Raw genomic sequence first — 115,343 nt, 5'->3', positions numbered from 1 at the left:
CTATACTCTTTACTTTGCTGGCCGAGTTAGATTTCAGAAGCTCTACAATCTGGGACAATGACATTGAGCTTTTACGTCCGTTAATAATAATGTTCGTAGTAGGGACGCCGATGATACTAACGTTGTCCCCTTCTTTCACCAATCCGGGAATCTCTCCTAAAATATCAAATGCAGTATTCACCGGTTTGGCCATGATCAAGTTAGGCACGTCGAAAGATAAGGCATCGTCCGTAACCGTAACCAAAGGACGCTCGGAAGTAACGTAGACATCCGGCAATTTTACCGTAATACTATCTTTCACCAAGATAACAGAATCCTTAGTCTGTGCATTTACAGCGACAAGAATATTCAGAAGCAACAAGAAAGGAACAATGGCAGTCTTCATAATATCAAGATTATGTTTATAATCCGCCAAATTAAAAAGAAAAAAGGAGATAATCAACGAAACTATCGAATATTTACGAACAAATCGTATACATGTTCAAAATAAAGAAATTACACCACACCTATTTATACTATTAACCCGTTGGCTGAATTAAGCAACCGTGCCAAATCTTATAAAGATAAAAGTCAGATCAAACCGAATAAAAAGTTCTCCCAGTACTATATAAAACCTCCCGCAACCCGATATCTTCTTTATTCGCCGCCGCTGAATGTTCGTTCGGCGGCGACGAATATACATTCAGCGGCGGCGAACGAACATTCAGCGGAGACGGATATAGAAGATAGGCTTATCCATCAAGGTATTATTCATTCTACCTTATCCAAGGTAAAAGTAAAGATTAAAGTAGAACCTCCGGGGATACCGCTATAATCTCCATATCCATAACCTAGCGAAGCCGGGATAATCGCCTCCACGGTCTCATCCAGATGGATATTCAATAAGACACCGCTTAAGCCCGGGATAATGCCGTTCATAGAAAAACTTGATCTATCCAGTTTCTTTTGAAAGACTTTCCCGTCAATATATTTTCCTTCCAGATCAAGCAAATAAACCACTGAGGTTGCGGAAGGTGTCGTTGTCCACTCATTTTCTTTCTGAATGATCCGATATAAGGCAGTATCACCTCCTATAACAACTTGCTTATATTTCAATTCACCGTTCTCGTCTTTCTCCGCTTTCTTCTCCCAGATGTATTCCTTGTTTTTGTTGATATAAGCCAATTGCTCTTCCGAGAATTGAAGCTCATCATCATCCCCACAAGAAGTAAATCCCATCATCATGATCACTACAAGTGACCATACATACATTGAAAGTGCTTTCATTCCGATTTCTATATAAAATTAAACTATGATTATTCTTGATTTCCGAGGCGCGAATATACAAATCCATTTTGTTATATCAACTAACTTTCCGTTCTTTGCATAAATATAGTAGTAACCAACTAATACAACATGAAACTAAACAAATTAATAGCGATCGCCACGATCAGCCTTCTGTCGGGAGGTATAAGCATGGCACAAAAAGCGTTGAATCTTGAGGATATAGTTGCCGGTAACATCATACAAACAAAAGGCATCGGAAGCATGACTTGGCTAAAAGACGGTGAACGTTATAGCCGCTTGGAAAATAATAAGCAAACCGGAGGCACGGATATCGTCGCCTATCGAGCGAAAGATAACTCCCGTGAAGTCATTATCCCCTCATCCCTATTGACGGACAAATCTACCGGAAGGCCTATCCCCGTACGTAGCGTCTCTTGGAGTGCGGATAATGAGAAAATCTTGATTTATAACAATACCCGACGGGTATGGCGTTATGATACACGGGGTGACTATTGGGTATTAAACCTAAAGGACGGCGCTTTACGTCAATTGGGAAAAGGAATGCCGGAATCCTCCATGATGTTCGCTAAATTCTCTCCGGATGGCACACGTGTGGCCTATGTTTCCAACAATAATATATATGTAGAAGATATAGACTCCGGGAAAATCACGCAGCTAACAAAAGACGGAAGCGATACGATTGTCAACGGAACCTTCGATTGGGTATATGAGGAGGAGTTCAGTTGCCGGGATGGTTTCCGCTGGAGCCCGGACGGAAAGCATATCGCCTATTGGCAAAGCGATACGAAAGGAACGGGAGTGTTCGACATTATTAATAATGTAGACTCCATCTACGCAAAGGTAATCCATTTCCCATACCCCAAGGCAGGAACCACCAATTCAGCCGTAAAAGTAGGCTACGTTTCCTCTACCGGCGGGAACACCACTTGGATCGCCATACCCGGAGATCCCCGGAACAACTACCTGCCCCGTATGGAATTCATCCCCGAAAGCGACGAGTTGTTCATACAGCAACTAAACCGCCCGCAGAATACAAATAAGGTATGGATCGCCAAGATATCCGATAACTCGCTGAATAATATCTTCACCGATACGGATGCCGCATGGCTAGACACGAATGATAACATACAATGGTTAAAGGACAACCGCTATTTCACATGGGAAAGCGAGCGTAGTGGCTGGCGGCATTTATACCGGATAAGCCGTGACGGAAAAGAGATACAACCCATCACCAAAGGTGATTTTGATTATATCTCGCCGGTCGGGACCGATCTACAAAAGGGCTGGGTCTATTTCATTGCCTCCCCGGACAATTTCACCCAACGCTACTTGTACCGGGCTAAAGCATTCGGCAATGGAGAAGTGGAGCGTGTAAGCCCCATGGAACAATCCGGACAGCACCGCTACAACATGTCACCCACCGGCAAATGGGCCATACATACGTATAGTAACGCCTCTACCCCATCTGTTATCGACATGGTTTCTTTTCCGAAACATCAATCCGTACGCATGCTTGAGGATAATGCTCAAGCCAAGGACCAATACGCTGCCTTAGGATTAAACCCGAAAGAATTTATCAAGGTCAAGTCCGGCAATCTAACCTTGGACGCATGGATGATAAAACCTGTCGATTTCGACGCATCCAAGAAATACCCGGTTATCATAGAGGTATACGGCGAGCCGGCGAGCGCCACCGTACAAGATGTATGGGGTAACGGAGATTTATGGCAACAATATATGGCGAACCAAGGCTATATCGTGGTGAGTATAGAGAACCGGGGCGCGAATACTCCTCGTGGGCGTGAATGGCGTAAATGTATTTACGGGGAAGTGGGCACTTTCTCCTCCGAGGATCAAAGCAGGGGTATTTTAGATATGGCCCGTCAACATCCGTTTATCGATGCCAGCCGGATCGGCATTACCGGATGGAGCGGCGGCGGCAGTCAAACCTTGAACTGCATGTTCCGTTATCCGAAAGTATTCCATACCGGTATAGCGATCGCTTTTGTCGCTGACCAGCGCCTATACGACACGATCTACCAAGAACGTTACATGAATACTCCGCAGAACAATCCGGAAGGCTACCGCAAAGGTTCCCCGATTACCTATGCCGAGGGACTGGAAGGTAATCTGCTGCTTATTCATGGTACGGGAGATGATAACGTGCATTACCAAAATTGCGAGATGCTGGTGAACAAGTTGATCAAGAACGGAAAGATGTTTACGCAAATCAGTTACCCGATGCGTAGCCATAGCATCAACGAAAGGGAAGGAACGACTCTTCACCTACGTAAGACAATGGCTAAATACTGGCTGGAGCATCTTCCGGCCGGTGGTAAATAGTTAATCCACGATTCGATGAAACAATTTTTATTGCGATTAGTGATCTTGGCAGGAATCAGTTTCCTGCCAACGGTATCCAACGCCCAATTAAGGGAAAAGGCCGAAGAACTATTGTCTACGACATTAGGCAATGATCCGGAGGAACCAGTTACCCCAACCGATACGCTTTCGCTCGATGAGCAACATCGGCAGGATTCCATCAAGATGCAGGAGCTAGCCCTCCAGTTGCAAGAGATGAAACTAAACGAGATCTTACTGAAAGACGAGCTGGAAAGCACGAAAAACAGCAACGCTACCGCCGACTCCCTAAAAAGGGCCGAGCAACGAAACCGTATCGATTCCCTTCGGGCACTGACTCCCGGCGTACCTGTAGTCGTAGAGGGGGATACCTTATTTCACCTTTACGCCAAGCGCGGAGGCCGCACCCCGGTTGACCGGGCTGAGGACATCCTCAATATCATGGTAAAGATCGGGACCTCGCATTCCTTGAAGAAGGATTCCATCTATATCTATGACAGCGAATACGTAACGGATATCATGTACGGAGATAAGGTTATCCTAAGTATCACCGATCAAGATGCCCTATGGCAAAATCTCAGTCGTATAGCCCTCGCAGAACAATATCAACCGATTATCCAAAACAAGATACAAGAGCTAAGGGAGCAACATAGTATCTTGCAGATAGCGAAACGGGTATTATTGTTCATCCTCGTAATTATCATCCAATATTTCCTGTTTAAGCTGACCAACCATCTGTTTAAGAAACTACGCAGGAAAATTATCTGGTTAAAGCAGAACCGACTCAGATCTATTACCATCCGGGATTATGAATTTCTCAACACACATCGCCAAGGACGCGTATTGATGTTTTTCACCAACGTAATACGATGGATCGTGTTACTAATCCAATTAACCATCAGTGTACCGATCCTTTTCGCTATCTTCCCGCAAACAGAAGATCTAGCCTTGAAGATATTCTCCTACTTGTTGGAGCCGGTAAAGATGATCTTTAAATCGGTAGCTTCCTATATTCCGAACTTGTTTATCATCTTGGTGATCTATTACTGTATCAAATACATCGTAAAAGGAATCCAATACATAGCCAACGAGATAGAGAGCGAGAACCTGAAAATATCAGGTTTTTACCCGGATTGGGCGCAACCGACGTTTAATATCATCCGTTTCCTGCTATACGCCTTTATGATCGCCATGATCTATCCTTATCTGCCGGGATCGGACTCGGGGGTATTTCAAGGCATATCCGTATTTGTCGGTTTGATCATATCGTTGGGTTCCAGTACGGTGATCGGAAATATCATCGCAGGGCTGGTCATTACTTATATGAGGCCCTTTAAATTGGGTGACCGTATCCAACTAAACGAGACGACTGGCAACGTGATCGAGAAGACTCCGTTTGTCACCCGTTTACGTACCCCTAAGAATGAGGTAGTGACCATCCCGAACTCCTTTATCATGTCCTCCCATACAACAAATTATAGCGTATCCGCACGGCAATACGGATTAATCATCCACAGCACGGTTACGATCGGCTACGACGTACCTTGGCGGCAAGTTCATCAATTATTGATCAATGCCGCCCGCCAGACCACCGGGGTATTGCCAGAGCCGAAGCCTTTCGTATTGGAGACCGAACTAAGCGATTACTATCCCTGTTATCAAATCAACGCTTATATAAAGGACGCCGATAAACTCGGGGATATCTATTCCGACCTGCATCAAAACATACAGGACGTATTCAATGAGGCTGGCGTAGAGATCATGTCACCGCACTATTTCGCCGGACGAGACGGAAGCGCTTCCACGATCCCGGCCTCTCCCTATCCGGATGACAGGGTAGAGCCTTCAAAGAAATAAATATTTCACGGTAAATAGTTAAAAATGATCCCTCACGAAACAAATCGTGGGGGATTTTATGTTATATGTCCAAACGTCACTAATAAAATAAATAATGGTAATGAAAAAGTATTTTATCGCAGTAGCGGCTATGGCATTTTTGGCCGCATGTAGCGGGAAACAAGCCCAAAAGGATGTTCCCGTAGAAGTAGAGGAAGAAGAATTCGCCATAATGTCGGCGGCTCCGGACGCTCCGTCTCTGCCACTGATCCATTCTGTTAAGGCGACTCAACCGGCAAAACCCGTGAATATGAGAGATTCCTTGAAGGCTGATCCTAAAAAGGGACCGGTTATCCAAAAAAAGTATAAGGGAACCCTGACTTCTCCGGATAGCGTGAATGTAGATTATGACTTAACCTTGTATTATCAACAAGATAACGCAGACGAGGAAGGCGTATTCGAGTTGGATGCTCTTTATACCGTACCGGAAGCAGTAGCCTCAAGCACCGGAGCGGCGAAGAAAGCTCCTCAGAAAGCCATTACAACCGGTAAACAAAAAGTAAAGCACGGAGCTCCCGATGACGTTAGCGCAGTAATCTACGAGTTGATTCCTAGTGATGGCGAACCCGTCATTTATTTCCTAGTAGAAGGGGATAACTTGACCTTGATGAACGACACGTTGCAAAAAGCGGCGGCAGATCTTAACTACACACTAAAACTTGTTCAATAATATAGGCAGCACATCTTTGTATATATAGATCACCCCGATAGTCTTACCGGATCGCCGGAAGCTATCGGGGTTTAGTTTTTATTTAAACCATCCTTAGCGGACCGATTATTTGATACCTAACTTGGCTTTGATCGCTTTAGGCAGGGCATCTTTATGAACCACGATATTCATGGTCTTATAACGGACAAATGCTTTGGAAGCATACCAAATACCGTTATACTTGTTGTTGGTTCCCCACGAGTTCTTCACCATATAATACTCGTTACCTTCTTGATCTTTGGCGATACCGTAGATCTGCATACCATGGTCGTCGGTCGTCTCATAATTATCATAAGCCAACTGGCGCTCTGCTTGCGTACACCATTTCTGAGGTTGCGGTTTTGTGTTCAGCTTCTTTTCCTCCGGTTTCAATTTCAACCAATGAGCCATATCGGAACCGCTCAACTCCTGTACCTTCTCATCATCAGGCATAACGGCCACTCCGTCACGAGTAAAACCAGATTCGCTCACATCGGAACCCCAAGCGATCGTATAACCCGTATTAATCGCATTATCAAAGACCTCCATAAACTCATCCAGCGGCAAGTTATACGACATACCGTGACGCCAGTTATCCTGAATCTCTAGCGGGAACTGGGTATAGAACGGATGATGCGTATAAGAAGTCAATGAGACATAATCCGAAGCCTTCAAACCTGTAGACTCGAAGAAAGATTTCGGTGTATATTCCTTCCCTTTATACGTGAATTTCTCAGGAGGAACCCCCAAGTAGATCTGATGTACCGCAGCGACCGCCTTCTTCCATAACATGGCGTTATTCTCATCAGACTGCAATTTGCGTAACTTTCCCTTGGCGATAGCGGCCACCATAGCGTCCGTCAAGGCGGAAAGCTCGGTATGGTTACTCAACGTATCGGAATACATCACGCCCGGGCGCATCTCCTCTTCCGGAACCAAGCCGAATGTTTCCATTCCATAAAGCGCATCATAGAAAGATCCACCTTGCGAGAACGAAACATCCCCATGCGTACGCACAGCAGCGTCGGCACGATCCAGATAGGTGTTATATACCGTAAACATCTCGGATAAGTCATACTCGCCCTTTCCCATACGAAGCAACTCCGACTCCAAGAAAGAGTACGAGGAGTAGCACCAGCACGTACCCGCACGATTTTGGTTCTTAACAGATGTAATGGGGTTCTCTTTCACGGTCGTGAACACGAATCCCTCCTCACTCTCCTTCTTCTCCGTGTCTTGCGCTTGGATCGTAGCGGACATAGCCAGAGCGAATAGCATGCTTGAAACTAGAATTGTCTTTTTCATGTAATTTTATATATTTATATTAGTATTAAGTCCGTATCGACCGCAAATGTAAGTTTTTTATCCGTAGCTAACTCTACAAAGTCGTACGTATTTGAGATATTTTATCTAAGTTTGCCTCTTCAGAAAACATAATAATATAACTAATTATCTGCAAAATGAGAATATCTATTATCGGTTCGGGTAATATCGGTGGAGCGATCGCCCGAGGTTTAGCGAAAGGAACCATGTTCAAAGCCTCTGATATCACTTGTACCGCCCAATCGGACGAGACCTTGGAGAAGATGAGAAAGATCGATCCGGACTTTATCTTGACCCATGATAACGTGGAAGCGGCACGAAACGCTGATATCATCATCATCGCCGTTAAACCTTGGCGTGTGGAAATGATTATAGATGAGATTAAGTCGGTGCTCGACTTCGAGAGACAAATGATCGTATCCGTAGCGGCTGGCGTGACTTTCGACCTGTTGAATACTTATTTGACCAAGAATACGGACTTCGATTGTCTGGCTACTCCCACCATCTTCCGGATCATGCCCAATACGGCTATCGAGGTGATGAGCAGCATGACTTTCGTCTCCGCCCGCAATGCCTCCAAGGAGCAGACGGACCTAATCATCCGGATTTTCAACGAGCTGGGTAACGCCATGCTGGTAGAAGAGCGGTTGATGGCCGCAGGAACGGCATTGGCCTCCAGTGGCATTGCTTTCGCCTTGCGTTATATCCGTGCGGCGATAGAAGGCGGCGTGGAATTGGGTTTCTATCCGAAACAGGCGCAAGAGATCGTGGCGCATACCGTGAAAGGTGCCGTTGATTTATTGATCGAGAATAAAAGTAACCCGGAGATGGAAATCGATAAGGTAACGACTCCGGGCGGAATCACGATCAAGGGTCTAAATGAGATGGAACTTTCCGGTTTTACCTCTTCCGTGATCCGGGGACTGAAGGCCAGTAAATAAAAATAGGCAGACAAAGTAGTTTGCCAGCACCAATACGCCCCGAAATATGCTGACAAACTACTTTACCTGCCCTCGGCGGGTTTATGTTCTTTCCGCCTAGCCATTTCCATCTCCAACATCCGGAGTTCCCGGCTGGTCTGCCCCGCAACAGAAGTATTCTCTTCCGCACGCCGGATCAAATACGGCAGTACATCCCTTACCGAGGCGTACGGTACGTATTTGGTTACGTTATATCCCGCATGGGCTAAATTGAAGGAAATATTATCGCTCATTCCCAATAGCTGCGCAAAGAAAACACGGGAGTCATCGCGGGCGATCCCCTTCTCGTCCATCAATTTCGCCAACTTATAATTACTCTCCTCATTATGAGTTCCCATAAACATCTCAAAACGATCTAAATGATCCATGGTGAAACGGACCGCCGCATCATAATTCTCGTCCGTGGCCTGCTTATCTTTACAAATCGGATCGGGATAATCCAACGCCGCCGCACGGGCACGCTCCGCTTCCATATAAGCCCCGCGCACGAATTTCACGCCCGCAATATAACCTTTCGCCACGGCGTCATCGTAGATACGACGCAGATAAGGCATCCGGTCATGACGATACATTTGCAAGGTAGCGAATACGATCGCACGTTTCTTGTTGAACTTACGCATCGCCTCATCGGTCAACGCATCAATGGCATCTTGGAAACAATAATCCTCCGCATCCACTAAAATACGTACGTCGTTATCGTAAGCCCGTTGGCAAAGCGCCATAAAACGCTCGCGGAACTCGCGAAAATGCCGGACATCGTCTATCGTAAGCTCTTCCCGTTTCTCGGAAGCTTTGGCCAGTAACTCATCGGTCGTGATCGTGGATGGTTTGAATACGGCATAGGCCAAATTCGTATTTCCTTTCGCAAAATCTATCGAGCGCAAGGTTTCCTCGAAAGTCGCCTGTATGCCCTCCGGGGTCTGCTCGCTCTCCGCCGAATAATCGAGCGTCGATTTCACGTTGTATTTCATCAAGTGGTTGATGGCAGCGGAACAGTCTTGTAAAGTTTCTCCCCCAACGAACTGTTTATATAAGGTAGGCTTCACCGCCCAAGCCAGCGGGAAATGTATTTTCAAGGCTATACTCGTGGCTACTTTAGCGCATTTTACCAACCAAGGATATTTTATCGTATTAAAAAGCCAGTAAGCATTTTGTAGTTCTCCCCGCGACTTCGACGAGAAAGCGATCTCGGTATTGTTAAAGTCTAACATATTGTATGTAGATAAAGGTAACGTCATAGCGTAGAGACGGGGCACGCCCCGTCTCCCCCACAATCAGTTGGTATTTCTTAATTATGACAATTATTTCTCACCTAAGAACGGATACCCGTAGCTCGTCGGAGGAACCAAGCATTCCTTGATACAACGAGGATTCGTCCAACGAATCAAGTTCAACGGGCCACCGGCCTTGTCATTCGTTCCAGACGCACGGGAACCGCCGAACGGTTGCTGGGCGATCACGGCGCCGGTCGGTTTATCATTGATATAGAAATTACCGGCCGAATAGCGCAAGGTATTGAATGCCTTATCAATCGCATAGCGATCACGGGCGAAAATAGAACCCGTCAATCCGTACGGAGAAGTTCGATCACAAAGTTCCAAAGTCTCCTCATATTTAGCGTCGTCATATACGTAGATCGTAATCACCGGCCCGAAGATTTCCTCTACCATGCTCTTGAACATCGGGTCCGTGGTCTGGATAACCGTTGGCTCCACGAAATAACCAACCGATTTGTCCCCGTTACCACCAAAAAGAACCTCCGCGTCCGGAGACTGTTTCGCATAATCGATATAACTCATGATGTTATCGAACGAAGCCTCATCGATCACGGCATTGACAAAGTTCGTGAAATCCTGCACGTCACCCATCTTGATCTCTTTCAGCATATCGCCCACGTAATCTTTCACCTCTTTCCAGAGAGAAGCCGGGATATAGGCCCGAGAACCCGCCGAGCACTTCTGCCCTTGATACTCGAACGCACCGCGTACGATAGCGGTAGCCACATCCAACGCCGGAGCGGAAGGATGAGCGAAGATAAAGTTCTTGCCACCTGTCTCGCCTACGATTTTTGGATAAGATTTATAATGCCCCAAGTTCTCTCCGATCTGACGCCATAAGGTATTGAACGTAGAGGTAGAGCCTGTAAAATGGAATCCTGCCAAATCACGGCTACCCGTAATCACCTTACCGATCACGCTACCCTGTCCCGGGATGAAATTCACTACGCCATCGGGCAAACCGGCCTCTTGGAAAACCTTCATCAAGAAATAGTTCGAATGGATCGCCGTAGTAGACGGTTTCCATACCGCCACGTTACCCATCATAGCCGGAGCCATATTCAGGTTGGAAGCGATCGACGTAAAGTTAAACGGCGTGAGCGAGAACACGAAACCTTCCAAGGCTCGGTATTCCATACGATTCAATATACCCGTCTCGGAATAGGGTTGATCGGCATATACTTGACTAGCGTAGAAGGTACTGAAACGCAAGAAATCGATCAATTCGCAGGGAGCGTCGATCTCCGCTTGGAACGGATTCTTGCTCTGTCCCAACATAACCGAAGCGTTCAGGATATAACGATATTTCGTAGCCAACAACTCAGCTACACGAAGCATAATAGACGCACGTTCCACCCATGGAAGTTCTGACCATTCCTTATGCGCTTTCATGGCGGCGTCGATAGCCATTTGTACTTCTTTCTCGCCCGCCTTATGATAAGTAGCCAATACATGATGATGATCATGAGGCATAACGACCTTACCGGTATTACCCGTACGGATCTCTTTTCCGCCAATTACCAGAGGAATATCCCATTCCTCGGAACTTATCTGCGCTAACGCTTTCTTTAAGGATGCTTTTTCACTTGATCCGGGAGCATACGCTTTTACCGGCTCATTAATGGGTTTAGGAAATCTAAAAATAGCATTATCCATAATACTTCAGATTTTTTAAATGGTTATTCAATGAAACTTTCTGCTGTAAACGTAGCAAATTTATTTTAAAACAGTGGCGTATAAACGTTAATATATATCAACCAAAGATAAGCTCATTCCACGGTCTATACAATGATCTAAAAGGCCTCTCCCGAAAACAATCCGCGAAAGTTGTTTGTTACATTAACATATTAATCATCTTAAAGGAATAAAATTATGGCAATTAAAAGAGTTTGGATTGAGGAGGATTGCATCGCTTGCGGTACATGCGAGGGCATTTGCCCGGAAGTATTCACAGTTACAGATCGCTCACGTGTAAACGAAGGAGTTAATTTCGATGATTTCGAGGCGGGTATTAAAGAGGCTGCCGAAAGCTGTCCGGTCGAGGTTATCAAATACGAATAGACAAAAACACATTAACCCTTACTTTTCCTTCCTAGATAAAATCTCAGAATCATTGCGCAATCTATAATAACACGTTACCTTTGCCAGAGGTAAGGTTAATAACATTAACCTCTTACGGGAATAGAAAGAATCGAAATAAGAAATAAGAAATAAGAAATAAGAAGTAAAATGAGAAAATTAGTGTTACTGAGTTTTGTTATTGTCGCCTCTTTGCAATTTTGCGGGGCGCAATCATTGGATAAGATGCAATGGTTCAACGAGCCGGAGCAATGGGAGATTAAAGACAAGTCGCTTTCCATGCAGGTCACTCCCCAAAGTGACTATTGGAGGATTTCCCATTACGGGTTTACGGTAGATGACGCTCCTTTTTATTATGCTACTTATGGGGGTGAATTCGAAGTGAAAGTCAAGATAACCGGCGATTACAAGCAGCGTTTTGACCAAGCCGGCCTGATGCTTCGTATCAATCATGAAAATTATATAAAAGCCGGTATAGAGTTCGTGGATGGTAAATACAACCTAAGCGCGGTCGTTACGCATAAGACCTCCGACTGGAGCGTTATCACCTTAGACAAAGCGATCCCTTATGTATGGATAAAAGCAGTCCGGAGATTGGACGCCGTGGAGATCTTCTACTCATTCGATGATAAGGAATACACCCTTATGCGTAACGCTTGGCTACAAGACAATATCCCCGTACAAGTCGGGTTTATGGCCGCTTGTCCCGACGGGAAAGGATTTAATGTGACATTCGAGCATTTCAAGGTAAAACACCTCCCGGATCAGCGCCGGTTAGAATGGCTGAAGAAAAATGCTGAATAAGTATTAGATGCTTATCTTTCAGACGCAGATGACACGGATTTGCTATTCTTATCCGTATTATCTGCGTCATTTGTATTAAAAACAAGCCATACCTGTTAATTAGAAAAGAAAACAAGGGCTTTCACCTTCTTTTTGCTTTTTATTCCTATCTTTGGAGCGACATAATACAATAACTTCAGCAAAATGAACGAACAGATACAACAAATCGCGGAGCGTCTGGCCGGATTACGGGACGCACTGGAGATTACGCCGGAAGAAATGGCAAAGGTCTGCAACCTCACGACTGAGCAATATTTGCTGCTGGAAAGCGGCACGGTTGATATTTCCGTTAGCGTATTGCACCAGATCTCACAGGCTTATGGCGTAGAATTAACCACGTTGATGTTTGGCGACGAGCCTAAAATGAGTACGTACTTTATTACTCGTAACGGAAAAGGTGTTGCCGTAGAGCGTACGAAAGCCTATAAGTACCAATCATTGGCCGCCGGTTTCGTCGGACGTAAAGCGGACCCCTTCTTGGTAACCGTACATCCCAAACCAGAGGATGAGCCGATGTATCTCAATTCCCATCCGGGGCAAGAATACAATATGGTATTAAAAGGACGTCTGTTACTACAGATCAACAATAAAGATCTTATCTTAGAAGAAGGTGATAGTATTTATTTTAACTCAGAGCTTCCTCACGGTATGAAAGCGCTGGATGGGGAAAAGGTCAGTTTTTTGGCCGTCATTTTATAAACGATCAACAGCATGTTAGAAAGATTTATAGATAAAACGACGTTTGAGTCGCAAGAGGATTTTATTAAAAACTTCAAGATCAAGGTTCCGGAGAACTTCAACTTCGGATATGATGTGGTAGACGCTTGGGCAGAGGAAGAACCGGATAAGAAAGCGTTATGTTGGACAAACGATCATGGAGAGCATATTGATTTTACGTTTGCCGACTTGAAACGGTATACGGACCAGACAGCTTCTTATTTCCAATCCTTGGGGATCGGACACGGCGATATGGTGATGCTGATACTCAAACGCCGTTATGAATTCTGGTTCTCTATCATCGCATTGCATAAATTAGGGGCTGTCGTGATACCGGCTACACACTTACTGACCAAGAAAGATATCGTTTATCGTGCGAATGCCGCCGATATCAAGATGATCGTTTGCGCCGGAGAGAAAGTGATAACGAAACATATCATAGAGGCTTTGCCGGACTCACCGACCGTAAAAAGTGTCGTATCCGTAGGGCCGGAAATACCGGAAGGTTTCGAGGATTTCCAACAGGGTATCCAAAACGCCGCTCCTTTCGTCCGCCCGTCTCACCCAAATAGCAATGACGATATCTCTTTGATGTATTTCACCTCCGGTACGACTGGAAACCCCAAGATGGTGGCCCACGACTTTACGTATCCGCTGGGGCATATCGTGACTGGTAGTTTCTGGCACAACTTGCATAAAGACAGCCTTCACCTGACGATCGCAGATACAGGCTGGGGCAAGGCGGTTTGGGGTAAGCTATATGGGCAATGGATCGCCGGAGCGACCGTATTTGTTTACGACCACGAGAAATTCACGCCTGCTGATATGTTGCAGATGATACAGGATTACCGGATCACCTCGCTTTGCGCTCCTCCTACGATCTTCCGTTTCTTAATTCGTGAGGATATGACTAAATACGATTTATCATCCTTACAATATTGTACGATCGCCGGCGAGGCTTTGAATCCTGCCGTATTCGATATGTTCTATAAACTGACCGGCATTAAATTGATGGAAGGCTTCGGCCAGACAGAGACTACTCTGACAGTCGCCACTTTCCCGTGGATGGAGCCGAAACCGGGCTCTATGGGTGTTCCCAACCCGCAGTACGATGTCGATTTATTGCGTCCGGACGGAAGCCGTGCGGAGGATGGCGAGCAAGGACAGATCGTGATCCACACAACAAATGGCAAGCCTATCGGGTTATTCAAGGAATATTACCGGGACGCAGAACGTACCCGGGAAGCTTGGCACGATGGCCTGTATTACACGGGAGACGTGGCTTGGCGTGACGAGGATGGTTACTTATGGTTCGTTGGCCGCGCGGACGACGTGATCAAGAGTTCCGGCTATCGTATCGGGCCGTTCGAGGTGGAAAGTGCCTTGATGACCCACCCGGCGGTAGTGGAATGTGCTATCACCGGTGTCCCCGACGAGATCCGCGGACAGGTAGTAAAGGCCACGATCGTATTGGCGAAGGATTATAAGGATAAAGCGGGTGATGCCTTGATCAAAGAATTGCAAAATCACGTGAAACGTGTCACCGCTCCTTACAAATATCCCCGTGTTGTCGAATTCGTGGACGAACTGCCGAAAACAATCAGCGGAAAGATCCGACGGGTAGAGATCCGGGATAAAGATAATAAATAATAAATCATAACTTTCTTGAAAAGGATCGCTGTAAAAATAGGAAGTAATGTCCTGACCCGCAAGGATGGGACGCTAGATATCACCCGCATGTCCGCGTTGGTTGACCAAGTAGCGGACTTGCATCGGCAAGGTATGGAGATCGTCTTGATCTCCTCCGGTGCCGTGGCTTCCGGACGAAGCGAGATAAAGGCCGGCAAAAAGCTGGATCCCGTATCAGCCCGGCAACTGTATTCGGCGGTAGGACAGGCCAAGTTGATCAACCGGTATTACGAGTTATTCCGGGAGCATGGCATGACTTGCGGGCAAGTGCTTACTACAAAAGAGAATTTCGGGAGTCGTACGCATTACCTAAACCAGAAGCATTGCATGGAGGTAATGCTTGAAAACAAGGTGATCCCCATCGTGAATGAGAATGATACGATATCCGTAACCGAGCTGATGTTCACGGATAATGATGAGTTATCCGGCTTGATCGCTACGATGATGGGAATGGATGCCTTGGTGATTCTTAGTAATATAGACGGGATTTACAATGGAAATCCGTCGGACCCGGATAGTTCCGTGATCCGGGAAATCGAATGTGGGAAAACAGATTTGTCGGAATATGTACAGACTAGCAAATCATCCTTTGGACGGGGAGGTATGTTGACGAAATGTCATATCGCCCAAAAAGTGGCAGACGAAGGTATTGCGGTTATCATCGCCAACGGCAAAAAGGATAATATCCTTCCGATGTTATTGGCGGTGGATAGCGACACGGTCTGCACCCGTTTCATTCCGGCCTCGAAACCCGTCAGCAGCGTAAAGAAATGGATCGCCCACTCCGAGGGTTTCGCCAAAGGGGAAATACATATCAATAAAGGAGCCGAGGAGGCATTGACCGCCCCGAAAGCGACTAGCGTATTATTGGTTGGAGTAACCCGCATCGAGGGTGATTTCGAAAAAGATGATATCGTAAAGATAATGAATGAGGAAGGCGTGCAAATCGGCGTAGGCTGTACCGCCTATGACAGCGAGGAAGCACGTAAGCAAATAGGGCAACGGGATTTAAAACCGCTTATACATTATGATTATCTATATTTGGATTAAAAAGTATGAATGTAAAAGATATGCTGCGACAGGCATCGGATGCGGCTAAACAATTGATAACGCTATCGGATCAAACGATTATCGGGATCTTAAAGGAGACAGCGCAGGTTCTACGGACTCATACGGAGGAGGTACTCGCCGCGAATCGCCAAGATCTGGAACGTATGGACCCAGCGAACCCGAAATACGACCGGCTGAAATTGACAGAGGAAAGGCTACAAGGTATCGCCGCCGATATGGAGAATGTATCGACATTACCTTCTCCATTAAATAAGGTCTTGAGCGAGACTACCCGCCCGAACGGAATGGTTATCCGAAAAGTAACCGTGCCTTTCGGGGTGATCGGTGTGATCTATGAGGCTCGTCCGAATGTTACCTTCGATGTTTTTTCCTTATGTTTCCGAAGCGGTAATGTTTGCGTGCTAAAGGGTGGATCGGATGCGGACTTCTCTAACCGAGCCTTGGTACGCATCATCCATTCTGTATTAGAGCGTCAGGGTATAAATCCGGCGGTATGCACTTTACTACCTCCGGATCGAGAGGCTACGGCGGAATTACTGGGAGCGGTCGGCTTGGTTGACTTAATCATTCCTCGTGGAAGCAGTTCCTTGATTCACTTCGTCCGGGAACACGCGAAAGTTCCGGTGATCGAGACTGGCGCTGGTATCTGTCATACCTATTTTGATCGCTCCGGAGATAAAGGCAAGGGACGTGAGATCGTAAATAACGCAAAGACACGGAGGGTCAGCGTATGTAATGCCTTGGATTGCTTAATCATCCACCGAGAACGTCTATCTGATCTTCCGTATATCTGTGGAAAGCTTCCGGACAGCAACGTAATCATTTATGCGGACGAACCGGCTTATGCCGCTCTATCCGAACATTATCCGGAGACGCTTTTACAACAGGCTAACGAAAACAGTTTCGGTACCGAGTTCCTCGATTACAAAATGAGTATCCGTACCGTATCCTCTTTAGACGAGGCTCTATCACATATCGCCCGGTACAGTTCAAAACATAGCGAAAGCATAATCAGCGAAGATCCGGAAACTATCCGGCGCTTCCAGCAATTGGTAGATGCCGCTTGCGTATACGCAAATGTATCTACCGCCTTTACTGATGGGGCCCAATTCGGATTCGGGGCGGAGATCGGAATCAGTACCCAAAAGCTACATGCCCGGGGACCGATGGCGCTTCCTGAATTAACGACTTATAAATACATCATAGAAGGAGACGGGCAGACGAGAATATAGGAACTCGCCTGTCTCTTTCTTCTAGAACAACACTTAAATCTAAACGAATAATGTCAACAGTAATAGATTCAAATATTTTCAATACTTTAGTTTCAAATACATTCTATTCCTGTCCTTTAGGAGGGGCTATCTATGATACGGAAGGAAATCTGATAGACTTGAATAAGGCGATGTTCGCTCATTTTTCCTTGGCAGATAAGCATGACTTTATTATAGAACATCTATTTAATAACATCGTACTAACCGATTCCTTGAAGTCATCTTTAAGAAAAGGTGACGCAATTATATGCGAAGAGCCCGTCACGTTTAAAGTAGAACCCATCTATACCGATGAACAGGGGCTTAGCGGGTATACGCTTTGGCTTACGCAGCAGGGAGAAAAAGAAACTGACAGGGAAAATAAACTATTGATGGGACAATTGAACGAGAGCCGGATATTGATGCGGCAAGCGTTGGAAGACGGTAAATTAGCCGCTTACTCATTCAGCTTCGACCGTTTCTCCACTTGCGACAAAAAGCATTGTAACCGCTGTTTTCAATTCTACGGCACGACCAATACTCTATTAGATAAAAACAGGTTTATATGCAGGGCTTTATCATCCGTACGTAAGCCAGAGGATAGTTTGGATTTCTTCTATCTGTTCAATAAAATCCGGGACGAGAAATTATCGTCTCACAACGTCACCTTCCACCTGAAGAATCAAGACGGGACTTATAAGATGTATGAAATATCGGGTAAAAGCATGGATATTGATGAAAGCGGCACCCCACATGTCATTATAGGTAGCATTATCGAAAAGGAAAACGACGAGCTAGCTATCGCGAATCATCAGAAATCCAAGGATCTTTCCCTATTGAAATCTACGTTTCTGGCAAATATGACGCACGAGATCCGGACTCCGTTAAATGCCATCGTCGGCTTCTCCGATATGTTAGGACTGGAAGATGATCCGGAAATGCGTGAACAGTATATTTCCATGATTAAAGAAAATAACACGGCTTTGCTCGAATTAATCAATGACACACTCGAGATGTCCAGAATCGAGTCCAATACGATCAATTGGTCATATGAGGATGTAAATCCGCTCGCTATCATGCACGATGTATACGAATACGCCTCTCCCCGCATATCCGAAAACGTACGGTTAATCTTGGATGATTCTCCAAACGTATCTCTTCACACGGATAAACATAAGCTTATGCTTATCTTGAAAAAACTACTTTCTAACGCCCTCCGATATACGGAGAAAGGAGAAATTCATTTCGGATACCAATCGTTGTATCCGGTCAGCGTGCAATTTTACGTGTCCGATACAGGCAACGGCATCCCGAAGGACAAACTAGGGCACATCTTCGAGCGATTCCTGCAATTGAACGAATTTGAACCGGGTACCGGATTGGGACTTTCAATCTGTAAAGGTCTGGTCACCGCCATGGGAGGTACCATTTGGGTGAACTCGGAGGAAGGGAAAGGTTCTACCTTCAGTTTCAAACTACCCATAACACCTCCGGATACGATCTCTTAAACAATTCCTTGGTCTTTCTAAAGGATAATTGACAAGTAGTCATTATCTTTGCCTTTAACAAAATATTATTGTAACAGATATGAGACATTTCACTTGCGTACAGGATTTAGGTGACTTGAAACAAGCGCTTAATGAAGCTTTCGAGATCAAGAAAGATCGTTTCCAGTTTAGTGAACTGGGAAAAAACAAGACGTTGTTGATGATATTTTTCAACTCAAGCCTACGTACCCGCTTAAGCACCCAAAAGGCTGCCATGAACTTAGGTATGAACACGATCGTTTTGGACGTTAACCAAGGTGCATGGAAGCTGGAAACAGAGCGAGGTGTTATCATGGATGGTGATAAACCGGAGCATTTGCTGGAAGCTGTTCCTGTAATGGGCTGTTACTGCGATGTGATCGGGGTCCGTTCTTTCGCACGCTTTGAGAATAAAGAAGATGATTATAACGAAAAGATATTGAGTCAGTTCATCGAGCATTCCGGCCGGCCGGTATTTAGCATGGAAGCGGCGACACGCCATCCGTTGCAAAGTTTCGCCGACTTGATCACGATAGAGGAATATAAGAAAACAGCTCGTCCGAAGGTAGTCATGACTTGGGCTCCTCATCCGAAATCATTGCCGCAAGCCGTACCAAACAGCTTTGCCGAATGGATGAACGCTACAGATTATGAGTTTGTTATCACTCATCCGGAAGGTTATGAGCTTGATCCTAGATTCGTAGGCAACGCTAAAGTGGAATACGATCAGAAGAAGGCTTTTGAAGGAGCGGATTTCATTTACGCAAAGAACTGGTCCGCTTATAAAGATCCGAATTACGGACAAGTAATCAGCACAGATCGTAGCTGGACCGTAGACGCAGAGAAAATGGCGCTTACGAATAACGCTTATTTCATGCATTGCTTGCCGGTTCGCCGCAATATGATCGTTACCGATGATGTGATAGAGAGCCCGCAAAGTATCGTAATCCCCGAGGCGGCAAACCGTGAGATCTCCGCACAAACCGTATTGAAGAAAATATTGATGGGATTATCTAATCTTTAGGATAGAGAGATAGGGTATTCTTTACGATGGGCATTCTTAGGTGTTTATAACAGGCATTCTTAACACCTAAGAATGCCCATTGTAAGCATCTAAGAATAGGCATCAAGGTTTTTCAATGTAAACGAGCCATCCCAACAATAAAAGAGTACTCCCCTACTCTTGTAGAAAAGTACTCTTTCTATGGCTGAAAACAAATCTATTAAGCCTCTCCTGTCGGACCTGCGAAGTCCTCAAAATTAGCTGTTTTGTTATTATTATTTCCTGCTTGAAGTTGCTCCCCAAATTTCTTGATATTGTCTTGCAAAGCGAATAACAAACGTTGAGCGTTATCCGGAGTTAAGATTACGCGACTTTTCACTTGTGCCTTAGGAGCTCCCGGAACCACCCGGATGAAATCTAGGATAAATTCAGAGCTTGAATGAGATATAATAGCCAAATTGGCGTAAGTTCCTTGTGCCATCTCTTCAGATAACTCGATCTGAATCTCGTTATTGGCAGGTTTGTTGTTTTCCATACTTTCTTCTTTTAAATTTATGGTGATTAAAAATTGCGAAGACAAATATACATATTTATTCCGGGTTACAAAGGGGTTGAAGACTATAAATGCAAAAACGACTACCTTCTCAGGCAGTCGTTTTCTAGTTGTGTTTTTAATTCTCAATTCTTTAGACCAATGTAAAAATACCTTTTGTGTTTGATATAATTGGTTTTGGCGTTTTAGTTAAGGTTTGTTTTGTCTAAGTGCTAATCTCTTTCACTTGAACTTTACAAAAGTAAGGGCTTTAGCAAAGACCACCAAATACTATATGTGCAATAAATAATACTATATCATCAACACTTGACACAAATCAATGTAAACATGCTTTAAATCATGTTTTAAATTATAAACCTCGAACGGGAATATTTTTCCCTGTACTCTGTAGGGGTACTCCCCCTACGCCGTTTGAATACCCGGTTGAAATTCGATAGATTATTAAAACCGCACCTGTAACATATTTCAGAAATACTGTCACTTGTATCGGTCAAACGGCATACCGCCTCGGCTACCCGGATCTCGTTCAAGTTATCGATAAATGTCTTTCCCGTCCACTTCTTCAAGAAACGCATCAATGAGGCATCGCTCATATTTGTTAACTTAGCCACTTCCGACAAGGTGATACGTTTTTGATAATTTTCGTGTAAATATAACATGATACTATCTAAACGATCGGTATCGTTATTATTATAGTTCTTTACCGTGTTCACGGCATTCAACCTACGGGCTGCTTTATCCAAAGATAGAATCTTAAGAATCTCGACCAAACGCAACAGGTTCTTGAAAGAATCCGGCTTGTTATCGTTCGACAACATTCTTAATTTATCTTGAATGCCAAGTATCATTTCCCGGCTGAAAACAAGACCACTGGAAGCGTTATCAAACATATCCTTCATGGTCTTGAAATGCCGTCTATTGATTAAGCTATCAAATAACGATTTATGAAATTGTATCGTTATCTCAAAGATCCCATTACACGGACACTTATGGTTCGAGTAAGCATGCTTCGTTCCTCCCGCGATCAACACCAAATCCAGATCATCGATTTCCTCGACCGAATCGCCAACTATCCGGATAGCACCAGCGGCATTCTCCAGATAGTTCAACTCAAACTCCATGTGTACATGTAACGGAAAATTAAACCCCGATTTCGGGCGTTGCATGACCAAGAAGCAATCTTCTGATGAAAGCGGGGTAGTTTCCTTCAATACGTCTACTTTCCCCATACACACAAAGCTTTTTTATTCGAGTATCAACGTACTGATTACCGGGCAATGGTCGGATGGGAACAGGTTATTCAACGTTTCAGTCAATACACCATGACGCAATACCTTGATATTCCCTTTCACGAAGATATAATCAATCCATTCACGCTTGTCGTAAGGGATCTTTCCAAAATCATGGAATGTCCATTCCGGGCCGTAAGTAAACCCTGCGATCGTGCGGGAATGAGTCAAATGACGAGGATCACTCGGATTAGTCAATACTTGTATCGGCTCATCAGAAGGCACGGCATTGAAATCGCCAGTCACGATTATAGGCAAATTCTCGGATAATTTCTTCGCTTGCTCCAGCACCAAAGAAGCTCCTTCATGACGAGCCACTTTCCCCATATGATCCAAGTGCGTATTCAAGAAAAAGAATTTCTTTCCCGTATTCTTATCTTTCAAGATCGCCCAAGTAGCAACACGCTCGCATGCGGCGTCCCAACCTTTCTTACCAACGGCATTTATATCTTCGGCTAACCAGAAATTACCGCTTTTCTCAACGGAGAAACGATCCTTACGATAGAAAATCGGAGTGTACTCCCCTTTCGTCTTGCCATCCTCACGACCAACACCCACATAAGCGTATTCCGGTAAACGATCAAGCAAATCATTCAGCTGATTATTCAAGACCTCTTGCGCACCGAACACATCCGCCTCATGGAATTTCACTAAATCAGCAGCGAAATCTCTTCTGAATTTCCATTGATTATCCTTATCACCCGAATTATCGTAACGGATGTTATAAGACATTACATTCATTTTCTCATCGTTGTTTTTAGCGAATAAGCAGCCAGTGGCAAATAAAGCCACCATTAAACAAAGTAAAATTCTCTTCATGATATTGATTATTATATGTTTCTTATATGTCTCAGTATTTATCTATGGTCTTTGTTACCTCGCAAAAATAAAGTTTATCCATTTATTAAGCAAATAAGGAAGAACAAAAAAGGCCGACAGATTGCTCTGCCGGCCTTTCTTTATAGTTTATTAAACGTTCCTATTCTTCATCATCTTTGTCCATGGCATTGAAATCAACCACGTTCTTGCGATTAGCGAAGATACGATCGAACTCATCCTTTGCGCCTACGATCAGCTTATCAAACTCACGCTGACCGGTACCAGCAGGAATCAAGTGACCACAGATAACGTTCTCTTTCAAACCTTCCAAACGGTCTACCTTTCCGTTGATAGCAGCCTCGTTCAATACTTTCGTCGTCTCTTGGAAAGATGCGGCGGACATAAAGCTGTTCGTCTGCAAAGCGGCACGTGTGATACCTTGAAGGATCTGGTTGGCTGTAGCCGGAATAGCGTCACGTACCTCGACCAACTTAAGGTCACGGCGTTTCAACATACTATTCTCATCTCTCAACTTACGTGCAGTCACGATCTGTCCGGCCTGCAATGTCTGAGAATCTCCCGGATCGGTAACAACTTTCTTGCCCCAGATACGATCGTTCTCGTCCATTACCTCCAACTTATCAACAATCTGCTGCTCCAAGAAGCGAGTATCTCCCGGATCAACCACCTCTACCTTACGCATCATCTGACGAACGATAACCTCGAAGTGCTTATCGTTGATCTTCACACCCTGTAGACGGTATACATCCTGAACCTCATTCACGATATATTCCTGTACAGCCGTCGGACCTTTGATCGCCAAGATATCCGAAGGAGTGGTAGCACCGTCTGATAGCGGCATACCCGCACGGATATAGTCGTTCTCCTGAACCAATAATTGTTTAGACAGAGGAACCATATATTTCTTAACCTCACCCAACTTAGACGTTACGGTGATCTCACGGTTACCACGTTTGATCTTACCGAATCCTACCTCTCCGTCGATCTCAGATACGACAGCAGGGTTAGACGGGTTACGAGCCTCGAACAACTCGGTTACACGAGGAAGACCACCGGTGATATCACCGGCCTTACCTACGGCACGAGGGATCTTAACCAAAACCTCACCAGCTTTCACTACATCACCATTGTCTTTCACGACGTGAGCGCCCAATGGCAAAGAGTAGTTCTTCAAGTAATTACCATTCTCATCCACGATATGAGCGGCCGGAGCCTTCGTCTTATCCTTAGACTCGATGATGATCTTCTCCTTCAAACCGGTAGTCTCATCACTCTCAACCTTGTAAGTTACGTTCTCTACCAAACTCTCGAACTCGATCTTACCGGAAACCTCTGATACGATTACGGCATTGAACGGGTCCCACTCGATGATCACGTCACCCTTCTTAATTGAGTCACCGTTGTTGAAGAACAACTTAGAACCATAAGGTATATTATGAGTCAACAACACGATCTTCGTGTTCGGATCAACAATGCGCATTTCAGCCAAACGGCTTACTACTACCAAATGTTTCTTTCCGCTCACCTCGTCTACCGCCTCAACAGCACGAAGCTCGTCGATCTCTAAAATACCATCATATTTAGATGTAATACTATTCTCTGTTGCGATGTTGGATGCGATACCACCGACGTGGAATGTACGCAACGTCAACTGTGTACCCGGCTCACCGATAGACTGCGCGGCGATTACACCGACAACCTCACCCTTCTGAACCATGCGGTTCGTAGCCAAGTTACGTCCATAGCACTTAGCGCAGACACCCTTCTTAGACTCACAAGTCAATACGGAACGAATCTCGACGCTCTCGATCGGAGAGTCTTGGATTGCCTTAGCGGCATCCTCACGGATTTCCTCACCGGAACGAACGATAACCTCGCCCGTAATCGGATGGATCACATCGTGAACAGATACACGACCTAAGATTCTCTCATACAAGGAAGCGATCACCTCCTCGTTATTCTTCAATTCCGTACAAACCAAGCCACGCAATGTACCACAGTCTTCCTCGTTTACGATCACGTCGTGAGAGACGTCAACCAAACGACGAGTCAAGTAACCGGCATCGGCAGTCTTCAAAGCGGTATCGGCCAAACCTTTACGAGCACCGTGAGTAGAGATAAAGTACTCCAACACGGACAAACCTTCCTTAAAGTTAGAAAGGATCGGGTTCTCGATAATCTGACCACCTTCTGCACCACTCTTCTGCGGTTTCGCCATCAAACCACGCATACCGGACAACTGACGAATCTGCTCCTTAGAACCACGGGCACCGGAATCCATCATCATGTAGATTGAGTTGAATCCATCGTTATCCGCCGTCAATTGCTTAATCAAGATATTAGACAAGTTACTATTAACGTGTGTCCAAGTATCGATAATCTGGTTATAACGCTCGTTGTTGGTAATGAAACCCATATTATAGTTAGCCATGATCTGCTCAACCTCCTCATATCCCTTCTGAACCAACGCGTCTTTTTCAGCAGGAATAAGCACATCAGCCAAGTTGAAAGACAGACCACCCTTAAATGCCATATAGTAACCCAAGTTCTTGATATCATCCAAGAACTGAGCGGTACGAGCTACGCCACAAGCCTTGATTACCCGACCGATGATGTCGCGAAGAGACTTCTTACCCAACACCTCGTTTACATAACCAATCTCTTTCGGCACGAACTCGTTGACCATCAAACGTCCAACAGAAGTCTCAACCATCGTCTTCACCAAGTTACCGTTCTCATCCAAATCCTCCACGTAAACATGGATCGGAGCATGGATATCCAACTTCTTCTCATTGTAAGCGATCGTAGCCTCTTCCGGACCATAGAAAGTCAAACCTTCGCCTTGTGTACCCTTGCGCAACTTGGTAATATAATACAAACCAAGCACCATATCCTGAGAAGGTACGGTAATAGGAGCACCATTCGCAGGGTTCAAGATATTGTGTGAAGCCAACATCAACATTTGAGCTTCCAAAACAGCCTCATTACCTAACGGCAAGTGAACAGCCATCTGGTCACCGTCGAAGTCGGCGTTGAATGCCGTACATGCCAACGGGTGCAACTGGATAGCCTTACCCTCGATCAATTTCGGCTGGAACGCTTGGATACCCAAACGGTGCAATGTCGGGGCACGGTTCAATAATACCGGGTGACCTTTCATTACGTACTCCAAAATATCCCAAACAACCGGTTCCTTACGGTCAACGATCTTCTTGGCAGATTTCACCGTCTTCACGATACCGCGTTCGATCAATTTACGGATAACGAAAGGCTTATAAAGCTCGGCAGCCATATTCTTCGGCAAACCGCACTCGTGCATCTTTAATTCCGGACCTACGACAATAACCGAACGAGCGGAGTAGTCTACACGCTTACCCAACAAGTTCTGACGGAAACGACCTTGTTTACCTTTCAAACTGTCGGACAAGGACTTCAACGGACGATTGGCGTCTGTCTTAACCGCGCTCGATTTACGAGAGTTGTCAAACAAAGAGTCCACGGCCTCCTGAAGCATACGTTTCTCATTACGTAAGATCACTTCCGGAGCCTTAATATCGATCAATCGTTTCAAACGGTTATTACGGATAATAACACGACGATATAAATCATTCAAGTCAGAAGTAGCGAAACGGCCACCGTCCAGCGGAACCAACGGACGCAGTTCAGGAGGGATCACCGGGATCACCTTCATGATCATCCATTCCGGTTTGTTACGACCTCTGGACGCACGAAAAGACTCAACCACCTGAAGGCGTTTCAAGGCCTCGTTCTTTCTCTGTTGAGATGTGTCCGTGTTCGCACGGTGACGCAACTCATAAGAAAGAGAATCCAAGTCCAAGCGAGCCAACAGATCATAAACAGCCTCAGCGCCGATCTTAGCGATGAACTTATTCGGATCCGTATCCTCTAGCAATTGATTTTCTCTTGGAAGGCTATCCAAAATATCCAGATATTCCTCCTCAGATAATAGGTCTAACTCACCGACCGTGTCTACGCAACCCGGCTGGATCACGACGTAGCGTTCGTAATAGATGATGGAATCCAGTTTCTTGGTAGGAAGACCTAGCAAGTAACCGATTTTATTAGGCAAAGAACGGAAATACCAAATATGGGCAACAGGAACCACCAAATGGATGTGTCCCATACGTTCACGACGAACTTTCTTTTCCGTAACTTCCACTCCACAACGATCGCAGACAATACCTTTGTAACGGATACGCTTGTACTTACCGCAATGGCACTCATAGTCCTTGATCGGACCAAAGATACGCTCACAGAACAAACCGTCACGCTCAGGCTTATACGTACGATAGTTAATTGTTTCCGGTTTCAAAACCTCACCGCTGGAGTTCTCTAGGATCTCCTCAGGGGATGCCAGACCGATGGTTATTTTTGAAAAGTTACTCTTTATCTTGTTTTCTTTTCTAAAGGCCATATTATTTATTTATAAAGAGTTATCAATAGATAAAGTAGACGGGCCGTAGCCCACCTACTTCTTTATTGTTATTGAATTAATCCAGAGTGAAACTCAAACCAAGTCCTCTCAACTCGTGCAATAATACATTCAGAGATTCAGGAATACCCGGCTGTGGCATCGGATCACCCTTCACGATCGCCTCATAAGCCTTCGAACGTCCTACAACGTCATCAGACTTAATCGTAAGAATTTCCTGAAGAACATGAGCGGCACCGAAGGCTTCCAGTGCCCAAACCTCCATCTCTCCGAAACGCTGACCACCGAACTGTGCCTTACCACCTAACGGCTGTTGCGTAATCAAAGAGTACGGACCGATTGAACGGGCATGCATCTTATCGTCAACCATGTGGCCCAACTTCAAGAAGTAAGTCACACCCACCGTAGCAGGTTGGTCGAAACGCTCACCAGTACCACCATCATACAAGTAAGACTTACCGTAGCGAGGAATACCAGCTTTGTCTGTCCATTCGTTCAAATCATCCAAAGTCGCGCCATCGAAGATCGGAGTAGCGAACTTAACGTCCAGCTCACGTCCGGCCCAACCCAACACGGCCTCAAAAATCTGTCCCAAGTTCATACGAGAAGGCACACCCAGCGGGTTCAAGCAGATATCCACCGGAGTACCGTCTTCCAAGAACGGCATATCCTCCTGACGAACGATCTTTGATACGATACCCTTGTTACCGTGGCGACCGGCCATCTTATCACCTACCTGAATCTTACGTTTCTTGGCGATATAAACCTTAGCCATCTGTACGATACCTGTCGGCAGCTCATCACCGATCGTCAAGTCGAACTTCTTACGTCTCAACTCAGCGTCAAGCTCCTTGTACTTCTTCAAATAATTCAAGATAACCTGTTTGATCAACTCATTCTTCTGAGCGTCTGCCGTCCACTTGCTTACTTGGATGGAGTTATAATCCAATTCTTCCAGAGATTTGCGGGTAAACTTAGCACCCTTAGCGATAATCTCCGTATTCATATAGTCTTTAACACCTTGAGAAACCTTGCCGTTTGTAAGCACTAACAACTTATCAACTAACAAAGTCTTCAAGCTAGCCATCTTTTCTTCGTATTCCTCGTCCAACTTCGGCAAGATCGCCTTATCAGTCAATCTGGATTTACGTTTCTTGACAGCCTTCGAGAACAAAGCGGTCTCGATAACCACACCGCGCAAAGACGGAGTAGCCTTCAAGGAAGCATCCTTCACATCACCCGCCTTATCACCGAAGATAGCACGCAACAACTTTTCCTCCGGAGATGGATCAGACTCACCTTTCGGAGTGATCTTACCAATCAAGATATCACCCGGCTCGATGCGAGCACCTACACGAACGATACCTCTCTCATCCAAATCCTTGGTAGCCTCTTCGCTGACGTTAGGGATATCGGAAGTCAATTCCTCCATACCACGCTTTGTCTCACGTACCTCAAGGATGTATTCGTCAACGTGGACAGACGTAAAGAAGTCCTCACGAACCATACGCTCGTTCAACACGATAGCATCCTCATAGTTATAACCCTTCCAAGGCATGTAAGCCACCTTCACGTTACGTCCCAAAGCAAGCTCGCCTTTCTGGGTTGAGTAACCCTCGGTAAGGATATCGCCGGCTTTCACACGTTGTCCGCGATGACAGGTCGGTTTCAAATCGACTGTCGTACTTTGGTTGGTCTTACGCCATTTCGGGATATTATATGTCTTAACCGCATCCTCGAAGCTAACGAATTCCTCGTCCTCCGTGCGGTCATATTTAATCTTGATACAAGTAGCATCAACGAACACAACCTCGCCCTCACGCTCAGCCATAATCTGAGTACGGGAGTCACGGGCAACCTGCGCCTCAATACCGGTACCAACAATCGGAGCGTCCGTACGCAACAAAGGAACTGCCTGACGCATCATGTTAGATCCCATCAACGCACGGTTAGCGTCATCGTGTTCCAAGAATGGGATCAAAGAAGCTGCGATAGAAGCGATCTGCTGCGGAGCCACGTCCATCAAGTCAAGCTCAGAAGGAGGAACAACCGGAAAGTCAGCCTCGAAACGAGCCTTCACCTTATCACGAATAAACTTACCGTTATCATCCAATGGAGCGTTACCTTGAGCGATTGTCAACTCTTCCTCTTCCTCCGCCGTGTAGTATTGCAAGCCTTCCTCAGAGAAGTCGACCTTTCCATCTGCCACCTTACGGTACGGAGTCGAGATGAAACCAAGATCGTTGATCTTAGCGTATACACATAAAGAAGAGATCAAACCGATGTTCGGACCTTCCGGGGTCTCAATCGGACAAAGACGACCATAGTGCGTATAGTGAACATCACGAACCTCGAATCCGGCACGCTCTCTAGACAAACCTCCCGGACCTAGGGCTGATAAACGACGCTTGTGCGTGATCTCCGCCAACGGGTTCGTCTGGTCCATGAACTGAGACAAGGCATTCGTTCCGAAGAAAGAGTTAACCACGGAAGAAATCGTCTTCGCATTGATCAAATCAATCGGAGTAAACACCTCATTATCGCGAACGTTCATACGTTCACGAACTGTACGTGACATACGAGCCAAACCAATACCGAACTGGTTATACAATTGCTCGCCAACCGTACGTACACGACGGTTGCTTAAGTGGTCGATATCATCCACGATAGCCTTCGAGTTGATCAACTCGATCAGGTACTTGATGATCTCGATAATATCTTCTTTAGTCAAAACCTTAACATCAGCGCTTGTAGTAAGGCCTAACTTCTTGTTGATCCTGTAACGTCCCACCTCACCCAGATCATAACGTTTCTCTGAGAAGAACAGGTTCGTGATAACCTCGCGTGCGCTAGCCTCATCAGCCGGTTCCGCATTTCTCAACTGTCTGTAGATATACAACACAGCTTCCTTCTCGGAGTTACTCGGGTCTTTCTGGAGCGTATTATATATGATAGCATAGTCAGACAGATTCTGGTCCTCACGATGCAACAAGATATTTTGCGTGCCTGAATCCAAGATAGCCTCGATATTGTCGCTATCCAGTACAGACTCACGGTCGATGATAACATCGTTACGTTCAATAGAAACCACCTCACCGGTATCCTCATCTACGAAATCCTCCACCCAAGTCTTCAAAACACGAGCGGCCAGCTTACGTCCGATAAACTTCTTCAGGTTTGCTTTCGTTACCTTAACCTCTTCCGCAAGGTTGAAGATTTCAAGAATATCTCTATCGCTTTCAAAACCAATAGCTCTCAAAAGAGTAGTTACAGGCAATTTCTTTTTACGGTCGATGTAAGCGTACATCACATTGTTGATGTCCGTAGCGAACTCGATCCATGACCCCTTGAACGGGATAATACGTGCGGAGTACAACTTCGTTCCGTTTGCGTGCGTGCTTTGTCCGAAGAATACGCCCGGAGAACGGTGCAGCTGAGACACGACAACACGCTCGGCGCCGTTGATCACGAAAGTACCTCTGTCCGTCATATACGGAATCGGACCCAAGTATACATCTTGGATCACCGTATCGAAGTCCTCATGATCCGGGTCCGTACAGTACAGTTTTAACTTCGCTTTTAAAGGCACGCTATAGGTTAACCCGCGAGCGATACACTCATCGATACAGTAACGAGGCGGATCTATATAGTAATCTAAGAACTCCAACACAAAATTGTTACGGGTATCCGCAATCGGGAAATTCTCGGCAAATACCTTATACAATCCCTCCTTCTTTCTCTTTTCAGGAGGAGTGTCAAGTTGAAGAAAGTCTTGGAACGACTTCAATTGAACTTCGAGAAAGTCCGGATACGGGAACTGATTCTTTATCGAAGCAAAATTAACTCTTTGGTTTTCAGCTGTTGAAGACATCTAGTAAGGAATTTATTGAACTTATTGAAATTATAGACACAAAAAGGTTAAGAGTCTTCGTAGTCGGAGACTCTTAACCAAATCACCTGGAAACCAGGTTATAAATACTATTTAAGCTCAACTTCAGCTCCAGCCTCTTCCAACTGTTTCTTCAATGCCTCAGCATCAGCTTTAGCGATACCTTCCTTGATTGCACTAGGAGCGCTATCTACCATATCCTTAGCCTCTTTCAAGCCAAGACCTGTTAATTCTTTAACTAACTTAACGATAGCTAATTTATTAGCACCTGCTGCTTTCAATACAACATCGAAAGAAGTCTTCTCTTCTGCAGCGGCAGCAGCACCACCAGCAGCAGGACCAGCAACAGCAACAGCTGCAGCAGCAGGTTCGATACCGTACTCTTCTTTAAGGATAGTAGCTAATTCGCTAACTTCTTTAACGGTCAAGTTTACTAATTGTTCTGCAAAAGCTTTCAAATCTGCCATTTTTGTATGATTTAAATGATTATTTATCTGTGTAATGTTTTAATGAAAAATTATCTTTCTTCCAAAGTCTTCAACAGACCATGGATAGTTTGTCCTGATGACTGAAGAGCAGAGATAACGTTCTTCGCCGGAGATTCCAACAATGCGATAACATCGGCAATAAGTTCGTTTTTGCTCTTGATATTTACTAATGCCTCAAGATTCTCAGCACCTACATAGAAGCTTTCTTGTACGTAAGCAGCCTTCAAAGCCGGTTTAACGACTACACCTTTTTTAGCGTCCTTAGTAAAATCCTTAATCAGGCGAGCGGGAGCATTAGCGACTTGTGAGAACATCACAGCCGTATTGCCTTTCAAAGCCACGTTAAGATCAGAGAAGTCACCTTCAATGTTCTCCAACGCTTTCTTAAGCAAGTTATTCTTTACAACGACTAACTTAACCTCACGCTTGAAACACTCTCTTCTCAATTTGCTGGTTTTCTCAGCGTCCAACGCCTCGATATCCGTCAAATAGAAATTAGGATATTCCTTTAATGTTTCAGTTAATTGACCTATAACAGTTCCTTTATCTTCCTTTCTCATTGTTCAATTGTTTTTTAGTTTTCTTCAACTGATTTGGGGTCAATTTTAATACCCGCACTCATAGTACTAGAAAGATAAATACTCTTTATATACGCACCTTTAGCCGCAGTAGGTTTCAACTTGATCAAAGTTGAAATAAACTCCTTAGCATTGTCACGAATCTGTTCCGGAGTGAAAGACACCTTACCAACAGATGTGTGAACGATACCGCTCTTATCTACCTTAAAGTCGATCTTACCTTGCTTAACCTCCTTCACCGCATTTCCGATCTCATTGGTAACCGTACCACTCTTTGGGTTAGGCATCAAACCACGAGGGCCTAATACGCGACCAAGAGCACCGATCTTACCCATGATAGAAGGCATAGTGATGATAACATCAATGTCAGTCCAACCGCCTTTAATCTTATTAATATACTCATCCAATCCAACATAGTCAGCTCCAGCGGCAGTAGCTTCAGCTTCCTTGTCCGGAGTACATAATGCGAGAACCCTAACCTGCTTACCAGTTCCGTGAGGCAATGAAACCACGCCTCTCACCATTTGATTGGCCTTACGGGGGTCAACACCTAAACGGACATCAACATCTACGGATGCGTCAAACTTAGTTGTAGTAATTTCCTTCACTAAAGCTGAAGCTTCTTTCAATGTATATGCTTTCCCAGCTTCAATCTTGCCCAAAGCCAACTTTTGATTCTTTGTAAGTTTACTCATCTCAATTGAAGTTTATTAATTATTACCCGGGAATGTCCCTTTAACAGTGATACCCATACTTCTGGCTGTTCCCGCAACCATTCTCATGGCTGACTCGACAGTAAAGCAGTTTAGATCGACTAATTTGTCTTCAGCGATAGCTTTCACCTGCTCCCATGTGATCTCAGCGATCTTAGCACGGTTAGGTTGAGCGGAACCGCTCTTCTTCTTAGTAGCTTCCAACAACTGGATTGCCACAGGAGGAGTTTTAACGACAAAGTCGAAAGACTTATCGGCATAGTAAGTAATTACAACAGGTAATATCTTACCAGCCTTGTCTTGGGTCTTGGCATTAAATTGCTTGCAAAACTCCATAATGTTAATACCCTTAGAACCCAAAGCAGGTCCTACTGGGGGAGAAGGGTTTGCTGCTCCTCCTTTAATCTGCAATTTGATTTGTCCAGCAACTTCTTTAGCCATTGTTTCTAAAATTTTTTAGATATATAACATCAATAACAGAAAGGTAGCACTTTTCGTAACCAGAGTACTATTCTTTCTCAACTTGCATATAACCCAACTCAAGGGGAGTCTTGCGTCCGAAGACCTTAACCATCACCTTAAGTTTCTTTTTCTCGGCGTTGACCTCTTCGATTATACCCGTGAAACCGCTGAACGGTCCAAAAGTAATCTTCACACTCTCGCCAACATAGAACTGGATATCCAGATCCTCTTGTTGTTCCTGCAACTCGTCAACCGTACCTAAGATACGATTCACTTCCGCAGGACGTAATGGCACGGGGGTATCAGAACCACCCAAGAAACCAATCACGTTCGGAATGTTCCGCAATCGATGAGCAACCTCACCGACCAAAGCGGCCTCAACCAGTACATAACCCGGCAAGTAAGCTCTTTCTTTCATGACCTTCTTACCGTTTCGTACCGTAAAGGTTTTCTCGGTCGGAATCAAGACTTGAAATACATATTCTCCCAGATCCGTATTCTTCAGCTCAGCCTCTAGATATTCCCGCACCTTGTTCTCCTTGCCACTGATGGCACGCAGAACATAAAATTTCTTTTGGATATCAGACATACCTTAACTGATTAGAAAATTTGGTTGTAGAAGAAACGCATAACAGCCTCGAAGGCCCCGTCAACAACAAAGATCAATGCGGCGATGATAAGGGAAGCAAACATAACAACAACCGCACTATTGGAAAGCTCTGCTCTCGTAGGCCAAGAAACTTTATAAACAAGTTCGTTATAAGATTCCTTAATATAAGTAATTATCTTTTTCATCGAATCTATAGATTTTAGCACGGAAGGAGAGGCTCGAACTCCCGACACCTGGTTTTGGAGACCAGTGCTCTACCGACTGAGCTACTTCCGTAGAAATAGCCAGCCCTTAAAAAGACTGGCTATAACATTATCTAATGTTTGAATTAGTTCTCTAATTCTGTGATCTGGCCTGCACCTACTGTACGTCCACCCTCGCGGATAGCGAAACGAAGACCTACGCTACATGCTACCGGATAGATCAACTCAACCTCGATCGTTACGTTATCACCCGGCATTACCATTTCAGTTCCTTCCGGCAAAGTGATCTCACCAGTTACATCCAATGTACGGATGTAGAACTGAGGACGATATTTGTTGTGGAACGGAGTGTGACGACCACCTTCCTCTTTCTTCAAGATATAAACCTCAGCCTTGAACTTAGAATGCTCTTTAACCTGACCCGGGTGGCAGATTACCATACCACGCTTGATCTCGTTCTTATCGATACCGCGAAGCAACAAACCAACGTTGTCACCAGCCTCACCTTGATCCAATAACTTACGGAACATCTCAACACCTGTAACAACAGATTTCTTACCAGCAGCGCCAAGACCGATGATCTGAACTTCCTCACCAACCTTAACAATACCTGTCTCGATACGACCTGTAGCAACAGTACCACGACCCGTGATTGAGAATACGTCCTCAACCGGCATCAAGAACGGCTTGTCGATTTCACGCGGAGGCAGAGGAATCCAAGTATCACAAGCTTCCATCAACTCCATTACTTTATCTTCCCATTGAGGATCACCGTTCAATGCACCAAGAGCAGAACCACGGATGATCGGAGTGTTGTCACCGTCGAATTGATAGAATGAAAGCAACTCTCTCATCTCCATCTCAACCAATTCCAACATTTCCTCGTCGTCAACCATGTCACACTTGTTCATGAATACAACCAATCTCGGAACGTTTACCTGACGAGCCAAAAGGATGTGCTCGCGAGTTTGAGGCATAGGACCATCAGTAGCAGCAACTACGATGATAGCACCGTCCATCTGAGCAGCACCAGTTACCATGTTCTTTACGTAGTCGGCGTGACCCGGACAGTCTACGTGAGCATAGTGACGGTTTGCAGTCTGATACTCTACGTGAGAAGTGTTGATTGTGATACCTCTCTCTTTTTCTTCAGGAGCGTTGTCGATAGAATCGAATGAACGCAACTCTGAAAGACCTTTCTTTGCCAATACTGTTGTGATAGCAGCTGTCAAAGTTGTTTTACCGTGGTCAACGTGACCAATCGTACCAATGTTCACATGTGGTTTCGATCTGTCAAATTTCTCTTTTGCCATAACTTAATTGTTCTTTATTTGATTAATGATCATGTTCAATTTTCAATTGAGCCGGTGCCGAGACTTGAACTCGGGACCTCTTCCTTACCAAGGAAGTGCTCTACCGCTGAGCTACACAGGCAACTTATAAGAGCGGAAGACGGGGCTCAAACCCGCGACCCTCAGCTTGGAAGGCTAATGCTCTATCAACTGAGCTACTTCCGCAAGACCGAATGAACCAACCGATTCTCTCCTTTGTTTCATTCGTGTGGGCAGTGATGGATTCGAACCACCGAAGGAGAAAGCCAGCTGAGTTACAGTCAGCCCCATTTGGCCACTCTGGTAACTGCCCATTCCAATACATTCTTTTGAGCCTCTTGTCCGATTCGAACCAACGACCCCGAGATTACAAATCACGTGCTCTGGCCAACTGAGCTAAAGAGGCGATACTTCTAAAAGCAGCCGTTTCGTCACCACGGCGAAACGGCTGCAAATTTAGATATTATTTCTTACATACCAAATTTATCTACCGTTTTTTTTATTTGGCTCTGATTTTTTCTTTGAATTTAACCAGTTGCTTCTCCAAAGCCTCAACACAATCGTCTATCGCCCCTTCGAAAGTATCGTTTATTTTATCAGCGAAACATTCCCCGTTCTTCACGGACAACATTATACTGGCCTGCTTGTTCTTCACCGTCTCAGGCTTAACCACCTTCAATGTAACCTCTGCCAATATAATACCATCGAAGTATTGCTCCAATTTAGAAACTTTCTTCTGAATAAACGCCTCCAACTGTGCAGTTGCGTCGAAATGAATTGCTTGAATTCTAACGTCCATAATAACCTCCTTCTTTTTTTGCTCTTGGATGAGCATGATACACTTTTTTTAATTCCTCAAAGGTTGTATGCGTGTAAACACTGGTAGACGCTAAACTGCTATGACCTAATAAATCTTTCACAGCGTTCAGCTCGGCTCCGTTGTTTAACATACTCGTTGCAAATGAATGTCGTAACACGTGTGGACTTCGTTTCGCCAGCATGGGTATCTCCGACAATTGCTTTTTTACTATATTATAAACAATCCCCGTCGACAACTGGTTCCCGTTCTTTCGAACGAAAAACCATTCACCGGCTGCCTCAACCTCACGATCACGGACTTCCGTGTATGCAAGCATTAAGTTTTTTAAACCCTCCGCAAAAGGAATCAACCGCTGCTTGTTCCGCTTTCCGGTTACCTTGACCTGCATCGCCTCATAATCCACATCCACGTTTCGTATGCCGATTAACTCTGAGCGGCGCATCCCGGTATCGTATAGCATCTCAATGATCAACCGATTCCTCACACCTTCAAAATCCTCATCAAATCCGTCCCCGTCCAACAACGCCTCCAACTCGCTATCCTTAATAAAATAAGGTAAGGGTTTCTTCGTTTTCGGACCGTTCACCAATCTCAACGGATTCGCAGAGACAATGCCCCGTTTCATGAGAAACTTAAAAAAAGATTTCAAAGAACTTAATTTCCGGTTTACCGATACGGGAGAAAGCTTCTCGTCCATCAAACTGACGATCCAGCTTCTCACGAAATCCGAGTCGATTTCCCCGGGGTTGAATACACCTTCTCGATGCTCTCTTACATACCTCTGGAATTGGTCCAAATCTTTCGAATAGGCACCAATCGTATAATTGGAATAGTTCCGCTCATACCTGAGATAGTTTAGAAAGTCATCGATCAGCATATTCTCGTTGCATCAACATTCATGCAACGAAAATAGGAATAAGAATTCAATAAAACAAGCCCGGAAGCTATAATTATTCTTCTACTTGTTGCAAATGCTGTACGTAGATAGCACGCATAGTCTGCTTTCTCTTCGTAACAGACGGTTTCTCGAAAGCCTGACGGCCTCTCAATTCCTTGACTACACCTGTTTTCTCGAACTTTCTCTTGAATTTCTTAAGCGCCTTCTCGATGTTTTCGCCTTCTTTTAATGGAACTACGATCATAATTTAAATTGTTATATTGTTTAATTATTTATATCCTCAAATTGAGCGGCAAAATTACTGATTGTTTCGGGATTAGCAAAACTTTCAGCGATTATTTTTATAAAAGATGCCTTTCTCCGTAATTATAGCCGTGATTAGCTCGTGGGGAGTAATGTCGAAGGCGGGGTTGTAGACTTTTACGTCTTTCGGGGCCATACGCCTTGAATACCACATCTCGGTGACCTCATCGGGGTTACGTTCCTCTATTACAATGGAATCGCCGTCCGGGCACGAGCTATCGATGGTGGATGTCGGGCCTAATACATAGAAGGGGATCTTGTAATGCCGGGCCAAGATAGCCACCCCGGACGTGCCGATCTTATTCGCCACGTCACCATTGGCGGCTACACGGTCGCAACCTACGACCACGGCTTGCACCCAGCCTTTCCGCATGACGATAGAGGCCATATTATCGCAAATCAGCGTCACGTCCACGCCGGCCCTGCTTAGCTCATAGGCCGTGAGCCGGGCGCCTTGCAACAAAGGACGGGTCTCGTCGGCGAAGACCTTGAAACCATAGCCTCTCTCCTGCCCCAGATAAATCGGCGCCAAGGCGGTGCCATACTCCGAGACCGCCAGATGTCCGGCGTTGCAATGCGTAAGGATTCCCATCCCGGGACGGAGTAGCTCCAGACAGTTCTCGCCGATCTGCCGGCAAGCGGCGGCGTCTTCCTCCCGGATCGCGATCGCTTCCTTATATAATAGCTCTTTCCATTCCGGGACAGACAAGGTTGGATGAGCGACCAATACCCGCTCCATCCGGTTCAGCGCCGCCACCAGATTCACCGCCGTCGGACGGGAACCGGCCAAATACTCCTTGATCTTCCGAAACTCATTCACGAAAACGGATTTCTCCGCCGTATCAATCCGACGGGCGCAGACATAGACACCATAAGCGGCCGCTATCCCGATAGCAGGTGCTCCACGTACCTTTAATTTATAGATGGCATCCCATATCTCCTCGGCAGTGGTAAGGGTCAGATACGCTTCCTTACCCGGCAGCAGAGTTTGGTCCAAAATGATCACACCGTCCGCTTGCTCGTTGAAACGCACGGTCTTTAAATCAGATAGAGTTTGTATCATTCGATATGAATATATTAATAGTTCACGGGACCCAGCGTAGCTTCTATCGCCACCCCTGCGGCGGTAACCGCTATCGCTCCTACGACAAGGCCTGCCGTAGCTCCATGAGTCTCTTTCACGTAAAAGAAATCGCCGGATTGCTGCTGTCCCTCATCGAAATACTGGGGAGCCACGTCGCCGACCTTGATCAATTTCGCCAGATAGAAGTTTCGCTCAAAAGAGGAATGCTTCAAGGGCTTCCCATTGGTCCCTCCGGCGAACAACGTCAGGTAGCTACGGAATCTCAGCGGAGAATCTTCCTCCGTAAAATCCTTCACTCGGATATTTACGGTGGTGTTTGCTTTCGTTGTCATTTGCTCCTTTACATACTCTTCCTTCGGGATCTCGTTAAACGGGAAGTTGGCTAATTGCAAAGGCGTATTGACTAATTTGGAATGCGGAGGGATAAACTCAACGCCCTTCGGCAAACTCACATCACCGGAGAAGGAACCTTCCGAGTAGCTCCACCCGCTGCTGCTCCTATCGCTCCAATGAAAGGAGCTACCGGATGCCACGCTAGAGCTCTCGCCTCTCACCGAGGCCACTTTCGGATCGTAGGTGGTAGCCACGTCATCGATAATCAGCGCCGACCGCCCCCAATCCACATACAAGGGTTCATCCAATTTATTATAAATGGTAATAGTAACCGGGGCGTTCTCTCCCCAGAAACGATAAGAGATACGTACCGTATCGTTTTCCTGCACAAAATCACCTCTCTCATTCTTCTCCCCGACGGGGTCATTCGAGTTCAACATCGAATAATAATAAGAAGAACATGCGCTCAAACCGAGAAGCAGAGCCGCAAAGACAAAAAGATAAAGCAGATTCCTCATGGCACTTCTTATTTGTTTCTACAAAGCTAGCAAATTATTCCTTGATATCTATTGGGTGCCTTATCTTTAACTTGATTTAAAGGGATCGGTTCACAAGGTTGTGGACCACAAGGCTGTGAGCCCATATACATTTATCATAACCTTTAGCTCTTTTATCCGGAATCCTTACCCTTTTCTCTTTTATATATTGTACCTTTGAAGCTGAAGTATTCATTATCCACCATCCGTTAGACGATCATCTAACGAATGGTGGATGATCTTCCAACAGTTGGTGCATGATCATGCAACGGCTGTTGGAAGATGAATTCTTCTTGAAGAAACCGCTAAGCTCGCCTATAGAAACGAGTAAGCGATCTAGAAGAATCGGACAAAAGATCTATAACCATTTAAACACAGCACAGATGTCAGCAAATTACAAGCTAGTCAGAAATCCCAACCCGAATCCAGAGGAATCCGGGAAGTCATTACCCCTACATCCTCGTTTGGTCTCTTGCGGGACGATACATACGGGTGAGTTCATCAATAGAGCGAAGTCCCGGTCTTCTTTCTCTCCCGCGGATATGAAAGGGATCTTGCAGCTTTTCCAAGACATGATGGTGGACTTCCTCATGTACGGTTATAACGTGGAGCTAGAGGGGATCGGTACTTTCAGCGTCTCACTGAAAAGCCGGCCCGTGATGGAAAAAAATGAGATCCGGGCGGAATCCATCCATTTCAAGGACGTGAAGTTCAGATCGTCCAAGGAACTAAGAGACCGACTGAAGACCATGCCGGTGTTTCGTGACGAGTACACGGTTAGCGATCCCGCGTATCCCTCCGCCAAGGAATGCGAGCAAGAGGTATTCCGTTATCTGGAGACGAACCCTTTTATCCACCAGAAGAAGTATATGTCGCTCTGCGGATGCTCCAGAAGCAAGGCTTCCCTCGACTTGCGGCGGCTGGTAGAGGAAGGGAAACTGCGGTGGGAAAAGCTAGGCACTTCCCATCTATATTATAAGGTAGAAGAGCCGGTTTCCGGCGAGACAAATCCAAAATAATTCATTAACTTTGCGAGTATTAATGTTGACTAAAATAAAATGCGATGAAAACAAACATTCCTGAACGTATCGCCGCCCTACGGGAGGCTATGAGACAACAGAAGGTTGACGCTTACATCATACCCAGTTCCGACCCGCACCTAAGCGAGTATCCGGCCGATCGCTGGAAATCGAGAGAATGGATATCCGGCTTCACCGGCTCGGCGGGAACGATCGTGGTCACCGCGGACAAGGCGGGCTTATGGACCGATTCCCGGTATTTCCTGCAAGCGGCCAGCCAGCTGGAAGGTTCCGGTATCGAACTCTATAAGTTGGCGCTTCCGGAGACACCGTCTATCACGGAATTCCTCTTGCATGAGTTACACGCCGGACAGGCCGTAGGGCTGGACGGGCAAACCTATAGCGCCGCCGAAGCGAGTGCCTTGGCTAATAAACTAAGCCGTAAAGAAATCAAGCTGGATACCTCGGCCGACCTGATCGAGGGTATCTGGAAGGACCGTCCCGCCGTTCCCGGAAACCCGATATTCGAGATGCCGGAAGCATTAAGCGGAGCCTCCGTGCACGAGAAACTAGACCTAATCAATAACCAGTTGCGGAGCGAGGGCGCCGACTGCTTGATCCTCGCCGCCTTAGACGAGATCGCGTGGACATTCAATATCCGGGGTACGGACGTGACCTATAACCCGGTCGTAGTCAGCTACGCCTTTGTATCGGAGGATGAGAGCGTGCTTTTCATCAAGCCGGAGAAGCTGACCGCCGAGATCACCGAGCATTTGAAGAAAGAAGGGGTTACGCTGGCCGAATACTCCATGATCCAGAGGTATCTGTCCCGCCTACCGGAAAACAGCCGGGTATTCGTGGATATGAACAAGACGAACGTCTCCTTATACGATGCGATCCCAGGAAACTGTACGATCGTGGAAGGGATCTCCCCCGCCAATCACTTGAAGAGCATCAAGAACGAGACCGAGATCAAGGGATTCCAAAACGCCGTGGTAAAAGATGGTGTCGCCTTGACAAAATTCTATATCTGGCTGGAGAAACAAATGGCGGAAGGAGCCCAAGTTACAGAGATCAGCGCCGCCGAGAAGCTGACAGCCTTACGTGCGGAACAACCGCAATACATCATGGATAGCTTCGGCACGATCTGCGGCTACGCCGAGCATGGAGCGATTGTTCATTACTCCGCTACGCCGGAGACGGATGCGACCTTGAAGCCGGAAGGATTGCTTTTGATCGATTCCGGCGCACAATATCTGGACGGTACGACGGATATCACCCGCACGATCGCCCTTGGAGAGCCGACGGAGCAGATGAAAAAGGATTTCACCCGTGTGTTGAAAGGTACGATCAGCTTGGCGAAAAGCAAGTTTCCCGCCGGAACACGAGGTTCCCAGATCGATATCCTTGCCCGTAAAGCGCTATGGGATTCCGGAATCAATTACTTGCACGGAACCGGTCACGGTATCGGCCATTGCCTAAACGTACACGAAGGCCCCCAAAGCATCCGCATGGAGGAGAACCCGGTGACCTTGAAGCCCGGAATGGTGATCAGCGACGAGCCGGCCATGTATCGTACCGGCGAATACGGTATCCGTACGGAGAACATGATCTTGGTACGTGAGGACAGCGAAACGGAATTCGGGAAATTCCTAGGATTCGATACGCTGACGCTTTGTTTCATCGACACGAGCTTGATTATCATCCCCATGCTCTCTGTCCGTGAGCACGCTTGGCTGAACAAGTACCACCAAATGGTATACGACAAGATCAGCCCGTTCTTGAACGAGGAGGAGAAAGCTTGGCTGAAAGAGAAAACAACAGAAATTTAAACAACTAAAAATGGCATTAATTAAATCCGTTCGTGGCTTTACCCCGAAGATCGGTAAAGACACTTTTTTAGCAGACAACGCCACGATTATAGGTGACGTAGAGATCGGTGAAGGTTGCAGTATCTGGTTTGGCACCGTGCTTCGCGGCGACGTGAACTCGATTCGCATCGGCAACGGCGTAAACGTACAGGATGGTTCCGTCCTTCACACCTTATATGAGAAATCGACGATCGAGATCGGCGATGATGTATCCATCGGCCATAACGTAACGATCCACGGGGCGAAGATTTGCAATGGCGCCTTGATCGGAATGGGCTCCGTGGTATTGGATCACGCCGTAGTAGGCGAGGGAGCGATCATCGCCGCAGGTTCCGTAGTACTAAGCAAGACGATCGTCGAGCCGGGCAGTATCTACGCCGGAGTTCCCGCTAAGTTCGTCAAGAAGGTTGATCCCGAGCAAGCGAAGGAGATCAACCAGAAAATAGCCAAAAACTACCATATGTATTCTTCTTGGTATAAAGAATAAGGACATGTATTTGATTATTTGAATTATAAACCATATATTTGTATCTATGAAAAAAAGGACAATAATATGGAGTTAGTAATCTTTCTTGGAGTTGTCGGGATTATTTGCCTAATAGGCTTAATTTACACGTATACCCCTTCAGGCAAAAAGTGGTTACATGAAAAATAATTCAAATAAAGGAATTCAAAACAATAAACACTATTTGTCTCGAAGCGTGAGATGGATAGTGTTTATTTTTATAGTAGGAATCGGAGGGTATCTAACGTTACCCTCCAATTATTATTTGCGCAGAGCGCTTACTCATTTATTACCCAAGATCGATCAATATCCGATTTTCGAGAACCGGGTCGTAAAAGCAGGTTCGCCCCGCCCTTGGGAACTATCGGAAGCTTACAATACGAAAAGTATTCCAGAGCGTTATCTTCCCCGGTTTGAGGAGCTGGGTACGGTTGCCTATGTAATCATCCAAGACAATCGACTGCTATTCGAGCAATATTGGGAAGATTATTCCCCGGAATCGCATAGCAACTCCTTCTCGATGGCGAAAAGCATCGTCTCGTTAGCGATCGGCTGCGCTATCGACGATGGATTTATCCGCGATGTCGATCAACCGGTAAGCGACTTTTTCCCGGAATTCAAGGGATACGACGGAAAGGCCCTAACGCTTCGCCATTTGCTGACCATGAGCGCCGGCGTGGATTTCGACGAGGCTTACAGCTCTCCTTTCTCTCCTACCACCCAGTTGTATTATGGCGATGACCTACAGGAAATCGCCTTCGGGATGAAAGAGATCGACGAGCCCGGCGTAAACTTTATCTACCAAAGCGGCGTGACACAACTGCTGGGCTTTATCGTGGAGAAGGCTACCGGGGAGAAACTCAGCGATTATGTATCCCGCAAACTATGGACTCCGATGCACGCTGAGGAAAGCGCCCTTTGGAGCCTCGACCGGAAGGACGGCATGGAAAAAGCCTATTGCTGTTTCAACAGTAACGCCCGTGATTTCGCCCGCTTCGGACAATTATTACTCAACAACGGTCAATGGGATGGCCAGCAATTGATCTCTCCCGCTTATCTGGCGGAAGCGACAAGCCCCGATACCCGTCTTGTCTATAAGGATCTCGGCAAACCCAACCATTGTTACGGATTCCAATACTGGATTCTCGATTACAAAGGGATGAAGATCCCTTATATGAGAGGAATCTTGGGGCAATATGTCTTCACGCTCCCGGAAAAGAACGCCGTGATCGTAAGACTCGGGCACAAACGCAGCGATACTTATACCGCCGACCAACATTATCCGGACGATATAAATACATGGTTGGACGCGGCGATGGACTTACTTCAATAAGAATCTATTTATCAAACGATCTAAAAATAAACGCACATGAGAAAAACGATTTTAACGACAGCGCCATTGGCGGCACTCCTATTGCTTTCTTGCGCACAGAAACCCAGTACGCAAAAGCCGGACATCACGTATATGCCGCAACCACCGTTCAATCCGCCGACGTATGTTTGCTACAAGGCCCCCGCTCCTATCAAGATCGACGGAAAGCTTTCTCCCGGGGAATGGGACGCGATACCTTGGACCAGCGACTTCGTGGATATCGAAGGAGACAAACGCCCGGCCCCTCACTTCCAGACCCGGGCCAAGATGACTTACGATGATAACGGAATGTACTTCGCCGTCCTTATGGAGGAGCCGCACGTATGGGCGACCATCACGGAACACGACGCCGTGATCTTCCATGACAACGACTTCGAGATCTTCCTGAATCCTACGAACGACACCCATAATTATCTGGAGTACGAGGTGAACGCCTTAGGTACGGAATGGGACTTGTTCTTAACCCGCCCCTACCGGGATAATCCGCAAGTATTGAATAACTGGGAGTTCGCTGGAATGAAATCCGCTGTTTATGTGGACGGTACGCTGAATAACCCGAAAGACACGGATAAATCATGGAGCGTAGAGGTATTCATTCCTTGGACTTCCGTATTCCAAATGGACAGAGGAAAAGAAAAGCCGGAAATCGGCGAGCAGATCCGTGTGAACTTCTCCCGTGTGGAATGGACAACGGACGTGAAAGACGGTAAATACGTGAAAGTCCCTATCCAAGGAGAGGATAAGATTCGCGAGTACAACTGGGTATGGGCGCCTACCGGGGTAATCAATATCCATATGCCCGAATACTGGGGTTATGTTCAAATATCGGATAAGATTGCGGGAGAAGGTGAGACTACTTTCGTAAAACATCCTTCGGAGGAGACGAAATGGATCTTGCGTAATTTATATTACCGTCAGAATGAGTTCGCCGCGACCTTCGGGCATTATGCCAATAACATCAACGACTTGAAGGCAAACAAGCTATGCCCGCAAGAGATCGCCAATCAACTGGAAATACATACGACACCTTCTATGTACGAGATATCGCTACCCACATCGGACGGTACGGTATGGAATATCCGGCAAGACGGTCTGGTATGGCCTAAAAAGAAATAACATAATTTATTAATCAACTTACATATCATGAAACAAAACAATTTATGGATAGCGGCCTTGGCTTTAGGCATCACGCTATCGGCTCACGGACAACAAAGCGGTGGAGGCATCTCACCCACGATGTTGCAGCAAATCAAACAGTCTTATCAGGGAACGCCGGCCGATAAGGCGATCCGTAACGCAATCACCAATAACGACATCAACAAGCTTGCCGTTAATGGGGAGAGCAAGAACAATTTGGATACTTACTTCTCCAATAAGGTAGAGAGCAAAGGGATCTCCAACCAACGTTCCTCGGGCCGTTGCTGGCTTTTCACGGGATTGAACGTATTCCGTGCGCAGGCGATCCATAAATACGACATGGGTGAATTCCAATTCTCCCAGAATTATTCTTTCTTCTGGGATCAATTGGAGAAAGCGAACCTTTTCTTACAGGGCATCATCGATACTCGTCTGAAACCGATGGACGACAAGATGGTGGAATGGTTATTCAAGAACCCGATCGGAGACGGAGGGCAGTTCACGGGTGTCTCCGATATCTTGACCAAGTATGGCGTGGTTCCCGCCGAGGTCATGGTAGAGACCAACAGTAGCAACAGTACCGGACGCATGAGCAACCTGATCGGATTAAAGCTGAAAGAATACGGCTTGCAACTTCGCGACCTGTCTACGACCAAAGGCACGACCGTAGCGGATCTGGAGAAAAAGAAAACAGAGATGCTAGGTACGATTTACCGTATGCTCGTATTGAACTTGGGAGAGCCGCCTACGAAATTCACGTGGACTCGCAAAGACGCTAAAGGGAATCCGGTAGAGACGAAGGAATATACGCCTCAGTCCTTCTTCCAAGAATATATCGGGGACGATTTGAAAAACAACTATGTCATGTTGATGAACGATCCGAGCCGCGATTATTATAAGCTGTATGAGATCGATTACGACCGCCACGCTTACGATGGCAAGAACTGGACGTACGTAAACCTTCCGATCGAGGATATCAAACAAATGGCTATCGCTTCCATCAAGGACAGCACCATGATGTATTTCTCTTGCGACGTGGGCAAGTTCTTCGATCGTGACAGAGGTATTCTGGATGTAAACTTCTACGATTACGGTTCACTGATGGGTACGACTTTCGGCATGGATAAGAAACAACGTATCCAAACATTCGCCAGCGGTTCCTCACACGCCATGACCTTGATGGCTGTTGACCTCGACGCAAATGGAAAGCCGAAGAAATGGATGGTTGAGAATAGTTGGGGCCCCGGAGCGAACGCCGGCCACCTCATCATGACAGACCAATGGTTTAATGAGTATATGTTCCGTCTGGTAGTCAACAAGAAGTACATCACGGATCAAGTAAAAGAGATCTTGAAACAAACACCGACTCGCCTTCCCGCTTGGGACCCGATGTTCGCTGAAGAGGATTAAAATAAAATACGGATGAGATAGACAATGCGAATCGTTCAATTACCAATCCGTACATCTATCTCATCCGTATTCCATTGCTATATCAAAAGAGTCTGGGCATACAATCACTCGAATAGCAAACCCGGCTTTATCTATTAACGGATATGGATTTGCCGCAAGATCTGATCCGTCGCTCCTACACTGTTTTTCACAAAATCACCGGCAGCTTGCCCGGAGGTTTCCAAGGCTGTCGGGTCGGTCAATAACTCGTCCATCTTCGTTCGGAAAGTGGAATCGTCTGTGATGGAGAAACCACCACCTACGGCGATCAGATCCTTCGCCTCCTTAAACTTATGGTATCTCGGGCCGAATAAGACCGGCATCCCATAAACGGCGGCTTCCAACGTGTTGTGGATACCCGCTCCGAAACCACCACCGATATAAGCGATCTGTCCATAGCGATAAATGGAAGATAAGAGTCCGAAACTGTCGATGATCAAGCAATCCTTATCGGCCAGATCATCCTCATGCGCCTCCGATAGACGGACGGACGGACGTTTTAGCATCGCCTCGATAGAAAGGAGATGTTCCCGGTGAATCTCATGCGGGGCGATAATCAACTTCATCTCCGGATGCTCATGGAAATAAGGGATAAAGATCGCCTCGTCTTGAGGCCATGAACTGCCGGCCACCATCACGATCGGCCTCTTACCCTCCTTGCTTTCCAAGAAACGTTCGATAAACGGAAGCTCACGAGCTTGCTTACGGACATCCAACACCCGATCAAAACGGGTATCGCCGGTCACCGTCACATTCGTGATACCGAACTCGTTCAAGAGTTTCATCGAACGCTCGTCCTGAACAAAAAGATGATTAAAATAAGATAGCATCTTCCGGTACGGCTTTCCGAACCATTGGAAAAATAGCTGGTCGGGGCGGAATATAGCGGAAATGATATAAACCGGTATTCCCCGCTTCCGCAACTCACGCAAATAGTTCCCCCAAAACTCGTACTTGATAAATATGGCGATCGCCGGGTTCGCCAAATTCAGGAACTTCTTCACCCGGAAAGGCGTATCGAAAGGAAGATAGCAGATCACGTCCGCTCCCTTGTAATTCTTCCGTACCTCATAGCCAGAGGGAGAAAAGAAAGTCAGCAACACCTTATACTCCGGATGTTCCGCCTTGATCTTCTCGATCATAGGACGCCCTTGCTCGAACTCGCCCAGCGAGGAGGCATGGAACCAGATGTATTTAGCGTTCCGGTCGATCTTCTCACGAAGTATGGAATTTGTTTTCCATTGCCCGAATCGCATCAGTCTCGCCTTTTTATGGAAAGGCGAGATCAAAGCGACTACAAAAGCGTAGAGATGTATTGCTAAACTGTACATGATTATTTTAATATCTCGATAGCCCGTTGGATACGGCGGATAGACTCCTCTTTACCTAAAGCCTCGGTGATATCAAAGATGCCGGGGCCCTTGCCCTCGCCAACCAAGGCCAGACGGGCGGCGTTCATGATATTCCCCAAATGATATCCCTTGCTCTCGATCCAAGCCTTGCACTCGTTCTCGGTACCTTCTACGTCGAACGGCTCACGGGCACGCAATTGCTCGATAAACTCACCCAATTGAACAGCCGAATCTTCCTTCCAGCGTTTCTTGCGAGTCTTCTCATCGTACTCCGTCGGGGCGATAAAGAAGAAAGAGCAAAGATCCCATAACTCACTCACGAAATTGACACGGCCTTTCATCATGCCGACTACTTTCTCTACATAAGCATGGGTAGTCTGGATACCGTGGCTTTCCACGATCGGCAAGAATAGGTCAGCGATCTCCGTATTACTCTTCTCCAGCAAATAGTGATGGTTAAACCATCTGCCTTTCTCATAATCGAACTTAGCACCGCTCTTGCTGCAACGAGACAGGTCGAACAAACGGATCAAATCATCCATGCTCATCACCTCTTGATCGTTACCCGGATTCCAACCCAGCAAAGCAAGGAAGTTTACGACAGCCTCGGGGAAGTAGCCACTCTCACGATAGCCCGATGAGACATCACCCGTCTTCGGATCGTGCCATTCCAAGGGGAATACAGGGAAGCCCAGACGATCGCCGTCACGCTTGCTCAACTTACCATTACCTTCCGGTTTCAACAGCAACGACAGGTGGGCGAAACTAGGCATCGTATCTTCCCAACCGAAAAAACGATATAATAATACGTGAAGCGGCGCGCTCGGCAACCACTCCTCACCACGGATCACATGGGTAACCTCCATTAAATGGTCGTCAACGATATTCGCCAAGTGGTAAGTAGGCAATTGGTCAGCCGATTTATATAATACTTTATCATCCAAGATAGAGGAGTTGATAACGACCTCGCCACGGATCAAGTCATTCACATGGATATCCTCATTCGGCTCGATCTTAGCACGAACCACATACTGATGACCGGACTCGATTAGGTTCTGAACCTCTTCAGGGGAAAGTGTCAACGAGTTGCGCATTAGCGAACGGGTAGAGGCGTCGTATTGGAAATTGGCGATCTCCTTCCGTTTCTCCTCCAACTCGGCAGGCGTATCGAACGCTATATAAGCATGGCCATCGTTCAGCAATTGATCGACATACTTCTTGTAGATCTCACGACGCTCGCTCTGGCGATACGGGCCGTAGTTGCCGCCGAAGCTCACGCCCTCGTCGAACTTGATACCTAGCCAAGTCAAGGCCTCGATGATATAGTCTTCCGCCCCGGGAACGAAGCGTTGGGAATCCGTATCCTCGATACGGAGAATCATATCACCGCCATTCTGTTTAGCGAATAAATAGTTGTATAAAGCCGTGCGGACACCTCCGATATGCAGCGCCCCCGTAGGACTAGGCGCAAAGCGTACTCTTACTTTTCTTTGAGTCATAATACTTACATTCTATAATAATGGGGCAAAAGTACGCCTTTTTTTCCGCTTAGTGAAGTTTTTTACGTATATTTCGGACGCTAAAAGGAATCTATATGAAACAGAAGAATTACAATATACCGACCGTGGTCTACTTCGTGGTGACCGCGTTACTTATCGCCTACTTCTTCCCCCGGGAGGGAAAATTCCGTTATCAGTTCTATGAGGGCAAGCCTTGGAGATATGGATTACTCACCGCCCCGAGCGATTTCCCGATCTACAAGACCGACGACGAGGTAAAAGCGGAGAAAGACAGCGTACTCCGTAAGTTCGAGCCTTATTACCGCATGAACCCCGGCATCCAAAAGGAAGAGATCGAGAAACTGCGCACCAACTACAATAACGACAATAGCCTGCGAAGCAAAGTATCCCCCGCTTACATGCAGTACATCGAGAGCAGTCTAATTAACTTATACAAGAACGGTATCATCTCGTCGCAGGATCTGGACGAGCTACGGAAAGAGGAATACTCCCGTGTCAACCTCTTGGAGAACGCCATCGCACAGCCCCGCTACGTGAGCGACTTCTTCACCGTGCGCACCGCCTACGAGTTCATTATCAACAACTGCCCGTCACGGCTGGACAAATCCATCCTGCAATCGTGTGACATCAATAACTACCTCACCGAGAACATATCCTATGCCGCTGACATGTCCGACAAGATCAAGGAGGATATGCTACAGGGCGTATCGATCGCCAACGGCATGGTACAAGCCGGAGAACGTATCGTAGACCGGGGCGAGATCATCGACAACCATACCTACAACGTGCTCCGTTCCCTAAAGGCCATACACGAGGCCAAGACCGGAGGCACGCAGACGCAAGGCATCATATTGGCCGGGCAATTCGTGCTCGTCTTCGGGCTAATGTTCTGTTTCTGGCTCTACCTATGGTCTTTCCGCTTGAAGATATTCCACAACCGGAAGAACGTACTATTCTTGATCCTCTGCATATTCGTGAGTTGCATCCTTACGGAACTATGTGTTACCTACGCATTATTCAACGTATATATATTGCCGTTCGCCATCGTACCGATCGTAGTACGTACCTTCTTCGATTCCCGGACGGCGCTTTTCACGCACCTTATCATCGTGCTGATCTGCTCGTTGATGGTACCTTTCCCGCATGAGTTCCTGTTGCTACAAACCATAGCGGGCATGGTCGTGACGTTCAGCCTGAGAAACCTGAGCGAACGTTCACAACTGATCCGGTGCGCATTCTTCATCTTCCTCTCGTACGCCATCTGCTACATGAGCCTCACGTTGTTCCAAGAGGCGAACCTGAATAAGATCAACTGGATGATGATGCTCTATTTCGGCATCAACTTCATCCTCGTCATGTTCACCTACGTATTGGTATATATGCTGGAGAAGACGTTCGGCTACGTATCGGACATCACCTTGGTGGAACTGTCCAACATCAACAACCCGATCTTGAAAAAGCTTAGCGAGACTTGCCCGGGCACGTTCCAGCACTCCTTGCAGGTATCCATCCTCGCTTCCGAGGCGGCCGCCAAGATCGGCGCCAACGCCCAACTGGTACGTACCGGCGCCCTTTATCACGACATCGGGAAGATGAGCAACCCCGTCTTCTTCACCGAGAACCAATCGAGCGTGAACCCGCATAACCAGTTATCGTTCGACCAAAGCGCGCAGATCATCATCAGCCACGTCACCGAGGGCGTGAAGATCGCCGAGAAGGCCCTGTTACCCAAGGCGGTTATCAGCTTCATCCGTACGCACCACGGGCGTGGCAAGGCGAAGTATTTTTACAACTCTTTCAAGAACCAATACCCGGACAAGCCGATTAACGACGAGCTATTCACCTACCCCGGCCCGAATCCCTTCTCGAAGGAGACCGCCGTACTGATGATGGCCGATTCCGTGGAAGCCGCCTCCCGCAGCTTGAAGGAACATACCGAAGAGAGTATCAGCGCCTTGGTGAACAAGATCATCGACGGGCAGATCGCCGACGGCTTGCTAAAGAGCGCTCCGCTGACCTTCAAGGACGTGGAGACCATAAAGAGCGTATTCGTAGACAAACTGAAAACCATGTTCCATACCCGAATCAGCTATCCGGACTTGAAAAAACAATAATTATCAAGCAGATAGGCATACAGCCATCGGCACAGAACCATAATGCCTATTGTAAGGTTCTTATAATCGCAGTTATAAGCATCTTACAATGGGCATTCTAGCAACCTTACGATGGGCATCGTAATAATCGGCAATATTCCAACAACCCGGCGCAAGCGTCTTCCAATAGATCCAAGACCAGCTCGAAGCCCTCGGCACCGCTATAATAAGGATCCGGGACGTGATCGTACAACTTATTCCGGGAGAACTCGGTCATCCGATGTATCTTAGCGACGGATTCCAGATCGGGAGCCATCCGTTTCAAGTCCGTTATATTTTGGTCGTCCATGCCGATAATCAAATCGAAGTCATGGAAGTCCCACTGACGTACCGGACGGGAGATCGAATCCAACACATATCCCCTACGGGCCGCATGCGCCCGCATCCGTGAATCCGCCCGGTCTCCTTCATGATACCCGGTGATCCCGGCGGAATCGATCTCAATCCGATCTCCCAATCCCGCATCCTTCACCAACCTCTTCATTACTGCCTCCGCCGACGGAGAGCGACATATATTCCCCAAGCACACAAACAACAACCGTACCTTCTCCTCCTTCATCACTAAGCTCCTTTCCATTAATTTTCAATTTTCAATTCTCCATTTTCAATTCTCAAGCCGGGTCCACATCATAATGAACCAGCAACTGCTTAAACGGTACATATCCTTGCATCTCAGTATGAATACCCTCCAATATCTCACGAAGCGGAGCGATCCCGGCGGATATCTCGATCTTCAAGACGATCTTCTTGATATGAAGCGTCTGTACCCGAGTGATAGGCGGCGTAACCGGCCCCAACACCCGCTCACCCAAACGAGCACGAAGTTTCTCGGCGTATAAAGCAGACATTTCCTGCAAAGCCTCCTCATTCCGACTCCGAAGGATCAAGACGATCAAACGGTAGTAAGGCGGGTAACGGAACATACTACGCTCGCTCAATTGCAAGCTCACCATTTCCTTATAAGCAAAATGCTGCACCATACGGATCAAAGGATGCTCCGGCTGAGTAGTCTGCAAGATCACCGTACCCCGCTTATCCCGTCGTCCGGCACGTCCGCTAACCTGTACCATCAATTGATAAGCCCGCTCGTGCGCCCGGAAGTCAGGGAAATTCATCAGGCTATCGGCACTCAGGATTCCGACCACGCTGACATTCCCGAAATCCAATCCCTTCGACAACATCTGGGTACCAATCAAGATTTGTGTCTTCCCCTTCTCGAAATCCGAGATGATCCGCTCGTAAGCCGTGCGGGTACGGGCCGTATCGAAATCCAGCCGCTCCACCTTCGCCGCTGGGAATTGCCCAGCGATCTCCTCCTCTACCTTCTCCGTACCGAAGCCTTGCATCTTGAACTCCGTCCCCTTACACTCGGGACATACCTGCGGCAAGCGGTAGGTATAACCGCAATAATGGCAAACCAGCTGATTATGCGCCTTGTGGTAGGTAAGGCTAACGTCGCAATTCACGCAACGAGGCACCCACCCGCACCCTCGGCACTCGATCATCGGGGCGAATCCCCGGCGGTTCTGGAATAGGATCGCCTGCTCGCCCCGGGATAGGGCCTCCCGCACCTTCTCCACCAACAGAGGGGAGAAAAGGGTATCTTTCATGATCTTCTTGCGCTTTAGCTCCTTCACGTCCACCGTAATAATCTCCGGCATCAAGCAATCACCGTAGCGGGTAGATAACTCAACCAGACCGTATTTCCCCGCCGTAGCGTTGAAATAAGAATCGATGGAGGGGGTGGCGGAACCCAATAAGGTCTTACCGCCGTGCATACCCGCCAAGACGATGGCAGCGTTACGGGCATGGTAACGGGGTGCCGGGTCCTGCTGCTTATACGTATTCTCATGCTCCTCGTCCACGATAATCAAGCCCAAGTCCTTAAACGGAAGGAAGAGGGACGAACGGACCCCCAATACCAGCATAGGCTCGTCGTTATGCAATAGCTTATTCCAAACTTCCACCCGCTCGTTATCCGAGAACTTAGAGTGGTAGACCAATAGCTTATCCCCGAATAATTTCGCCAGCCGTTCCGTGATCTGGGTCGTGATAGCGATCTCCGGCAACATATATAAAACCTGCCGCCCCAGCCGCAAGACCTCATGGATCAAACGGACGTATATCTCGGTCTTACCACTGGAAGTCACGCCATGAAGCAAGCAGACCTCCTTCGTCTTGAAAGCCTCATGGATCTCTCCATAGGCTTTCTCTTGCGCCGGACTGAGCGGATTCGGCTCTTGCAAGCGGCAGACAGATACTTGCAAACGACCCACCTCTTTCTCGTAACTCTCCAAGATACCCCGTTTCAGCAGCCCCTCCAATACCGCAGAGGTATAACCACTGCGTTCCAATAGCTCTTTCTTGGAAAGCTCCTTCGATAAAGCGGGATTCAAGGTATGGCTTAAATCCAAGAAGCTGACCAGCAGAAGCTCTTGCTTCTTCGCTCGTTTCAAATCCTCGAACACCGCCTGTAATTTCGTCTCATCCCGGTAAGCCTCGGCCAAACGGATAAACGCCTGTGTCTTGGGAACGAATCCTCGCTTTAGCTCCTCGCTCACCTCGACCGCCCCTTTCACCATCAAGGAAGAGACGATCGGGACAACATTTCGAAGACCGGTCTTCTTCTCCAACTCCGAGATCGTCAATTTCAAAACCCCGCTAAAAGCATCCAGTACCGCTTGCTCGTTCGGGCGCAAGGGGGCGGTGGCCTCGAAATCCTCATTATAAGTAACCGCCGTCTCGCTTTCCAACTTTAAGCCGGAAGGCAAGGCCGCCTTATACACGTCGCCCAGCTTACATATATAATAAGAAGATATCCATTTCCAGAAACGGAGTTGCGGACGGCGGAGCACCGGCGTGGCATCCAGCAAAGCGTAGATCTCCTTCGTCTCAAAATCGGATACCGGTTCCCGGTCGTGTACCTCCATGACGATAGCCGTATAATATCGTTTCTTCCCGAAATGCACGATCACCCGGCAACCGGGAGTCACGGCTCTCTCCAGATCTTCGGGTATCCGATAGGTATAGCTATTCTCCAAAGGAAGGGGAAGTATGACGTCCGCGTATTTCATTCAAACAGGTGTTTCATTACGAGCCCAAAAATAACAAAAAAGGCCGGACTTCTAAAGCCCAGCCTCTCTCATTTTATTTTCACCTATTTAGAACAAGATCGCTGCCGTGATAGACCATCCACGGTTCTTTCCGGCACCGTCGGAGAGGTTCACCTTCTCAATACTATAGTTATCAGTCAGTCCCAGACCATAATTGAAACCCACCTGCAAGTGACTGATCAGCTCCACGCCGGCACCGAAGTTAAGACCTGCGCTGAAATTCTTCGCCTTCACCTGATCCGCTACGGAACCCGGGATATCCCAAAACTTATCACCGCCTACACGGAAACCGATATACGGACCGGCTGCCAGATACGCCTTGACGATCGGTAAGCCGAATTTCCATTTCAAGTTGACCGGAACATCGATATAATCCGTCTTCATCGAAGTCTTCACCCCGCCAGCCGAGGTCGTTTCCAAACCTTTTTGCGAATACAACACTGCCGCATCGATCCCGACACCGACCAACGGTAAGGTCGTCTCGATCATCGGACCCACTTGGAAGCCGGTTACGTTATCCGCTTTCAACACGTCCGAGTTGAAATGAACAGACGATATATTCACACCTCCCTTGATACCGAATTTAAGCTGAGCGTTCGCCGGAAGCGCCATCAACGCTAGCAAGGCAACCATAACAAGTCCCACAATTTTCTTCATATTCATACTTCTTTTGTTAATTACTCGTTGCAAATAAACGCACTTTTCTAATAATAAACAAATATTCTCTATAGAGTGTTCACGGAATACCCCAGTCCTTTAAACGCAAAGAAAGCATGCATCTTACACACGGAGCTCATCCCGTCGGTCAGATTCATGCTTCTTTCCCTAATTATTATGGCAAAATAATTATCCGAAACCATGAGACGACTTGATAAGAAAACCTTGGATAAAGAATAGTAAAAACCGGATACGGTTCTTGCGTTCTCTTCCGGCCTTTCCTCGAAGCCGTCGAAAATATACACGCCTTGCAGGTCTTCTGACTTACTTCCGGTCTTAAGCGCCTTCCCATTCACTTGAATGAACAGTGGCAACAGTATTGCTCAACCCGTTTATGAAGCTTACAGCAGCGGGACTGTCCGGGATTCTCACCCGATTCCCTTTTAATCCCTATCCGGCGATTGCCGAAAGGGAACAAAGCATGTAGCAAAGATACATAAAGTTTTGATGTAGCCTAACACTTTCCACAAAAAATATCCTTATATTCCCGGTTCCTGATATAGCATAAAGCCGCCCCGATAGCCGTGCGATATTCGGCATACTCCGGTATCTTGAAATGGACATCGCACATCTCCTCCAGACGGGGGAAAATATCCGGGCATTGTGGCAAGCGAGTCAGGTTACCGATCAATACGATATTCTTGATATCGCCATTTAACGAGGCGAAAACAGCTCCTTGTCCGATGGTCTGCAAGACCATATGAACGATACCGAGAGCGATATCCTCAACCTTAGCGTTCGCGTCCGCTTTTCCGAAAATAGAGGCTGTCACGTCCAGCGGCAGGCCGGGTAGCGGATGCGGCGTAATATCCCGGATATGCAAGTCGATATCATTCAAGGAACCGTGCTCGGCCAAAGACGCTATTTGGTGAAAGTCATGCGTTTTCAATAATAGCTTAGACAAGCCGAGGATTGTTCCGCCACCGATACCCAATCCCCCGATATGCTCGATCGTGGAGCCTTGTACCTTGACAAAGGAGGTACCCGTTCCCATGCTGACCACCAATAGACTGTCCAGTCCCGTATTATATTGCGCCCCTAGCCCATTCGCAAGGAACTCATCCGTCTTCGCAGTTGGTAAGCCATATAAAGGTTGATCGATATAGGCGCTACCTACACCCGTCAAGATCACTTTCTCTATATTCGAGAGCGAGATGTTATTATCATAAATATACTTACCGAAGGCTCCGAATAAAGAGGTTACCGGATCGGTAGCTTTCACGAACATCGGGTTCTTGATCTTCTTATCCTCCACGCCGACGATCTTGGTCGTGCTACCTCCCACATCTATACCTATAACGATTCCCATGATTCTTTCCCTTTTTAATTGAATAATCGCTACAAAAGTACATAAACCCGCATACAATACTAAAAAAGGCCGGACAAAATCAATTGTCCAGCCTCTCTTTATTTAAAAACCGTAAGGTCTAAACTCTATTTATTCGCCTAACAAGATCTCAAGGATCTGGCAAGCTGCCTTCGATACGGAAGTACCCGGGCCAAAGATAGCGGCAACGCCAGCCTTATACAAGAAGTCATAGTCTTGAGCCGGGATTACACCTCCAGCAATAACGATGATGTCCTCACGACCTAGTTTCTTCAACTCCTCGATAACCTGCGGAACCAACGTCTTATGACCAGCGGCCAAAGAAGAAACGCCCATTACGTGAACGTCGTTCTCCACAGCTTGACGGGCAGCCTCGGCCGGAGTCTGGAACAACGGTCCCATATCTACGTCGAAACCACAGTCCGCATAACCAGTAGCGACAACCTTAGCGCCACGGTCGTGTCCGTCCTGACCCATCTTAGCGATCATGATACGAGGCTGACGGCCTTCTTTCTTAGCGAATTGCTCGCAAAGCTCGCAAGCTTTCTGGAAGTCTGCGTCTTTCTTAGTTTCTGATGAATACACGCCTGAAATAGTTCTAATGATTGCTTTATAACGACCTACAACCACCTCGCAAGCATCGGAGATCTCTCCCAATGACGCACGCAAGCCAGCAGCCTTAACAGCCAACTCTAATAAGTTGCCCTTCTTCGTCTTCACGCACTCCGTGATATCAGCCAAAGCTTTTTGAACAGCGGCTTCGTCACGGTTAGCACGCAACTCCTTCAAAGCGGCGATCTGCTCGTTACGTACGGCTGTATTATCGATCTCAAGGATATCGATCGGATCTTCCTTCGGCAAACGATATTTGTTAACACCAACGATGGTCTGAACACCAGAGTCGATACGAGCCTGTGTACGAGCGGCAGCTTCCTCGATACGCATCTTAGGAAGACCTGTCTCGATGGCTTTCGCCATACCACCCATGCTCTCGATCTCTTGGATCAATGCCCAACCTTTATGTACCAACTCATTCGTCAAAGACTCTACATAGTAAGAACCAGCCCACGGGTCGATCTCCTTACAGATCTTAGTCTCTTCCTGAATGTAAATCTGTGTATTACGAGCGATACGAGCAGAGAAGTCGGTCGGCAAAGCGATCGCCTCATCCAATGCGTTCGTATGCAAAGATTGTGTATGTCCTAATGTAGCGGCCATAGCCTCGATACAAGTACGTCCTACGTTATTGAACGGATCTTGCTCGGTCAATGACCAACCGGAAGTCTGGCTATGTGTACGCAATGCCAATGATTTCGGGTTCTTAGCGCCGAAGCTCTTCACGATCTTCGCCCACAACATACGAGCCGCACGCATCTTGGCGATCTCCATGAAGTGATTTACACCGATAGCCCAGAAGAATGACAAACGGGGAGCGAACGCATCCACATCGATACCGGCGTTGATACCGGCACGAAGATATTCCATACCGTCGCACAACGTATAAGCCATCTCGATATCAGCCGTAGCACCAGCCTCCTGCATATGATAACCGGAGATAGAGATAGAGTTGAACTTCGGCATCTTCTGAGAGGTGTACTCGAAGATATCAGCGATAATCTTCATGGAGAACTCAGGCGGATAGATATAGGTATTACGTACCATGAACTCTTTCAATATATCGTTCTGGATCGTACCGGCCATTTCCTCCAACTTAGCACCTTGCTCCAAACCTGCGTTGATATAGAATGCCAATACCGGAAGCACACCACCATTCATGGTCATGGAAACAGACATCTTGTTCAAAGGAATACCATCGAATAACACTTTCATGTTCTCCAAGGAACAGATAGATACACCCGCTTTACCTACATCACCAACCACACGTTCGTTGTCGGCATCGTAACCACGGTGAGTCGGAAGGTCGAACGCAACGGACAAACCTTTCTGACCGGAAGCCAAGTTACGGCGATAGAAAGCGTTAGACTCCTCAGCGGTAGAGAAACCTGCGTACTGACGGATTGTCCAAGGACGCATAGCGTACATACCGCTGTACGGGCCACGTAGATAAGGAGGCAAACCGGAAGCATAGTTCAAGTGCTCCATACCCTCCAAGTCTTCTTTTGTATATACAGGTTTCACCTCGATATGCTCGGGTGTTTTCCAATTGGGCTCGATGCCATTGGCTTTTGCCCATTCGGCAGCGTTTGTAGCTGCGAATCCGGCATTCTTTATATCTATGTTTTTAAAATCTGGTCTCATAATTGTTTATACTTAAGCGATTCCTAATTTAGCGTTGAATGCTTTCAATGTCTCAAGCACATTGCTCTTTACATTTACGAACTGGTCGATACCTTGAGCCTTCAAGTCGTCCGCGCAAGCAGGAGCTCCGGCTACAACGAATTCGGCACGTCCGGCCAAAGCCTTGTAAGCGGCAGGAGCGAATTCTGCATACTCGTCATCACTAGAGCAAAGAACCACGATCTCGGCACCCGCCTTGACAGCAGCCTCAACACCAGCCTCAACCGTATCGAAGCCTAAGTTATCAATTATCTTATATCCGGCACAAGCGAAGAAGTTAGCGGAGAACTGTGAACGAGCCAAACGCATCGCCAAGTTACCTATCGTCAACATAAATACCTTCGGAGTCTTGCCACTCTTCTCTGTCGTCATACGCAAAGCCTCGAATTCAGAAGCGCCGCGAGAGAAATCTAGAGCCGGGATCGTTGCCTCACCGCAATGACCACCGCCACAACAGCAAGAACCTTTTTCTTGAATCTTATCGGCAGCTACTTCCGTGAAGTTAGGATACTGGTTAGAACCCAACAAGATCTCACGACGGGTAGCAACCGCTTTCTTACGAGCTACATTCGAAGCGTTAACGGCATTTTGGATCTCACCTGCGTTCACGGCAACGGAGAATCCTCCTTTTTCCTCAACCTCCAAGAACAACTTCCAAGCGACATCAGCCAAGGAATTCGTCAATACCTCTACATAATAAGAACCGGCAGACGGGTCAACGACCTTATCCAAGTGGCACTCTTCCTTCAATAATAATTGTTGGTTACGTGCGATACGCTCAGAGAAATCGTCTGGAGTCTGGTAAATCTTATCAAACGGGCGAACCGTGATAGAGTCTACGCCGGCAAGAGCGGCAGACATAGCCTCAGTTTGAGAACGAAGCAAGTTTACGTGAGCATCGTAAACCGTCATGTTCCACTCTGAAGTCTGTGCGTGAGCAACCATCTTGCAAGCGCATTCGCAGGCCGGCTTATAAGCGGCTACGATCTCGGCCCACAACCAACGAGCCGCACGGAGCTTAGCGATTTCCATGAAGTAGTTAGAGCTGATACCAAAATTGAATTTGATTTTCTTGGCAACCTCGTCAGCGGTGAAACCAGCCTCGGTAAGTTTTGCCATCAATTCGTTACCCCAAGCCAAGGCGTAACCTAATTCCTGAGAAATGTAAGCGCCAGCATTGTTGAAAAGGAACGCATTTACAGCCAATACACGGTAGTTAGGCAAAGCCTGTCCAGCTTTGAGCACAGCTGCGGCACCTTCTACCCACTCACTGTTTTCTTTACCTTTTACTAAAGGTTTCTTGAAAGCGTCATAGTTTACAGAACCGTAGCACTTCTCTGCGTCGACACCCTTGCCTTTGAAGTAGTCAGCCAAGATACCGATCAACTTCTCCGCTTTGCAGTTGCAAGTGTTGAAGTTCAATTCTACGGAAGCCGGACAAATACCTTCTAATAAAGTAGCTATATTCTCCTCGTTCACCTCATCACCTTTGATGATGAACCCAAGAGAAGTAACACCTTTCGTCAAAAGGTCAAGTGCTTTCTCATTAGCACCCTTGAAGCAGCAAACTTCAATGTTCTGGCGTACCTTCCAATCGTTGTCTTTCTTCGTTCCACGAACATAAGGGAATTCACCGGGAAGAGACTCTGTAGTCTTTAAACCCTCGATGTCTTCTGCACGATAGAAAGGATTTACATTAAATCCTTCGCCTGTCTTCCAAACAAGCTTTTTCTCAAACGGTACCCCTTTCAGGTCGGCCGTTATCTTCGCCATCCACTCTTCAGTAGACACAGGAGCGAATTCTGAGAAAAGTTTTTCTTTAAGTTCTGCCATAATATTAGTTGTTTATTAAACTGGTATTAGTAATGTTCAATACTATTTTGTTCAATTACAGATGGCAAAGGTAGAATAAATAAACAGTACCGACAATGAAAAAACAATGAAATCGCAACTACTTTTAACGCCTTTTAGTGGTATTCTCCCCGTTTTCTTGGCATTTTGATAAAAAACACACTTTTTCTTCAAAAAAACTCGGTTCAACTATTGCAGAATTAAAAAATATATCTACCTTTGCATCGTCAAACAAAAACAATGACACCTAAATGGTGGATTCGTCTAACGGTTAGGACACATGCCTCTCACGCATGTAATACGAGTTCGATTCTCGTATCCACTACAAAAGCTCTCAATCTATTGGTTGGGAGTTTTTTTTTATATACCTTCGCTACCCGATAGTATCCTAAGTCTTTCATTATACACTAAATTATATCATGAAAAGTAAAAAGACCGTCTTTCTGACCGGAGCCACCGGGACGATGGGACATGCCGGATTGGTCGAGTTGTCCAAGCGGCTAGATCGTTTTAATATAACACTTTTGGCTCGTCCAAGCAAAATCAATAAAGAGAAATTAGCCGCATATGAGGCCATGGCAGGGATCCGTATCGTTTGGGGAGACTTGACAAATTATCAAGATGTCTTAAATGGAGTAATGGGGGCGGACTACGTATTGCATGTAGGTGGAATGGTTTCCCCGGCAGCGGATTATTTCCCTAAAAAAACCTTGAAAGTAAACACGACCGCCGCCCAATATATCGTGGATGCCGTAAAAGCACAACCGAACTCAGACCGGATCAAGGTAGTCTATATCGGCTCCGTAGCGCAAACCGGCCACCGTAACGCACCTGTTCATTGGGGACGTACGGGAGATCCGATCAATATAAGTGTCTATGATCATTATGCCATCTCAAAGACAATAGCCGAACGTATTTTCGTGGAGTCGGGTATTAAACATTGGGCGTGCCTTCGCCAAACCGGTATCTTATGCCCCGAATTATTATTCAAGGGTTCGGACCCAATCACATTCCACGTACCGCTAGACGGCGTGCTGGAATGGGCTACCGCCGAGGATTCCGGTCGCTTACTAGCGAATGTATGCGAGGAGGAGGTGCCGGATAAGTTTTGGAACCGTTTCTATAATATTAGTAGCGGCCCGTCTTTCCGCCTGACGAATTATGAGTTTGAGAGTAAATTGTTAAAAGCGATTGGCTGTCCCGCCCCAGAGAAAATATTCGAACCGAACTGGTTCGCTATCCGTAATTTCCACGGACAATGGTATACCGATTCAGATCTATTGGAAGGATATCTGCATTTCCGCAGTAACCAAACTTGCGACGATTATTTTAAATGGATGGCCAGCCAAGTCCCTTGGTATTTCCACCTAGCAAAGATCGTCCCTCCTATCTTCATAAAACTGGGTATGGGAGCCATCGCTAAAAAGCCGGGACTGGGAACTCGTAACTGGATCAAGAACAGACACCAAGATCGTATATCCGCATATTTTGGCTCGTATGAGGATTGGCAAGCAATCCCGGGTTGGGATAAGATCCGGACAGAACGCCCCTCCGAAACACCCGTCTTTCTGGATCATGGTTATGATGAAAGTAAGCCTAAATCAGAATGGAATATCGAGGATATGCGTAAAGCCGCGGAATTCAGGGGAGGAAAATGCTTGTCACCGGCCATGACAAAAGGAGATTTATCGACTCCACTCGATTGGGAGTGCCAATTCGGTCACCGTTTTAAGGCCTCTCCCACATTAGTATTATTAGGAGGCCATTGGTGCCCGGAATGTTTACCTCTCCCTTGGAATTACGACGAGATCGCTAAAGGAAATCCGTTCTTTGCCCAAGTATGGTATCCATTCCACGATAAAAAGGAACACAATGTATATGATGAATCCATATTCACTGACTTCAAGGAATAAAATTCAACGCATCAAGAGATTTTTGTTTTTTAGATTATTTATCTCAACGCAACATACTTTTACCGGATATTATCTGTTATAACAATATAAGCACTATATACCATAAACATAAAAACAGATTTTATCATGACAAAAGGATCGATCGGATTAAATGCAGGAGCTATCTGGAATTTGCTTTCAGATGGCCAACATTGGAGTTTTGAGGCGTTGAGAGCAAAATCCGCTCTAACAGATGCGGATCTATGGTCCGCTATCGGTTGGCTCGCTAGAGAAAATAAGATTGAAATTGATAATACCAGCAGCCACCCTATCTTCTGTCCGGGTACCAACTTTTATTTTTAAATGACATTTATGATATTTCATTGTGAAGGATTTCACTTTCTTCGCAATGAAATCTTCAAAAAAACACTTACTTTGTAACCCTAACGAAATAAAAACAATACGATTATGAATCCTACTTTCGGAGCTTCCATTCTTTCTTGGATACCACCTATGTGGACACCAGAAGCCGGTCTTTTCGCTATCCAGCAAGCATCTGCCGCCGGTTTTGATTTACTGGAAATTTTGTTGCCTCCTTCCATGGAGTTCGACGCTCCAACCGTAAAGCGACAATTGAAACAACACGGATTGAAGGCGACTTGTTCTCTCAATCTTCCCAAAGAAGCGCATATTCCTTTTTATCCCAAGAAAGCGACTTGTCTGATCAAGGAGGCGCTGGATAAAGCGAGCGAACTGGAGGTTGATTACTTGGGAGGTGTCTTACATTCCGGCATCGGGGTCTTTTCCGGCAAACAGCGAACACAAGAAGAAGAAAATACACTTTGTGAGGTATGGGCAGAGGTTGCCGAATACGCCGCACGATCTGGAATCACGATCGGCATCGAGCCGATCAATCGCTATGAAAGTTATATGTGTACCTCTGCGGAGGAAGTCCTGCGCTTTATCAAACGCGTAAACGCACCGAATTTGTCTTTGCATCTGGATACTTTCCATATGAATATAGAAGAGACGAGTTTTTATGAACCGGTTATTGCGGCTGGCAGCCGGCTTCGCCATATTCACATGACTGAAAGTGACCGGGGAATGCTGGGTGAGGGAAACGTACGCTGGGATGATTTGTTCCGGGGACTACAGGAAATCGATTTCAATGGGAATTTAGTTTTGGAGAATTTCTCCAATTCTGTTCCCGGTATGGCGGAAGCCGTATCTTTGTGGCGTCCGTCTAAATACAATGCCGATGCCTTAGCCAAAGGCAGTCTCGCCTTCATGCGTAAGATGGCACGCGAATATCAATAAAGCATCAATTACCGCAAGACCACCGCAGTATTACCGCACGGCGGTTGCAGTAATGTCATGTCAAATGAGATGGTAGCATCAATCTTATCATTTAAATAGCTGCTGAACGACAGCGCTATCCCCATCATTCGGAGCAGGTTGTATATTCAATAAACGGGCAATCATCAAGTAAAGGTTCACGTTCGCCATTTGCGGGACCTCCGCATGTCTCTTGAACGAGGGACCTGCCGCATAGAATATGGCCTCCATCTCCGGCGTAAAATTATCGTAACCATGTGTCGCCGCATAACGGGGAGATGATTTCTCTCGGAATTCTACATACGTTCCAATATGTGGAGAAACAACTAAGTCACTAACTCGAGGATTCTTTCCGTAAACAAATTTCTCAGGAATCTCGTTTTTCTTCCATACGGTTATATTCGGCACTTTCTGTAAAATCGCATAGGCAGTATCCACATAGGTTTTCTTGGGATACAATAATGTAGGAACGCCATCAAAAACACAATCGAAACTATCCCGGGGTAGATAATCATTCAAGTTCACATATTTCTCGGGATAATAGGTGGCCATTCCATGATCCGAAAGAACGATAAAATCGATCTTATCGAAAATATCCAACTGACGGGCTTCCGTGAAGAAATGATTCAAGACTTTATCCAAGTTCTCCACCACATCCAAGGTCGCCGACGAATCCGGGGTAGCGGAATGACCTATCGCATCCGGTTCTTCCATATACCACATAATCAAATGAGGACGCACATCTTCCGGCAACTTCAGCCAAGATATCACGGAATCAGCACGATCTGAAAAAGGAACCGATTTATCAAACGGCTTCCATATTGAAGGCTGACCACTCTCTAAAGGCACCTCACTACCTACCCAATAGAACGAGGCGGTACGAACCCCTTGGCGTTCCGCCGTATTCCAAATAGGTTCTCCACCATAAAATTGCGGATCAAGATTTCCCATCCGGTATGAGCTATCAAGCTCCGCGTCATAAAAGAAATTATTTACCAAACCATGGTGATCCGGATGCAATCCGGTAGCCATGCTATAATGATTCGGGAAAGTCACGCTGGGATAACACGGGCGAAACGTGGAGCGAACCCCCACATTCGCCAAAGAATCCAACGTCGGAGTATGAGCACGTGACGGATAATCAGAGCGGAAACCGTCCATTGATAAAACTACGACATAACGATCCGATTGTTTTTTCGTTTGGCAACCGGTAAAAGCCAATGAACAAATACAAAAGAAACTAACGAGTAAGAACTCAATACGATTATTCCACATATCATTAAATTAAAAAAGAGGTCCACAAAGATAGTGAACCTCTTCTAATTATTAAATTTTATCTAATGAAAGATTTTTCTTTTAGAAGATATACTTGATACCGAATTGCATCTGCCAACGAGACACATCGTTCAAATTATCCTTGAAGGTTTCGTCCAAATCTTTCGCCATCGTATACTTCAACGTATAGTTGTTCGCCGCACTCGGGCCTTGTCCTTTCGGGATCGTCAAGAACTGATATTGCTGATTACCCAAAACGGTTGTTTGTACCACACCCCAATTACGATTCAACAAATTCAAGAAGTTAGCGATATTGAAACTAAAGCGCAAAGTATGTGAGCGACCATTCTTCTGGTAAATCTTTATATCATGAGAAACGCTCAAATCCAATTGATTCGCAAATGGAGCGACAGCACCGTTACGTTCGGCATACTCACCTCTATGTTTGCTCAAATAAGGATCTTGCTCGATAAAGGCATTCATCGCTTTCCATGCATCTTCTTGGCTATCGAAATCGCCCGGTAACAAATGATCTTTTACCTCGTCAAAATTCGCAGGGATATACATCAAGTCATTGGAGAACTGAGAATCGCCATTCGCATCACCATTATAACAATAAGAATAACGGAACGGACGATAACGCTGATAAATCAAACCAAAACTTGTTGCCGCATATTTACTCCAGTTAGCCGTATAAGAAGCGGACAATAACAAACGACCATCAAAAGAACCTGCCGTATAACCTACTTCTTCCGCATTTCCGTCCAAGGCCGCACGGTACTTCCAAGCGGAAGTCGCCACAGACGATGTTCCGTCTGTTACACCTCTAGACTGCCCGAAAGAGTAAGATCCATTCAAATACAATCCCTTCAGGATTCCATCAACAAAGTTTTTCTGCAACTGGAAGGTCGTATAAAGCGAATGTCCTTTGCTGGTATTACGCAGCATCACGACATGATTCGCAGCCTTTTGATTTCCTTCTCTATCGCTATAATAGCCATTATAATATGGACGTGCATTACCCGCTCCACCGTCATTTACAAATTGCTCGGTCCGATACAATCCGATATTGTCATGATAAATAGCGTTAATGTCTTTTGAATACAGCAACTCTACGGTAGCGACCCAACCATCACCAAACTTATAATCAGCAGCGATATTACTTTTCCATAAGCTCGGATATTTAAAGTCCGGATCCGTAATCGCTATATCCGAACGTGTAGCGCTACCTTCAGCCGGTTTATAAGTATCCATATTTCCGGTGAAACCTAGTGAAGGTCTGCCGTCGCTAATGATATTGTCATTTTTATCCTTTACCGCCCGAACATTTAGGTCACCAAACAAAACACCATTGTTGCCAGCTTGATTACTGATCCATACATAAGGAGGAGTACCCGTGAAGAGTCCCGTACCACCACGTATCTGTAAGCTTCCATTCTCATCGTCAAACGGTTTGTAGTTAAAACCGAATCGAGGAGAAAACTGAGGTTTGGCGTTCGGATATTTAGAAACATCGATCTTGATGCCATCCCGATAGGTCTCGGCGGCGACTTTATCATTCGACTGCAAATCAGTCATAAAGAACGGAACATCGATACGTAAACCTAACGTCAAGTTCAATTTATCACTTACCGTCCACTTATCTTGGGCATACAAACCTAACTGGAATACATTTATCTCGGCGAATGGAAAATCATCCGTCATCGAATATCTTTGCGCATAGTATTGATACCCCGTAGAAGAAGAGTTCGTAATACCCGTCACATTGGAACCAAATCCAAAATCTTTCGGATTAAACTCACGGATATCAAATCCTTGTACACTTCCGTTATGAGCGGCCATGTATTGTTTTGTAGCCAATACGTTGAACTTGAAATCATCGACAGAATTAAACACCCAAGAACCCGGATAGTTTTGAGCGAAACCATTCTTAAAGGCACGATAGTCACTTTGCGTTCCAACCGTAATCTGATGTTTGCCAAAATTCATCAAGAAGTTATCCTGTATCTGCCAGATATCAGTGTTCAACTGGTTATTATAGGAGTTTGCCTCGGTTCCGAAAGTTGTATAAGCATTGTTGCCACCATCCAAGATATCCACTTGCGGGAAGTAACCGCCATCCATATCGCGATAATCACGCAAACGGGAATAACCGATCTTCAAATAGTTAGACATACGGTCATTAATGGTCGTATTCAAGTCGGCCATCCAAATATTGAAGTTATTATTCGTCCGGTAGAAAGAAGAAGAGAACGGAATAGCGAACGCATTCGGTCCACGTCCGTTATTCGGCGCACCAGAAGTAGAAGGGTTATTCGTATTAAACGATTTCAAATAATAATATTTTAAGCTCAACACATTATTTGAGTTGATATTCCAGTCTAAACGAGCCGTGATTCGATCCGCTTGAGTATTTGTCTTATTCACGTCGAATTTACCCGGATTATACCCAAGCTCATCACCTAAGAAATCAGATAAACCCTGCAAGACTGTCGCATCCGCCGCGGAATTAGCGGTCGTATAAGAAATCGGTTCCTCCTGACGATCCATCTCACCATTGATGAAAAAGAATAATTTATTCTTAATGATCGGGCCGGATAAGCTGATACCGTATTGGTGGTTAGAGAACTCAGAAACACCAATCGTCTCATCCTTCACACGATATCCCATCATTGACGGACTCTTCGTGTACATATATACAGAAGCATGAAACTCATTCGAACCGGATTTCGTTACGGAGTTAATACCCGCACCCGTAAATCCTCCATTTCGAACATCAAAAGGAGCGATCATCACCTGTACCTGCTCGAGCGCCTCCAAAGAAATCGGTTCCGTACCGGAAGCTCCAAGAGCAGAAGCCAGACCAAACGAGTTATTAAAGGAAGCACCGTCCACCGTTACATTATTAAAACGGTAAGAGACACCGCCAAAATTCTTACCGCTACTCATCGGAGTTAATTTCACGAAATCGTCCAAAGAACGGTTAATCGTAGGCAGCTTATCCATCTTCTCACGAGTGATGATTTCCTGCGCACCTGTACGACTTCCTGAAATAATGGGGTTCTTATCCGCAACCACGACTACCTCGTCGAGAGCTTGGGTATCTTCCCGCATTACTACATTCAGTTTCAGATCCTCACCCAAAACCAAGTTTATTCCTGTCCGGCTCTCCGTATTGTATCCAATATAAGAGAACTCTACCACATAAGGGCCTCCGATACGAAGGTTGTTAAAAGAATAAGAACCATTCGGCTGGGTAATCGTGTAGTATTCGGTACCCGTTGGCGTATGCGTAGCCTTGATATTCACTCCGATCATCGCTTCCGATGATGTATCCGTGACTTTACCACTCATACTCGCCGTCGTCACCTGAGCATGTATGGATATTCCCACGCACAACAAAAGTAACGTTAAAAGTAGATAAGTTTTCCTCATACAAGAAGTATTTATATTTAAAATAATTATAACATTTTTGTATATCGCTGCAAAGATAGGGATTAGATATCTCTTTTTGTCACAAACTATATATAATATTCATAGCATTAACATTCCTCACACAGATCTCCAGATTATTATTTTCAACCAACCACATCCATAATCCAACAATATGTAGGAAAAGCGTCTATAATTCTTTTAAATCACCGCCCAACAGGGAATGTTAGTTAAGAATCATCAAATTAAAAATTTCATAAAGAACCCTCTTGTTTTGCCAATACAAGCCATCCATCTCCGAATAAGGACATTACTCAATTCCGCTCCGTCACAGCAACTTCATGAATATGAAACAAGTATTAAATAAGAAACATACAATGATATTAAAAAATAACCCATAACTTTGCGAAAGTTTTTATTACATTAACTATTTTAAATTATGAGCAGACATTTACAGACGCTATTCCTTTTAGCTGTACTGAGTTTCTTGTTTGTCATCCCGACACAAGCGCAGGTAACAACAGCCAGTATGAGTGGAACAGTTATGTTTCAAGATGAACCCGTTATTGGTGCGACCGTTTTGGCGGTTCACGAACCTTCTGGGACAAATTATGGTACGATCACGAACGTTGACGGACGCTTTTCCTTACAAGGTATGCGTACAGGAGGTCCATACAAAGTTACGATCTCTTACGTTGGTTATCAATCTGCCGTTTATTCCGGCATTACCCTGCAATTGGGAGAGAACTACAACTTGAATGTTAAGTTGAAAGAATCTTCCGAGACCTTGGACGAGATCGTAATCACAGCGGCGAAAACGAAGTTCAATACGGAAAAGACGGGTGCGACAACCAATATCTCCTCGTCACAGATCACCTCTTTACCCACCATTAACCGTAGTATCTCCGATATCGCACGCCTTTCTCCTTATGCCTCCGACATGAGTTTTGCCGGTGGCGATGGCCGTTCCACGAACTTTACGGTAGATGGAGCGAACTTTAATAACAACTTCGGCCTTTCGGATAATCTTCCCGGAGGCGGTAACCCGATCTCTATGGACGCTATCGAGGAAGTACAAGTGGTAATCGCCCCGTTCGATGTCCGCCAGACAAACTTCATTGGTGGCGGTATCAACGCTATCACCAAATCCGGTACAAACACATTCAAAGGTTCCGCTTACACTTACTTCCAGAATCAGAATATGCGAGGAAACTCAATCGATGGAGAAGACTTGGGCGCACGTGCTAAGGAATCCAAAACGATTTACGGAGCTACGTTCGGCGGTCCAATCATCAAGAATAAATTATTCTTCTTCGCCAATGTAGAAGTGGAAAAACAACCGCAACAAGTGATCAAATGGAGAGCTCGTACTGAAGGAGAGCAACCGGACGAGAATAACTACATATCTCGCACTACACTCTCCGACATGCAAAAGGTATCCGATTTCTTAAGAGATAAATATGGTTATGATACAGGATCAGCCACGAACTTCCCCGCAGACGAAAAGAATTTGAAATTGCTAGGTCGTATCGACTGGAATATCACGAATGGCCATAAATTGAGCGTACGGTACAACTATACAAAGAATACCGCATGGAACGCTCCCAACGCTAACTCTATGGATGGTGGTTCCGGCTCTCGTCTGTATAATACAAGCCGTGTAGGTTACCAATCCATGTCTTTTGCCAACAGCATGTATTCCCAAGACAATAAAGTGTCTTCCGTATCCGCTGATTTGAACAGTCGCTTCTCTGATAAGATTTCCAATCAGTTACTTTTCACTTATACGGATATCGAGGATATGCGCGGAACCAACTCTTCCCCTTTCCCCTTCATTGATATCTTGGCAGGTAAAGATGCGGAAGGTAACCAAATCATGGAGCCTTATATGAGTGCCGGATATGAATTATTTACTTACAACAACGGCGTGAAGAACAAGATCACAAGTGTTATCGATAACTTCACTTACTTTGCCGGCGACCATAAGATCACAGCTGGTATCAGTTTCGAGCACCAACTTGCTAGCAATGCTTATATGCGCAACGGCACGGGATATTATCGTTACAGCAGCTTAGATGATTTCTTGAACGGTGCCGCTCCTGAAACGTTCGCATGGACATACGGTTACAACGGTGTTTCCGACCCGAAAGCTCAGGTTACTTTTAACCAGATCGGATTCTACGCACAGGATGAGTGGAACATTCGCCCGAACGTGAAGTTAACTTATGGTATACGTTTCGATGATTTAATTTTCGACAATAGCGATCTTCAAAGAAACGACGCAATCTACGATCTTGATTTCGGAGGCAAACATATCGACACCGGCAAATGGCCTAAGTCTAGAATGCAAATATCCCCTCGTGTAGGTTTCGTTTGGGATGTGTTCAAGGATAATTCCTTAAAAGTACGTGGTGGTACAGGTATATTTACCGGACGTTTACCCTTGGTATTCTTTACGAATATGCCGACAAACTCGAATATGGTACAAAATGCCGTAGTATTCGGCACAAAATATGAGAATGGAATTGCGGTAAGTCATGATTCCCGTCTGGATCAATTGGCTGGCGGCATGATTACGAATGTAGACGATGCGATCAAGAAATTCGGCCTTCCTACCACGATAGAGAATCCGGTTGCCGGTTCTAAGATCTCTGGCGTAAAGGACAACTTCAAGATGCCACAAATATGGAAAACCTCCTTGGCTGTAGATTATCAGCTCCCAACTTCCTTCCCATTATCCGTAACCGGCGAGTTCATCTATAACAAGAACATCAATGCCGTAACCCTTGAGAATATCAACATCAAGGACCCGTCAAATTGGGAACATTTTAACGGAGCGGATAACCGTTTGATTTATCCATCTGATTATACGTATGTATCCGGTAAGAATGCGGTTGTATTAACTAACACATCCAAAGGACATGGTTATACCGCCAATGTTACGGTTAACGCTCAACCCGTAGAGGATTTGAACATGATGTTGGCTTATACGCACACGGAATCCAAAGAAATTTCCGGTCTTCCGGGTAGCGACCCTGTATCTACATGGCAGGGAATGTTAACGATAGACGGACCGAATTTCGCGACCGTACAACGTTCACGGTATGTAGTGCCCGACAAGGTAATCGCAGCGGTCAATTATAATCTGCCCTTCCGCCATAAAGGTCTGCTCAGAAAAACAAGCTTAAATCTGTTCTATTCCGGTTATTCCGCTTCCGGATATAGCTTCGCTTATACAAATGATATGAATGGTGACGGTATCAATAATGATATGATGTATATCCCGAAAGATGATAGTGAAATCAAATTCAAGAATGAAGCAGATAGAACCGCTTTCTGGAACTTCGTAGACCAAGATTCTTATTTAAAGAATCACAAGGGAGAATACGCTGAGGCTTATGCCGCACGTGCACCTTGGGTACATCGTTTCGACCTTCGTATAACGGAAGATTTCTCATTCAAGGCAGGTAAAACCGAACATCATTTCCAATTGAGCCTTGATTTCATGAATATCGGTAATATGATCAACTCGAAATGGGGTGTAATGAAGAACGCATCTTCTTCCAACGGTTGCCGTATCTTGAAATATGAAGGTATGGATGATAATAAGACTCCAATTTTCTCCATGTATAAGATCAATGGTGAATATCCGACCGAGACTTATTCTTATAACCGTATCTATACTGAATGCTGGAAAATGCAGGTTGGTATCCGTTACATCTTTAATTAATCAAGAGATATAACTCCATAAAAAAGGCGGGGAACAAATTTTCCCGCCTTTTCTATTTCATCATATATCCTCTCCTCCTCGCAAGGCATCCGCTATATCTTGATGCCGCTGGGCTAATTCGTCCTCTCCGATCGCCCGGAAACCCTCTGCCAGATATTCGTGGGAAGCCGCATGTTTAGGTTTGATACTTACCGCCTGCTGGAAATCCAGAATAGCTTCATCGTAATATTTGAGCTTCAATAGGCATTTTCCACGGTTATAGCGGGCCTTAAAAGATTTCGGACTTAATTTTACCGCTTTGTTTAAACAAACCTGAGCGTCGTAGTCCTCACCTATATCCAATAAAGTAACCCCTTTGCGTACCCAAGCTTCCACATAATTCGGATTCAAATTCAAGGCTTTATCAAAACAACGAATAGCGGCATTCGCGTCATGGGCCTTCGTTATGCACTCGTTACCCATCAAGTAATATTCATGTGCATACTCTTTCTGGGTCTCACGAAGCGAATGCAATTCTTCCCTCAGAGCCTTAATCTGTGCCTTTTGACTATTCAAGGCTTGCAATTTCAAACGAAGCAGCCGTTGTACCATCGGATTATCCAATTCATTCCGTTTAGATACGGCGGCGGCAAAAGCCTCGACCGCCTCTTTCATATTACCCTGCCGAAAACCCTGAGCCGCCCGACCATATTGCAATTCCGCCTCGCTCTCTTTGATACTTTTCTCTATTAATGCTTGGTTATTGAATATTTGGCTGAATTCTACGATCTCTTTCCGGATAAAGATATCCCGGGAAGAGATCTTGCTTTTTAGCACCAATCCTTCCAATGAAGTACAACGACTCAACGCCACATAGGTTTGTCCCCCGGCAAATACCCCTCCGGTCAAATCAACTACCACCCGGCTAAAAGTCAAGCCTTGACTCTTATGCACCGTGATCGCCCAAGCCAAACGAATCGGCAATTGTTCGAACGTACCGACAATCTCTTCCTCGATCCGTTTCTCTTTCTCGTTATATTTGTATTTATAATTTCGCCATGAGGTAGGTTCGACCAAATGTTCTACACCGCTCTCCAGCAAGACATAAACATTTCCATTCTCATCGATACCCGATACCATACCGATCGTCCCGTTCACCCAACGACGCTCATAATCATTATCGATAAAAATAACCTGCGCCTGTTCCTTGATGGATAAATTCAGCTGGGTAGGTAGTGAGGATTCCGGAAAATCCCCCTCGATCTTTCCCACGGAGACGTACTCTTCTCCGGGAAGCTCGGCCAACTTCTTCTCATTGATAAAATCAACCTGATCCCGGCGAGTGGCCAACGTGATATACATATCCTCATTCTGAGGCTCGAAAGACGGAAAATAACGACCGTTCAACGTATCCAACTCCTGTTTTCTAGCGGCATTATTACGAATCCGATCCAATATATTGATAAAAACAGAATCGGTCTGGCGATACACTTTTTGCAACTCGATCGGCACTAAATTAATGTCCTTGAACACACGAGCCGAGAAAAAGAAAGGGCTCGCATAGAACAAACTCAATATCTCTTTTTGATCCGACGGAACAACCGGTTCCAACTGGAAGACATCTCCCACGAACAATAGCTGCTTTCCGCCAAAAGGCAATCGCATATTACCGGAATAGACCCTCAAGATACGATCTACACAATCAATAATATCCGCCCTCACCATCGATATCTCGTCAATGATGATCAAATCGACCTCCGCGATAATTTTCCGTTTCTCCTTCGGATACTTAAAAAACTCAAAGATACGACCATGAGACAAACTTAAATCCGGATCATCCGGCAACATCGGCCGAAAAGGGAGCTTGAAAAAGGAATGCAAGGTAACGCCGCCCGCATTTATGGCCGCTATTCCGGTAGGAGCCAGCACCACATACTTTTTCTTCGTATGATTGCAAATATACTTCAAAAAAGTAGACTTGCCGGTCCCTGCTTTCCCTGTCAGGAAAACAGACTGGCGAGTGTGGGTGATCAGTTGCAAGGCATCCTGAAACTCCTTATTGTTCGTGTCTAACTGAAAGTCCAAGTATATAATTTTTAGATGAGACAAAGCTATGAAAATATTTACAGATCACTCTAATAATATCCCTCAAAATATTTGGCAGTCTCCATAAAAATCACTTATTTTGTGATATCAAATTAATATCAAAAACAAATCATCATGAAAGCAACCGAAAAGACATTCAACGGACTGAGAATCTCGGGGTTTATTGCCCTTTTTCTCCTATTAGCTCTATCGAGTCTCTGCTGCTATTTAATCGCAGGCACCAACGAGACTTGGAGCGTAATCACCGGCATCGTCGGACTCTGCCTGTTAGTGGTTTGTTTATTGGGATTCATGGAAATCGAGCCCAACAATGCCCGAGTAATGCTCTTTTTCGGAAAATATAAAGGGACAATTACTGATAACGGATTTTTCTGGGTCAATCCACTTTACAGCAAAAAGAAAATCACGTTACGTGCCCGTAACTTAGATGTCCCTCCTATCAAGGTTAACGATAAGGTCGGTAATCCGGTTATGATCGGGGCCGTGATGGTATGGAAAGTCAAGGATACTTATAAAGCGATGTTCGACATCGATTCTTCGTCCATTAGTATCTCCTCGAATAAATCATTCATATCACTGGGAGAATCCTCTGAATTATCCCAACGAATGCAGAATTATGAGAATTTCGTGCAGATACAAAGTGACGCCGCCATCCGTAAGATAGCTGGCATGTATGCCTATGATTATAACGAGAGCAAAGATCCCGTCACCTTACGATCCGATGACGGGGAGGTCGCTCAAAAACTGGAAGAGGAATTAAACAGTCGTTTGGCGATAGCAGGCATTGAGGTATTGGAAGCTCGTATCAATTACTTAGCGTATGCTTCCGAGATCGCCGGAGTCATGTTACGCCGCCAGCAAGCGGAAGCCATTATCGCCGCAAGAGAACGGATCGTGGAGGGAGCGGTCAGCATGGTTCGACTCGCCTTGAACAAACTGGATCAAGACAATGTTGTGGAATTGGATGAGGAACGGAAGGCTGCGATGGTTAGCAACCTGTTGGTGGTCCTTTGCGCTGACGAGGCAGCGCAACCTGTCGTAAATACCGGGACCCTACATCATTAATGTAAGAATTTAATATTAATACTAGTATATGGCCAAAAAAGATAATACTGTCAAAAGCTTCATCCTTCGGGTGGACGCTGATATGATGGAAGCTATCGAAGCTTGGGCTGCGGACGAATTTCGCAGCACCAATGGCCAAATCCAGTACATTCTGGACCAAGCCTTACGAAAGGCAGGACGGTTGAAGAAGAAAAGACTGCCCCGGCCACAAAACGACGACAAGTCATAAAAAAAAGCCTGATCTTTCGATCAGGCTTTTTTATTAACGGCTAATGAACAGCCAAGCATCTTTATACTTTTCTATTTTTCGAAGTGTCGCCATGTAGCTCTCGGCATCCGCCCGGTTATTAAACTTATCCGCATAAATACGATATTTACCATCACGAACCACCTTGCTTACATTCTTACATTGCGTGCGGTCTACACCGGATATATACTCATTCGCCTGCTCCTCTGTCGGGAAACTCGCTATTACGATATGATACATCTTTTTCGTCGCCACGAGTTCCGCTTTCGGAGCGGGGACAGCGACTTCTTTCCTTACCTCAGGGGCAGAAGGCGCTTTGGCAATCTCAGTCTCCTTAGTCGCTTCTATTTTGGGAGTTACCTCCGCTACCATCTCGTCCACTTGAGATATTTGAATTTCCTCCGGCTGAGAAATAGGTTCCTCGAACCTATAATTTATCATCTCCGTAGGAACAAAACTAGCTGTATAAGCGGACAGGTTTACTTCTTTCACCGGAGTTGAAACCACAAAGAATAATGCGACAGCAGCAGCTGATGCCGCGACAACCCGGATCAACTTACGACTAACCGGGATATAGAACACATCTTTCTTTTTCTTACCCGCAAGTAAAGCAACCTCTTCCCGCTCCTCCTCCAATGATCGCAAAACCGGAAAATGAAACGATGGTAAACCATACGAATCCGCATTGAATACCCCAGAATCGCCCGGCGTAAAAATGGTCTGCCCTTCCTCTCCTATAGAGAAAGTCCCGATTCGCCCCAATGTTATCCGCTTGTCTTGTTCCAAAGAAACATTCAAAGCCTCGATATCCTCTTCCAGCATCAACTGAGCTTTCCGGTAATCAACGCCATACGTCTGCATATATGACTCGGAGAGCAAGCCGTCTGTATGCTGTAGCGTGACATTAAACATAACCTCTTTACGCATCGGCCGGAACAAATGTTCCTCTTCCTGATACGTCGCCGGCAAAGTTTGCAGCACGAAACCACCAAACTTCGGCAAGATCACACAATCGTGCGTCAGCAACAAGCGTTCAATATGTGTTATTATCCTTAACATAGAGACAAAGGTAAATATCTTTATAGAAATAACAAAAAAAGAGCACTTTTTTCCTTTGAAATGACCCGGAAAATTATATGCATGACATTCTCATTTCAAAATCCACATGACACCCATATAGTCATCCGCCCCTCCATACTGGTCGCTAATTGATTTTGAGACATTATCCATATTGTAATCCAACTCTTCCGATGGATACATCCATCTTAACGGCATTTTATCAGAAGGTATATTCCTATTCGATTTCGGATTTATCGGAATATTCGGTACACCTGTCCTACGATATTCAAAGAAAGCATTGTAAGGTGTTTGAAGAAACGTCAATATGTACTTTTGCCAAATAATCTGACTCAACTGTTCTTGAAAATCACTAGCGAATTTAACGCCTTGGTTTCCGAGATATTCTTGAATATAGGCATCTGTTATTTTTCGATTATGATGGAACATAACATCATCGGGGGTATTATCCGCCACAAACCGCATTGAAGAACGAACGCCTTCCTCATAATACTCTTTGGGACTTTTTGAGATAAAACCTCTCAGAGCCATCTCAGCCAGTATAAAATTTTGTTCTTGATAACTCAAGAAAAATACAGGCTCGCCCTCCGGCAGTTCCTCGTAGCGATCATTTATTTGAGAAACAGTTCCCCCACTCACAAAAGTCAAGATCTCAGACTCCGGTAAGGTCGGGTCAACTCCACCATAAGCATCCCATTCCGAGGGATCCAACTTGGCCTCTTCTGAGCTCGGTGTCGGTTTCGCATAATAAAATAAACGATAATCTTTCAAGGCTTTCAATTTATCAACAAAAAGATTAGTCATCCTGTCATTATTCACAAAACTATTAATTTCCTTAAAATAAGGATATTTCTGTCCAGCCTTATTAGAGTACACAACTTGGAAATTATCCGCACTCGACTCAAAAACAGGTCTGTTATTGATAATCTCATTGATTCTTTCCCGAACCTTTAAATCCGGATCATCGACCTTTTTATACAAATTAAGAAGCAACTTCAATTGCATAACATTCACAGCCTTACGCCATTTCGTCACATCCCCTCCATAAATATAATCACCCTCAAAATTAGTGCCAGCACTAAAGAGACGGTCCGCCTCATCCAATTCATTCAATAACCCGAGAAAAACATCTTTTTGAGAGTCATATTTCGGGAAATACACCTCTTCATCCTCAGCTCTTAAAGCTTCAGAATAAGGTATGTCCCCCACTTGCATTGTCAAATTGAAGAAAAAGAAAACCCGTACGAAATGAGACAATGCCGTATAGGAGTTTTTCAACTCATCATTCGTCGCAAAATCAATCATCTTCGAGGCATTCCGCAAATCTCTCAAAGCATCATAATTCGCTCCACCCAACAAATTGAATGCCAGATCTATATCATTAGCCTCTGTCCACGACAAATACTTAGCTAACAATTCATCCCGGATAAAATCCTTTCCATTCCCATTTTTATAAGTGGTAATATCACGTAACAGTTCTGTTGCCAACATCGCAGATGTTACTTTGTTAGTTGAGTCGGGATTTGTATTTACGCTTTCGAAATCATCACATCCAACCATACCCAACAAAACCAGTCCGCATATCAATATATTTTTAATTTTCATACGTTTAGCTTTTAAAATTCAACTTTCAAGTTTACACCTACATACCTTATAGATGGAGAAGATATATCCTCGCCCTCAATATCCTCAAAGCCATCCGGATCCGAGAATCTAAAATCTTTGGTCAACACAAATAAGTTCTGTCCGATAAAGCCTACATAACAGCTATTCATACTTAACTTACTAATAAACTTCTTCGGCAAATTATATCCGATTGACATTTCCCTCAATTTCAAGAATGTCTTTTTCTGAACTAATTTATCTGGATTATTATGGCTGCTTCTTACAAAATCCTCATAAGAAGTCTCGATGTCATTCGGAGCGAATACCCGCGTATCTGATGTAATCCTGCCATATTGATCATATTTGACCTCACCTGATACAATCTTGACACCTTCACCCACATAGTTTTTCTTGCCATTCACCACCTCATCATATCTCCATTGATTGTCCGTATCCGGATGAGCGCCGGTTTCCAACATGTGGAATTCCGTATTCGACCATGATTTTCCACCAATACGGCCATCAAAATTGAGTGTCAGCGTAAAATTCTTATACTTGAATACATTCGCTAGACCATACTCTAAATCCGGATCCGTATAACCAATCAAAGAGCTATATTGGCTCCTAGACATCAAGCCATTCGTATTAATAATATAATTACCATCCGGATCTTTGTCATAGCCTTTATATGAATAAGAATCCGTACGAGCGCCCACGTATGTCCACAAATTATCCGGGCTGAAGTTCTCATCCAATTTAGCGTAATACCTCTTGCTCGTCGAAAGATTCAACGACACATCCCATGAGAAATCACGGACTTGCACCGGAGTAGCGTCAATAGAAATCTCCACCCCCCGACGAACATATTCTTCGTCAATATTCATCAATCTCGATTTATATCCCGTAGCGGAAGATATCCTTTGGCTGATCGTATTATTATAAGTCAACTTATTGAAATAACTCACATCTAATTTCAAGCGATGTCCTTGCAAGAAGTGAATACCCGTACCGATTTCCCATGTACGATTCGTGATAGGCTTCACGTCGCCACGCAAATAATCCGGATAACTAGCCGTATTCAAGCCATCCCAAACATTCTGTTTAATCGTATAGGCCCGATCTAAATCATAAATAGCTAAATCGGTTTTAGAGACAGTCCACGATCCTCTCAATTTCCAGAAGGGTATCCAATCCGGCAAGCTTATTATATTAGAAGGAATAATACTCACTCCCACGGAAGGATAAAAATATGATTTATCATTTGAAGGCAAAGTAGAAGACCAGTCATTACGCCCTGTAGCCTCCAGATAGTAAGTATCCTTATACCCCAATGTCAACGTGCCGAACAGACTATTTACTTTTTTCGTCTTAGTCTCCGCATCCACGATCGGACTTTCTACGGAAGCTTTTATCGAATAAAAACCGGGAACAGACAAGCCATTCTTCGTGGAAGCTTCCAGATTCTTTGTTTTCGTATAATAAAGAGAACCTCCCAATAAACCGTCAACACTAAAATCACTCAGCTTCTTATTAAACAGCAAGAAGAAATCATAATTCATGGTAAAACCAGTCTTCTTGCCCTCTTTATAATAACCCAGCGCTCCGTCTTCCCAGCCACCACGGCCTTTAGAGATCGTTCCCACCGAAGAACGAGTCACATTATTATTCGCATAAGCGACTCCTCCCGCACGCAATTGCAATTTCAGCCAAGGGAGTATCTCGTACTTAAAAGACAATGAACCATTCGTCGTAAAATTATTTATCGACTTAATCTTCTCATAAGCCTCAAAATAAGGATTATCATACCAATCCGTATAATGCCAATTTTGCTTTTCATTTGGGACAAGCCAATAATCCTTGTAATCCCGCAGATCATACTCCGGACCAGTCCATAATAAAATATTGTACATATATCCGGTACCGTATCCATACCCAGCCGTATTCGGCGCAGATTCCTGCGTAAAGTTCATACTACCTTCCACGCTCGCCTTATTGCCTAGTTTCAGCTCTCCACCAATATTATACCAGAATTTATTCTTACGTGAATTCGGATATTGATTCTTATCATACAAATAAGACAAAGAAGTGCGGATGCTTCCATTCTTACCAGAAGATGATACACTGACCGTAGTATTACTGATCATACTAAACTCCAAGAAATTCTTAAAATTATTCTTACCCCTCGAAGTCAACTCCATTTCCCGATACTCTTTCTTAATAGGATCCCATTGCGTATAAACACGACCAATATCCAACTTATCGCCCCAGACATAATCTATATTATCAAATTTACCTCCAGACCCGGCGCTATAAGCCGTCTGCACCTCCGGTATTTTTAACTGTCCGGCATTAAACATATTACTGGTATTTACCTCTATAGAAAAGCCCTTATCACCCCCTTTCTTGGTGGTAATCATGATCGCTCCATTACCACCTCGGGAACCATACAACGCAGAGGCCGTAGCCCCTTTCAACACAGTAATATTCTCAATCACATCCTGGTTGAAATCACTAAACGCTTGATTTGTAGGAACGCCATCTACGACGACCAAAGGCTCCTCTCCACGTAATTTTATCTTAGGAGCGACCCCAAATTCCGTAGAATTATACACTCGCATGCCCGAGATCCTACCACTTAAACTCGTCGCGATATTCACGCCCTTAACTTTCTCCAATTCATCCCCCTTGAACTTTTGTGTAGCATAACCTAACGCTTTCTCTGAACGAGTAATACCCAAAGCGGTAACGACAACTTCCTCCAAGGCTTTTGAATCTTCATCAAGCACTATCTGGAGAACTTTTTTATCCCCAACAGGAACCTCTTTTTCTTGAAAACCGACATAAGATACCATTAGCACATTCCCAGCGGAAACATCCAAGGAAAAGTTTCCGTCCAGATCACTAATAGTGCCGTTAGTCGTTCCTTTTTCTACTACATTCGCACCAATCACGGGATCCCCGTGAGCATCTTTCACGACACCTGTTATTTTTACCTTTTTCGTCTGTTGATTAGCAATCGGTAAATCCTCTTTTTTCGTATCTCGACGTACGATTATTTGACGATTATTAATAATATACTCAATATCCGTTCCGCTGAATAATTTATCTAATATTATCTCTACAGACTGATCCCGAACATCCAGATTAACTTTCCTATGCAAATCAATGTTAGAACCATGATACACAAAAATAAACTCACTGTTTTTCTCAATGTATTCAAATACATCTTCTACCGTACGATCATTCATTTGAATGCTTAGCATAGTCCGCTGCGCATATAGGGAAGACGCATATATCGCAGATCCTCCAAAACTTACCAGACATAAGGCTAAACCAAGACTTTTGAGAAAATGATTTGATTCTCGGCAGAAATCTTCTTTTTTCTTCATACCTTTGTAATGTTTTTTCTTTAGTACGTAATTATTGATTAAACAAAGCTCTTGAGCCGGAAGATATGGCAGTATCTTCTGGCTCTCTTGTAAATGCAAACACGCTTACAGATCATTCCTTTCCCATAGGCAAATTATTTTAATAAAATTACATTATTCTCCCCATCTCTCTCTTGGCGTAGAAAAAGAGATTGACAAATAATCTCAACAACTTCCTCCAAGTTCTCTCTCAGGTCCAATTTTCCTGAAATAGGTATTTCACCTATCTCTTTGCCAAATAAAATAGTCCGGCCATAATAACGAGACAACCGATTTAAGACCTCTCCAACCTTACGATCATTTAACAGCATCAAGTTATCTTTCCAACAAATATGTTCAAAGACATCTACCTTTTTGATCGATATCTCTTTACCCTTTAACTCAAGCATATCATCAGGGCTCAGCACATTCTTACCATTATCGCCATTTTTCACCTCGACCTGTCCTTCCACTAATACAACGGAAGCCGCAGGTTCATCCCGATAAGCACACACATTGAATCGAGTGCCAAGCACTTTTACCTCGATCGTACTCGTTTTAACAATAAAAGGGCGAGAAGGGTCCGCAGCAACTTCCAAATAGACCTCTCCATCCACTAATATCTCCCGCTTATCTTTAGCAAAAACCGTAGGAAAAATCACCCGGGTCTCTGCATTGATATACATTTTAGTACCATCTGAAAATACGATATTCGCACGCCGTCCTTTCGGTACTATTATTTGATCCGGCTCATCAATTTTAGTTTCTTGCTCATTCTTTTCTATTTGGTGTTCCTCTACATTTGATTTGCCTACCGTATCATAAATTACCGTAGCTTCATCTTTCAGTTGAACCCAACCTTGATCCTTCACCAAGACAATCTCATCCCCCGGCAAGGCGCCAACATTCTTTTCCTCCAACAAGGCCAAAGGCAATGAAGATTTATCATGTCCCATCATCCAAAAATAACATCCCACGGCAAGAAGCAACATGACGGTGGCCGCTACGGAAGAAACAAGATAGCGTATACGTAAAACAGAGGTCTTACGGGGAGCATTCAAACGTTCCTCCAACTTCTGCCAAGAAGAAAGTGCCAGTCGCAAATCCGCTCGCTCCTCTTCACGAACTTTACGCAACAAATCTTCTCCAGCTTGCCGAAATGAATCCTTCTCAACCATGTCCTGTTTCTTATTCACGAGATACCTGTTTACTCTTATTACGGATGGAATTCGTTTTGGTACTCACTTTTTACCGGGAAAAATAGCGAATCCGCCATTTTTTTCATTCTTACAACCTCTTTTGCCATCCCTAGGGCACGGCTGTGCCATCAAGGTGAAAATTCTTGGCACAATATATCTTTGATATACTGCGACATAAAGAGAGTCCAAGAATACATTAAAGCTCCAACGAGAACCACCGCCTTAACTTACGGAGTGTTCTAGACAATAAATTTTTACTGGATTGGTAATTTATGCCTAAAATACCAGCTATCTCATTATGTCCCAATTCATTTACATAATAAAGATAAATGATCTCTCGCTGATGGGGAGAAAGTTTTGTCAAGGCTTTCATCAAAAGTTTAACCCGGTCGTCCGCATCTGTCGTATCCAATGCGATACGGGAGAATAACTCATCCACTTGAAACACGTCCTCATATAAGGAGACATCCTCCATTTTCCTGTTTTTCTCGATCGTATCATACAGCTTATGTCTTAAAGCCTTAAGCAGATATCCTCTGACATTCGCCGTCGGAGAGAGGGAGGTATGGTTTTGAATCAAATTGATAAAAATATCCTGTACGCAATCTTCCACCAAGTTCTTGTCGGGAAGTAACTTGATTCCATAATTGCGCAGCAATGCGTAAAATCGGCAATAAAGCTCACGGAAGGCTTCCTTATCTCCCTTCAGACACGATTCCCATAGCTTCTCATCGGATATTCCCATATAAATAAACTCCCGAAGATTTCCCGCAAACATACACAAAAAACATTCAATTTCAGTTAAGAGCAATAAAAAAATACAAAAAAGCACGTACACCACCATGAATAACGATGTACGTGCTTCTAAAAAATCACATGGGAAAATCACTTATACCGTTTGCCTTGCCACGGTATCATACCCGTCTGACGGATATGCTCCATCAAGCCATTGAACAAGTTTTTATACGTATCCGAAGATCGTTCCCCGATCGGACTTTGTTCCTTCGGATCTTCCTTTATATTAAAGAATTGGATAGGCTCCCAAGGAGTATTTTGTAAAATCTTGAAATCCCGGTATTGAGATGCGTAATATGCCTGACCTCCATATCGGGAATTACCTTCCCTTCGTACCCAATGCACCATTCGATCTCCGGTATCTTGTTCCTCACCCCGCAAAAGAGGCAAAATACTGATACCGTCGATCTCATGCGATACAGGCACGGCTGTCAGATCGCATAAGGTCGGGAACATATCCGAAAGCATGACGAAATTATCACGTACCGCCGGACGGATCCGGTTCTTCCAATAAATACCTCCGGCTACCCGGATCCCTCCCTCGTACATATCCTGCTTCGCGCCTCTGAACGGGCCGTTATTCGCACCCGCATCGTCCTGTCCTCCATTATCAGAGGTAAATATAATGATCGTATTCTCTAACTGGCCATTCTGTTCCAAGGCCTCATACACACGTCCGACGTTGTAATCCAAATGCTCAATCAAGGCGACAATCTTAGCACGCTTCTCCGGAAGTGACGGTTCACGCTTTTTCACCTTTTCCAGCCATTCCTGAGGAGGTTGTATCGGGGTATGTGGGGCATTATAAGCTAAATACAAGAAGAAAGGTTCTTGTTTTTGCTTCATATCCGACAGGTAACGGATCGCCCAATCAGAGAAAATCTCTGTAGCATGCCCTTGTGGATCGATCTCTTTCAAGTTCTCACGCATATAATTATTCCCGAAACGACGATGGGTATAATAATCATCCATCATATCCCCTAAAAATCCCCGATAGAAATCGAACCCCCTTTCCGTAGGGGTATTCGGAGACTCCAATCCTAGATTCCATTTTCCAACCATCGCATTATGATAGCCTCTTTTCTTCAACATCTGGGGTAATAATACGGCATCCTCCGACAGATACCCCCAACTATCCTCTTTATGCGTACGAATGACTCCCGGTACACCTACCATATCCGGATAACGCCCGGTTAATAACGAGGCTCTACTAGGAGAGGAGACCGGACAGTTCGCATGGAAATTCGTGAAACGAACTCCTTCTTTTAATAATTTATCGATATGTGGAGTTTGAATGTCCTTGGCGGCTCCTTGACAGGACAAATCGCCATATCCCAAATCATCCACCAAAATCAGCAGGATATTCGGGCTATCCGGCAAAGCCTTTGTTTGTGCGGAAGCTGCGGAAAAAGCCAATCCGCAAGCCGCTGTTAGTATATATTTATTCATCTAATCTAGTGTTTTTAAATGTCCCATTACATCATATCACATACGGAAGGCTTGATCTTCATTCCTTTCTTATGTTTCTCACCGGCCTCGATCAGTAATTTCACGATCTCCGGATGCTTATCCGCCTGATTGAATCGCTCTGAGATATCTGTCTCCACGTTATACAACAAGGGTTCTGCCGGAGTCTCGATCTTACAGGTACGCAGATATTGGTCCTTGATCGTCTTAAAATAATACTTCCACTCCCCTTTACGGATCGCCATCAACTCGCTTCCCCACCAATAATAAACTTCATCACGGGCGGAATGCTTTTCCTCAAACAATAATCCGGTTTGATTCACGCCATCCAATACAAGATCTTTCGGTTGCTCGATACCCGCCATCGAGAGGAAAGTCGGATATAAATCCATCGAGGTCATAATCTCATCGTTGATCGCCGGATTGATTTTTCCCGGCATCCAACAAATGGCCGGAACCCGGAAGCCACCTTCCCACCAAGTACCCTTGCCATCCTTCAACGGACCTGCGGAACCACCATTCTCATGCTCCGTCAGCCAAGGGCCGTTATCGCTGGTAAAAATAACAAACGTATTCTCGTCCAAGCCATTTTCACGCAGAGTCTTCAACACCTCCCCAACGCTCCAGTCTATTTCCTCAACCACATCTCCGTACAGGCCTCGTTTGCTCGTTCCCTCGAAACGGGCATTCGTGTACAATGGGATATGCGGGAAGGTATGAGCGAAATAAAGGAAGAAAGGTTCCTTTGAATGATCCTTGATGAACGATACCGCTTTCTCCGTATAGCGACGGGTTAATTCTCCCTGATCCGGTTCCGATTCGATTTCCTTACCATCCAATATCAATGGAGTCGGTGGAAAATTCCGGGCATGCGCGCCTTTATTCTGAACGGGGCTCATATCATTGGAATAAGGTATGCCGAAATAGGTATCAAAACCATGATCCGTCGGTAAATAGGGAGAAAACGCTCCTAAATGCCATTTGCCTACACAGCCGGTCGCATACCCGTTTTGTTGTAAAACTTTGGCGATCGTAACCTCGTCTTGCCCTAACCCTGCCTTTGAGTTAGGGAAAAGTACGGCCACACGATCTCCATACAATCCATTTCGAACCGGCAAACGTCCGGTCATTAACGCGGCCCGACTTGGCGTAGAAACTCCGGCCCCCACATAAAACTGGGTCAGCTTCATTCCTTCACAAGCCATACGGTCTATATTCGGTGTGCGGATCGTGGGATTCCCATAGCAACTCAAATCCCCATATCCCATATCGTCACAGAATATGATTACAAAATTAGGCTTATTGGCCGCATCCGAGGCAGCGTTCAAACTCAAGCTGTTCGATAATACCGCCGCTGTTAAAACAGACAATGATTTCAGTGTTTTCATATACGTATCTTTTTATTTAAGTAAACGGGGAAAAGGTTCATCTATGATACCGGCAGGACGCTGGTTCCGGCCTTCATATCCCCAATCTCCCATATCACTACGAACCTGTTCGATCCATTGATTCATCTTCGTTACTACTTCGGGATGTTTATCGATGACATTGGTTGTTTCCGACAAATCATTCCCCAAATTATATAAACGAGCTTCACCGACTTCCGTATCCGGGAAGTGAGGGCCTTTGATACGTTCCTTCAAAGGTAAATGATACTTCCAGTTTCCCCAACGTACCGCCTGTAATTGTTGTTTCTGGTAATAATAGAAAGTCTCCGTGGGCGATGCCATCGATTCTCCCTCCAAGATTCCAGACACATTATGTCCATCTATCACCCGGTCGGAAGGAACCGCATAACCGCAATAATGCGCCAATGTCGGTAAGAAATCCATCGAAGTCACCAGATTATCAGTCTCCTGTCCCGCCGGTATTTTAGCGGGCCATCTCATTATACAAGGCACCCTGAATCCACCTTCATACGTCGTACCCTTTTGGCCTCTCAACGGACGGTTCGTACCGCCGAAGTGTTCATCCGCACCATTATCGGAAGTAAAGATAACCAAGGTATTTTGATCCAATCCTTCCTCCTTTAAAGTCTCAAGCAAGACTCCCATCGACCAATCCAATTCCTCGGTCGCATCTCCATAGAGTCCGTTCTGAGACTTTCCCTTGAAAGCGGGAGAAGCCGCTAACGGATTATGAGTCATATTATGGCACAAATAAATAAAGAACGGAGATTCCTTATGAGACTTTATAAACTCCACAGTCTTATTGGTATAACGAATCGTCAAGGAATCATGACCGACAGGAGCCACTATTACCTCCTCCTGTTCCATCAAAGGTAACGGACAATACGGACGATCCATATCGTTACTATAAGGAATACCATAATAATAGTCGAAACCCTGCCGGGTAGGAAGAAATGGCAATTGATCCCCTAGATGCCATTTCCCGATACAAGCCGTCGCATACCCCTGCTCCTTCATCAACTCGGCGATCGTTATCTCACCGGGATTCAAGCCTTTATGCGAAGCTGGAAATAGCACTTGCCTCCCTTTGGACATCAAAGGTGTAGGGTCCGCATTTACATGCATGGAGACTCGCCTTGGATAACACCCTGTCAATAAAGCCGATCTGGAAGGTGTACTCACGCTCGAACCCACATAGAAATCGGTCAGTCGTATTCCCTCTTTAGCCATCTGGTCGATATGGGGAGTACGATGCTTCGTACTCCCGTAACAACCTAAATCCCCATATCCGAAATCATCGATAAATACGATGATCACATTTGGCCCTTCCGCCGCTTGAGTAGCCACGGCCACTCCGGAAAGGGCTAATACCGGTATCAATTTAGATATAAATTTCATTTCATCCTTCTTTTAGTTGAACATTACCAACCCGGGTTCTGATCCAAATTCGGATTCAAAGAGCGCTCGCTATCAGGAATAGGCAGTAAATCGTAATATTCCAGATATCCATTCGGGAACTTCGTCTCGATCACGCTTCCTTCATGATCTTTTATAATCATAGGATAAAGCGTCTTCCCGATTTTCCAACGTTTCACGTCTGACCAATAACGACCTTCCAACGCCAACTCAATTCGTCTCTCATGCCTTACTTTCTCACGAGCCTCTTCACGGCTCATAGATGTCGGCAGCAAAGAGATCTTAACATCATCCCTTTCCGTACGGATCCGGTTGAGGATAGCGATCGCATCCGCTACATTTCCATTCGTCTCAATAATCGCCTCCGCTTTTGACAATAAGACATCCGCATATCTCAGTATGATATCATTGATATAAGACTGCCCGGAAGGAGGAAGCTTTGACTCATCCTGAATCCGATATTTACGGGTACTTAAATGTTTCAACCGATTACCGGCATGATTAAACGCACCTCCCGGATACAGGTAATTAGGGAAACGATAGCCCAAGAAATAAGAACCCGGAAGTACAGCCGTGAAACCTAAACGAGGATCCCGGTTCTCATAAGGATTCTCGGGATCTACAGGAGAGCCGTCGATCGTCTCATAAGCCGCTACCAAATCATCCGTAGGGACATAACGGCTTCCACGGGTCCAACTTCCGGTACCCGTTCCGCAATACTGGTCAATATAGGAACCTTGCGAATTCTCGCCTTCAATATATTGGATATCAAACAATACTTCCTTATTGTTCTCATTAGCCGGATCAAACAAACCCTCATAACTATGGAATAGACCATATTTCTTCAACGCATCAATTTGCTCGACACAAGACAGAACCTCCTTGTATTTACCTTGGTATAAGTAGGCTCGCATTTTCATACCTAAAGCCGCCCCCTTGGTAGCACGCCCCGGCTCGGGAGCATCCACTCCCAAATTGGTGATCGCAACCTCATAATCATCCAACGCCTGTTGCCAAGTCTCCTCCAAACTCGCCCGCTTCAAGCTACGAGCTTCTTCCGTGGATATATCCGTCAATATAATAGGTACCCCACCATAGGTTTCCGCTAGCACGGAATAAGCCAGTCCCCGTAGAAAATGAGTCTCACCTGAATATTTGGCTTTCGCTTCTTCCGATAAATCCACTAAATCCATACAGGCCAACAAATAGTTTGCCCGGGAGATTATCTCGTAACATCTTTTCCAACGATACGTTACGACTCCTCCGTCACTAGAGCTCAATCGCCCGGCACCCAGCTTATTAAAAACCTCATCCGTTCCCCAGTTAAATGCGTTAGGGGTAGCTCCATCCGTTATGCCAAAGCCAAACAAGCCTTGATTATAAACCTCTTTTTCCCTCAATTGAGCATAGACACCATTTAAAAGGAGTTTGATATCCGATTCATTTTCCGGGAAACTCGCCGAAGTAATCTTATCCTCAGGATACAAATCCAAATAATTCTCCATACATCCCGTGAAAGAGACACATAGTATAATTGATAAGCAATATGCTAATAACTGTTTCATACTTTTAGAAATTAAGATTTATACCAAATGTAAATATTCTCGGAGTCGGGTAATAATTGGTACCCGAATCAAACGTATTTCTTTCCGGATCATATCCTTCATACCCTTTTTTCCACATAATCGTAAACAGGTTCTGGGCATTCGCATATACATACAACCGTTGCATTTTTAGCTTTGAGGTAATCCATTCAGGGAACGCATAACCTAATTGTAAGTTCTTCAATTTCAAGAAATCGATACGATGCACCCAAAATGAGGAGTCATACGTGTCCCATGAAGAGTCAAACCGAAGCATCGGTATATTTGAGTCCGGATTCTCTGGGCTCCACGCATCCCGCCATTTATCAGAAATAGTCAGCCATTCGTATTGCATACGGGTCATGCCGCTCTTCGTAAACGCATTCGCCTGTCCCAAACCTTGGAATAAGATATTTAAGTCAAACCCTTTATAGCGTAAGCCGGCAGTAAGTCCATACGTAATTTTAGGAATCGTATTACCAAGTACTTGTTTATCTTGATAGTCTAATTTTCCATCGTTATTAACATCCTCGTATTTCAGATTTCCCATTTCCGGCTTAAGCCCATTGCTATGCATATGTTGAGCGGCTTCTTCGTCCGATTGATAGATGCCAACCGCTTTATAGCCATACAAAGCCTTATACGGATATCCCTCACGAATCAAATAAAGCTGGTCCGGAGAGTTTCCTCCTTGAAATTTCGTTACTTTATTATCGATATACGTAAAGTTTAGTCCTACGTTAAATCCAAGGCGATCTCTGCTCGTCTCAAGATTATCATAATTCACGACTAACTCAAAACCATTATTTTTCATTTCGCCCACATTCTCAAACGGCGCGGTCTTATCCCCTAATACATTTGGTATTGGCAATTGAACGATAATATCGGTTGTCTTTTTATTGAAGTAATCAGCTTCAATATTCAACTTATTACCTAAGAAGCCCAAATCCACGCCAATATCCAAGGAAGAAGTAGTTTCCCAAGTAATATCCTCATCCACCAAAGCGGTTACGGCAGCACCCGGAGCCAATGAACCTCCATAATTATAACTCAAGTCATAATTTTGGGAGATCACTGTTAAATAAGGCCAATATCCTTCAATGGTTTGATTACCTAATTGTCCCCACGACGCACGTAGTTTCAAATTAGAAAACAGATTCAGGTTCTTAATAAACGCCTCTTCACTCAAACGCCATCCTGCAGAGAAGCCCGGAAAAACACCCCAACGATTTCCCCGTTTAAAACGAGAGGAGGCATCGGCACGGAGATTCATCTCAAATAAATATTTATCCGCAAAGGCATAATTCAATCGACCAAAATAAGATGCCATGCGTAGACCTTCAAAATTTCCCTCTCCCTTGATACCTTCCGTTCCCGCGTCCACTTGGGTTAATCCTTCTTTGGGTGGGTTGGTTCTTCGGGCAAATACGTTCTTTATACTGTAATTCTCCAATTGGGTACCAAGGATAGCGGCAACATAATGCTTATCCGCAAATCGCTTGCTATAGTTTAATGTCGCTTGGAAATTATTACGCATGGTCGATACTTGCTCTCTACTCAACACAATACCATCACGATTGTAATTTTTCGGTATCGTCTCTATGCCAGAATCCGTATATCCATAAAGGGTCTCATTATATTTATCAACCATTTTCCAATTGCCATTAGAGGCCCATGTTACTTGTAAGTTCAAGTCTTTCGTAAAATCCACGGTAGCGAAAGCATTTACAGCCATATAATCCTTGGATGTTTTAGTCGCCCCGTTCGAAGCGTCTATAACCGGCTGATAAGTCGTATACAATAAAGTGCCATCATCCTTAATCGCCTCTACTGAACCGAAACGGCCATCCCGGGTATATGGAGCGATGAAAGGAGCCGCGCCTTGTTGCTGTTCGAATACACGGAACAAATCAAAAGGCTCTTGGGAATTCCTACGAGTATAATTCAAACGAGCGCCAACTCTCAACCATGAATTCACTTTATACTCCACATTTGCCCGGATACCGAACCGCTCCGCCTTAGAGTTCATCAAAATACCTTCCTGACTCAAATAGTTCAAAGACAAGAAGGAAGATAGTTTCTCCGATCCACCGCGAATGGATAAATTATGCCCTGTTATTAAAGCATTCCGATAAAGAGAGTCATACCAATCCGTATTCGGGTATTTATAAGGATCTGTTCCATTAGCGAAATTAGAGATCAATGTTTCCGAGAAAAGAGGGTTCTCTCCCCCATTCACCAAAGCTTGATTCGCCATAGTCATATGCTCGGCGCTATTCGTCACTAAATCAAAATGACGTCCGATCTGCTGCATTCCGACGTAAGAGTTCAACTCTACTTGGGTTTTCTCATTGTTCTTTCCCATCTTCGTCGTAACCAAAACGACACCGTTAGCGGCCTTTGATCCGTAAATAGCCGCACTAGCCGCATCCTTCAAGACTGTGATACTTTCGATGTCACTCGGATTTACTTGGCTGAATACCCCTTCTACTCCGTCAATAATCACCAACGGGTCCGAATTATTCAATGTACCCCAGCCACGAATTCTCAATTGCGCTCCATCATCTCCCGGCTTACCCGAATTCTGGCTGATCCACACGCCGGAAACCTTTCCGGAAAGTGCTTGAGAAGCATCAGTGATCGGACGATTCGCCAATTCCTCATCAAATTTGACTGAAGAAACAGAACCTGTCAAATTTACTTTCTTCTGAGTTCCATAACCAACAACCACAACCTCATCCAAAGCCTGTGTATCCTCACGAACAGTGATTATTATTTCCTTATTTCCTTGAACCGGGATATCCTGCGGCATATAACCGATATAAGATACCTGCAAGACATCATTTTCCGAGGCCTCAATCAAGAAGTTTCCACCCAAATCGGTAATTGTACCATTATTCGTACCCTTCACCATCACATTTGCCCCGATTATCGGACTACCTAAGGCATCCACCACCGTACCTGTAATTTTATGAGGCGCTTTCCCCATCGGGGAACCAGCATTCTGCTTACTGAATAAGGCGATCTGCTTATTGGTGATCTCAAACGTAAGTTTCGTGGTCTTCAGCATAGAATGCAAGGCTGACTCAATCGGTTGGTCGGATACGCTCAAACTTACTTTCTGACCCAAGTCGATTTTATTACCGTCATAGAAGAACGTGTAACCACTGGCAACCTCTATTTTTAAGATCGCCTCCTTCAACGGTATATTCGAGAATGAAACGGATATTTTCTTGCCTGCAACCTCACCGGCTAACAAACGTAAAGAAAAGAATAGAAGAAAGAATATCGCACATAAACGGTTTCTTCCTTTCATAAATTGTCTTTTATTCTTCATATATTTGCATGATATTTAAAGTTAACATCTTTACGGCTTTACACAAACGGCCAAATTTGAGATAAGCTGTAAATAGATTTTAATTTGAATCAGGGATTTCTCCCGGAAGGCTTAAGTTTCTGCTTAAGCCTTTTTCTTGCATATTATCCGGTTTATCTCATAGGCATTATTTTTTAGAAGGTTCGACATGTGTTATTTTTACGTGATCATTCCCATCGAACATATAGGAAATCGGATTGATACGGGACATGATCCGCAAGATCACTTCCAGCGATTCATCCTTGATTGTAAAGGTATAGGCTTGCGAATCCGGAATGGAAGGATCTACCTCAATCTTCACGTTATACCATTTCTCCAGATAGCGGGTGATGTATCGTAATGATTTCGCCTCAAACCTCACACTCTCGCTTGCCCAGAATGAGTCATAGAACATATCGGCTGAGGTTATATCCAAAGTTCTGTATTTCTTGCTCACGGAGGCTCGCTCGCCCGGATGCAGATAAGCCTCTTGCCCTCCGGCCTCTAAGGATACAGAACCTTGGAAAAGTGTAACCAAGATATTTTCCTCCTTTGAGTAAGAGTTTACGTTAAAGCGGGTTCCATGTACCCTCACTTTCACCCCGGAAGTTGATACGACAAAAGGATGTCGACTATCTTTTGTCACATCAAATAAGGCTTCCCCGCTTAAATCCACCTCACGATTCTCAAAGAAGTTCACCGCATATCGCAAAGAGGAACCCGAGTTTAGCCAAACCACGCTACTATCCGGCAATATAATCTTGGATTTACCACTTAAAGAGGAATAAGACAATTTGCAGGAAGAGTCCGTCCAATATTCCGTCTTGTTATATAAAAAAGAAAAAGTGAGCGAAAGCACCAATAACACTGTAGCTACAGATACCGCCATCCAAAACTTCCACAATGGCACAGATTTCGGCTTTTCATCCTTCCGCAACATCCGGCTTTCCATTTGCCTCCAATAATAATCAGTATCTGGCGTATAGGTCGAAGTCTCCTCCCTAATCTCTCGCCACAATGATTCAAGTTCCCGGAACAGGAGCGTATTCCTTTCCTCTTGAAGCCATTCGCAGAACAGCTTCTCCTCCTTTTCATCCACATCGCCTTTCAAATGAGAGATAATGAATCGCCATGGTATATCTTTATTCATAAAGCATCATTTTTATAGTATGACACTTCAAAAGAGGATAACCCTACATGCTTTTTAGTATTTTTGTTGAAAAGAGAATATCACCACAAATAATGATAGGCATCTCCCAAGTAAGCCCGGATATGTTTCAAGGCTCGCGAGATATGTCCCTCAACAGCTTTTACGCCGATATTCATTTGATCGGCTATATCCTTATTGGATAAGTTCTCCATGCGGCTCTTGTTGAAAATGTCTTGGCACTTTGGGGGAAGAGATAAAATAGCCTCTTGAATCAAACGTTGTAATTCTCGTGTTTCTAAGGTATCATCGTTCTCAAAGCGTTCTAGGGATGAGAAATCATTTGTCGGGACAAAATGCTCGTTGTCTCTCAGATAGTTTAAGGCCCTATTTCGTGCGGACTGAAAAAGATAGGCTTTTATGGTTACTTGAATTTGCAATGTCTCCCGTTTTTCCCAGAAACCAGTGAATATATCCAATACGATATCTTCCGCCGCTTCCGGCTTCTTTATATATAAATGAACGAAACGGCATAAGGGAGCGAAATATAACTCAAACAAATGCTTAAAGGCCAGCCGGTCACCTGCCCTTATCAATCTCAAAATAAACAAATCGTCTATCAAGTCATCCATTACTCCATCCACCTTGTTTATCAACCTAAATGTTCGCTACAAAAGTAATGATTTGTTTGAGATTGAGAAGAAAAAACACGTACATAATACCCTATGAGTAACGTACGTGTTTCTACCAATCTTGTACAAGACAATTACAGATTAATTATCTGCAAAGTCTCCCCTTTTGTATTCAAGGCTTTCAGTGTCATAACTTTCCCTTTTTTCGACAAGATCATGACGGTCGCATTCTCCGGTCGATTCCCCCCTCCTATCACAACTGGGAAATTATTTCCTACGGAACCTTTTGGCCAATAAGCGAAACGATGTGTATGCGCATTTATACTTACATCGAACGGAGCTTTAGCCAGCAAGCCCCCCCACAAGTCCAAACAAGGAAGATAGCTTTTCTCAGACATACCATAAAGAGGGATATGATGTATCAAGACCTTCTTCGCCGCTTTTTTATAGGCTTTTCCTGATAGCTCAGCCTTTAAAAAACCAACTTGCTCCATACGTAAACCCGCAAAATCATTCAAGTCATAATATACCCAAGTTGAATCGGGTTTATCCTCACCACAGTCCAAGATAACGAAACGAGTATCCCCCCAGTTGAAAGCTCCATATGTTTTATCACCAACGTAATCAAAAAGCTCTCTTAACTGAATCGAGTAAGCATTTCGTATTTCATGATTTCCCCGCAAATAAAAAACAGGAACATTTTCCGCCTTGACCTTCTTATTCAAATAAGAAAGAAAATGAACTACTTCCGATTCGTTTCTAGGATCATCTATACAATCCCCATTAAACATTACAAAATCGTAATCAATCCCTTCTATTTGATCTGCCAACAGGTCTAACACTTCGTTTTTCTTATGCAAGTCATTAAATATCAAAGCCGTAAAATCCGTCTCCACCGAAGTAGGTATCGTAAATGAATAAATATCCGAATAAGCGGTTTCGCCAAATTCTTTCTTATAAGCCTCATATAGTGTTATTTCACGGGAACATACCCGATAATAATAAGTTTCTCCCGGTTTAAGACCTGTCAAGCGAACCTTATGATGCTTGTTGTTGCAAATAACCTGTCCGTCAACGATCGTCTCCGCACGTTCTCCCAAATTACGATCCGTACCATACTCCACCCAGCTATGTACAGGCACATTCGTAAACCAAGAGACCGTAATCCCATTCGACAGCGGATTCTGCAAATAAGGTTTTGTCCGGAAAATATCAGCCACACCCGCTTTCAATCGCACATCTACGAAAAGAGGCAAATGATCCGAGGCGATCGGTTCGTCATAAAGCACCTGACGACGTAAGACAGAATATTGATTTCCATTATCAAATCCATAAATAAAATCGATACACCGGTTCGGACTCTGGCCCGGAATCGTGTTATCCTTGTAATTGTTCAATGGCATAAACTTCTCTTGCAAGGCATTTTGAGTAGGAGAACCTTGGATAGAGTTCATATCTCCCGCCAAGAACAAAGGTTTACGTATATCTTTCAACGCATCAAGAATAATCGGAACCGATAGCACCTGATCCTCCTTCGTCAATGAAAAATGCGAACAACACATCACATACTCCTTAAACTCTGCCACCAACAACAAACGCCGCTCTTCCCTGCCGGGAAGGGGCAACATCCAATAGCTCAAAGGTTTCTCCTTCGACAAGATGCCAATACCATACTTTCCTCCTTGGTAATCGATCGAAGGCCCATAAGTATAATACATACGAGTACGATCCGCCAACTCTTTCAGTGCGAAAACACCATTACTCCGAACCGACGCACTATCCAACTCCTGCACAGCTATCACATCCGGATCTACCCGGTTCATGATATCCGCCACACGCTGATAATCCACCACTTCATCCATACCCCGGCAATTCCGCACATTATAAGACATCACACGAAGAGAATTCTCCTCCTTTGACTCAATGGTCGTTTTCTGCGCGCTTAACGTAAACAAACAACTCACCCATAAACAGGCTGCAAACACTACTGACCTTTTCATATTATATCCTTTTTTAACGAGTTGTAAAAATACAACCCGCTTTCCATTCCTCCAATCATATACCATCATTCCAACCCGGATTCTGTGTCAAATTCGTATTCAGCAAACGTTCCTGGATAGGTATCGGATATAGATAATCCTTTTTCTCATCCCAAGTCTTCTTGATATGAGGATTCACCACAATACATCCATGATTTCCATGTTCCAACGTAACATCACTATTCAGTTTCAGATACTGGATTCCTTTTCCTCCTAAATCAGGTTTCTCATTTTCATAGATACAGACATCAATATTGCCATCTCCATCCAAATCAAAAGGACCGATATTCGGGAAATACATACCCTTAAACTGCTCCGTAAAAGTAGCACCCTCTTTCCAGCGCATCATATCATCCCAACGGAAGCTCTCCATCACCAGCTCAATCCTACGCTCCCGACGGATCTCCAAGATCACCCCCTTGTTGCCACCGTTTACATGCGGATATTGTTTTTCCAAATAAGGATCCGGGTTTGCGTTAGCCTCCGCCATATTGATAGAAGGCATATCTACCCGATCTCTAAGCAGCTTAACCGACTTATCCAAATCGGCTTGTGTCAATGTACCTAGCTCAGCCTTTGCTTCCGCATAAATCAATAAAGCTTCCGCAAAACGAAACAAAGGCATATCATTTATATCCTTATTATTCGTATCCCACTTACGTTCCGTCACGAATTTAATCATCTGATATCCAGTCACGGTTGATCCAAACTCCTGCACCAAAGTTTCGTTCTCCCCAATTCGGGTATATCCCGGCGTACGTACCGTCTGGCTTAAACGAGGATCTCTACCTTTCATCTCTTCCGTAAAAAACATCGTATCATAGCCCGGTTGATCCGTAAAACGTTTTCCGTCACGCATCAAATAACTGTTTACGAGTCGTTTCTCCAAACCCGGACGACCGAAAGAGGCAGTCATTGTATAATAATTGAGATTATGATACACTTGGAACTCATCGCTATATCCACGAGCAAGGATCACCTCATCCTTAATAGCCTCGTGCGAAGCAAAAAAGTTCAGATAATCGCTTTCCGGTTTTCCCATACTATAAATCTTATACCCGCTCTTTGTCATCAACTCGTCCGCAGCACTCACCGCCTCATTCAGAAAACGCTCGTAATCTGGCAAATTAAACTCATCGTGATATTTCCGGAAAGTACCCTCATACAAACAGATACGTGCCTTCAACGCCAAAGCCGTCCAATGCGTAACCTCATTAACCTTTTTCTCCTCAGGCAAAAAGGCAATCGCATTATCAATATCGGCCAAAATATGATCCAGTACCTCCGTACGAGATGTACGCGACATCATCAAGCTCTCCTCATCTTTATCATTTAGGGCATGTTCATACCAAGGTACATCGCCAAAACGTTTCACCTTGTCAAAATAGAAGTAGGCTCTGAAAAAACGGGCCAAAGCATCATAACGAAGTCTAGCGGCCTCATCTACACATTTGGAGGAGTTATCCAAATAGAAATTTATATTCCTTAATTCCTCCCATGTCCACCCTCCATCATTAGTCGGTACGATCCGAGTCCCGCGGATTTCATCTGCCAAATCCATCTTGATAATATTATCTACTGCCTCACCATAAATATCACTAGCACTGGGCAATGCGTCATAAAAAGAATTAGAATAAAGCCGCAAATCGTTTTCCGTATCAAAAAAGGTATCTGGAGAAACAGCATCTAACGGATACTTATCCATATCACAAGCCGTCAAGCTAAGCCCTATCGTTATTATATAAAGTAATCTCTTCATTTCGAATAAGTCTTTAATTTATTAGTTAAAATGTAATATCTAAACCTACAGAGAATGTCTTTGACATCGGATAGCTTCGTCCGTTACTATCTGCCACCGGTTGCTCCGGATCAATATAATCTGTAACAAACGGAGTCCACGTAAGCAAATTCTCTCCACTTACATATAAACGGCAATGTTGCACAAAGACTTTTTTCATCCAACGATCAGGAAGCGTATAGCCAATAACCAAGTTCTTCAAACGCAAATAACCAATATTTTGAATATATTTGTCATTCGGATCTCTCAAACATCCACCACTATTCAATGCCGTATATCCTCTCAACAATGGGAAATATGCGTCCGGATTCTCCGGAGTCCAAACCAAGTCATTAAAATTCTTCGGAGTAAACGAGAAATAAGGACGCGAATAGGGTCCCCAGAACTTATCCGCATTTGCGCTTGGATACCAATCCCTACGGCCGATGCCTTGGAAGAAAGCCGAGACATCAAAACCATTCCAACTAGCATTCAAATTAAGTCCATAATTATAGCGAGGCTCTGAGTTTCCTATGATTTCCATATCACCCGGATCATCAGCGGTCTTCTTTCCCGGAGAAATCACACCATCACCATTCAAATCACGGAACTTCAAGTCACCCGCACGCAAATGTCCCCATTCACCCGGAGCCTTTTGAATCTGTGTATTTACCAACTTTTGATCAATCTTCCAGTTTGCGGCTTCTTCGTCTGTCTTAAAGAAACCATCGATCCGGTATCCCCAAATCTCACCAAAACGCTTGCCTTCATAATGATTTGCCAACAACTTGTTAGGATTGTCATAACGAGTAATTTCAGACACCGCATCACCTAGTACAAACGATACGCCATAATTGAACGGTTTTCCTTTCAAGTCGAATTGATCTTTCCAACTGACCACCAACTCATATCCCTTGGTTCGAAGATCTCCTGCATTCTGTTGTGGAGAAGCCGCTCCATATACTGCTGGCAACGTCTTTCCTGGTACTAACATATCTGTCGTATTACGTACATACGCATCACCTGATACGTTCAACCGACTATTCAAGAAACTAAGATCTACACCAACGTTTACAGTCGTCGCCTTTTCCCAAGTCAAGTTGTCGATAATCGGGTTCGGCGAACTTACGTTTTGCGTCTTCTGTCCATCTATCAACCAACTGGATAAGCTTGTATTCATTGTTTCGATATAAGGATAATAATTCGGCTTGCTTGAATTTACTGCCTGATTACCCAATGATCCAAAAGAAGCCCTGATCTTCAAGTTATTTACCACATCTTTTGCCTTTTCAAAGAAAGATTCCTCGCTTAATCTCCATCCAGCGGATACAGATGGGAAAAAGCCGTAACGCATACCCGATTTAAAACGAGACGTTCCGTCATAGCGGCCATTCACCTCTATCAAGTACCGATCATTAAAATCATAGTTGGCACGGAAAAAGGCACCAAACAAAGCATAATCGTACGCACCTCCACCAACCAACATATCTCCAGTCGCCAATTCCAAATCACTCAACGATTCTGATATTAAATTCTTTCGGGAAGCGAAAAGACGAGAATGTTTCTTATTCTCATAGTTTACACCCGCAGTCAAACCAACCGTATGTTTCCCAAACACCTGATTGTAATTAGCATAAACATTCGCCACATGCATCGGGTCAAACCACATTGTCTTCTTCAATTGATCCGTATTATAATTAGGAACTTCCTGCACAACACCAGGCTCAATAGAGTAAGTCGCTACCGTAGATCGATACCAATCGTCCGCTATATAAAACGAATAAGTATAATCCGCATTCAATTTGATATGTTTCGCAATATCAAATTCCAAACTGGTAGTTGTCGTAAACTCATGGATACCTTTCTCTCCTTTTGTTCCTCCATCCAACAACATCGCATAAAGTCCATCACCAATGGAATAATTATTTTTCAGCGTATTATAAGTAGCCGTACCATCTGGATTCACTGGTGCATAACAGGGTAAAGCATGTACCGTTACATACACAAAGTTAGGATTGCCTCCACCCTCGCGACCATAATAGGTGTAATTCTTGTCGTAATAGGAGGTATTGTTCGTTACCTTCAAGAATGGGAACAATTGCGCATTAATCTTACTACGGAAATTATAAGAGGTAAACTTATCCGTATTAATCTTCATAATACCATCTTTCGTATAGAAATTACCGGAGAGTAAGAAATTGATCTTCTCTGTACCACCGGATAAATTGATACTATGAGATTGAGAGGGCTGGTGAGAATTGAACACTGTATTCCACCAATCATAATTACCATAATAGTTATAGATATCTTTTCCGTTCACGTTCTTCACGACCGTCCAGGGTCTGGAAGGGTCTTCCGTCTTATCATATCGGCGAGCCTCTAATTCAGCCATATCCTCATCCGTATAACGAGTATAAGTATTACCCGTGGCACGACGGAAAGCCTCATCCAACAATGAAACCGCCTCATATCCAGAAGTCATAAAGTCCGTACGAACCGTTGGCTTGGATGTCGCAAAGAAAGTTCCATAGGAAACGCTCATCTTACCAGCCTTCGCACTCTTCGTTGTCACCAAAATCACACCAAACGCACCGCGAGCACCATATACTGCCGAAGCGGCTGCATCTTTCAACACAGACACAGATTCAATATCTTTCGGGTTCACACGGTTGATATCGCCTGGAACACCATCGATCAAGACCAATGGTTCGCCTCCATTAATTGATGCCTGTCCACGAACATTAATAGAACCTCCCGCACCCGGTTCTCCCGTAGAAAAGGTAATATTTACATTTGGCATGGTTCCTTGCAATATCTGAGTCGCATTCGACACTGGCCTATTTTCTAATTCTTTAGCTGTAACTTGAGCTACAGCCCCTGTCAAATTGACTTTCTTTTGTACACCATATCCAACCACAACAACTTCATCTAAGTTCTGGGTATCCTCCACAAGCTTTATATCAACTGTTGATTGATTTTTCACCGCAATCTCCTTGGTATTATAACCTATATAAGAGATTAAAAGTATATCTGAAGAAGAGGCTTCTATACTATAGTTTCCATCTAAATCTGTAATGGTGCCAGTGGTAGAACCTTTTACTATAACATTAGCTCCAATAATAGGTTCTCCATTCTGATCTGTTACTTGACCTGTTATTTTTTTTGACTGCTGATTAATCGGCTTATTCTCTATACGGTTAAACAAATAAATTTTTCCGCCATTCACCTCATAACCCAACAGCGTTCCTTCCGTCAATTTATCCAAGACCTGGGTAAGTTCCGCATTAGTAAAATTCAGACTTACCCTTCGATCTACATCCACAACTTGTTTACTATAAGCGACATTAAAACCCGTTTGATCTGTAATAGCCGCCAAAACTTTCTCCACTTTCGCATTCTCTAATGTTATAGAAACCCGCTGAGCCGAGGCGGTAGCCGTGAAACTCAGCAAGGATATGACTAAAAATAGAAAGGTTAACTTCATGGCATTCGGTATTTTCTCAATTAATATTAAAAGGCACCTACGCCGAGGGCTTTCTTGCTTTTCTTTCATATATTTGTATTGATTTTAATAGTTGGTATTAGAAATTTATTTTTAATACGACCGGCAGCCGAAAAGGGTAGGAGCTTTTCGGCTGTTCTTATGTTATCTATTTATGAGGAATCCATACGCATATCTATTTTAAGGTTAACACTCTGTTTCCTGCTCTCCTATCAAATAGACACACGACAAATCAAAAAGGATGAGTCGTTATAGCTAATTTTTTTATTTTTTCATCCGGACTTCTATCTTACCCCCTTTTTCCTCGAATAGTACAGGCGTGATTTTTTCCAATTCTTTTAATACCGTGGTCAAATTGACGCTATCGGTCGTTATCGTATACGTATATCGCAAAGCGGCAGAATCCTTCACGTCAAAGGATATATCATAAGTTCGAGCCAATGTTTTCATTACGTCCGATAAAGGGGCGCTCTTAAATACGAGCACATTACGTCTCCATGCCGAATACATCTTGACATCGTGGGAACGGAGTACCTCACAACGTCCGGAAGCCTTGTTATAAACCGCTTTTTCTCCCGGGCGTAATTGATAAGATTTGAAGGATCTTGATTTCAACTCGATAGATCCTGTCTCTAAAGCGACGAATATAGCTTCTTCCTCCGGATAGGCTTTCACATCAAAGGTAGTACCCAACACTTTTATATCCATATAAGAAAGATCCACGATAAAAGGCCGATTCTTGTTCTTGGCGACCTCGAACCAAGCCTCTCCTTCCAAATAAACCTTACGTTCGGAGAGACCGAATTTTTTCGGATAACGAATACGGCTTCCCGAATTCAAATGGACCTTACTTCCATCTTGAAAAAGCAGCTGCATGCGTTCCCCATTAGGTACGTACACCTCGTCATACCCACCATCCGCCAACAAATCCACTTGTGAGTTTATGCGTATGAAAAGTCCTATAATTAAAGCAATCGGTATAAAGACCGCAGCCGCATACGCTATAAAACGGCGTATTTTTTGTCGGCGGAGTTGCCGCATAATATTCTGATACATTACGGCTGAGGGTATCGGATGGTCGATCCATGCCTCTTCCTCCCCCATATGAATCGTTTTCTCATCCTGATCGATACGCTCAGCAAGCCATGCCTGTCCTTCCGGGGTCTTAAACCAACGAACAACCTCACAAGACTCCTCGGAAGTAGCCTCATTATTTAGCGTTTTCTCTATGATCGATAGATCGGGTATTTTCATATGCATTTCCTTTTATCAATTGACACGCAAAGCCATCAATAGGATGAGTTCCACAAATATAAAAGAAATAAAAATAGTCTCTCGAAATGTGCCCGCAGTATTTTTATCGCTTGCGCATAATGTGTTTTTACCGTGGGGACCGAGATATTCATCTTATCGGCGATTTCTTGATTAGAAAGATTCCCTTTCAGCTTATACAGACAGACTTGGCGTTTCTGCTCCGGCAAGTGATCGATCGCTTGGTAAAAATGAGACATCATATCTTGTTCCTCTATCTTTATAAGCAGTTCATCCTCATATTCCGGCGCTGATTGTACGATCTCATAATTTTTCTCTACGGCGCTATTATTATTCCGGATCTCATTTAATACGTGATTCTTTAGCATTGTATAGAGATAGTTCCTTAAATTCACGTTCACCATCAGTAGGGAACGTGCCTCCCACAATTTCAGAAAAACTTGCTGTACGGCATCTTCCGAAGAATATGTACTTTTCAAATATTTATAGGCCAACACATACAATAATTTATGATACCGCTCATAAATAACAGTAAACGCATCCTCGCTCCCCTGCCTCAATGAGGTGAGCAGATCTTCATCGCTCCGTATGGATTTCTGAAAAAAAGACATTCGAGAAGACTATATAATATACGATTCGCTATTTAACAGACGTTCCGCTTCCTCCTTCATGGCATCCGGCACCTGTGTAACCGCACCTTCACTGATCGATCGGATAAATTCCGGATACTCTCTACGATAAACATCCAACATCCGGTTCGCAAAAACAAACATCATCGTATATTGGATATTCGCCAGCCGATCACATATTTTTATAAAAGAAGCGAATTTAGTCTGCCGTATTCCTTGATAATACAGGTCATTCGCCCGTTCTCCCCGGTTTCGTCCTTTTTCATTCGTTAAGGCGTATACGATTTCCGGAACTTGGTCTTCCAAGTGCTGTCTCACGCCTTCCGGCAAGACAAAGCCTCCCCCCTTGAACTCTTTCAGGAATTTCACGACATCATTATAGGTCATCCGTGCATCTTCTATCGTATCATGCAGAAAAGCAGAGGCATACAATATCAGTATATCCGCCTCGGTCTCAGCTACCAGATATCCGTAGCGAGAGACATACGATACCGTCATTTTCAGATGAAATCCATAAGGCAACACATGATCATATTTCTGATTCACATCATCATGTATACGAAAAGCAGCCTTCTCCATACTGCAGATCCAAGGATAATAACGCTTTACTAGAGCGATAAATGATTGTTTTTCCATTCTTTCGATACTAAAGATTAATCTTTACGCATGGCAATAATACACAGTTCCGAAACCGCTGTTTCCGAAACGACGGTTTCTACAATGCGAAGATATATAAATAATCGAATTAAATCACTATATATCAAATTATTTGCCACGGACTCCCACACGTGCAAGTGAAACATACCGTTTCCTTTCTTTATTATGGATATAATTATTATATTTGCAATAAAATGTATTTATATTATGGAGACAATCGCAATGATGAATCCTTTTGTCGTGGGTAGGTATGTATCAGACAAATATTTTTGTGACCGTGAGGGAGAGACAAGCTTCTTGATTAAACAGATTGAGAACGGACGTAATGTCGCATTGATTTCTCCACGCCGTTTGGGTAAGACCGGATTGATCCAACATCTTTTTCGTCAAGAATCGATAGAAAAAAATTATCATGCGTTCTTTGTGGATATTTATGCCACTACTTCATTAACAGAGTTCGTATATCTATTAGGAAAAGCCATCTATGACGAATTGAAGCCAAAGAAAACGGTTTGGACGGAACGGTTCTTTCAAATCATAACCTCATTGCGTGCGGGTTTTAAACTGGATATGGTAACCGGAGAACCTTGTTTTGATATTGGGCTAGGAGACATTCAAGCACCACAAACAACACTTGATGAGATCTTCGCTTATCTAGAGACCGCAGATAAACCATGTATCGTGGCGATCGATGAGTTCCAACAAATTGGCGGCTATGAGGAGAAAAATGTAGAAGCGTTGTTGCGAACCAAGATTCAACAATGCAAGCAGACTATGTTTATCTTCTCCGGCAGTAAACGCCATTTGATGAGTAATATGTTTAATTCCTCTTCCAAGCCTTTTTATCAAAGCGCTATTAGTATAGGACTTGAGCCAATACCCATTCATATCTATGTGGAGTTCGCCAACCGGCTTTTTGAGCAAAGGGGAAAGCTTATTGACAAATCCGTAATAGAAGAAGTTTATCGGATGTTCGATGGCTATACTTGGTTTGTGCAAATGATAATGAACGAACTTTTCGCATTGACCGAAGAGGGTGAGCGTTGTAGTATGGATAAGATAGAAATAGCCCGCAAGAATGTGATTCTAACACAAGAAAGTAGTTACAAGGATCTACTTGCCAATCTTGCTCCCAAACAAAAACTTGTTTTACAAGCTATCGCCAAAGAGGGCAGAGCAGAAGGTCTCACGTCATCAGCATTTATCAAAAAATACAAGCTACCCTCAGCCAGTTCTGTACAATCTGCGGTCAAACCTCTGTTGAAAAATGATTTGATAACACAGGAAGATGGCTTTTATAGGGTATATGACTACTTTTTCGCGGATTGGATGGCTAGAATATATTGACTCTCTTGTATGTAAATGTCAGAAAATAAGCAAATCTTAGTAGGCACTATCCGTTACTGAAGTAAATAATTTACGACTTGAAATGTAAATTCCTTATGCGGTGAAAATGAATCATTTAGACAACATACTTAATCGCTTGCAAAAGGCTTCTCAAGTGATTAGTTATTCACTCGACAAGCCGTTAGTTATTCACTTCAGAAGCCTATTACACCCTGCAAAACAGATAAAATTAGGGAGAAAAGAAGAGTAACCATCAAATAATATCCAGCCGTTCTCTCAGTTGTTTAAAATAGCGATGCGAGGCGATCCTCTCCTCCTCTTGGAAGGGGGGATAGAACTCGCATCGTAAGGTCTTATTCTCGATGAACATCAAATAAGTCAAGTTCACAATGCAATCTTGGCTTATTTGAACAAACGTATTATTGATAGACAACAAATCTTTCGCTGTCGTGCTCATTTTTAGTTTATGAGTAGTACGGGAAGTCAAGACAATCTGCCAGCAACGCTGGTCTCCCAAGAACTGAAACAGGAATATCTCCTCACAACGGACTAACAAAAGACCCGAAACGGTTTGGATCGCAAATCGACTATCCCGATTCAATATTTTCCGCAAAGATCTCTCCATGCAGGCAACATCCGCAGGTTCTGTCGTATGAAAACGTTCGATGAGTGCCGCTAACTCATCAATTAAATAAGGTTTTAACAAATAATCAAACGCAGAGGCACGTAGGGCATCCAATATATATTTATCGTATACCGTATAGAAAACGACTCTCAAGTTCGGAAGAATATCATCCCGTATATCATCCAGCAAATCAAAGCCAGACATGTCCGGAAGTTCCACATCCAAAAACACCAAATCCGGTTGATACTTAAGAATATGCCTCTTGCCCAATTCAGCCGTTGTCGCTGTATCCAATATCCTTATTTCCGAGAAAGCCAATAGATCGTTTTGCAATTTTTGAATCGATCCAAGGTCATCATCTATGATTATTACTGTTATTTCCGGTTCCATACACGCTTCCATTTTCCAACAAAGTAAAATATTTATTGTTAAGATAAAAAATTAACGACTTACCATAAATAGTGCTTTTTACGTATAAGTTGCAATATTTACGTTTATCCTTGCGTTTTTCATGCTTATCTGTCATTTTTTATTTTATGATCTTGGTTAATTACCATTGATTGATAAACCCTATCTTTGCAAATACAGTTATAAAATAGAAACAATATATTTATGTCTCGAAAAATAAATCTTATTATATTCCTCTGTTTCATTTTATGCGAGGTATATGCCCAATACGTACCCGATGTATTGGGAGATGGTTATTTACGCCGTACCTTCCAGATGCCGGATGACTATGAGGGGAAGGTGGTTTGCACACTGGTCAAGAAACCTCAACTGGATAGCGTAAAACAGGCCGTGCTGTATATCCATGGCTATAATGACTATTTTTTCCAGAAACAATTAGGGGATAGCGTAAACGCTCACGGATATAATTTCTATGCGATGGACTTGCGGAAATACGGACGTTCGATATTGCCCAATCAAAACCCGTTCTTTTGCAAGAGCCTAAAAGAGTATTTCGCTGATATCGATACCGCTTTAGCCACCATCCGGTCTGAAGGCAACGAGCGGATATTATTAATGGCGCATTCTACAGGCGGATTGATCACACCTTATTATTTGAATAGTAAAAAAGGGGAGTTACCGGTAGAAGGGCTTATCTTGAACAGCCCTTTTCTGGATTGGAATTTCGGATGGTTCATGGAGAAAGTCGTACTGCCAACCGTTGCGTTTGTCGGGAGGCTATTCCCGAATCTTACCGTACAAGGACTGGGTGACCCGAATTACGCTTATAGCTTGCTTAAGCAATATAAAGGAGAATGGGAGTTTGACACGAACTGGAAAATGATATTCGGGCATCCGAAAAAAGCCGGATGGATCAAAGCCATACAAGAAGCGCAACAGACGGTACAAAAAGGGTTAAAACTGGATTGTCCGATACTAGTGATGTCTTCCAACAAATCTTTTCCGGAAACAGAGACATGGCATGAGGAATACATGACCTCCGACATCGTCTTGGATGTTCAAGACATTCAAAAATACGGGGAGAAACTAGGAGACAAAGTCACGAGAGATACCATACCAAACGGCATCCACGATCTGATCCTATCTCAAAAGCCCTATCGGAACGATGCCTATCAAACTATATTCGAGTGGTTAAAGAAACAATAATGGTTGCACCAAACATATAAATCCTTACCTTTGCGCCCAGACAAAACATTTATATATACATGAAATCAGTGCGATCAATTTTTATAGGTCTGACCTGTCTGGGGATGGCAACGGCTAGTTTCGCTCAAGAAAAAGAGACAACTCCGGAAGCGACTACCTATAAGGCCGAGATATTCGGATCGGTAGCTAGTGGCGATAATACCCCTTTCTGGATGGTTAGCAATCGATACGGAATTGTTCCTTTGGAAGCGAATAACGGATATTTGAATGCGGGAGTATTCCATAATCAAACTTTTGGCAAAGGTTTTCGCTGGGGAGCCGGATTAGACGTAGTGGCCGCAGTTCCTCGTCATCGCAATTTCTTTATCCAACAAATATATGCCGAGTTAGGTTACAAATGCTTGCTATTGAGTGTAGGAAGCAAGGAACGCTATAATTCTCTTTGGGATCGTTGGCTTAGCTCGGGCGATATCGTACAATCTGCCAATGCCCGCCCGATTCCGGAAGTGAACATCAGTATACCGGAATTTACCGTCGTTCCTTTAACGAAAGGCTGGATGCAAGTCAAAGGAGACTTTGCCGTCGGTCGTTCTTTCGACAAGGATTATCTGGCTAACTTCACAAACAATAAGCAGACTTATGTAGATAACGTTTTATGGCATCATAAATCATTATTTGTACAGATTAAGGATACACGCAATGACTTCCCGTTATCCGGCGTAATCGGAGTACAGCATTGGGCACAATGGGGAGGAACCTCAACCAATCCTAAGATCGGAAAGCAGCCTCAATCCATCAAGGACCTTATCCGGGTTATTTGCGGCAGCGAAGGTGGTGGCGACGCAACAGTCTCCGATCAAATCAACGTACTGGGTAATCATTATGGCTCTTACGATTTCAAATTGGCTTTTACACAACCTAACTGGCAAGTATCCGCCTATTACCAACATTTCTTCGAGGATAAATCCGGTATGATATTCGTAAACAATACCGATGGATTATGGGGAGGACAATTGGATTTACCAAAATTCCCGTGGTTGCGTAAGGTGGTCGTGGAGTATCTGGTTACAAGAGACCAAAGCGGACAGTTCCACTTCATCGATTTTGATCACGACCTACATCCCGGCGTAGGTGGCGGTGGTGATGATTATTATAACAACGGAGAATACACTACCGGAGCCTCTTATTTTAACCGAGCGATAGGTTCTCCTCTGATCACAAGCCCAGAGTATAACGAGGCCGGTTCATTAGGATTCAAGAACAATCGTGTTCGTGACTGGCATTTCGGTGCGGAAGGCGCTATCTCCTCACAAGTATCTTATCGGGTATTAGTCACCGTGATGAATAGTTGGGGTAGACATGCCACCCCTTTCCTTAGCAAGAAAAGAGGAGCTTCCGGACTTTTAGATATCTCTTATCAACATCCCCGTTTATCGGGATGGGAATTTACAGGGTCTTTGGCAGCTGATGCCGGTTCCATGTTCGGCGATAACTTCGGATTCAGCCTGAAAGTAGCGAAACGTGGCATCTTGAAAAGCTGGAAATAATAACCTAAATTATTTATATTCTTCCCACAAGGCAGATGCTATGATTTCTTGAGTCTGATCAGCGAACGCTTGCATTCCTTTGTGGGAAGTGTCTATATTCTCGGTAGAAACCGCCGGATGGATCACCATCTCCATCCGATGACGATGGACATTCAACGACCCGATCGGCAAGACATCAAATGGCCCGTTTAAGGTGATCGGAATAATAGGCAAATGCTGATCCAGAGCCATTTGGTAAGCCCCTTTCTTGAAACGAATCATTTTCCCGGTATACGTACGCGAACCTTCCGGGAAAACAACCACGGAAGCCCCGTTCCGAAGACAACGCTCCGCCTCCAAAACACTACGAGCGGCAGCCTTCGGCGTAGAATTATCGACAAAGATAAAACCAGCGGCACGGCAAGCGGCCCCGACAAACGGAATCTTAGCGATACCCGCTTTCATCACCCATTTAATGGGAACGCCTAAGAAACCATATATCAAGAAAATATCAAACGCACCTTGATGATTGGCGACGAAAACATACGATTGTTTCCGGTTAATATGCTCACGTCCTTTTACCGTCACCGGACAAAGCGCCAGATAGCAAGTCAATCGAGACCAGATCATACCCGGATAATAAGCGAAGATTTTCTCTCCCCCCAATAGACAACCGATGATAACCGTCACAGCCGTAAGTATAGTCAGTACCAGAAATACAGGTACAAAAAACAGCCACAAATAAACTATGTAAAGTATTCTTCCCATACGTAACTATATTATAACACAAATATAGAAGCTAATTTCAATCGTTTCATTATTTTTCTCCGAAAATATTTTCACGATCGGGTTATTATTGCTTTATTTGCGGTAGAAAAGAAAATAATTATAAAATATCTATAACCATGAATGAGTTAATTAAAAATCTAGGAGTGATCGTACTCATTATTGGTGCGGCAGTTTTGGCTGTACCGTTTTTTACTGGTGGTATGACAAATAGTATTCTACTTACAGGTCTGGGATTGGTTCTCCTTGGCTATTTTGGTCATATCGTAATCAACAAACGAGTAGAATAATACACGCTACTTAGATTTAAAAGGAAATGAAAAAGGGCTATTCGATAAATAGCCCTTTTTCATTTATTGTTGCTCCAACCAAATCTTTACCCCCTCAAGTAAAAGCTGGTTCTCATCAGCCTTCTGGGTAGAGAGCCGTAGATAAGTCTCATCCAAGCCCCGGAAATTCGAAGCGTCACGGATCAAGATTCCGTAATTATCTAAAAGGAATTGCTTTAAATCAGCGGCTGTACCCTTCTTCAAACGGACAAGGAAGAAAGTCGTAGAGGTCGGGATTACCTCCAAGCCATCCAATTTACTTAATTGATAAATAAAATCTGCGGTCTCACGCTGCCATTTACGGATCGGCAACGTAAATTGCGCCGGATGGATCAAGATATATTTACTTGCCTCGATAGCGATAGCATTTACCGACCAAGGTATGATATACTTGTTCACTTTCTCCGCGATCTCCGGAGAAGCGACCAGATAACCGATACGCAAGCCGGGGATATTATAAGCCTTCGAGATAGACTGGACAAGGATTAAGTTCTTATGCGTTTTCACGTCACTCGGCTTTAGCATGTCTTCCGTCGTAAAAGCCACGTATGCCTGATCAATAATGAAGGTAGTCTGCGGATTCGCTGAGATCAAACGGAGAAGCTCCGTACGATGGATCAGCTTTCCATCCGGATTATTCGGATTACAAATCCAACAGAAATCCTGTCCCTCCAAGGATAACTCTGATAAATCGTCCGATGTCGGGAAGAAAGAGATCTCATGCTCATGCAAACGGCAAGCGTCCTCATATTCAGAGAAAGAAGGAATAGCGATCATGGATTTCGCACCTCGCCAAGCTTGCGCTAACAAATAAAAAGCGGTGATCGAACCATTCGTCACTACGATATTCTCCTCCTTGATCTCATACCGGCGGGCCAACAATCTTTTCAAGGTAGCGGCATCCGGCTCCGGATAACGAGTCAGCTTATCAAAATGCTCGATCAAATGTTCCTTCAGTTTATCTAAATTAGCTCCGTGCCACACATTCGAGCTAAAGTTTATCTTTACCTCGTTCTTTGCGTTATAAAAATCATCACCGTGTCCGTATAACATATACCTGCTTTTTAATTAATACCTTATCTGTTAAAACTGTCACAAAATTACGAATCTTTTTGGCTTTTCCTATCAATCGCCTTATAGATCGCATCCTGTATGCGAGTACGTATATCAAGCGATCCCAGTTTATTATTTGCCCGGCTAGGATTCACCCGGTTACTCAAAAATATATAAATAAGCTGGTTATCCGGATCTATCCAAAAACAAGTACCCGTAAATCCTGTATGTCCATAGACCGAGGCGGGAGCCAAAGCCCCACAAGGCGAGGCTTTCGGATTACCAATCACCGGCTTATCAAATCCTAGCCCTCTACGGCAAGTCGGGCTCTTGCTTTGTGTAAACAAACGGCTGGTTTCCAAAGAAAGATAGCGCTCGCCGCCATAAGTCCCTTGGTTTAGCATCAATTGGAGCACCTTCGCCAGATCATTCGCGTTCGAAAATAATCCGGCGTTTCCAGAAACACCCCCTTGAAAAGCGGCCGCCTCATCATGCACATATCCGCGAAGCAATTGACGGCGGACAAATCCATCTTGTTCCGTAGGTACAATTTGCAAGGTATCCATTCGCTTCAACGGATTATAAGTGGTATGCCAAGCCCCTAACCCGCTGTAGAAATCATCCCGAAGAAGCTGGTCCATCGGAGATTTCATCAGATTTTCCACCATCATTTTCAGCATAATGAAATTCACGCAACTATATACGTACCTACCTCTCGTACCCAAACGGGATTTCTTGATATCTTGAAGGATCGTATCTTTAAAGGAATCACTCACATAGAAATTACGGGCTACCTCAGTCGTAAATCCGGGTTTCCGTGTATCTGATACTATATCCGGAAGATATTTAAAATCATTCCGGACATACGTTTTAGCGTCAAAACGAACCGGGTGCGTGGCGTTCTTCGCCGAACTATATAAACTGCCTTTATAACTATCCTTATCAATAGCATCCAGATAGAAATTAATAGTTGGAGTCACTCCCGATTGATGATATAGTAACTCTTTTATCGATAAATCCTTTTTATTAGACTCTTTCAACTCCGGTATAAAATCGGAGATCTTATTGTTCAAGGTGAATTTCTTCTCATCATACGCTTTCATGACTGCCAATAAAGTCCCCGCCGCCTTCGATGCCGAAGCCAAGTCATAAACTGACGCCTCCGTGACCGGCTGCCTACTTTCGTAATCAAAATAACCAAACGATTTATTATAGATAATCATGCCGTCCTTCGCAACCAACACTTGGCATCCGGGATAAGCCTTCTCATCCAATCCCTCTTTAACGATCGACTCAATTACATCCAAACGGTCCGGATTCGCTCCCACCTCTTCTGGCTGGTGATACCCCAAACGAGTCTTTTCCGTAAAAATACCAGTACCCGCATAATACAATCCCGGAATTGAAACCGGAAGTTTCCCTTTCGCCGCAATACCACCGAATATCACTTGGGCCGCATATTCCTGCGCTAAGGGAGTGCCCTCGTAAGCCAACACGACCGCCTTCGCCTTCTCGATCGACTTCTTATATTCCTTACAAGCATATGGTAAGGTAAAGAAAGTATAGACCAACTCTTTCTTCGCAGCCAACTGCCTCAACGCTAAACTCTCGGGAATGCGAATCGTATGCACGCCACAAATGATCACGTCGTATTTTTGCAATTTATTATAAACCTGTTGGACTTGGGTAGCCGTAGAACGCCGTCCGATACTAAAGCAAGCGATCGAATCATATTCGCCCAGCATTTTCTGGAACTCATTACCAACCCCGTCTCCAATCGAGAGCGCTGCGATCTTTTTCTTATTCAACTGTTTAAGAGGTAAGATCGTATCCTCATTCTTCAAAACAGTAATAGCCTCCGAATTCAACTTCGCCGCCATCCATGCCGCATGCGGAGAGTTCAAACGTTTCGATAAGCCTTTTGTTTCGACCGGCTTATAGGCATTCAATCCAGCGATATATTTGTACCTTAATATTTTCAAGCACTTGGCCTCGATCGCTTCCAGATCCAATACCCCTTCTTCAATAGCCTCTTTCACGGCCGTAAAATCATTGATTGGAGCGGCCGGAGCGAGCAAGATATCATTCCCCGCAAGCAAAGCCTTCACCGAAGGATTATCCGTTTTCTTTGTGGAAGCCCCTTTCATCGCTAAAGCATCCGTAAAGCACAGACCTTGAAAACCGAGTTCTTTCTGTAATAGATCCGTCACTACCGCCTTGGAGAAAGAAGCCGGCTTATGACTTTTATCCAAAGCTGGAACGTAAAGATGTCCCGTCATTATCCCGCCGAACCCATCATATATATAACGTTTAAAAGGAAGAAGTTCCACGCTATCCAAGCGGGCCCGGTTATGGCGCACGACGGGTAATGTCTCGTGCGAGTCCTCGGAAGTATCTCCATGTCCGGGGAAATGTTTGGAGACAGACAAGATGCCCGTATTTTCCAATCCTCTTGCGTAAGCAATACCTTTCTCCGACACAGCCTCCGGATTCTCGCCAAACGAACGCAGGCCGATCACGGGATTATCCACATTGCTATTCACGTCCATATCCGGAGCGAAATTTATATGAATTCCCATTTCCCGGCACTGCCGTCCCACCTCTTTTCCATATTCCTCGATCAAGGCATTGTCCTCGATAGCGCCTAGCATCATGTTTTTCGGGAAACGGGTGGTTCCACTTAATCGCATGGAAAGTCCCCACTCCCCATCCAAAGAGACCAACATCGGAATCCGGGAAGCCTTTTGCAAACGATTGGTCACCTCCGCCTGCGTCACCGGATCCCCTTTATGGAATAAGATGCCCCCGATCTTGATATCGTTCACGTAACGCATAAGCCGTTGCATATTCCGGTTATCGGATTTAGGATTCGCTATAACCATAAATAACTGCCCGATCCGTTCATCATAACTCATAGCGTCAAACACGGAATCAACCCAATGATTCATCTTTTCCTGATCCACCGCACGATAAAGGT

At 44.7% G+C, this 115,343-nt stretch carries 84 protein-coding genes, 6 tRNA genes and 1 riboswitch (2 of these 91 running past the window's edge); of the genes, 30 read left to right on the top strand and 60 right to left on the bottom strand.

Annotated elements, in window-relative coordinates:
• Both DWX84_RS01010 and DWX84_RS01005 read right to left on the bottom strand, forming a co-directional pair.
• A protein-coding gene (locus tag DWX84_RS01010) for an outer membrane beta-barrel protein (protein WP_057326343.1) crosses the window boundary here: on the bottom strand, positions 1–385 show its 5' end (the start). It extends 1,730 nt beyond the left edge of the window; only the first 385 of its 2,115 coding nucleotides appear in the window; it begins with the start codon at positions 383–385; its stop codon lies beyond the left edge, outside the window.
• Positions 386–750: 365 nt separating this feature from the next.
• Entirely contained in the window at positions 751–1,266 is a 516-nt protein-coding gene (locus DWX84_RS01005) for an FKBP-type peptidyl-prolyl cis-trans isomerase (RefSeq protein ID WP_057326332.1), read from the bottom strand.
• Between the two features lie 129 nt (positions 1,267–1,395).
• On the opposite strand from DWX84_RS01005, the gene DWX84_RS01000 reads away from it, so the two are divergent.
• The 3 genes from DWX84_RS01000 to DWX84_RS00990 all read left to right on the top strand — a co-directional run bounded on the left by DWX84_RS01000 (position 1,396) and on the right by DWX84_RS00990 (position 6,214).
• Complete coding sequence (locus DWX84_RS01000; RefSeq protein ID WP_057326331.1) at positions 1,396–3,630, top strand: S9 family peptidase; 2,235 nt, start codon at positions 1,396–1,398, stop codon at positions 3,628–3,630.
• 15 nt (positions 3,631–3,645) lie between these two features.
• A complete protein-coding gene (locus DWX84_RS00995) occupies positions 3,646–5,505 on the top strand; it encodes a mechanosensitive ion channel family protein (protein ID WP_057326330.1) in 1,860 nt (619 codons plus the stop codon).
• A gap of 100 nt (positions 5,506–5,605) precedes the next feature.
• Positions 5,606–6,214: a copper resistance protein NlpE gene (locus DWX84_RS00990; RefSeq protein WP_121961013.1), complete on the top strand. Its 609-nt coding sequence runs from the start codon at positions 5,606–5,608 to the stop codon at positions 6,212–6,214.
• A gap of 105 nt (positions 6,215–6,319) precedes the next feature.
• On the opposite strand, the gene DWX84_RS00985 is transcribed toward DWX84_RS00990, so the two are convergent.
• The gene (locus DWX84_RS00985) at positions 6,320–7,537 is read right to left on the bottom strand and encodes an aminopeptidase C (protein ID WP_057326329.1); all 1,218 of its coding nucleotides are present in this window, start codon (positions 7,535–7,537) and stop codon (positions 6,320–6,322) included.
• Positions 7,538–7,692: 155 nt separating this feature from the next.
• Here DWX84_RS00985 and proC point away from each other — a divergent pair, with 155 nt between their 5' ends.
• Complete coding sequence (gene proC / locus DWX84_RS00980) at positions 7,693–8,496, top strand: pyrroline-5-carboxylate reductase (protein ID WP_048927532.1); 804 nt, start codon at positions 7,693–7,695, stop codon at positions 8,494–8,496.
• A gap of 62 nt (positions 8,497–8,558) precedes the next feature.
• On the opposite strand, the gene DWX84_RS00975 is transcribed toward proC, so the two are convergent.
• Both DWX84_RS00975 and pruA read right to left on the bottom strand, forming a co-directional pair.
• On the bottom strand, positions 8,559–9,746 hold the full coding sequence (locus tag DWX84_RS00975; RefSeq protein ID WP_048927531.1) for a proline dehydrogenase family protein: 1,188 nt from the start codon (positions 9,744–9,746) through the stop codon (positions 8,559–8,561).
• A gap of 90 nt (positions 9,747–9,836) precedes the next feature.
• Positions 9,837–11,468 (bottom strand): L-glutamate gamma-semialdehyde dehydrogenase, encoded by a 1,632-nt coding sequence (pruA, locus tag DWX84_RS00970; RefSeq protein ID WP_005854238.1) that lies wholly within the window; start codon positions 11,466–11,468, stop codon positions 9,837–9,839.
• Between the two features lie 216 nt (positions 11,469–11,684).
• Here pruA and DWX84_RS00965 point away from each other — a divergent pair, with 216 nt between their 5' ends.
• From DWX84_RS00965 to DWX84_RS00930, 8 genes are all read left to right on the top strand, one after another.
• Entirely contained in the window at positions 11,685–11,873 is a 189-nt protein-coding gene (locus DWX84_RS00965; protein ID WP_005854237.1) for a ferredoxin, read from the top strand.
• Positions 11,874–12,041: 168 nt separating this feature from the next.
• Positions 12,042–12,695, top strand: coding sequence for a DUF1349 domain-containing protein (locus tag DWX84_RS00960; protein WP_005854236.1), 654 nt, complete (start codon positions 12,042–12,044; stop codon positions 12,693–12,695).
• A 183-nt stretch (positions 12,696–12,878) separates the two neighbouring features.
• Entirely contained in the window at positions 12,879–13,433 is a 555-nt protein-coding gene (locus tag DWX84_RS00955) for a helix-turn-helix domain-containing protein (protein ID WP_005854235.1), read from the top strand.
• Positions 13,434–13,445: 12 nt separating this feature from the next.
• The gene (locus DWX84_RS00950) at positions 13,446–15,101 is read left to right on the top strand and encodes an AMP-binding protein (protein WP_057326328.1); all 1,656 of its coding nucleotides are present in this window, start codon (positions 13,446–13,448) and stop codon (positions 15,099–15,101) included.
• Positions 15,102–15,116: 15 nt separating this feature from the next.
• Positions 15,117–16,190, top strand: a complete 1,074-nt coding sequence (proB, locus tag DWX84_RS00945; RefSeq protein WP_005854230.1) for a glutamate 5-kinase — start codon at positions 15,117–15,119, stop codon at positions 16,188–16,190.
• Positions 16,191–16,195: 5 nt separating this feature from the next.
• Positions 16,196–17,443 (top strand): glutamate-5-semialdehyde dehydrogenase, encoded by a 1,248-nt coding sequence (locus DWX84_RS00940; protein ID WP_005867252.1) that lies wholly within the window; start codon positions 16,196–16,198, stop codon positions 17,441–17,443.
• A gap of 50 nt (positions 17,444–17,493) precedes the next feature.
• Positions 17,494–18,969 (top strand): HAMP domain-containing sensor histidine kinase, encoded by a 1,476-nt coding sequence (locus DWX84_RS00935; RefSeq protein WP_005867251.1) that lies wholly within the window; start codon positions 17,494–17,496, stop codon positions 18,967–18,969.
• A 79-nt stretch (positions 18,970–19,048) separates the two neighbouring features.
• Positions 19,049–20,011, top strand: coding sequence for an N-acetylornithine carbamoyltransferase (locus DWX84_RS00930; protein WP_005867250.1), 963 nt, complete (start codon positions 19,049–19,051; stop codon positions 20,009–20,011).
• A 199-nt stretch (positions 20,012–20,210) separates the two neighbouring features.
• Here DWX84_RS00930 and DWX84_RS00925 read toward each other — a convergent pair whose 3' ends face one another.
• The 22 genes from DWX84_RS00925 to DWX84_RS00820 all read right to left on the bottom strand — a co-directional run bounded on the left by DWX84_RS00925 (position 20,211) and on the right by DWX84_RS00820 (position 39,355).
• Positions 20,211–20,525 carry a DUF3467 domain-containing protein gene (locus DWX84_RS00925; RefSeq protein ID WP_005854225.1) on the bottom strand — a complete coding sequence of 105 codons (315 nt, stop codon included), beginning with the start codon at positions 20,523–20,525 and terminating at the stop codon, positions 20,211–20,213.
• Positions 20,526–20,887: 362 nt separating this feature from the next.
• Complete coding sequence (locus DWX84_RS00920; protein WP_005854224.1) at positions 20,888–21,772, bottom strand: AraC family transcriptional regulator; 885 nt, start codon at positions 21,770–21,772, stop codon at positions 20,888–20,890.
• A 15-nt stretch (positions 21,773–21,787) separates the two neighbouring features.
• The gene (locus tag DWX84_RS00915) at positions 21,788–22,651 is read right to left on the bottom strand and encodes an endonuclease/exonuclease/phosphatase family protein (protein ID WP_057326326.1); all 864 of its coding nucleotides are present in this window, start codon (positions 22,649–22,651) and stop codon (positions 21,788–21,790) included.
• A 160-nt stretch (positions 22,652–22,811) separates the two neighbouring features.
• On the bottom strand, positions 22,812–27,107 hold the full coding sequence (rpoC, locus tag DWX84_RS00910) for a DNA-directed RNA polymerase subunit beta' (protein ID WP_048927529.1): 4,296 nt from the start codon (positions 27,105–27,107) through the stop codon (positions 22,812–22,814).
• A 76-nt stretch (positions 27,108–27,183) separates the two neighbouring features.
• On the bottom strand, positions 27,184–30,996 hold the full coding sequence (gene rpoB, locus DWX84_RS00905) for a DNA-directed RNA polymerase subunit beta (protein ID WP_048927528.1): 3,813 nt from the start codon (positions 30,994–30,996) through the stop codon (positions 27,184–27,186).
• Between the two features lie 107 nt (positions 30,997–31,103).
• Complete coding sequence (gene rplL, locus DWX84_RS00900; RefSeq protein ID WP_005854220.1) at positions 31,104–31,481, bottom strand: 50S ribosomal protein L7/L12; 378 nt, start codon at positions 31,479–31,481, stop codon at positions 31,104–31,106.
• A gap of 50 nt (positions 31,482–31,531) precedes the next feature.
• Positions 31,532–32,062: a 50S ribosomal protein L10 gene (gene rplJ / locus DWX84_RS00895; protein WP_005867245.1), complete on the bottom strand. Its 531-nt coding sequence runs from the start codon at positions 32,060–32,062 to the stop codon at positions 31,532–31,534.
• Between the two features lie 14 nt (positions 32,063–32,076).
• Positions 32,077–32,775, bottom strand: a complete 699-nt coding sequence (gene rplA / locus DWX84_RS00890; RefSeq protein WP_005854218.1) for a 50S ribosomal protein L1 — start codon at positions 32,773–32,775, stop codon at positions 32,077–32,079.
• 15 nt (positions 32,776–32,790) lie between these two features.
• Positions 32,791–33,234, bottom strand: a complete 444-nt coding sequence (rplK, locus tag DWX84_RS00885; protein ID WP_005867244.1) for a 50S ribosomal protein L11 — start codon at positions 33,232–33,234, stop codon at positions 32,791–32,793.
• Between the two features lie 67 nt (positions 33,235–33,301).
• Entirely contained in the window at positions 33,302–33,844 is a 543-nt protein-coding gene (gene nusG / locus DWX84_RS00880; protein ID WP_048927527.1) for a transcription termination/antitermination protein NusG, read from the bottom strand.
• 11 nt (positions 33,845–33,855) lie between these two features.
• Positions 33,856–34,050 (bottom strand): preprotein translocase subunit SecE, encoded by a 195-nt coding sequence (gene secE, locus DWX84_RS00875; protein WP_005854211.1) that lies wholly within the window; start codon positions 34,048–34,050, stop codon positions 33,856–33,858.
• Between the two features lie 18 nt (positions 34,051–34,068).
• Positions 34,069–34,141, bottom strand: a tRNA-Trp gene (locus tag DWX84_RS00870).
• 52 nt (positions 34,142–34,193) lie between these two features.
• Positions 34,194–35,381 carry an elongation factor Tu gene (tuf, locus tag DWX84_RS00865; RefSeq protein ID WP_048927526.1) on the bottom strand — a complete coding sequence of 396 codons (1,188 nt, stop codon included), beginning with the start codon at positions 35,379–35,381 and terminating at the stop codon, positions 34,194–34,196.
• A gap of 49 nt (positions 35,382–35,430) precedes the next feature.
• Positions 35,431–35,502: transfer RNA gene (locus DWX84_RS00860), tRNA-Thr, on the bottom strand.
• Positions 35,503–35,512: 10 nt separating this feature from the next.
• A tRNA-Gly gene (locus DWX84_RS00855) sits at positions 35,513–35,585 on the bottom strand.
• 44 nt (positions 35,586–35,629) lie between these two features.
• A tRNA-Tyr gene (locus tag DWX84_RS00850) sits at positions 35,630–35,712 on the bottom strand.
• Positions 35,713–35,731: 19 nt separating this feature from the next.
• Positions 35,732–35,805 (bottom strand) — tRNA-Thr (locus DWX84_RS00845).
• A 93-nt stretch (positions 35,806–35,898) separates the two neighbouring features.
• Positions 35,899–36,198: a ribosome hibernation-promoting factor, HPF/YfiA family gene (gene hpf, locus DWX84_RS00840; RefSeq protein ID WP_008778704.1), complete on the bottom strand. Its 300-nt coding sequence runs from the start codon at positions 36,196–36,198 to the stop codon at positions 35,899–35,901.
• The gene (locus DWX84_RS00835; RefSeq protein WP_122377379.1) at positions 36,188–37,096 is read right to left on the bottom strand and encodes a tyrosine-type recombinase/integrase; all 909 of its coding nucleotides are present in this window, start codon (positions 37,094–37,096) and stop codon (positions 36,188–36,190) included. Before DWX84_RS00835 ends, hpf begins: the two co-directional genes overlap by 11 nt.
• A gap of 73 nt (positions 37,097–37,169) precedes the next feature.
• Positions 37,170–37,361, bottom strand: a complete 192-nt coding sequence (gene rpsU, locus DWX84_RS00830; RefSeq protein WP_005854174.1) for a 30S ribosomal protein S21 — start codon at positions 37,359–37,361, stop codon at positions 37,170–37,172.
• 84 nt (positions 37,362–37,445) lie between these two features.
• On the bottom strand, positions 37,446–38,483 hold the full coding sequence (gene mtnA, locus DWX84_RS00825) for an S-methyl-5-thioribose-1-phosphate isomerase (RefSeq protein WP_048927524.1): 1,038 nt from the start codon (positions 38,481–38,483) through the stop codon (positions 37,446–37,448).
• Positions 38,484–38,497: 14 nt separating this feature from the next.
• On the bottom strand, positions 38,498–39,355 hold the full coding sequence (locus DWX84_RS00820) for a hypothetical protein (RefSeq protein WP_008773678.1): 858 nt from the start codon (positions 39,353–39,355) through the stop codon (positions 38,498–38,500).
• 401 nt (positions 39,356–39,756) lie between these two features.
• Between DWX84_RS00820 and DWX84_RS00815 the strand changes: the two genes are divergently transcribed.
• The 6 genes from DWX84_RS00815 (at position 39,757) to DWX84_RS00790 (ending at position 46,687) form a co-directional block, all read left to right on the top strand.
• A complete protein-coding gene (locus tag DWX84_RS00815) occupies positions 39,757–40,392 on the top strand; it encodes an HU family DNA-binding protein (protein ID WP_048927694.1) in 636 nt (211 codons plus the stop codon).
• 44 nt (positions 40,393–40,436) lie between these two features.
• Entirely contained in the window at positions 40,437–42,224 is a 1,788-nt protein-coding gene (locus DWX84_RS00810; RefSeq protein ID WP_048927523.1) for an aminopeptidase P family protein, read from the top strand.
• A gap of 10 nt (positions 42,225–42,234) precedes the next feature.
• Positions 42,235–42,750 carry a gamma carbonic anhydrase family protein gene (locus DWX84_RS00805; RefSeq protein WP_005854163.1) on the top strand — a complete coding sequence of 172 codons (516 nt, stop codon included), beginning with the start codon at positions 42,235–42,237 and terminating at the stop codon, positions 42,748–42,750.
• Between the two features lie 157 nt (positions 42,751–42,907).
• Positions 42,908–44,101, top strand: coding sequence for a serine hydrolase (locus DWX84_RS00800; protein ID WP_005867235.1), 1,194 nt, complete (start codon positions 42,908–42,910; stop codon positions 44,099–44,101).
• Between the two features lie 36 nt (positions 44,102–44,137).
• Positions 44,138–45,256 (top strand): carbohydrate-binding family 9-like protein, encoded by a 1,119-nt coding sequence (locus tag DWX84_RS00795; protein WP_048927521.1) that lies wholly within the window; start codon positions 44,138–44,140, stop codon positions 45,254–45,256.
• 27 nt (positions 45,257–45,283) lie between these two features.
• On the top strand, positions 45,284–46,687 hold the full coding sequence (locus tag DWX84_RS00790; RefSeq protein ID WP_048927520.1) for a C1 family peptidase: 1,404 nt from the start codon (positions 45,284–45,286) through the stop codon (positions 46,685–46,687).
• A 134-nt stretch (positions 46,688–46,821) separates the two neighbouring features.
• Here the strand turns inward: DWX84_RS00790 and DWX84_RS00785 are convergent, their stop codons facing one another.
• Positions 46,822–48,057, bottom strand: coding sequence for a 3-deoxy-D-manno-octulosonic acid transferase (locus tag DWX84_RS00785; protein ID WP_048927519.1), 1,236 nt, complete (start codon positions 48,055–48,057; stop codon positions 46,822–46,824).
• A 2-nt stretch (positions 48,058–48,059) separates the two neighbouring features.
• The gene (gltX, locus tag DWX84_RS00780; protein ID WP_005867230.1) at positions 48,060–49,577 is read right to left on the bottom strand and encodes a glutamate--tRNA ligase; all 1,518 of its coding nucleotides are present in this window, start codon (positions 49,575–49,577) and stop codon (positions 48,060–48,062) included.
• A gap of 95 nt (positions 49,578–49,672) precedes the next feature.
• Between gltX and DWX84_RS00775 the strand changes: the two genes are divergently transcribed.
• Complete coding sequence (locus DWX84_RS00775; protein ID WP_048927518.1) at positions 49,673–51,712, top strand: HD family phosphohydrolase; 2,040 nt, start codon at positions 49,673–49,675, stop codon at positions 51,710–51,712.
• Positions 51,713–51,818: 106 nt separating this feature from the next.
• Here DWX84_RS00775 and DWX84_RS00770 read toward each other — a convergent pair whose 3' ends face one another.
• The 6 genes from DWX84_RS00770 to mutA form a co-directional block, all read right to left on the bottom strand.
• Entirely contained in the window at positions 51,819–52,328 is a 510-nt protein-coding gene (locus DWX84_RS00770; protein WP_172618161.1) for a low molecular weight protein-tyrosine-phosphatase, read from the bottom strand.
• A 34-nt stretch (positions 52,329–52,362) separates the two neighbouring features.
• Positions 52,363–54,825 carry a primosomal protein N' gene (gene priA / locus DWX84_RS00765; protein WP_008773690.1) on the bottom strand — a complete coding sequence of 821 codons (2,463 nt, stop codon included), beginning with the start codon at positions 54,823–54,825 and terminating at the stop codon, positions 52,363–52,365.
• Positions 54,826–54,912: 87 nt separating this feature from the next.
• Positions 54,913–55,521: a porin family protein gene (locus DWX84_RS00760; RefSeq protein ID WP_005867222.1), complete on the bottom strand. Its 609-nt coding sequence runs from the start codon at positions 55,519–55,521 to the stop codon at positions 54,913–54,915.
• A gap of 291 nt (positions 55,522–55,812) precedes the next feature.
• Positions 55,813–56,016, bottom strand: a riboswitch (cobalamin riboswitch).
• A gap of 19 nt (positions 56,017–56,035) precedes the next feature.
• Entirely contained in the window at positions 56,036–56,890 is an 855-nt protein-coding gene (coaW, locus tag DWX84_RS00755) for a type II pantothenate kinase (RefSeq protein WP_008773692.1), read from the bottom strand.
• A 129-nt stretch (positions 56,891–57,019) separates the two neighbouring features.
• Positions 57,020–59,167 (bottom strand): methylmalonyl-CoA mutase, encoded by a 2,148-nt coding sequence (gene scpA / locus DWX84_RS00750; RefSeq protein WP_048927515.1) that lies wholly within the window; start codon positions 59,165–59,167, stop codon positions 57,020–57,022.
• Positions 59,168–59,179: 12 nt separating this feature from the next.
• Positions 59,180–61,039, bottom strand: coding sequence for a methylmalonyl-CoA mutase small subunit (gene mutA / locus DWX84_RS00745; protein WP_048927514.1), 1,860 nt, complete (start codon positions 61,037–61,039; stop codon positions 59,180–59,182).
• Between the two features lie 271 nt (positions 61,040–61,310).
• Here mutA and DWX84_RS00740 point away from each other — a divergent pair.
• The 4 genes from DWX84_RS00740 to DWX84_RS00725 all read left to right on the top strand — a co-directional run bounded on the left by DWX84_RS00740 (position 61,311) and on the right by DWX84_RS00725 (position 64,266).
• Positions 61,311–61,382, top strand: a tRNA-Glu gene (locus tag DWX84_RS00740).
• 94 nt (positions 61,383–61,476) lie between these two features.
• Positions 61,477–62,970: an NAD(P)-dependent oxidoreductase gene (locus tag DWX84_RS00735; protein ID WP_048927513.1), complete on the top strand. Its 1,494-nt coding sequence runs from the start codon at positions 61,477–61,479 to the stop codon at positions 62,968–62,970.
• Between the two features lie 126 nt (positions 62,971–63,096).
• Positions 63,097–63,312 carry a winged helix-turn-helix domain-containing protein gene (locus tag DWX84_RS00730; protein ID WP_005854120.1) on the top strand — a complete coding sequence of 72 codons (216 nt, stop codon included), beginning with the start codon at positions 63,097–63,099 and terminating at the stop codon, positions 63,310–63,312.
• Positions 63,313–63,417: 105 nt separating this feature from the next.
• Complete coding sequence (locus DWX84_RS00725; protein ID WP_036615478.1) at positions 63,418–64,266, top strand: sugar phosphate isomerase/epimerase; 849 nt, start codon at positions 63,418–63,420, stop codon at positions 64,264–64,266.
• 87 nt (positions 64,267–64,353) lie between these two features.
• Here the strand turns inward: DWX84_RS00725 and DWX84_RS00720 are convergent, their stop codons facing one another.
• Positions 64,354–65,559, bottom strand: coding sequence for an ectonucleotide pyrophosphatase/phosphodiesterase (locus DWX84_RS00720; protein ID WP_005867211.1), 1,206 nt, complete (start codon positions 65,557–65,559; stop codon positions 64,354–64,356).
• Between the two features lie 81 nt (positions 65,560–65,640).
• Positions 65,641–68,994, bottom strand: a complete 3,354-nt coding sequence (locus DWX84_RS00715; RefSeq protein ID WP_005867209.1) for a TonB-dependent receptor domain-containing protein — start codon at positions 68,992–68,994, stop codon at positions 65,641–65,643.
• A 436-nt stretch (positions 68,995–69,430) separates the two neighbouring features.
• Here DWX84_RS00715 and DWX84_RS00710 point away from each other — a divergent pair, with 436 nt between their 5' ends.
• The gene (locus tag DWX84_RS00710) at positions 69,431–72,721 is read left to right on the top strand and encodes a TonB-dependent receptor domain-containing protein (RefSeq protein ID WP_005867207.1); all 3,291 of its coding nucleotides are present in this window, start codon (positions 69,431–69,433) and stop codon (positions 72,719–72,721) included.
• A 60-nt stretch (positions 72,722–72,781) separates the two neighbouring features.
• Here the strand turns inward: DWX84_RS00710 and DWX84_RS00705 are convergent, their stop codons facing one another.
• The gene (locus DWX84_RS00705; protein ID WP_005867205.1) at positions 72,782–74,785 is read right to left on the bottom strand and encodes a tetratricopeptide repeat protein; all 2,004 of its coding nucleotides are present in this window, start codon (positions 74,783–74,785) and stop codon (positions 72,782–72,784) included.
• A 135-nt stretch (positions 74,786–74,920) separates the two neighbouring features.
• On the opposite strand from DWX84_RS00705, the gene DWX84_RS00700 reads away from it, so the two are divergent.
• Both DWX84_RS00700 and DWX84_RS00695 read left to right on the top strand, forming a co-directional pair.
• A complete protein-coding gene (locus tag DWX84_RS00700) occupies positions 74,921–75,871 on the top strand; it encodes an SPFH domain-containing protein (protein WP_121961012.1) in 951 nt (316 codons plus the stop codon).
• Positions 75,872–75,899: 28 nt separating this feature from the next.
• Entirely contained in the window at positions 75,900–76,100 is a 201-nt protein-coding gene (locus tag DWX84_RS00695) for an Arc family DNA-binding protein (RefSeq protein WP_005854106.1), read from the top strand.
• Positions 76,101–76,133: 33 nt separating this feature from the next.
• Here DWX84_RS00695 and DWX84_RS00690 read toward each other — a convergent pair whose 3' ends face one another.
• The 18 genes from DWX84_RS00690 to DWX84_RS00605 form a co-directional block, all read right to left on the bottom strand.
• Entirely contained in the window at positions 76,134–77,177 is a 1,044-nt protein-coding gene (locus DWX84_RS00690) for an SPOR domain-containing protein (protein ID WP_005867201.1), read from the bottom strand.
• Positions 77,178–77,267: 90 nt separating this feature from the next.
• The gene (locus DWX84_RS00685) at positions 77,268–78,800 is read right to left on the bottom strand and encodes a SusD/RagB family nutrient-binding outer membrane lipoprotein (protein ID WP_048927512.1); all 1,533 of its coding nucleotides are present in this window, start codon (positions 78,798–78,800) and stop codon (positions 77,268–77,270) included.
• Positions 78,801–78,811: 11 nt separating this feature from the next.
• The gene (locus tag DWX84_RS00680; RefSeq protein ID WP_121961017.1) at positions 78,812–82,189 is read right to left on the bottom strand and encodes a SusC/RagA family TonB-linked outer membrane protein; all 3,378 of its coding nucleotides are present in this window, start codon (positions 82,187–82,189) and stop codon (positions 78,812–78,814) included.
• 134 nt (positions 82,190–82,323) lie between these two features.
• Positions 82,324–83,403, bottom strand: a complete 1,080-nt coding sequence (locus tag DWX84_RS00675; RefSeq protein ID WP_172618162.1) for a FecR family protein — start codon at positions 83,401–83,403, stop codon at positions 82,324–82,326.
• Positions 83,404–83,602: 199 nt separating this feature from the next.
• Positions 83,603–84,184 carry an RNA polymerase sigma factor gene (locus tag DWX84_RS00670; RefSeq protein ID WP_229103455.1) on the bottom strand — a complete coding sequence of 194 codons (582 nt, stop codon included), beginning with the start codon at positions 84,182–84,184 and terminating at the stop codon, positions 83,603–83,605.
• A 107-nt stretch (positions 84,185–84,291) separates the two neighbouring features.
• A complete protein-coding gene (locus tag DWX84_RS00665) occupies positions 84,292–85,650 on the bottom strand; it encodes a sulfatase (RefSeq protein WP_121961010.1) in 1,359 nt (452 codons plus the stop codon).
• A 26-nt stretch (positions 85,651–85,676) separates the two neighbouring features.
• Positions 85,677–87,056 (bottom strand): sulfatase, encoded by a 1,380-nt coding sequence (locus tag DWX84_RS00660; RefSeq protein WP_121961009.1) that lies wholly within the window; start codon positions 87,054–87,056, stop codon positions 85,677–85,679.
• A gap of 12 nt (positions 87,057–87,068) precedes the next feature.
• On the bottom strand, positions 87,069–88,475 hold the full coding sequence (locus DWX84_RS00655; RefSeq protein ID WP_121961008.1) for a sulfatase: 1,407 nt from the start codon (positions 88,473–88,475) through the stop codon (positions 87,069–87,071).
• A 23-nt stretch (positions 88,476–88,498) separates the two neighbouring features.
• Positions 88,499–90,058 (bottom strand): RagB/SusD family nutrient uptake outer membrane protein, encoded by a 1,560-nt coding sequence (locus tag DWX84_RS00650; RefSeq protein ID WP_121961007.1) that lies wholly within the window; start codon positions 90,056–90,058, stop codon positions 88,499–88,501.
• Between the two features lie 4 nt (positions 90,059–90,062).
• Positions 90,063–93,413, bottom strand: a complete 3,351-nt coding sequence (locus DWX84_RS00645; RefSeq protein WP_048927507.1) for a TonB-dependent receptor — start codon at positions 93,411–93,413, stop codon at positions 90,063–90,065.
• A gap of 166 nt (positions 93,414–93,579) precedes the next feature.
• The gene (locus DWX84_RS00640) at positions 93,580–94,581 is read right to left on the bottom strand and encodes a FecR family protein (RefSeq protein WP_005867187.1); all 1,002 of its coding nucleotides are present in this window, start codon (positions 94,579–94,581) and stop codon (positions 93,580–93,582) included.
• Positions 94,582–94,661: 80 nt separating this feature from the next.
• Complete coding sequence (locus DWX84_RS00635) at positions 94,662–95,210, bottom strand: RNA polymerase sigma-70 factor (protein ID WP_005867186.1); 549 nt, start codon at positions 95,208–95,210, stop codon at positions 94,662–94,664.
• Positions 95,211–95,344: 134 nt separating this feature from the next.
• Positions 95,345–97,210, bottom strand: coding sequence for an endonuclease/exonuclease/phosphatase family protein (locus tag DWX84_RS00630; protein ID WP_005867184.1), 1,866 nt, complete (start codon positions 97,208–97,210; stop codon positions 95,345–95,347).
• 55 nt (positions 97,211–97,265) lie between these two features.
• A complete protein-coding gene (locus tag DWX84_RS00625; RefSeq protein ID WP_005867182.1) occupies positions 97,266–99,008 on the bottom strand; it encodes a RagB/SusD family nutrient uptake outer membrane protein in 1,743 nt (580 codons plus the stop codon).
• A 25-nt stretch (positions 99,009–99,033) separates the two neighbouring features.
• Positions 99,034–102,579: a TonB-dependent receptor gene (locus tag DWX84_RS00620; RefSeq protein WP_048927506.1), complete on the bottom strand. Its 3,546-nt coding sequence runs from the start codon at positions 102,577–102,579 to the stop codon at positions 99,034–99,036.
• A 213-nt stretch (positions 102,580–102,792) separates the two neighbouring features.
• Positions 102,793–103,782, bottom strand: a complete 990-nt coding sequence (locus DWX84_RS00615; RefSeq protein WP_005867179.1) for a FecR family protein — start codon at positions 103,780–103,782, stop codon at positions 102,793–102,795.
• A gap of 35 nt (positions 103,783–103,817) precedes the next feature.
• Positions 103,818–104,411, bottom strand: a complete 594-nt coding sequence (locus DWX84_RS00610; RefSeq protein ID WP_005854082.1) for an RNA polymerase sigma factor — start codon at positions 104,409–104,411, stop codon at positions 103,818–103,820.
• A gap of 9 nt (positions 104,412–104,420) precedes the next feature.
• On the bottom strand, positions 104,421–105,065 hold the full coding sequence (locus DWX84_RS00605) for an HD domain-containing protein (RefSeq protein WP_008779959.1): 645 nt from the start codon (positions 105,063–105,065) through the stop codon (positions 104,421–104,423).
• A gap of 228 nt (positions 105,066–105,293) precedes the next feature.
• Here DWX84_RS00605 and DWX84_RS00600 point away from each other — a divergent pair, with 228 nt between their 5' ends.
• Positions 105,294–106,433, top strand: a complete 1,140-nt coding sequence (locus DWX84_RS00600; protein ID WP_121961016.1) for an ATP-binding protein — start codon at positions 105,294–105,296, stop codon at positions 106,431–106,433.
• A gap of 253 nt (positions 106,434–106,686) precedes the next feature.
• Here the strand turns inward: DWX84_RS00600 and DWX84_RS00595 are convergent, their stop codons facing one another.
• On the bottom strand, positions 106,687–107,448 hold the full coding sequence (locus DWX84_RS00595) for a LytTR family DNA-binding domain-containing protein (RefSeq protein ID WP_022191757.1): 762 nt from the start codon (positions 107,446–107,448) through the stop codon (positions 106,687–106,689).
• A 222-nt stretch (positions 107,449–107,670) separates the two neighbouring features.
• On the opposite strand from DWX84_RS00595, the gene DWX84_RS00590 reads away from it, so the two are divergent.
• Together DWX84_RS00590 and DWX84_RS00585 are read left to right on the top strand one after the other, a co-directional pair.
• The gene (locus DWX84_RS00590; protein WP_048927504.1) at positions 107,671–108,672 is read left to right on the top strand and encodes an alpha/beta hydrolase; all 1,002 of its coding nucleotides are present in this window, start codon (positions 107,671–107,673) and stop codon (positions 108,670–108,672) included.
• Between the two features lie 59 nt (positions 108,673–108,731).
• Positions 108,732–110,219, top strand: coding sequence for a capsule assembly Wzi family protein (locus tag DWX84_RS00585; protein WP_005867167.1), 1,488 nt, complete (start codon positions 108,732–108,734; stop codon positions 110,217–110,219).
• A 9-nt stretch (positions 110,220–110,228) separates the two neighbouring features.
• Here DWX84_RS00585 and DWX84_RS00580 read toward each other — a convergent pair whose 3' ends face one another.
• On the bottom strand, positions 110,229–110,966 hold the full coding sequence (locus tag DWX84_RS00580; RefSeq protein ID WP_048927503.1) for a 1-acyl-sn-glycerol-3-phosphate acyltransferase: 738 nt from the start codon (positions 110,964–110,966) through the stop codon (positions 110,229–110,231).
• Positions 110,967–111,103: 137 nt separating this feature from the next.
• Between DWX84_RS00580 and DWX84_RS21565 the strand changes: the two genes are divergently transcribed.
• Positions 111,104–111,274: a hypothetical protein gene (locus DWX84_RS21565; RefSeq protein ID WP_005854067.1), complete on the top strand. Its 171-nt coding sequence runs from the start codon at positions 111,104–111,106 to the stop codon at positions 111,272–111,274.
• Between the two features lie 63 nt (positions 111,275–111,337).
• Here DWX84_RS21565 and DWX84_RS00575 read toward each other — a convergent pair whose 3' ends face one another.
• Both DWX84_RS00575 and DWX84_RS00570 read right to left on the bottom strand, forming a co-directional pair.
• A complete protein-coding gene (locus DWX84_RS00575) occupies positions 111,338–112,366 on the bottom strand; it encodes a histidinol-phosphate transaminase (protein ID WP_048927502.1) in 1,029 nt (342 codons plus the stop codon).
• Between the two features lie 47 nt (positions 112,367–112,413).
• Positions 112,414–115,343: the 3' portion of a glycoside hydrolase family 3 N-terminal domain-containing protein gene (locus DWX84_RS00570; RefSeq protein WP_121961005.1), read on the bottom strand. Its footprint extends 70 nt past the window's final position; only the last 2,930 of its 3,000 coding nucleotides appear in the window; its start codon lies beyond the right edge, outside the window — the gene reads right to left on this strand; it ends in the stop codon at positions 112,414–112,416.

Origin of the sequence: Parabacteroides sp. AF21-43 (assembly GCF_003635435.1) — a bacterium.
Classification (GTDB): domain Bacteria; phylum Bacteroidota; class Bacteroidia; order Bacteroidales; family Tannerellaceae; genus Parabacteroides; species Parabacteroides distasonis.
The sequence above is the reverse complement of the archived record's forward strand: the minus strand, read 5'-3'. Positions and strand labels throughout refer to the sequence as shown.

Coding starts and splice junctions, on each gene's coding strand:
- coaW (WP_008773692.1), bottom strand. CDS start 56,890: ATGGGAATCGTTATAGGTATAGATGTGGGAGGTAGCACGACCAAGATC.
- DWX84_RS00835 (WP_122377379.1), bottom strand. CDS start 37,096: ATGCTGATCGATGACTTTCTAAACTATCTCAGGTATGAGCGGAACTAT.
- DWX84_RS00985 (WP_057326329.1), bottom strand. CDS start 7,537: ATGAAAAAGACAATTCTAGTTTCAAGCATGCTATTCGCTCTGGCTATG.
- DWX84_RS00600 (WP_121961016.1), top strand. CDS start 105,294: ATGGAGACAATCGCAATGATGAATCCTTTTGTCGTGGGTAGGTATGTA.
- rpoB (WP_048927528.1), bottom strand. CDS start 30,996: ATGTCTTCAACAGCTGAAAACCAAAGAGTTAATTTTGCTTCGATAAAG.
- DWX84_RS00690 (WP_005867201.1), bottom strand. CDS start 77,177: ATGTTAAGGATAATAACACATATTGAACGCTTGTTGCTGACGCACGAT.
- DWX84_RS00635 (WP_005867186.1), bottom strand. CDS start 95,210: ATGGATGACTTGATAGACGATTTGTTTATTTTGAGATTGATAAGGGCA.
- DWX84_RS00925 (WP_005854225.1), bottom strand. CDS start 20,525: ATGGAAAACAACAAACCTGCCAATAACGAGATTCAGATCGAGTTATCT.
- DWX84_RS00605 (WP_008779959.1), bottom strand. CDS start 105,065: ATGGAAAAACAATCATTTATCGCTCTAGTAAAGCGTTATTATCCTTGG.
- priA (WP_008773690.1), bottom strand. CDS start 54,825: ATGAAATACGCGGACGTCATACTTCCCCTTCCTTTGGAGAATAGCTAT.
- rplA (WP_005854218.1), bottom strand. CDS start 32,775: ATGAGTAAACTTACAAAGAATCAAAAGTTGGCTTTGGGCAAGATTGAA.
- rplJ (WP_005867245.1), bottom strand. CDS start 32,062: ATGAGAAAGGAAGATAAAGGAACTGTTATAGGTCAATTAACTGAAACA.
- DWX84_RS00975 (WP_048927531.1), bottom strand. CDS start 9,746: ATGTTAGACTTTAACAATACCGAGATCGCTTTCTCGTCGAAGTCGCGG.
- DWX84_RS00815 (WP_048927694.1), top strand. CDS start 39,757: ATGTCAGCAAATTACAAGCTAGTCAGAAATCCCAACCCGAATCCAGAG.
- tuf (WP_048927526.1), bottom strand. CDS start 35,381: ATGGCAAAAGAGAAATTTGACAGATCGAAACCACATGTGAACATTGGT.
- DWX84_RS00580 (WP_048927503.1), bottom strand. CDS start 110,966: ATGGGAAGAATACTTTACATAGTTTATTTGTGGCTGTTTTTTGTACCT.
- DWX84_RS00775 (WP_048927518.1), top strand. CDS start 49,673: ATGAAACAGAAGAATTACAATATACCGACCGTGGTCTACTTCGTGGTG.
- DWX84_RS00610 (WP_005854082.1), bottom strand. CDS start 104,411: ATGTCTTTTTTTCAGAAATCCATACGGAGCGATGAAGATCTGCTCACC.
- DWX84_RS00785 (WP_048927519.1), bottom strand. CDS start 48,057: ATGTACAGTTTAGCAATACATCTCTACGCTTTTGTAGTCGCTTTGATC.
- DWX84_RS00720 (WP_005867211.1), bottom strand. CDS start 65,559: ATGTGGAATAATCGTATTGAGTTCTTACTCGTTAGTTTCTTTTGTATT.
- DWX84_RS00790 (WP_048927520.1), top strand. CDS start 45,284: ATGAAACAAAACAATTTATGGATAGCGGCCTTGGCTTTAGGCATCACG.
- secE (WP_005854211.1), bottom strand. CDS start 34,050: ATGAAAAAGATAATTACTTATATTAAGGAATCTTATAACGAACTTGTT.
- rpoC (WP_048927529.1), bottom strand. CDS start 27,107: ATGGCCTTTAGAAAAGAAAACAAGATAAAGAGTAACTTTTCAAAAATA.
- DWX84_RS00700 (WP_121961012.1), top strand. CDS start 74,921: ATGAAAGCAACCGAAAAGACATTCAACGGACTGAGAATCTCGGGGTTT.
- DWX84_RS01000 (WP_057326331.1), top strand. CDS start 1,396: ATGAAACTAAACAAATTAATAGCGATCGCCACGATCAGCCTTCTGTCG.
- DWX84_RS00955 (WP_005854235.1), top strand. CDS start 12,879: ATGAACGAACAGATACAACAAATCGCGGAGCGTCTGGCCGGATTACGG.
- DWX84_RS00585 (WP_005867167.1), top strand. CDS start 108,732: ATGAAATCAGTGCGATCAATTTTTATAGGTCTGACCTGTCTGGGGATG.
- DWX84_RS00820 (WP_008773678.1), bottom strand. CDS start 39,355: ATGAGGAATCTGCTTTATCTTTTTGTCTTTGCGGCTCTGCTTCTCGGT.
- DWX84_RS00640 (WP_005867187.1), bottom strand. CDS start 94,581: ATGAATAAAGATATACCATGGCGATTCATTATCTCTCATTTGAAAGGC.
- DWX84_RS00625 (WP_005867182.1), bottom strand. CDS start 99,008: ATGAAGAGATTACTTTATATAATAACGATAGGGCTTAGCTTGACGGCT.
- DWX84_RS00770 (WP_172618161.1), bottom strand. CDS start 52,328: ATGGAAAGGAGCTTAGTGATGAAGGAGGAGAAGGTACGGTTGTTGTTT.
- DWX84_RS00710 (WP_005867207.1), top strand. CDS start 69,431: ATGAGCAGACATTTACAGACGCTATTCCTTTTAGCTGTACTGAGTTTC.
- gltX (WP_005867230.1), bottom strand. CDS start 49,577: ATGACTCAAAGAAAAGTAAGAGTACGCTTTGCGCCTAGTCCTACGGGG.
- DWX84_RS00645 (WP_048927507.1), bottom strand. CDS start 93,413: ATGAAGAATAAAAGACAATTTATGAAAGGAAGAAACCGTTTATGTGCG.
- DWX84_RS00660 (WP_121961009.1), bottom strand. CDS start 87,056: ATGAAAACACTGAAATCATTGTCTGTTTTAACAGCGGCGGTATTATCG.
- DWX84_RS00795 (WP_048927521.1), top strand. CDS start 44,138: ATGAGAAAAACGATTTTAACGACAGCGCCATTGGCGGCACTCCTATTG.
- DWX84_RS00950 (WP_057326328.1), top strand. CDS start 13,446: ATGTTAGAAAGATTTATAGATAAAACGACGTTTGAGTCGCAAGAGGAT.
- proC (WP_048927532.1), top strand. CDS start 7,693: ATGAGAATATCTATTATCGGTTCGGGTAATATCGGTGGAGCGATCGCC.
- DWX84_RS00695 (WP_005854106.1), top strand. CDS start 75,900: ATGGCCAAAAAAGATAATACTGTCAAAAGCTTCATCCTTCGGGTGGAC.
- DWX84_RS00810 (WP_048927523.1), top strand. CDS start 40,437: ATGAAAACAAACATTCCTGAACGTATCGCCGCCCTACGGGAGGCTATG.
- DWX84_RS00670 (WP_229103455.1), bottom strand. CDS start 84,184: ATGTTTGCGGGAAATCTTCGGGAGTTTATTTATATGGGAATATCCGAT.
- nusG (WP_048927527.1), bottom strand. CDS start 33,844: ATGTCTGATATCCAAAAGAAATTTTATGTTCTGCGTGCCATCAGTGGC.
- DWX84_RS00800 (WP_005867235.1), top strand. CDS start 42,908: ATGAAAAATAATTCAAATAAAGGAATTCAAAACAATAAACACTATTTG.
- DWX84_RS00805 (WP_005854163.1), top strand. CDS start 42,235: ATGGCATTAATTAAATCCGTTCGTGGCTTTACCCCGAAGATCGGTAAA.
- DWX84_RS01005 (WP_057326332.1), bottom strand. CDS start 1,266: ATGAAAGCACTTTCAATGTATGTATGGTCACTTGTAGTGATCATGATG.
- DWX84_RS00595 (WP_022191757.1), bottom strand. CDS start 107,448: ATGGAACCGGAAATAACAGTAATAATCATAGATGATGACCTTGGATCG.
- DWX84_RS00735 (WP_048927513.1), top strand. CDS start 61,477: ATGAAAAGTAAAAAGACCGTCTTTCTGACCGGAGCCACCGGGACGATG.
- DWX84_RS00915 (WP_057326326.1), bottom strand. CDS start 22,651: ATGAAGAGAATTTTACTTTGTTTAATGGTGGCTTTATTTGCCACTGGC.
- DWX84_RS00935 (WP_005867251.1), top strand. CDS start 17,494: ATGTCAACAGTAATAGATTCAAATATTTTCAATACTTTAGTTTCAAAT.
- DWX84_RS00715 (WP_005867209.1), bottom strand. CDS start 68,994: ATGAGGAAAACTTATCTACTTTTAACGTTACTTTTGTTGTGCGTGGGA.
- DWX84_RS00965 (WP_005854237.1), top strand. CDS start 11,685: ATGGCAATTAAAAGAGTTTGGATTGAGGAGGATTGCATCGCTTGCGGT.
- DWX84_RS00930 (WP_005867250.1), top strand. CDS start 19,049: ATGAGACATTTCACTTGCGTACAGGATTTAGGTGACTTGAAACAAGCG.
- DWX84_RS00620 (WP_048927506.1), bottom strand. CDS start 102,579: ATGAAAGAAAAGCAAGAAAGCCCTCGGCGTAGGTGCCTTTTAATATTA.
- DWX84_RS00725 (WP_036615478.1), top strand. CDS start 63,418: ATGAATCCTACTTTCGGAGCTTCCATTCTTTCTTGGATACCACCTATG.
- DWX84_RS00995 (WP_057326330.1), top strand. CDS start 3,646: ATGAAACAATTTTTATTGCGATTAGTGATCTTGGCAGGAATCAGTTTC.
- pruA (WP_005854238.1), bottom strand. CDS start 11,468: ATGGATAATGCTATTTTTAGATTTCCTAAACCCATTAATGAGCCGGTA.
- DWX84_RS00655 (WP_121961008.1), bottom strand. CDS start 88,475: ATGAAATTTATATCTAAATTGATACCGGTATTAGCCCTTTCCGGAGTG.
- scpA (WP_048927515.1), bottom strand. CDS start 59,167: ATGAGACCAGATTTTAAAAACATAGATATAAAGAATGCCGGATTCGCA.
- DWX84_RS00650 (WP_121961007.1), bottom strand. CDS start 90,058: ATGAAACAGTTATTAGCATATTGCTTATCAATTATACTATGTGTCTCT.
- DWX84_RS00630 (WP_005867184.1), bottom strand. CDS start 97,210: ATGAAAAGGTCAGTAGTGTTTGCAGCCTGTTTATGGGTGAGTTGTTTG.
- DWX84_RS00615 (WP_005867179.1), bottom strand. CDS start 103,782: ATGAAAATACCCGATCTATCGATCATAGAGAAAACGCTAAATAATGAG.
- DWX84_RS00760 (WP_005867222.1), bottom strand. CDS start 55,521: ATGAAGAAAATTGTGGGACTTGTTATGGTTGCCTTGCTAGCGTTGATG.
- DWX84_RS00990 (WP_121961013.1), top strand. CDS start 5,606: ATGAAAAAGTATTTTATCGCAGTAGCGGCTATGGCATTTTTGGCCGCA.
- rplK (WP_005867244.1), bottom strand. CDS start 33,234: ATGGCTAAAGAAGTTGCTGGACAAATCAAATTGCAGATTAAAGGAGGA.
- hpf (WP_008778704.1), bottom strand. CDS start 36,198: ATGGACGTTAGAATTCAAGCAATTCATTTCGACGCAACTGCACAGTTG.
- DWX84_RS00940 (WP_005867252.1), top strand. CDS start 16,196: ATGAATGTAAAAGATATGCTGCGACAGGCATCGGATGCGGCTAAACAA.
- DWX84_RS00920 (WP_005854224.1), bottom strand. CDS start 21,772: ATGGGGAAAGTAGACGTATTGAAGGAAACTACCCCGCTTTCATCAGAA.
- DWX84_RS00960 (WP_005854236.1), top strand. CDS start 12,042: ATGAGAAAATTAGTGTTACTGAGTTTTGTTATTGTCGCCTCTTTGCAA.
- DWX84_RS00680 (WP_121961017.1), bottom strand. CDS start 82,189: ATGAAGAAAAAAGAAGATTTCTGCCGAGAATCAAATCATTTTCTCAAA.
- rplL (WP_005854220.1), bottom strand. CDS start 31,481: ATGGCAGATTTGAAAGCTTTTGCAGAACAATTAGTAAACTTGACCGTT.
- DWX84_RS00590 (WP_048927504.1), top strand. CDS start 107,671: ATGTCTCGAAAAATAAATCTTATTATATTCCTCTGTTTCATTTTATGC.
- DWX84_RS00665 (WP_121961010.1), bottom strand. CDS start 85,650: ATGAATAAATATATACTAACAGCGGCTTGCGGATTGGCTTTTTCCGCA.
- mtnA (WP_048927524.1), bottom strand. CDS start 38,483: ATGATACAAACTCTATCTGATTTAAAGACCGTGCGTTTCAACGAGCAA.
- DWX84_RS00730 (WP_005854120.1), top strand. CDS start 63,097: ATGACAAAAGGATCGATCGGATTAAATGCAGGAGCTATCTGGAATTTG.
- DWX84_RS00685 (WP_048927512.1), bottom strand. CDS start 78,800: ATGAAAATTAAAAATATATTGATATGCGGACTGGTTTTGTTGGGTATG.
- DWX84_RS00575 (WP_048927502.1), bottom strand. CDS start 112,366: ATGTTATACGGACACGGTGATGATTTTTATAACGCAAAGAACGAGGTA.
- DWX84_RS21565 (WP_005854067.1), top strand. CDS start 111,104: ATGAATGAGTTAATTAAAAATCTAGGAGTGATCGTACTCATTATTGGT.
- mutA (WP_048927514.1), bottom strand. CDS start 61,039: ATGGCAGAACTTAAAGAAAAACTTTTCTCAGAATTCGCTCCTGTGTCT.
- rpsU (WP_005854174.1), bottom strand. CDS start 37,361: ATGATCGTAGTTCCATTAAAAGAAGGCGAAAACATCGAGAAGGCGCTT.